Below are 114,828 nucleotides of genomic sequence, written 5' to 3' on the forward strand. Positions count from 1 at the left end.
CACTCGCGGCCGAGCGGGCGTCGACACACTTGCCGCTGCCCTTGTTGACCACGGTGGTGTAGCCGGTCGGTATCGCGGCGGCAGCCGTGTTCGCCGCGCTCGCCGAGCCCTGCGCGGCGAACTCGATACCGGTCACGGTCGTCGCCACGAGCGCGACCGCCGTGAGCGCTCTCGGAATGCGGTGGCGTCCGGTCAGTCTCTTCCGTCTGAGCACGGATTCTCCTGTGGTGATGGGGGGTTGGTGAGGAAGGTCGGAGGGAGGCGTCCGTCAGCCCGTGTACTGGGCGAAGATGCTGGTGAACTGCCAGTTGCTCTGGCTCACGCCCGAGCAGGTGTCGTCGTTCGGGTAGGCGCCCGGGCAGGGACGGTCACGGTTGGCCGACCAGAACGTCAGTCGCGCGAGGTGGTGTGTCTGCGCGTAGCCGAGGATGGTCTGGAAGTCGGCGGTGGTGACGGTCTCGTTGTTGTCGGTGATGCCGTTCATGGAGGAGATGCCCATGTCCCGGTAGGCCGCGTCGTCGCTGTAGCCGTACGCGTTCTTCAGCGCGGTCTTGAGGCCCTCGGCGGCGCGCTGGGTGAGCGTGCCCATGTTCTGGCCGGCGCCGCCGAAGTCGAACGGCATGATCGTCCAGGCGTCCACGGTCAGTCCGGACGACGCGGCACGGTTGATGAGACTCGTGTCGGGGCCGCTCTGCCCGGTGCCGATGGTGACGTACACCTTGAGGCCCGGGTTGTTGGCCTTGACGGTCTTCAGCGCGTCCACGGTCCGCTGCTGCACGGTCGCGTTGCTGTACGCGTCGGCCTCGATGTCGATGTCCATGGCCTTGAGCGAGTAGGCGCTGATGACCTTCTGGTAGGCCGCCGCCAGCTCGCTCGCGCTGGAGCAGGAGCTCTCCAGCTTGTTGCCGCTGTAGCCGCCGAAGGACGGGACGACGTCACCGCCGTTCGCCCGCACGGTGGTGATGGTCTGCTGGTCGACGCCGCCGGTCAGCGCACGGCCGCCGTCCCACTGCGGGTTGCAGTAGCCGTTGCTCAGGACGAACGCCAGCGTGAACCACTTCACGCCGGTCGCGTTCATGACAGTCGTAGGGCTGGGCGGGTTTCCCCAGCCGTTGTAGAGGTACGGGGCCACGGCCATCGGGGCGGTCGTGGGCGGTGTCGTGCCGCCGGCGGCGGGCGCGGTCCACTTCTGGTTGGCGGCGCCGGAGCAGGTCCAGATCTGGGTACGGGTGCCGTTGGCCGAGGTGTTGCCCGTGACGTCCAGGCACTTGTTGGCGGCCGGGTTGACGATGTCCTTCGCGGCGCTCACCGTCCACTGCTGGTTGGCGCTGCCGCCGCACGTCCACAGCTGGAGCTGGGCGCCGTTGGCCGTCGAATTGCCGGTGATGTCAAGGCACTTGCCGAGGGCTCTGATGGTTCCGTCGGAGCCGACCGTCCACTGCTGGGCGGCGGTGCCGTTGCAGTCGTAGATCTGTACGGCCGTGCCGTCGGCCGAGCTGGCGCCGGCGACGTCGAGACACTTGCCGCCGAGGCCGGTGATCGTGCCGGTCGCGGCCGAGGCGGAGGGAGCTGCGAGGGTGCCGACGGCGGTGAGGCCGAGGGAGAGCGCGAGGGCGCAGCGCAGGGCGAGGCGTTGCATGACGAGGGGCCCTTTCGTCCTGGGGTGGGGGGTGGACGCCGCCGGCGTGAGGGCGGTGAGAGGTGAACACGGGTGTTCACATATGTGAGCGGGGAATGCATTCATGGGAGGTCTGTTGGCTGGTGAACCTAAAGGTCTGCACCAAAGCCGTCAAGAGGTGCGACCGGAGAAGTCCCGCACGTCCCGGCTGAGTTGAGAAGTTGTAGGCGAAGGAAAAGAAATCGCCAGGACCATTGAGTGGCCGGTTCCCACAGGTCACACTGTGCAGGCTTCGTGATGATCGCCAGGGCGCGTGTCGGAGGAACCATGAGCACACCGGGGACCGCGGAGGTCGCAGTCCGGCACATACTCAGTGACAAGGTCACGGGTGGCGTCATCAGGCCGAAGACGCGCACGATCACCTGGACCGACGCCCACTACATGGTCAAGCGGCCTCCGTCGGGCAAGCACACGGTGGAGCTGACCTGCACCGAGTGCTCGGCGTCCCTGCTGGCCGAGGTCCGCGACCGGTCCACCACCCGCACGCTCGCGGCCGTCATGCGTGTCATCGGGATCGTGTGCGCGGTCGTCTTCTTCGCCGCCCTCGCCTACGCGATCCACGAGGGCGGCAAGACCCTCCCCGAGGGCCAGTCGCTCCCGGTTCTCTTCCCGATCAGCGTCGTCGCCATCGTCGTCACTTTCGTCGCCGGGCCCACGTTCTACGTGCACGGCCGGAACTACAACGGCGTCAGCATGCTCGACGCCCCCAAGCCGCGCCGCGGACACGCGATCAGGCCGGTGCGGGCGGGGCGGACGCGCGTACGAACTCGCCGATGACCCGGGCGAGTTCGGCGGGCCGGTCCAGCGGGAGCAGCGTGTAGCCGTCGGCCACCTCCACCAGCCGTCCCAACGGCAGGAGTTCGGCCAGTCGGCGCCCGTGCTCGGGCGGCATCACCCGGTCCTCGCTCGCCCAGACCACCAGTGCGGGACGGTCGAACTCCCGCAGCCGTACGGCGGTTTCCTCCAGCAGACGGCGCCCGTTCCGTGACGCGGCGCGCAGTAGGCGTACGGCATCACGGCGGATCTCCGGCTGCCGCCGGACCGGCTCCGTCCACCGCGCGGTGACCGCGTCCCCGCGTTTCGTCAGCCATCCGAACGCGAACGGGAGGCGGCGCAGCGCCCGCACCCGCATCTGCCGCATGAACTGCCCGAACAGCCACGGCGAGAGGCGCCCCGCGAGCACGAGCGTCCGGCCCGTCAGGCCTGGCGGGAAGTTGTCGAACGCCTCGCAGGAGACGAGCACCACCCGCCCTACGTGTGCGGCCCCGTCCGCCATCAGCAGTTGCACCAGTGCGCCGCCGGTGTCGTTCCCGACGAGCGTGACGTCCCGCAGATCCAGCCGGTCGAGGAGTTCGGCGACGAGCCTGGCCACCCCGGGCAGCGACAGATCGGCGTCCGCGCGCATCGGGTGGCGATGGGCGCCGAGCGGGAGGGTCGGGGCCACGCACCGGTGGGCGGCGGACAGTTCGGCGATCGGGGCGGCCCACAGCGAGGCGTCCATCAGCAGACCGTGCAGCAGCACCAGGACGGGACCGTCGCCGCCGGTGTCCTCGTACGCGAGGGGTCCGGCCGAGAGCTCGATCAGGTGCTGCGCGGTGGTCCCGGCCGGTGCGGTCCTGTTCATGAACGCCTCCCATGGGTGTCTGCACTCAAGAGGGCGGCGAAGGTCCGGAGTGTGACACCCGTACGGGAGTTCCCGGCGAGTGGCACAATCAGCGGCGTGGATGGGGGGATCCTCGAACGCGAGTCAGAGCTGGCGCGACTGGCCTCGGCCGCACGTGAGGCGGCGGACGGGGCCGGGTCCGTCGCGCTCGTCTTCGGCGAGGCCGGCATCGGCAAGTCGAGCCTGGTCAAGGCCATGCCGGACCGACTGCCGCACCGCACCCGCATCCTCCTGGGACAGTGCGACGACCTCGCCACGCGCCGTCCCCTCGGCCCGTTCCGCGACCTCGTCGGCAGCGTCGGGGCCGAACTCTCCCAGGCCGTCATGGAGGGCGGCGACCGGCACCGCGTCTACGAAGCCCTGCAAAGTGAGTTGGCCGGGATACCGCATCCGGCGGTGCTCGTCGTGGAGGACGTCCACTGGGCCGACGAAGCCTCGCTGGACGCACTGCGCTTCCTGGTCCGGCGGATGGAACGGCTGCCCGCCGTACTCGTCCTCACCTACCGCGACGACGAGTTGAGCCGCGAGCACCCGCTGCGGCACCTCCTCGGGCAGGTCTCCCGCGCGGACCGCGTACACCGGCTGCCGCTGGCCCGACTCTCCAAGTCGGCGGTGCACACGCTCAGTTCGGCCAGCAGGCTCGACCCGGCGGAGGTCTATGAGGTGACATCGGGCAACCCCTTCTTCGTCGCCGAGGTCCTCGCGGCCGGCGGCACCGGGGGAGTGCCCCCGACCGTCGTCGACGCGGTGCTGGCCCGGCTGCGCGGACTGGACGGCCGGACCGTGGACGCGCTGGAGCAACTCGCCGTGGTGCCCTCGGCCGTCGAACGGCCCCTCGTCGACACGCTGTTGGCCGACGGCGTCGCCGGACTGGCCGCGGCCGAGCAGCGCGGACTGCTCGCGGTGACTCCCGAACGGGTCGCGTTCCGGCACGAGTTGATCCGCCGAGCCGTCGTCGACTCCCTGCCCGCGGCCCGCCGCATCGACCTCAACCGCGAGGTCCTCACCGCGCTCGTGGCCCGGCCCGGCTCCGACCGGGCCCGCATCGTCCACCACGCCGCGCAGGCCGGCGACCAGGACGCCATCGCCCGCTACGGACCCGACGCGGCCCGGGACGCCACAGCGGCGGGCGCCCACCGCGAGGCCGCCGCCCAGCTACGGCTCGTGCTGCGCCAACGGCACCGCTACACCCCCGCCGAACTCGCCGACCTGCTCGAACGCTACGCCGTGGAGTGCTACACCCTCGCCGACTCCGTCGAGGCCGTCGCCGCCCAACGGGAAGCCGTGGCGCTCCGCCGCTCCCTCGGCGACACCCTCGCCCTCGGCGCCGATCTGCGCTGGCTGTCCCGTATCCACTGGTGGGCGGGCCATGCCGAGGAGGCGCGGGACGCGGCGCGCGAAGCCATCGCCGTCCTCGAACACGCCGGTGACGACCGGCTGTTGGCCCTCGCGCTCAGCAACACCGCCCAGCTGCGGATGCTGTCCGACCGGTACGCCGAGGCCATCGCGCACGGCGAGCGCGCCATCGCCCTGGCCCGGCGCGCGGACGACGCGGCGATCCTGGCCCACGCCCTCAACAACGTCGGCTCCGCCCGCTGGCGCAGCGGGGACCCGGACGGGCGACGGCAGTTGGAGGAGAGCCTCGCCGTGGCTCTGGCCGCAGGCGAGGTCGAACACGCCTGCCGGTCCTACGCCAACATCATCTGGTCCCTCCTCGACAACCTCCAGTACAGCGAGGCCGACCGTTACCTGCCCCCGGCCATGGAACTCGCCGACCGCGCTGAGCACTTGGGGTTCTTCAACTATCTGCACGTCGAGAAGTCCATGCGCCGACTCGCCGCGGCGGACTGGGAAGACGCCGAGCGGCACGCCGAGTACGGGATGCACGAGTTCGTGCCCGCCCGCTGTCCCGCGCTGACCGTGCTGGCCCGCGTGCGCGTCCGGTGCGGCAGGCCGGGCGCGGACGAACTCCTCACCCAGGCCTGGGAGATCGCCGTACGGGCCGGGGAGCTGCAACGCATGGCCCCGGTGGCGGCCGTACTGGCGGAGGCGGCCTGGCTGCGCGGCGACCACAGGGCGGCGGCCGAGGCGGTGCGGGCGGTCCACGAGCAGGCGTGCCGGCTGGGCCACGGGCCGTACCGGGCCGAACTCGGCTACTGGCTCGCCAAGGCCGGGCGCTCCGTGGCCGTCGAGGACAGCGACCACCCGTACGCCTTGCAGGCGGCCGGTGAGTGGAAACGGGCCGCGGACCTGTGGCAGCAGGCGGGCTGCCCCTACGAGCACGCCGCCGCGCTCGCGGAGAGCCCCGACCCGGCCGACAAACTCACCGCGCTCGCCGAACTCGACGCACTCGGCGCCGAACCCCTCGCCCGTCTCGTCCGTACCGAACTGCGCGACCTCGGCGTCCGCCGCATCCCCCGCGGCCCGCACGCGGCGACCCGGGGCAACCCGGGCGGACTCACGGAACGCCAACTCCAGGTCGTACGACTGCTGGTGGACGGCCTGACCAACCCGGAGATCGCCGACCGGCTCGTGGTGTCCGTCCGTACCGTCGACAACCACGTACGGGCCGTACTGGAGAAGCTCGACGCACCCACCAGGAAGCAGGCAGCGGCCCGCGCCACGGAACTCGGACTGCTGCCGTACGGCGAAACGTAGGTACCCGGCGCCGCCGAGCTGGGTGACGCGCACGGATGACCGTGCCGTTCCGGGCGAAATAGAACAAGGAGGTCATCCAGAGCACCACGAAACGGGGGATCCGCATGTCCAGCACACCCGCACAGGCCGCTCGCCGTGAACTGACCGACTTCACCGGGGAGTTGATCGGCCCGGACGACGCCGCCTACCCGGAGGTCCGCACCGTCTACAACGCGATGATCGACAAACGGCCTGCCCTCATTGCCCGTTGCGCCGACGCGAACGCCGTGGCGCGTGTGATCGCCTTCGCCCGCACCCACGACCTGCCCCTCGCGATACGCGGCGGCGGCCACCACGGAGCCGGGCTCGGCACCGTCGACGGGGGAGTGGTCGCCGACCTGTCACCCCTGAAGGACATCCAGGTGGACCCCGGGGCGCGCACGGTGCGGGTCGGCGGCGGCTGTGTGTGGGGCGAGGTGGACCGTGCCACCAACGCGCACGGACTCGCCACCCCCAGCGGCATCATCTCCACCACCGGCGTCGGCGGCATCGCCACCGGCGGCGGACTCGGCCACCTCACCCGCAAGTGCGGGCTCACCATCGACAACCTGCTGGCGGCCGACCTGGTCCTGGCCGACGGCAGCCAGGTGCGGGCCAGCGCCGGGGAGAACACCGACCTGTTCTGGGCGGTCCGCGGCGGTGGCGGCAACTTCGGCGTCGTCACCTCGTTCCTGTTCCGGCTGCACGAGGTGAGCACGGTCGTCGCCGGACCCACCTTCTGGCCGGTCGAGATCAGCGCCGAAGTCCTCAGCGCCTACCGGGACTTCCTGCCCAACGCGCCCCGCGAACTCTCCGCGTTCTTCCTGCACGGCAGCGTGCCGCCCGCCCCGCCGTTCCCCGAGGAGATACAGCTGCGCAAGACGGCCGGCGTCGTGTGGTGCTACACCGGCGGCGACACCGAAGCCGCCGCACGCGAGATGGCGCCCCTGCTCGACGCGCTGCCCGCACCGCTCCTGCACGCGGCCGGACCGATGCAACACCCGGACATGCAGGGCATGTTCGACGGGCTCTACCCGCCCGGCGACCAGTGGTACTGGCGCGCCGACTTCGTCAACGACATCCCCGACGACGCCGTAGAACTCCACGCCAAGTTCGGCGCGGAGGTCCCGACCCCGCAGTCGACGATGCACCTCTACCCGATCGACGGCGCCGCCCACGACGTCGGGAACGAGGAGACCCCGTGGGCGTACCGCGACGCACGCTGGGCGTCCGTCTTCGCCGGCGTCGACAGGGACCCCGCCAACGCCGGCCTCATCAAGAGGTGGGCCATCGACTACCAGGAGGCCCTGCACCCGTACTCGGCGGGCGGCGCCTACGTGAACATGATGATGGACGAGGGTCAGGAACGTGTCCGGGCCAGCTACCGCGGCAACTACGACCGCCTGGCCCGCATCAAGGCCGACCGTGACCCGGACAACGTCTTCCGCCTCAACCAGAACATCCAGCCGGCCCCGAAACCGCGCTACGAGACCCGCCCGTAAAACCAGTTCCGAGGCCGGGCCGGCATCACGCGTTCGGGTCGAACGAGATGCCGGACGGCTCCGCGATGGACAGCGCGTAGTTGAAGTCGCTGTCCCTGATCTTCAGCGTGGCCGAACCGAAGTCCGCGGCCAGGAGCTTGTCCTTGAGGCCGGCCGGGTAGCCGTTCCAGCCCACCAGACGCGGGTAGAACCAGTTGCCGGTGGCGTTCTCCGCGGGCTCGTCGTTGGTGTTGGCGAAGCGGAAGTCGTGCGAGCCGATGCCGTCCTTGTGGTAGACGATCTTGGGGTGCGTGCCGTCGAAGCGCACCCCCGAGGCCGCCGACACCTGGTACGCGGAGTGCTGCGACACCGACACGTACTGGACCGTGTTGTCCTTGATCCACACCACGACGTGCTCCCAGTCGTGGGTGTGACCGATGGCCGCCGGACCCAGTGTGACCTGGTCCTTCTCGAAGTAGCTGGCGTACATCACCGCACACCAGTCGTTGTTGCACTTCTCGCGCGAGTACGTGTTGGAGTTGTTCAGCTGGGCGAGGTCGTGGCAGTGCCCGTTGACGTCGCCGCCGAGCTTCAGCCCGGGGTTGATGGTGCCGTCCAGGCCGATGGCGGCCGTGGCGTAGCAGCCGTCGCCGTCGTAGTCGTAGGCCGGGGAGAAGGTCTGCTCCAGGCCGTCGGCGTTCTGCGGGAGCGCCGTCAGTACGGAGGCCTGGGCGGCCGTCGCCTGCCCGATGACGAGGGCCAGCGCACCGAGGACGGTGACGACGGCGGAGCGGCGGAGGCGCCGGGTGCGCGCCCGGGGCTTCGCGGCTCTTGCCGGGTTTGTGGTGGGGGGTGTCGGATGAGGCACGCCAACTCCAGGTTCTTGGCTGTGGGGGGCGCTACTGGCTGCGCCAGGTCCAGACCATCGCAGGCCGGTGTGGGCACGTCAACACCCGTGCGGTGTACGGGTTTTGGCAGACCGCTGAACTTTCCCACCTGTGCTTTTCCTGTGTTTCCACGGCTCGCGGCGCGACCATGGCTCTCGGCGAACAGGTGCGCTAATTTGAGGTCCACGGCACAGGTGAATGGGCACCCGTGGTGAGTGCGGGAGGTTCTGGTTGACTCCGGCGCAACTACGGGCCTTCGCGGCGACCGTCCGCCTCGGTTCCGTGAAGGCCGCGGCGGCCGATCTCGCCGTCACCGAGTCCGCCGTCTCCATCCACATCGCGCATCTGCGCAGGGAACTCGGCGACAAGCTCTTCGCCCGCACGGCCAACGGCCTCGCCTTCACACCGGGCGGGCTGCGGCTGGCCAGCCGTGCCGCCGAGATGCTGGGACTTCAGGACCAGACGATCCTTGAGGTGAAGCAGGCCGGCTCCGGACGGCGACTGCTGCGCGTCGCCGCGTCGAGCCTGTTCGCCGAGCATGCCGCCCCCGGCCTGATCGAACTGTTCGCGGGGCGCGCCGACGACCTCGACGTCGAACTGAGCGTGCACAACCCGCAGAAGTTCGCCTCCCTGCTGCTCACCCGCTCCGTCGACGTGGCCGTCGGACCCCGCCCCGCCACCCTCGACGACGTCATGACCTGCACCCACTTCCTCAACTACCAGGTGATCGCCGTCGTGGGACCCGACCATCCGCTCGCCGCCGCGGCGAGTGCCGGAGCGGCGGAGCTGCGCGGGCAGACCTGGCTGCTCGGTCCCTCGGCGGTCGGGCGGACGGGGATGGTGCCGTCGGTGCTGCGGCGGCTGGGCATTCCCGAACACAACCAGCGGATCTTTCAGAGTCATGCCGCGTCTGTCGATGAGGCCAAGCGGGGTAAGGGAGTTGCTCTCGCGGTCGCCTTCGCCGTGACGAAGGATCTTGCCGAGGGTGACCTTCGCCAACTCGCAGGCCCCCAGCTCCCGGCCCGCGGCTCCTGGAACCTGCTCACCCTTCCCGATCGCGAAGCGCCGCCCGCTGCCGCGGAGTTGCGGCGGTTCGTCACCACGCCACGGGCCACGCAGGCGATGCTGCGTGGTGCGGGGGTTACGGCGGGACGGTTCCGGCCGGCTATTCATGTGACGTTGTGGAGTTGAGTGCTCCGCGGGGTCGCCGGTTCCCTGTCTGCGGGCCGGTGGGGGCTGGTCGCGCAGTTCCCCGCGCCCCTTTAGGGCGCCTTACCGCAACGGAGTTTCCCGTCCCCGTCGCCTTCCGAGCCGCGCCACCTCCCCCGGTACCCGCAGCAGCGCGCCGAAGCTGTCGGCCGGCAGCAGCAGGTCGATGTACGGCAGGGCCGCCGTCATCGTCGTCGTGCGGGGTGTGAAGCCCGGGGCGGCGGCTCGGGGGTTGAGCCAGATCACCGTGTGGGCGCGGCGGCGCAGCCTGGCCATCACCGTGGCCAGCCGGTGCGGCGGATCGCCGTCCCAGCCGTCCGAGGCGATCAGTACGACCGCGCCGCGCAGGGTGCCGCCGTGATGCGAGGCGAGGAGCGTGCCCAGGCAGTGGGCGATGCGGGTGCCGCCGAACCGGTCGGTGACCCGCTCCGTCGCCTCGTCGAACGCCTCCTGCGCCGAGCGGCGCGCGAGCACCGTCGTGAGCCGGGTCAAGGACGTGGCGAACGCGAAGACCTCGGCATGCGTCGTCAGCGCGAGGGCCCGCATCAGATGCAGATACGCCACCGCCTGCGCCTGCATCGACCGGCTCACGTCACACAGCACGACGACCCGGCGCGGCCTGTCCACCGGCCCGGTCCTGACCAGCCGCACCGGTTCCCAGCCGGTCCGCCGGGCCCGGGCCACGGTCTCCCGGACCGCCACCCGGTGACCGCTCGCCCGCACGGCGTAGCGCCGGGTGCGGCGTACGGGCCACTCCCGCAGCCGCGCTTCGAGCAGGCGGCCGAGCAACTCGCCCTGCCCCGCGTCCAGTTCACCGAACGGTGTGTCCACGGCGGACGCCAGCTCACTCGGCAGGCGCTCCGGCATCGTCAGGGCACGGTCCTCCCGGTGTTCGGCACCGTCGACGGCGGGCGGCAAGGTCACCCACGGCAGACCGGAACCGCTGACGGCGGCACCGGAGTGAGCATCGGAACGAACCGGTTCCCGGAGGCCGGCAGCCGCGCCGTGCCCGGTGCGGCGCGCGTTCGGGTCCACGGCGAGCACGGACTGCCCGAAGACCGCGTCGAAGACCTGGTCGAAGCGGGCCAGGTCGGGATGGTCGCGGACGAGGGTGACGCGAGCCGTCCAGTACAGCGACGTGCGCGTCCTGGGCGGGGCGGCGGCGAGCGCGTCCACGAAATCCCGGGTGCCGGTCAGACCCACCCGTACGCCGTGCTCCCTGAGCCGGGCGGCCAGCGCGGTGGCGAAGGCGGCCCGGTCTACGGCGGGCAGCAACGGGCCGCTCGGCCTCATCGGACCAGCAGATAGACCACCACGGCGATCACGACGACCACGCCGACGGCGGGGAGCAGCCGCTTGTACACGGACGCACCGGCCACCCGCATCAGGTCCAGCGGCTCGCTCGGCGCCGACCGAGACTGGGCTACGGGTGCCGCCGGTTGCGTCTCCGATACCGGTTCCGCCTCCGGCTGCTGCTCCTGCGTCGCCAGCAACTGCGTCTCCACGTTCGCGACGAACTGCGCGAACAACTTCTCCGAGATCTCCTTGATCATGCCGCTGCCGAACTGGGCCAGCCTGCCGCTGATGTTGAGGTCCGTGCTGACCGTCACGACCGTGCCCGCGCCCTCGCCGCGCAGTCGGGCGTCGACCGTCGCGGACGCGTTGCCGCCCCCGCGCATGTCCTTGCCGGCCGCGCTGATCACGGCGTGATGGGCGCTCTCGTCCCGTTCAACGAAACGCGCCGTGCCCGCGAACTGGCTGACCATGGGCCCGACTTTGACCTTCACCTTGCCCCGGTGGACGTCACCGTCGACGCCGGTCAGCTCGGCACCGGGCATGCACGGGGCGAGGGCCTCCAGATCGGTGAGCGCCTGCCAGGCCCGCTCGACCGGCACACCGACGCTGAACTCGTTGTCGATCTTCATGGTCTCCTCGCTTCTTCGGGATAGCCGAGCGCGTCGAGGGCCCCGACGACGACGGTGCGGTCGTCGGGACTCTTGGCGACCGTGCTGAGCGTGCGGACGATGTCGTCGCGGGCCAGTCGCGCGACCCGCAGTGCCGCCAGGGCGGAGATCCAGTCGATGGCCTCCGCCATGCCGGGTGCCTTGTCGAGGTCCAACTCGCGCACCCGGCCGATGAATTCGGTCGTGGACGCGATCAACGGCTCGTTCGCGGCCGGTACCGTGCGACGCAGGATCTCCGCCGTGCGTTCGGGCGTCGGGAAGTCGATCCAGTGGTAGAGGCAGCGCCTGCGCAGCGCGTCGTGCAGTTCGCGGCTGCGGTTGGAGGTGAGCACCACGACGGGCGGTCGTACGGCGGTGAAGGTGCCCAACTCCGGGATGCTGATGGCGGATTCGCCCAGGAACTCGAAGAGCAGCGCCTCGAACTCGTCGTCGGCCCGGTCGATCTCGTCGATCAACAGCACGGGCGGCAGCGGGCCTTGATGGCGTACCGCCCGCAGCAGGGGCCGGTCGAGCAGGAAGTCCTCGGTGAACAGGTCGGCGTCGGACAGCTCCCGGCCGTGCGCCTCGGTGAGTCGGACGGCGAGCAGTTGGCGCTGGTAGTTCCACTCGTACAGCGCCTCGCCCGCCGTCAGCCCCTCGTAGCACTGCAGCCGGATCAGCGGAGTGTCCAGCGCCCTGGCGAGCGCCTTCGCGGCACTGGTCTTGCCCACACCGGGCTCGCCCTCCAGCAGCAGCGGCCGGTCGAGCAGCGTGGCCAGGAAGAGGGCGGTCGCCGTGCCGTCGTCGACGAGGTGGCCGACCTCGCCGAGCCGCCGCCGTACGTCGTCGGCGTCGGTGAACAGTCCGCTCACTCGCTGGCCCGCCCACCTGCGGACCAGCGGTCCCGGCAGCCCGTCCCGCAGAACCAGAACTCGCCCTCCCCGGTGGCGAGATGGGGTGTGTCGGCGCGCACGGTCACGGTCATCCCGCACACCGGGTCCACGGCCTGGGAAGGGAGCTCGGGCACAGGGGCCTTCGCCGCATGTACGACCCGCACCACGTCCGCCAGGATCGACAGCGCGATCTCGGGTGGCGTACGCGCGCCGATGTCCAGCCCGGCCGGAGCCTGGACCCGGGCCCGTTCCGCCTCGGTCAGGCCGAGTTCGTCGAGGAGTGCGGCGGCACGGCGGTGGCTGGCGACCAGCGCGATGTGCCCGACGCCCGCGTCGAGGGCGGCGCGCAGGGATTCCGCGTCGCCGCGGCCCTGCCCGGCCACGATCACCGCCGCCGGGTGGTCGCAGGGCGGGCCGTCGGGCAGGGAGCGTGCGGTGGCATAACCCAGCAGGGCGGCGAAGGCTACGCAGGCCTCCGCCACCGGCGTGGTTCCGACGATCTCGATCAGCGGCGGTGGCAGCACCGGCTCCAGGAAGATCTCCAACGCGCCGCCGGACAGGCAGGGGTTGACCACGACCCGCGCCCCGGGCGTCTCGGGGAACTCGGCGTCCCCCTGCGGCAGGACGCGCAGCAACAGCGGTCCGCCGTCGTGCAGGGCGCCGAGCGCGGCCGTACGCACCGAACCCTCGGCGCACTGGCCGCCGACGAAGCCGTCGATGGTGCCGTCGCCGTGCACGATGGCCTCGTCGCCCGGGTGCGCCGAGGCGGGCGCCTGGGCGCGCACCACGCGCGCGTGGACGAACGGCACGCGCCGCTCGGTGAGTTCGAGGGCCCGCGCACTCAACTTGCCGGTCATCGCAGCCACCTTCAGATCGGCGGAGCCGGTCGGCCCTGCATCGCCTCCCACACCCGCGAGGGCGTGAGCGGCATGTCCGCGTGCCGGATGCCGTACGGCTTCAGGGCGTCGACCACCGCGTTGACGATGGCGGGCGGCGAGCCGACCGTCGCGGACTCGCCGACGCCCTTGGCGCCGATGGGGTGGTGCGGGGAGGGCGTGACGGTGAACCCGGTCTCCCAGTCGGGGACTTCGAGCGCGGTCGGGATCAGATAGTCCATCAGCGAGCCACTGAGGCAGTTGCCGTCCTCGTCGAAGGAGATCATCTCCATCAGCGCCATGCCGACGCCGTCGGTGAGCCCGCCGTGCACCTGCCCCTCGATGATCATCGGGTTGATACGGGTGCCGCAGTCGTCGACCGCGACGAAACGGCGGACCGTCACCTTCGCGGTGCCCGGATCGATGTCGACGACGCAGATGTAGGCGCCGTGCGGATAGGTGAGGTTCTCCGGGTTGTAGCAGATCTGCGCCTCAAGACCGCCCTCCACCCCCTCGGGCAGATCGCCCGCGCCGTGCGCCCGCATCGCGATGGCCTGGATGGTCACCGAGGCCTCGGGGTCGCCCGCGACGTGGAAGGAGCCCTTCTCCCATTCCAGGTCGGCGACCGACACCTCCAGCATCCCGGAGGCGATCAGCCGTGCCTTGTCCCGCACCTTGCGGGCGACCAGCGCCGCGGCGGCGCCCGAGACGGGGGTGGAGCGGCTGCCGTAGGTGCCGAGGCCGAAGGGTGTCTGGTCGGTGTCGCCGTGCACCACGTCGATGTCCTGTGGCGGGATGCCGAGTTCCTCGGCGACGATCTGCGCGAACGTCGTCTCGTGCCCCTGCCCCTGCGACTGCACCGAGAGCCGTACGACCGCCTTCCCCGTCGGATGCACCCGCAGTTCGCAGCCGTCGGCCATGCCGAGGCCGAGGATGTCCATGTCCTTGCGGGGGCCCGCGCCGACCGCCTCGGTGAAGAACGACACGCCGATGCCCATGAGTTCACCGCGGGCCCGCTTCTCGGCCTGCTCGGCGCGCAGCGCGTCGTAGCCGGCGAGTTCCTTGGCCAGTTCCATGGTGGGCGCGTAGTTGCCGGAGTCGTAGACCCAGCCCGTCTTGGTGCGGAACGGGAACTGTTCGGGCCGGATGAAGTTCTTCATCCTCAACTCGACCGGATCCATGGCGAGTTCGTACGCGAGACAGTCCACGATCCGCTCGATCAGGTAAACCGCCTCGGTGATGCGGAAGGAGCAGGCGTAAGCCACCCCGCCGGGCGCCTTGTTGGTGTAGACGGCGGTCATCTTGCAGTGGGCGGCCTCGATGTCGTAACTGCCGGTGAAGACACCGAAGAAGCCGGCCGGGTACTTCACGGGTGCGGCCGTGCCGTTGAACGCGCCGTGGTCGGCGAGGACTTGGGTGCGGACGGCGAGGATCCTGCCGTCGCGGGTGGCCGCGATCTCGCCGCGCATCACGTAGTCGCGGGCGAAACCGGTGCTGATGAGGTTCTCCGCGCGGTCCTCCATCCACTTCACCGGCTTGCCGATGAGCAGCGAGCCGACGATCGCGCACACGTAACCGGGGTAGATCGGCACCTTGTTGCCGAAGCCGCCGCCGAGGTCGGGGGAGACGACCCGGATCTTGTGTTCCGGCAGCCCGGCCACGATCGCGTAGAGGGTGCGGTGCGCGTGCGGGGCCTGGGTGGTGGACCACAGGGTGAGGCGGCCGTCGACCTGGTCGTAGTCCGCGACCGCGCCGCACGTCTCCATGGGGGCCGGGTGCACACGCGGGTAGACGATGTCCTCGGTGACCACGACGTCCGCGCGGGCGAAGACGGCGTCGGTCTCGGCCTCGTCGCCGGTCTCCCAGTCGAAGCAGTGGTTGTCGGCCTTGCCCTCCAGGTCGTCGCGGATGACGGGCGCGTCGGGGGAGAGGGCGGTACGGACGTCGATCACCGGGTCCAGCGGCTCGTACTCGACGTCGATCAACTCCAGCGCGTCCCGGGCCGCGTAACGGTCCTCGGCTACGACGAAGGCGACCTCCTGGCCCTGGAAGCGGACCTTGTCGGTGGCGAGGACCGCCTGCACGTCGTTCGAGAGGGTCGGCATCCATGCCAAGCCCTTTTCGGCGAGCATCGCGCCGGTGACGACCAGGCGGACCTTCGGGTGGGCCTCGGCCAGGGTGGTGTCGACGGAGAGGACGCGGGCGTGCGCGAACGGCGAGCGCAGGATGGCCAGATGCAGCATGCCGGGCAGGTCGAGGTCGTCGACGTAACGGCCTTTGCCCCGGACGAAGCGCGGGTCCTCCTTGCGGAGCATCCGGCCGTGGCCGCAGGGCTTCTGGTCGTTGTCGACGAACGCGGTGCGGTGGCCGTTCTCGGAGACGGCGGTCATGACGCGCTCCCCGAAGCTGTAGCTGTAGCCGAAGTGGCCTGTGTTTCCAGGGAAGTTCGGGTCCCGGCCTCCTCGGCCGCCGCCCACCGGATCGAGCGGACGATGGTCGCGTAACCGGTGCAGCGGCAGATCTGCCCGGAGATCGCCTCCCGGATCTCCTGGTCGGAGGGATCGGGGTTCCGGTCCAGCAGCGCACGCGCCGTCATCATCATGCCGGGCGTACAGAAGCCGCACTGCAGACCGTGGCACTCGACGAACCCGCGCTGCACCGGGTCGAGTTCACCGTTCTGTTCGAGACCCTCGACGGTGCGTACCTCGTGGCCGCCCGCCATCGCGGCAAGAACGGTGCAGGACTTGACCGGTTCGCCGTCCAACCACACCACGCACGTACCGCAGTTGCTGGTGTCGCACCCCCAGTGGGTGCCGGTCAGTCGGAGGTGGTCGCGCAGGAAGTGGACCAGCAGCAGCCGCCCCTCGATCTCCCGGGTGACCTCTTCGCCGTTGACGGTCATGCTGACCTGCACGATCACACCTCCTGTCCGTCGATGCGGGCCACGGCCCTGCGCAGCACGCGCACGGTCAACTCCCGTGCCAGATGGCGTTTGTACTCGGCACTGCCGCGCCGGTCGGTGACCGGGGAACAGGCCTCGGCGGCGATGTCCCCGGCCTGTCCGAACAGTTCCTCGGTCGGCCGTCGGCCGCGCAGGGCGTCGGCGATGCCGGGGATGCCCGCCGTGTTCGGTCCCACGGCGGCGAGCCCCACGCGGGCGTCGGCGATCAGCCCGTCGCCGTCCAGCCACACGCCCGCCCCGGCTGACACCACTGCCCAGTCACCGGCCCGCCGTTCGACCTTCTCGTACGCGCTGGACCCGTTCGGGCGGACGGGGAACCGGACTTCGGTCAGAATCTCGGCGTCGCCGACCGCGGTCTCGTACGGTCCCTGGTGGAAGTCCTCCATGGACACCACCCGTTCGCCGTCCACGCCCTGGATCACGCAGCTCGCGTCGAGCGTCGTGCACACCGCGGAGAGATCCTCGGACGGATCGGCCTGACACAGGGAGCCACCGAGCGTGCCCCGGTTGCGGACCACGGGGTCGGCGATGACGCGTTCGGCGTCACGGAAGATCGGGAAGGCGGCGGCGAGTTCGTCCGACTCCAGCAGCTCGCGGTGGCGGGTCATCGCGCCGATGCGGATCAGCCCGGGTTCGACACGGACGTAACCCAGTTCGTCGTGCAGGTCGTTGATGTCGATCAGGTACTCGAAGTTGGCCAGCCGCAACTTCATCATCGGGATCAGACTGTGCCCGCCGGCCACCAGCCGTGCCGTGTCGCCCAGCCGGTCGAGCAGCGCGACCGCCTCGCCCACGCTGCCGACCCGCTGGTACTCGAACGGAGCGGGAACCTGCATACCGCAATCCCCCTGTCTCGCACGGCCCTTGGCCGGTCGGCCGGGCGCCGTGTCCGGGCCTCATTGGGCGCTCGGCAGACAGGGGTGTCAACGGCTGGTTAACCGTTCACTTAAGTTGCTCGTCCTGGGGAGCGGGGGAAGCGGGCAGGTCGTCCAGGAAGTCCGCGGAGGGCACGAAGAAGAGGCTCCCGGTGACGGCCGTGGAGAAGTCCAGGATGCGGTCGTGGGACGCCGAGTCCGTGCCCAGGAACATGTTGCGCAGCATCTGCTCGGTGACCGAGGGCGTCCGGGCGTACCCGATGAAGTAGGTGCCGAACTCGCCCTGTCCCGCGCTGCCGAACGGCATGTTGTCGCGCAGGATCTTCCGCTCGGTGCCGTCCGGACCGGTGATGACGTTCAGCGCGATGTGCGAGTCGGCCGGCTTGACGTCGTCGTCCATCTCCATGTTGGTCAACTTGCTGCGCCCGATGGCCCGTTCCTGCTGTTCCACCGGCAGTGCGTTCCAGGCCGCCATGTCGTGGACGTACTTCTGCACGATCACGTAGCTGCCGCCCGCGAACTCCGGGTCCTCGCCACCGACCACCACCGCCTGCCGGGCCGTCTCCCCGACGGGGTTCTCCGTGCCGTCCACGAAGCCCAGCAGATCGCGCACGTCGAAGTACTGGAACCCGGACACCTCGTCGCGCACGGAGACCGCGCCACCCAGCCGGCCCATGATCTCGGCGGCCAACTCGAAGCACAGGTCGGCCCGTACGGCCTTGATGTGGAACAGCAGGTCGCCGGGGGTGGAGACGGCACGGTGCCGGTCGCCGACGAGTTCGCGGAACGGATGCAACTCGGCGGGACGCGGACCGCCGAACAGCCGGTCCCACCCCTCCGACCCGATCCCGGTCACACAGCTGAGCCGCCCGTCCGGCGCGCGGAACCCGATGGACCGGATCAACCCGCCCAGATCTTCGAGGAGTTGGCGCACCGTCTCCTCGCCGCCCGGCTCCACGGTGACGACGAGGAACGCCGCGCTGGGGGTCAGGGATTCCAGCACCGCCTGCGTGGTCGGGACGGTCCCGTCGTTACCGATGCCGTCCGTGCCCTCAACTGTCATGTACTCCACGCCTCCGCGGTGTCCTGGGAGATGCCGACCGGCGCGGCCGACACTTCGAGCTTCAGCCGAGTTTCCCAGTCCGCGCGTCCTGCCACAGGTCGACGCCACCGTCCACGGCGTACGAGTCGATCTCGGTCAGTTCCTCGGCGGTGAAGGCGAGGTTGTCCAGCGCGGCCACGTTCTGTTCGAGCTGTTCCGTGCGGGAGGCGCCGATGACCAGCGAGGTGACCCGCTCGTCCCGCAGCGCCCAGGCGAGCGCCATCTGCGCCAGGGTCTGCCCACGCCGGGCGGCGATGTCGTTCAGCGCGCGCAGCCGGCGCACCATGTCCTCCGTCAGCCAGCCCGCGTCGAACGACGTGCCCTGCGCGGCCCGCGACCCCTCCGGAATCCCGTCCAGGTACCGCCCGGTCAGCAGCCCCTGCGACAGCGCCGTGAAACCGATGACCCCGAAGCCCTCGTCCTGCGCGGCGTCGAGCAGCCCGTCGTCCTCTACCCACCGGTTGAGCATGTTGTACGACGGCTGGTGGATGAGGAGCGGTGTGCCCAGCTCGCGGAGGATGGCGGCGGCCTCACGGGAGCGCTCGGCGTCGTAGGAGGAGATGCCCACGTAGAGCGCCTTGCCCTGGCGGACGGCGGTGTCCAGTGCGCCCATGGTCTCTTCGAGCGGGGTGCCGGCGTCGAGGCGGTGGGAGTAGAAGATGTCGACGTAGTCGAGGCCCGTGCGCTTCAGCGACTGGTCGAGGGAGGCCAGGACGTACTTGCGGGAGCCGCCGCCCTGTCCGTAGGGGCCGGGCCACATGTCCCAGCCGGCCTTGGTGGAGACCACCAGCTCGTCCCGGTACGGCGCGAGGTCCTGCTTCAGCAGTCGGCCGAAGTTGGACTCGGCGGCGCCGTAGGGCGGGCCGTAGTTGTTCGCCAGGTCGTGGTGGGTGATGCCGAGGTCGAAGGCGCGGAGCGCGATCTCGCGCTGCGTCTCGAACGGCCGGTCGTCACCGAAGTTGTGCCAGTAGCCCAGCGACAGCAGGGGCAGGTCGAGCCCCGAGCGTCCGGTGCGGCGGTAGCGCATCGTGCTGTCGTAGCGCCCTGGATCTGCGATGTGGTTCACGACGCCAACTGTGCCCGCGCTCGCCGTGCGCGTCCAACCGATCCCTTTCATCGGATTCAGCAGCGCCGGCACTGAATCCGGGAGCGGATCGCTGAGCGGACCGAGGCTGTTCGACGGTCCCTCGTTCGTCCCTAGGGTCCTCTCCATGAACAGCGACATTTCGGAGAGCCGCGAAGAGGGCCCGCTGCGGATCGGCGTGCGTATCCCGCCCTGCGACCGGGCGGACCGCGTTGCCCGGACCGTACGACGGGCCGAGGAGCTCGGCTTCGACCAAGTGTGGTTCCCCGACTCGCAGTTGCTGTGGCGGGACGTGTTCACCACGCTCACCGCCGCGGCCTTCGCCACCGAACGGATCGGCCTCGGCACCGCCGTCACCAACCTCGCCACCCGGCATCCGTCCGTCGTCGCGTCGGCCGCCCGCAGCGTCGCCGAACTCGCGCCCGGCCGGTTCACCCTCGGCATCGGCGTCGGCAACAGCTCCGTCGGACCCGTCGGCCTGCGGCAGACCGGCTCGGCGGAACTGCGCGAGGGCCTGAGCATGCTGCGCGCCCTGCTGGACGGGCGCGACTGGGACTTCGAGGGCAAGGTCCGCTCCCGGCTGCGCGACCCGCAACCCTCCGTGCCGTTGCATCTGGCGGCGAGCGGGCCGCGCAACCTGCGCCTCGCCGGGGAGATCGCCGACGGCGTCATCCTGCTCAGCGGAGTCTCACCGCGCACCCTGGCCGCCGCCACCGCCCGGGTGCGGGAGGGCGCGGAGTCGGCAGGCCGGAACGCCGAGACGCTCCCGGTGACGGTGTCGGCGTTCTGCGCGGTCACCGACGACATCGAGGCCGAGGCCCGCCGGATCAAACCGATCTGCGCCTCGATCGCCCAGAACGGCGGCGGGTCCTTCCTCGCCCTCGCCGGCATCGACGTGGACGTCCCGGCCACGGTGGAGGGCGTCTACCCGGACCTCGTGCACGCCGAGGACTGGGACGCGGCCGTCAGGATCTGCTCGGCCTGGATCAGCGACGAGACGGCCGTCCGCTTCGCCGAGGAGTTCTGCCTGATCGGCACGGCCGCACAGATCACCGAACGGCTCCGGACCCTGCGCGCGTCCGGGGTGACCGACGTCTTCCTCCAGCACGTCGGCTCCTACGACCTGCCCACCGACCTGATCGAGACCGTCGGCGCCTCGGTCCTGCCGGCCCTCCGCTCAGGTGTCCTCCGGGGATGAGACCCTCAGCGGGTTCCCGCCGCGGGCAACAGATCCTTGCGTACGACGCCGTCCTGGACGACACACACGATGTTGCCGGGATCGCCGAGCACGCCGATGTCCGCGAGCGGGTCCCCGTCGCACAGGATCAGGTCGGCGGTCTTGCCCGCGGTCAGCGTGCCCAACTGGTCGGACAGGCCCAGGAGTTCGGCGGAGACGCGGGTGCCGGCCACGATCGCGGTCATGGGGTCCATGCCCAGGTCCACGAGGAAGCGCAGCTCCAGCAGGTTCTGGCCGTGCGGGCAGACCGCCGCGTCGGTGCCGAGCGCGATACGGGCGCCCTGCTCGATGGCGCGGGCGATGTTCTCCTTGGTGATGCCCGACCAGCGGACCTTCTTCTGGTAGTGGTGCTCCGGCATCAGGTCCTTGTCGATGCCCGCGAACACGGTGGACAGGGTCGGCACGACGAACGTGCCCCGCTCGCCCGCCAGGTCCAGCGCCCGCTCGTCCAGGCCGTAGCCGTGCTCGATGCTGGTGACGCCGCCACGGATGGCGTTGAGGATGCCCGCGGTGCCCTGGGCGTGGGCGGCGACCGGCTTGCCGCCGTGGCGCCGGCACTCGTCCACCACGGCCCGGATCTCCTCTTCCATCAGCCCCTCGTCCTCGGGCTGGTCGTAGGGGCTGGCCATGCCACCGCTGGCGCAGATCTTGATCACGTCGGCACCCGCGCGGATCACCTTGCGCACGGCGAGCCGGGACTCGTCCACGGTGTCGGCCAATTCGGCCATCTCGCCGCCGCTGAGGTCGGTGCCGTCGAGGAGGCGGAAGTCGGCGTGTCCGCCGGTGTGGCTGATGATCCGTACGGCGGTGTGCAGCCGCGGGCCGACGATCCGGTTCGTCTCTACGGCGGTACGGAACCCGGTGGAGAGTCCGCCCAGGTCACGGGCGGTGGTGATACCCGCGTCCAGGGTCTGCCGCAGCCGGGTCGCGGTGTCGTAGGTGACCAGGACGGGGTCGAGTTCGCCGCGGCGGCCGGGCGGCGAGCCCTGCGCGTACGCGAGGTGGGTGTGGCAGTCGAAGAATCCGGGGAGCACGGTCCGGCCGCCCGCGTCGATGATCCGGACCGTGGCGGCGTCGCCGGGCACCGGTGGGGCGGTAGCGGCTGGTCCGGCGTAGGTGAGCGTTCCCGCCGCATCCGAGACGATGACGGCGTCGGCCACCGGGACGGTACCGGTACCGTCGACGAGGCGGGCGTTCTCGACGCGCAACATGGTCCGAAAGGTCTCTTGTGTCATGGCATCCGTCATGGTGGGGCCGAATCACTCCTCGGTATCAGGAACCTCGGTGTCGGGGAACCTCGGTGTCAGGAACAGGCGAAAGGGAGTCTGCAATGGACGAGATAACCCCGCGCTACGGTGCAGCTTCCGGTCCTGATTCGAGTCGGGTGCGCAGGAATGCGCCGTCCCCGGAGGCGCAGGATTTCGCTGCCGCGGAGCTCGACGAACTGGACCGCGGTGTCGTCCACGCACTGCAGATCCACCCCCGGGCACCGTGGACCCTGGTGGGTGACGTCCTCGGCGTGAACCCGGTGACGGTCGCGCGGCGCTGGCAGCGGCTGGAGGAGGCCGGGCTGGCCTGGGTGACCGCCTATCCACGGCTGTCGGACTTCCGGATCGTGGTGACGGGAATCGTCGAGGTCGACACCGAACCGGGCGTCGCGGAGGACGTGGCCCGCGCCCTCGCCGCCGAACACGCCGTGGCCAACGTCAAGATCACGGCCGGTGGCCGCGATGTCGTGACCGCCGTCCAGACCAGGGACCTCGACGAACTCGCCCACCTCACCACCCGGCTCTTCCAGCAGACACCCGGCGTCCGCGCGACCCGCACCCACGTCTCCACCGGCGTCCCCACCGAGGGCAGCCGCTGGCGGCTGCGCAGCCTGGACGCCGCGCAGTGCGCGCGCATCGAGGCGAGCCACGCGTCGGACATCCCGCCCGACCCGGACACGGGGACCACCGCGCCCTGGGACTCCCTGGACGCGCAGATCCTCGAACTCCTCAGCTCCGACGGCCGGATGTCGATCCGCGCCCTGGCGACCGCCACCGGCGTCGGCGTCACCACGGTCCGCCGCAGACTCCAGTCGCTGCTGGCCTCCCGCGTGAGCCTGCGCTGCGACCTCGCCCGGCCGCTGTCCGGCTGGCCGCTCTCCGCTGTGTACTTCGCCTCCGTACCCGCCCAGTACCTGGAGGAGACCAGCCGCGTCCTGTCCGGCGTCCGGGAGGTCCGCTCCTGCGCGATCACCGCGGGACCGCACAACCTCGTCATCGACGTCTGGCTGCGCGCACTGGCCGACGTCCACACCTTCGAGGCGCACCTCTCGCGCCGACTCCCGCGCCTGGTGATCGACGACCGCTCGGTGGTCCTGCGCACGGTGAAGCACATGGGCCGGATCCTGGACCGGGACGGCCGCTGCGTCGGCGTCGTACCACTGCGCGAACCCCAGGGAACCCACCTCCCCACCGACAGCCTCCTCGCCGTACCGGACGACAAACGCCTCTGGCGCTGAGACCGGCCACCCCGAACAACCCCTTTCCTGAAGGCAGTTGAGGAACACCGATGCGGTCCACGTACATCCCCGAGGCCGGCGGCCACCTCCGCTGGATCGACATCCCGGGCGACGGCCCCGCACGGGTGTACCTCCACGGGCTGGGCTGCGCGGGCTCGGCCGACTTCACGGGAATCGCAGCACGCTACGGCGGACGCGCGATCGTCGTCGACCTCCTCGGCCACGGCTTCAGCGACCGCCCGAAGAACTTCCCCGGCACGCTGGAGGCGCACGCCGAGACGGTCGCCGCCGTCCTCGACCACGAGGGCATCAAGGACGCCGTCCTCGTCGGACATTCGATGGGCGGCGCGCTCGCGATCGTCCTCGCCGCGACCCGCCCGGACCTGGTCTCCCGGCTCGTCGTCGCCGAGCCCAACTTGCGTGCGGGCGGCGGACTTTACAGCGCGGCCATCGCCGCCCAGTCCGAGGAGGACTTCGTCAGCCACGGATTCCGCACGGTCCTGTCGACACTGGACCCCGACTACGCGGCCCGCGTCCGCACGGCCGACCCCGCGATCCTGCACCGAAGCGCGGTGAGCCTGGTACGCGGGACGACTCCGGGCACGGCGGAACTCTTCTACGGCCTGCCCCGGCCGAGGGTGATGCTGATCGGCACCCGCAGCCGCCCCTACGCGGACGAGGCCGCTGTCCGGCAGGCCGGCATCCCGGTCGTCGACGTCCCCGACGCGGGCCACCACATGATGCGCGACAACCCCGAGGGGTTCGTGGCGGCCTTGGTCGAGAGCGGTGCGGGGCCCGTTGCTAGAGGGGAGCGCGGAGGGAGTCGTAGCGTGCGAGTCGGGTCGTGATGACGTTCGACGCCTGCGTCAGGGCGGTGAGCAACCGGGTGATCCTGCTGCCCGCCGTGGGTGCGATGACCGAGAGCGCGCCCAGGTAGGCGCCGCCCGCGCCGCGTACGGGCACCGCGACGGCTAGGTAGCCGAGGCGCCGCTCCTCGACCTCGACGGCGTAGCCCTGTTCCCGAACGCGCTTGAGTTCGCCGGGCAGTTGGGCGGGGCCGAGGGTGTGCGGGGTGCAGCGGACCATCTGGGGGAGGACGCTCGCGAGCGGATACTGCTCGGGGAGAAGAGCCAGGGTGAGCTTGCCCGCGGCGGTGCTGTGCAGTTGCAGTCGTCGGCCGTCGGCGGTGGACCGGGCGTGGTTGCGGTGCGTGCCGAGGTTCTCGACGCAGAGCAGCTCGGAGTCGTGCGGGATCGCCAGGATGACGGCGTTGTCCAGGGTCTGGGCGAGGCCCTCGATCACCGGCCTGGCCGCTTCGCGCAGGGTGCGCTGCTGGGGCGAGCGCAGGCCCATCGTGTAAAGCCGTACGCCCAGGCGGTAGTTGCAGCCGTCCCGCTCCAGGAAGTCGGTGGCGACGAGTTCTTGGCACAGTCGGTGGACGGTGGCCTTCGCGATGCCGGTACGAGACCTCAGCTCCGCGAGGCCCAGCGAGAAGTCGTCGTCACCGAAGGCCGACAGGATCAGACTCACCTTGCCGAGCACCGAGTTGGGCCGCTCACCGGACTCCCGGACCGCGCCGGCGGTGGTCATCCCGCCGCCACCCAGTCGAGGATGTGCCGGGAGAACTCCTCGGGGAGCTGCTCCGGCACGGGGACATGTCCACCGGGAATGACCCGTGTCTCGCAGCCGGCGTCCGCGAACTTCTCCAGGCCCGGCATCGAGAAGTGGTCGCCGGACGCGCAGACGGCGAGGGTGCGTGCGGTGACGAGCGGCAGCCGCTGGTCCATCATCGAGCCGCGTACCGCCACGTGGCCCTCCTCCACCCGGTCCAGCACGGTCAGCGCGTCGATCATGAACCGGTTGAGGGCGGCCTCCTCACCGGGCTCGTAGAACTCCCGCCTGCGGTTCCACAGTTCGAGCAGGTGCGAGCCGTCGGGCTGCGGGACGACGTGGTCGACGGCCTTGCGCTGACCGGCCGAGCGGCGCTTCTCCTCGTCGATGAAGGGGGTCGCGGACAGGAACAGGCTCGCGACCCGCTTCTGGTGGCGTGCGGCGAGTTCCACCGCGATCACCCCGCCGGTGTGGTGGCCCACGAGATGGAAGCGCTCCAGGCCGAGTTCCTCGATCAACGCGTCGGCCGCGTCGGCGAACCGGTCGATCGAGTGCGGCCCGTCGGGTTTCGCGGAGGCCCCGAAACCCAGGGTGTCCATGGCGATGGCCCGGTGCGTGGCCCCGACGTGGGGGAGCACGTCCAGGTACTCGGTCCAGGACCGCGGTGTCTGATGGAGCATCAGAACCGGTTCGCCCGTGCCGCATTCGACATAGTGCAGCTGACCGAACGGGCTCGATACATAGCCGCGGTGCAGCGTGTCCGTCATGAGTGACCCCCTGGTTTGTGGCATGCGGTCAGATGGCCGGGTGTCTGTTCGGTGAGTGCGGGGCGTTCGCTGCGGCAGTGGTCGTCGGCCAGCCAGCAGCGCGAGGAGAAGGGACAGCCGGTCGGAATGTCGGTCGGCGAGGGCAACTCGCCCTTGAGGACGATCTGTTCGCCCGGCCCGGTGTCATCGCCGGGTTCGAGGACGGACGAGAGCAGTGCCATCGAGTACGGGTGCTGCGGAGCCTCGAACAACTGCTGCGCCGGGGCGATCTCGACGATCGACCCGAGGTACATCACGGCGACCCGCCGACTGAGGTGGCGGACCACGCCGAGGTTGTGCGAGATGAACAAGTAGGCGATGCGGTCCCGCTGTTGGATCTCCTGGAGCAGATTGAGGATCTGCGCCTGGATGGAGACATCCAGCGCCGACGTCGGCTCGTCGAGGACGATGACGGACGGCTGCGGGGCCAACGCCCGTGCGAGCGCGAGGCGTTGACGCTGACCGCCGGAGAACTCGTGCGGATAGCGGCCGGCCGCCGCCGCGTCGAGGCCGACCTCCTCCAGGACTTCCACCAGCCGCTCGCGCCGTTCGGTGCGCGGCACCCCTCGGGCACGCAGCGGCTCCTCGATGCTGGAGCCCACCGGCAGCCGGGGGTTCAGCGAGCCGTTGGGATCCTGGAACACCATCTGCACCGCACGCCGGAACGCCTTGAGGTCGGCGCTCTTCGGCTTGTGCGTCATGTCCTTGCCCTCGAAGCGCACGGCGCCCCGCGTGGGCCGGTACAGCCTGGTCGCGATCCGGCCCAGCGTGCTCTTGCCGCACCCGGACTCGCCGACCAGGCCGACCGTCTCCCCGGGGTTCAGGACCAGCGAGATGTCGTCCACGGCCCGGACACCGGAACGGCCCGGGCGGCGTCCGAACTCGTGGCCGATACCGGTGAGTTCGAGCAGCGGTACCTCGGTGTCCGCCGCGGGTGGCGGAGCCGTCGGTTCGGCCGCTGTCAGCTCCAGTCGCGATTCACTCATCGTTTCCTCCGGCTGGGGTCGGGGCGTCCTCGATGTCACGCCAGCAGCGCGACACCCACCCTTCGCCGACGGGCCGCAACGGCTGGGGCTCGGCGCAGGCGTCGGCGGCCAGCGGGCAGCGCGGCGCGAAGCGGCAACCGGGCAACCGGCGGGCGTCGTCCGTGAGTTGGCCGCGGATCGCGGTCAGCGGGGTGCCGTCGCCCTCGCGCATCCGGGGCACCGCCGCGAGCAGCGCCCGCGTGTACGGGTGCCGGGGCGCGTTCAGCACCTGCTCGACCGTGCCGGACTCCACCGCCTGACCGGCGTACATCACCTGCACGCGGCTGCACATGGCGGTGATGACACCGAGGTCGTGCGAGATGAGCAGCATCCCCATGCCGTGCTCCTCCTGGAGCGAGCGGAGCAGTCGGAGGATCTCGGCCTGCACGGTGACGTCGAGGGCGGTCGTGGGTTCGTCGGCCAGCAGCAGGCGCGGGTTGCCCGCCATCGCGATGGCGATGACGACGCGCTGGCGCATGCCGCCGGAGAGTTCGTGCGGGAACTGCCTGGCACGGCGCTCGGGGGAGGGGATCTCCACCAGGCGCAGCAGGTCCACCGCCCGCTCCTGAGCTTCCTTCCGGCCGGCCTTGCCGTGGATGCGCAGCACCTCGGCGACCTGCGCGCCGACCCGCATGCACGGGTTGAGCGAGGTCATCGGCTCCTGGAAGACCATCGCCACTCGGTCGCCGCGCAGGCTCTCCAACTCTTTGGGTGCGCTGCCCAGCAGATCCGTGCCGCACGCCTCCAGCCGGTCGGCGCGGACGTCGGCGCCGGAGCCCAGCAGTCCCATGGCGGCGAGGGCGACACTGGACTTTCCGCAGCCGCTCTCGCCGATCAGGCCCACCACTTCGCCCTGTTCGACGCGGAGATCCACACCGGAGACGACGTCCGAGCCGCCGAACCCGATGTGCAGTCCGGAGACGTCGAGGACCGGGCCCGTGCCACCGGGCTCGGTGGTGGGACGGGCGGGCGCCAAGGTGTCGGCCTTCACTGGGACAGCCAGGCGTTCTTGAGGTTGAGGCGGGTCGCCGTGGCGTCCGGCTGGTAGCCGTGCAGCTTGTCGCTCCACGCCTCGCCCCGCACCGCCTTGGCGTACGGCACCAGGAGGTAGGCCTCGTCGGCGATGTACTGGGCGAGCTGGTGGTAGAGCGTGACCCGCTTGGCGTTGTTCTGCTCGGCCTTCGCGGCGGCCATCAGGTCCCACAGGTGCTGGTCCTTGACCTTGGTCGCCGGGCTGCCCTTGGCGAACCACAGGTCCAGGTACTGGCTCGGGTCGGCGTTGAGCACGCTCGTCATCATCACCATGTCGGTGTACTCACCGGCCAGCACCTTCGGCACGACACTCGCGAACGGCACGAGCTTGAGATTGAGCGTGATGCCCACCTTGGACAGCTGCGCCTTCATCAGCTCCATGGCGGAGATGTCGGGGCCGTAGGCCGGGTCGCTGGGGGCGAGCAGCTCGATGGTGACCTTGCTCTTGCCCGCCTCCTTGAGCAGCGCGACGGCCTTGCTCTGGTTCTGCGTGTACATCGGGTCGGCGGCCGTGGGCGTGATGCCGTACGGATCCTGCGGCGGGATGACGTAGCCGAAGGAGGCGGAGCCGCTGCCCAGCGTCTTGATCAGGGTCACGCGGTCGATCGCGAGGTTGAACGCCTCCCGGACCCGCTTGTCGGCGAGCGGTCCGCTGAGGGTGTTCATGTTGAGCCAGACACTGGAGACGATGGGCCCGTTCGCCTCGGTGACCCCGCTCGTCGTCTTGACGTCGCTCACCATGCGCAGATCGCGGAAGGACAGCAGCTGCACCGAGTTGGAGCGCAGCGAGGCGACGCGCGAGGTCTCGTCGGGGATGAGGCGGTAGATCACCGTGTCGAGATACGGCTTCGGCTTGTCCCAGTAGCCCTTGTAGCCGGAGAGCTCGATGGAGATGCCCTTCGACCACTTCTTCAGGGCGAAGGGGCCGGTGCCGTTCTCCGTCTGCTTGAGCTGGTTCCCGGTGCGGGACGTCGTCCACTTCTTGCTCATAATGGCGCCGCTCCACGGGCGGGCCAGGAAGTTGTACAGCGACGGCTGCGGGCTGCTGAGCTTGATCTCGATCGTGCTCGCGTCCGGCGCCGTCACCGTCTTGATCTTGTACTGCTGGGTGTACGGCGACTTGATCGCCGGATCCATCAACCGCTCCAGGCTGAAGATGACGTCGTCGGTGGTGAGCTTGGTGCCGTCGTGGAAGGTGATCCCGTCGCGGAGCGTGAACCGGTAGGTGGTGGAGTCCACCTGCTGGTAGCTCTTGGCCAGGCCGGGCTTGATCTGGCCCTTGCTGTCCAGGCTCAGCAGGCCCTCGTAGAACTGCCCGACGATCTGCTGGTCGAAGTACGCCTGGGCCACCTGCGGGTCGAAGCCGACCGTGGGCTCCCCGTCGAGCCCGATGGTGAGGGTGCCGCCGCTGACCGGCTTCCCGGAGGTGTTGCTCGCCGTGGTGGCCGTGCCGCCGCAGGCCGCCAGCATCAGGCCGGCCAGTGTGCTGCCGCCGAGGGCCAGCGCATTTCTGCGGGAGAGGGTGTGGTTCGTCATCATGACCGCCTGTTTCTCAAGAACGTGAGGGTGAAGTGACGTGGTGCGGGCGCCTGTTCAGGGCGTGCGGCGCCTGCCGCGCGGGTTGAGCTGTTCCTGCAGGCCGTCGGAGATGAGGCCGAAGGCCGCCGTGGCGATGGCCAGGGTGATGCCGGGGACGATCACCAGCAGCGGGTCGTCCTTCATATAGCGCTGACCCTCGAAGATCATCCGGCCCCAACTGGGCGTCGGCGGCTGGATGCCGAGGCCCAGATAGCTCAGGGACGCCTCGACCAGGACGCAGGTCGCGGCCGTGTTGGCGTACTGGACGAGCGCGGAGGACAGCACGTTCGGCAGCACATGGCGGCCGATGATCACCGGGGTCCGTACGCCCGCGATCCGCGCCGCCGACACGAAGTCCCGCTCGCGCACGGTGAGCGCCGGAGCCCGCACGATCCGCGCGAAGTAGGGAACGAAGATCAGCCCCATGCCCCCGATGAGGACCCACATGCCCGGGCTGAAGACCGACACCAGCACAAGTGCCAGCAGCACGGAGGGAATCGACATCGCGGTGTCCATCGCGGCCATCAACACCGCGTCCAGCCGCCGGGCGTTGTAGCCCGCGACGAGACCGATCGGGACGCCGATCAGCGCGGCGAGCGTGGTCGCCCCGAAGGCCACCATGAGGGACTGCCGGGCCGCCCCGAAGGTCCGGGTGAACAGGTCACGGCCGAGGTTGTCGGTGCCCAGCCAGTGGCTCCCCGAGGGACCGGTGAGCAGCGAGTCGCCGACGTCCGTCGTCGAGTAGCGGCCGAAGACGCCGATGAGGAGGGACAGCACCACGATCGCGACGAGGACGCAGACACCCGTGGTCAGTGTCGCGTTCCAGCCGAGGCGGGGCCGCAGTCGTCGTCGCGCCGGGGCCACGGTGACGGCGGGCGCGGTGGATTCAACCGTCACGGCGAGCTCCAGTCGTCCGGATGCGGGGGTCGATGAGGGGGTAGACCAGGTCGGTCACCAGGTTGATCAGCACATAGGAGGCGCCCAGCGCGAGGATCGCGCCCTGGATCACCGTGAAGTCGTGCTGCGTGATGGAGTTGACGATCAGCGAGCCGAGCCCGGGGAGCGCGAAGACCTGCTCGACGATCACGGTGCCGCCGACCAGCACCCCGAGCTGGAGACCGCCGGCGGTGACCACCGGCACCAGCGCGTTGCGCAGCGCGTGCCGCAGCATCAGCCGCCGTCGCCCCGCGCCCTTCGCCGCCGCCGTCCGCATGAAGTCCTGGCCCTCGACGTCGAGGACGGCGGCCCGCATGTAGCGGCAGAGCGTCGCGCCGAACGGGATGCCCAGCGCGATGGCGGGCAGCAGCAGCACCTGGAGGTTGAGGAGCGGGTCCTGGGAGAACGGCACGAACGAGAACAGCGGCCAGGCCGGCGCCAGGGTGCTGACCAGGAGGACCATCACCGTGCCGACCACGAACGGCGGGACGGCGAGCCCCATGAAGGCCGCGCTGTTGACCAGCCGGTCCTTGGCGCGCCCCTGGTGCATGGCCGACCAGATGCCCGCCGGAATGCCCCACAGGACCGCGATAACCGCGGCGTAGACGGCGAGTTCGAGGCTCACCGGGAGGCGGGCGGCGACCTGGGAGCCGACGCTCTGCCCGTCCAGCAGGGACGAGCCGAGGTCGCCCCGGACGGCGTTCCCGATCCACGTGAGGTACTGCGACCACACGGGCTGGTCGAGACCCAGCTGCTGGGTGATCTGGGCGCGCAGCTGGGGCGTCGAGTTCTCGCCGGCGATCAGGGCCGCCGGATCACCGGGGACCAGATGCGCCAGGGCGAACACGATGGCGCTGAGGCAGAGGACCACCGCGAGCGAGCGGACCACACGGATCGACAGATAACGCAGCACTGGATCTCTCCCCTTATATCGCGGCGGCCGGCGCCGAGGCCCGGGGCGTCGTACGGGTCGGTTCGGAGGGACGGCGTCGCGCGGCCAGCGCGCCGGGGACGGAATCGGCCGCGTTCGGGTCGAAAGCCCGGCCCTCGCGGAACACCGCGCGCAGACGCCGCCGGTCGGCGAGCACGCCCAGATCGGCGAGCGGGTCACCGTCCACCAGCAGCAGGTCCGCCCACATGCCCGGGGCGACCGTCCCCGTCCTGGCGCCGAGACCGAGGGCCTCGGCGGCGGCGGAGGTCGCCGCGACCAGGACCTCGGCCGGCGTCATGCCGATCTGCTCGTGCAGCAGCACCAGTTCACGGGCATGGTTCCCGAAACGCATCGTGTTGGAGGAGTCGCTGCCCGTGATGATCCGCACCCCGGCCCGATGGGCCCGCCGTACGGACATGAGCCGGCGTTCGCGGAGCAGCTCCGCCTTGTCGAGCTGCTCGGTCACCAGGCCGCGCTGCCGCCCGTGCTCCGTCATGAACTCGCTGATCGACAGGGTCGGGCACAGGAACGTGCCCTGTCCGAGCATCAGCTCGACGAGGTCCTCGTCGAGGTCGGAGCCGTGCTCCAGCGTGTCCACGCCGGCGACCAGCGCGGCCGTGATCCCGGCCCGGGTGTGTGCGTGGGCCGCGACCCGCAGGCCAAGGGCGTGTGCCTCGTCGACGATCGCGTCGATCTCGGCGTCCGTGTAGTTGCGCCACTCGGTCTTGTCGCCGAGGGAGAGCGTGCCCCCGCTCGTGCAGATCTTGATCAGGTCCACGCCCATGCGGGCGTACTCCCGGACCCGCTTGCGGCACTCGTCCGCGCCGTCGGCTGTCGCCCACATCCGCTTCTCGTCGAGGGTCGCCGGGCAGAACATGTCGCCGTGCCCCGCGGTCATGCCCACGAGACCGGAGGCCACGACCCGCGCCCCGTCGAGGACGTGCTCGTCCATCACGTGCTTGACCGCCACCTCGGGCAGCGAACCGGCCGTGTCCCGAACCGTGGTGAAACCGGACCGCAGCGCCTCACGGGCGTTGGCCGCGGCGTGCAGTGTCTGTTCCTCCGTCGAGGTCAGCATGTTCCACAGCTGTACGTCCTGGGGCCGGTCGCCCGCGTTGGACCGCAGGTGCACATGGCAGTCGATGAGGCCGGGCAGCAGGGTCGTCCCCCGCAGGTCGTACACCGTGTCCGACGGGGTCGTCGCCACGCTGTCCGCGTCGCCCACCTCGGTGATCACGGCGCCGTCGATCACCACGGTCGCGTTCGTCCGTGCGGCACCTCCGGTGCCGTCGATCAACGTCATTCCGGCCAGGACCGTTCGCTCCGTCATAGGACCGTGTTCACTCCTCTCCGTGGGAACTGGTAAGGAGGAGTGTGAGCGGGCGACGATATGCCTGTGTTGCGGTGCAGCTTTCGCTTGGAATTCCTGCGGGACGCGCAGGATTGCGCCACCCCTGGAAACGCAGATTTGCGCCACTCGCCATGGCTCACAGCGAGCTCACGAACGCCGTGTCGGCGCCCACCGGCCCCACGGCGGTCGCCCCGCCGGGGGTGCCGAGCGGTGTCGTACGGCCGGACAGGGGCTCCTCGAAGAAGTGGCGGTTGTCGGCGCGGAACTCCGGGTCGGCGAGGCGGTCGACGGTGATCGCCTGCTCGGGGCAGGCCGTCTCGCAGGCGCCGCAGTCGATGCACTCCACCGGGTTGATGTAGAGCTTGCGCTCGCCCTCGTAGATGCAGTCGACCGGGCACTCCTCCATGCAGGACCGGTCCATGATGTCGACGCAGGCCGATCCGATGACGTAGGCCATGTCAGTTCTCCTTCTCGGTGGAATGGCCGGGGAACAGGGCCGCCTCGGGGTCGATGACGGTGGCCGCGTTGTTCACGGCGGTGGCGGCCTCGCCGAAGCCGACGGAGATCAGCCGCACCTTGCCCGGGTAGTGGGTGATGTCGCCGGCCGCGAACACGCGGGGCAGATTGGTCGCCATGCGGGTGTCCACGGCGATCCGCCGCGCCTGGAGTTCGAGCCCCCAGGTCTGGAGCGGTCCAAGATCGGCGATGAAACCGAGCGCGGCGACGACGGTACGGGCGGGCAGCTGCCGGACGGTCTTCTCGACCCGGTGCCGCACCTCGACCCGCTCGACGCCCAACTCACCGTGCAGCGCGCTCACTTCGGAGTCGGTGATGATCTCGATGCCGAGCGCGTGCACCTTCTCCACGCTCGCCGCGTGCGCCCGGAAGCGCGCGTTGCGATGGACGAGGGTGACGGACCGGGCGATCGGGGCGAGCAGCGCCGCCCAGTCGAAGGCACTGTCCCCACCGCCGACGACGACCACGTCGTGATCGGTGTGGGCGGCCGGGTCCGGCACGAAGTACACCTGCCCGCGCCCGAGGAAGTCCTCGCCGGCCGGCAGCGCCCTGGGCGTGAACGTCCCCACCCCGCCCGTGATCACAACTGCCCCCGCCCGTACGACGGTTCCCGTGTCGGAGCGGACGACAGGACGGCCCTCGCGATCGTGGGCCAGGTGGACCGCCCGCTCCCCGAGGACGTACCGGACGTCGTACGGCGCGGCCTGCGCGACCAGGTTGTCGACGAGGTCGCGGCCCCGCACCGACGGGAATCCGGCGATGTCGAAGATGGGCTTCTCCGGGTACATCGCGCTGATCTGGCCGCCGCACTGCGGCAGGACGTCCATGACGGTGACGCGCAGTCCGCGGAAACCGGCGTAGTAGGCGCCGTAGAGGCCGGACGGGCCGGCGCCGATGATCAGGATGTCGGTCTCGATCACCGGTGACTGGACCGGCGCATCTATAGGAACGCTCATGGTTCAGGAGCGTAGGAACGGACTGCTCAGCGCCCAATGGAACCGGTCCGGCTGCCGGGACGGGGGGTCAGACGAGGGCGAGTTGGACCGTTCCCGTCACGCACGGAGTGCCGTCGGCCTTGAGGACGGCGACCTCCAGGGACACATGTGCGCCCTCCACCGCCCGCACGGTCGCGGTCCAAGTGAGGGGTTCACCGGCCACGGCGGTCGTACGGTTGCGCCAACTCACCGTCTCCAGACGGGAGTCGGGCCCGGCCCACGCCAACGCGTACCGGGTGAGGGTCTCGCCGTGCAGCGTGGACTGTACGACGGCGCCCGGGAAGCCCTCCGAGGCGGCGAACTCGGCGTCGTAGTGGATGCGATGGGAGTTCCACGAGACGGCGCTGAAGCGGAAGAGTTGGACCGTGCTGTGCGCGTACCGCTGCGGCGGGCAGATGTCACCGGCGACGGGCGGGTTCATGTGGCCCCAGGGGAGTCGATGGCTTCCATCACTACGATCGTCTCGTCCACGGCGGTCAGTTCGGTGCCGTCCGCCGAGGTGAAGCGGGTGGTGAGGCCGAGCAGCACGAAGGCGCCGGAGCGGCCCTGCTTGCGTTCGGCGGAGGTGACCGCGCGGGAGGCGGTGACACGGTTGCCCGCGACCGGGGCCCGGAGCAGCCGTACCGTCTGGCCGCCGTGCACCTGGCGGACCGGCAGGCCCTCGGTGCACGGCGACTCCCGGGCGGCGAGCCCGTCGGGCCTCAACTCCCCTTCGGGCGGCCCGTCTTCCCAGCTCATGGTCGCCGCGAGGAAGAGCGCGGGAGCCTCGACCGGCTCGCCCGTCGCCTCCCTTTTCCGCGCCCGGTCGATGTAGTCGGCGTCGTTCAGTGCGGCGGCGTACCGGCAGAAGTCCTTGACGGTCACCGTCCCGCAGTCCTCGTCCTCCCACCGGCCGACGAGACTTCGGGCCCGGGTCAGCACCTCGTCCAGGACGTTCACAGCGCCGACCTCAGCGATCGGCCGATGCCCAGACCCGCGGTGCGCAGCGCGCTCGCGTGCGCGGCGGCGTCCACGCGGTAGGTCGGGGCGGTGATCGACAGGGCGCCGGCGAGGGTGTTCTGCCGGCCGAAGACCGGCACGGCCATGCTCATGTAGCCGAGTCTGACCTCCTCCGCCTCGGTCGCGATGCCCTCCTCCCGGATACGTTCCATCTGACCGCGCAGCCGCCCGGGAGAGGTGATCGTGTGCCGGGTGAACGGTTTCAGCCCGTTCCTGACCACCTCCCCGAACAGGGGGGCGGGGGAGAAGGCCAGGATCGCCTTCCCGGTGGCCGTGCAGTAGAGCGGGAGCCGCCCCGCCACCCGGGACTCCTCGCTCAGGCCCCGGTGCGGCAGGATCTTCTCCAAGTAGACGACATCCAGGCCGTCGTGGATCGCGAAGTGGATGGTCTCCTGGGTCGCCAACAGCAGATCCTCCATGTACGGCTGCGCCACCTCGCGCAGGATCCGCTGCCGGTGCACCCGCTGACCGATCTCGAACAGCCGCAGCCCGAGCCGGTAGTCGCACCCCGCCCGCTCCAACAGCCCCCAGACCACCAGCTCTTGGCACAGCCGGTGCACGGTGGCCTTCGCAACTCCCGTACGGCGCACGAGATCCGCGAGGGAGAGCGACTCGTCATCGACGGTGAACGCCTCCAGGATGGGCCGCACCTTGCCGAGGACGGAGTTCATCGAGTCCGGCGAGGCGGGCGCGGACGTGGTCGCACCGGTCACGGGAGGCGGGGGAGAGTAGGCCGCGGCGCGGGCGATCGGGACGACGGTCATGGCGGACACCTCACGATCAACGGTTACGGCTGGGAGCCCGCGCTCAGCGCGCGGACGACGACTCGGCGAGGAACGCGAGACTCAGCGGGTTGTACAGGCTGGCCTTCTCATGTTGCGGCCAGTGTCCGCACTCGGTGAAGATCTCCAGCCGCGCCCCGGGAATCGCTGCGGCTATCGCCTCGGCCTCCGGCACGTCACCGAGCGGGTTCTTGTTGCCCCACACCACCAGCGTCGGCGCCTTGATCCGCGCCATGCGGTCGGGACGCAGCAGATTGCGCTCACGCGCCTCGACCTCCTGCAGCGCCAGCAGGTGGTGCAGATTCCGCTGGAACTCGGGCTGGTGGTAGATGTCGTAGCGCACCTGGGTCAACTCCTCGCCCAGGTCCTCGTCCCACTCGGCCCACAGCAGCGCCAGCCGGTCGCGGGTGTACGAGACCTCCGGCTCCAGGGCGGCGGCGCGGGTCGAGGTCTTCAGGCGTTCCATCACCGCCGGGTTGATCTTCGTGCCGCCCATGCACAGGAGTTGGAGGGAGGCGACCCGGTCCGGGTACTCGCTCGCGGCCCAGGACCCGACCCAGCCGCCCAGCGACTCGCCGACCAGGTGCGCGCGTTCGGCACCCACCGCGTCGAGGTACGCCATCAAGTGGTCCACGTAGGCCGGGATTTCACCGGGACGGTCGGGCTTGCCGGTGTAGCCGTGGCCGAGCATGTCGATGGCGTGGCAGCGGTAACCGGCCTCGGCGTGCGCCGGGATGTTGCGGACGAACGCCTCCAGGTGGCCGGTCGTGCCGTGCAGGAACACGACGTGCTCGCCGTCCTCGGGGCCGGCCTGCAGGGCGCGGGTGGTGACATCGCCGGTCTCGACGTACGCGTGCCGGTAGTCGATGCCCGAGAGTTCGGTCCAGATGCTCATGACTGCCTTACTGCCTTTCGACGGGGGCCTGTTGGGGGTCGAGGACGGCTACGCCCATTCCGGTGAGCCACTCGGGCATCGGTTCGTACGCCAGCCGACGGCCGGGCACGTGGTCGAGCACGGCCGACATCAGCAGCCAGGTGCGCAGCTCCTGCGCACCGTTGCCGGCGACCTTCTCCAACTCCTCGGTGGTGTACGCGGTGATCCGCTGGATCTCGCCCTGCTCGACGAGCGACAGGAAGTCGTCGTCGAACTCCGGGTTGAGCGCGGCCTCGGCGGCGCGGATGATCTCGCGGCGCCGGACGTCGTAGTCCTGCCAGTTCTCCCGGCCGTTCAGCCAGGCGCCGACCATGAACTCCTCGTCGTCGCCGCGCGGTTCACGCCAGTCGGGCCAGGGCAGCCGGTGCGAGAGCCCGCCCGAACCGACCACCGCCACGCGCCGATCGCCGGGGAAGGAGAGGACGGCTTCCCGGATCGCCCGGCCCAGTTCCTCGCAGCGGGTGAGGGTGGGCAGGGGTGGGGCGAAGACGTTGACGACGAGCGGCACGATCTCCACGTCCAGGCCCTCGAAGAGGTACTGGATCGCGTGCGACTGACCGTGGTCGATCTGGAGCCTGGCCGAGAACGCCGGGTCGAAACCGCCGCTCTCCACAAGGGAGTTGGCGATGTGCCGGGCCAGGGGGACGTCCACCGGCTGCGGGCCCTTCGGGGTGCCGGACTCGCCGCTCGCGACGCACTCGCCGACGCCGATCGTGAAGCTCGGGATCAGGTCCAGCCAGAAGCCCCGGAAGTGGTTGGAGCCGACGAGGATCACCGTGTCGGGGCGGGCCGCGAGGAGTGCTTCCCGCGCTTCGGTGAGCGCGTCGCGGAACCGTTCGGCCCGGTCCTTGTGGAAGGTCTCCTCCCAGTGGGTGTTCATCAGCGTGCTGTGCGAGGCGCCCACGCCCAGAACGATCTCGGTCACGGCGTCATCCCTTCGACCTCTGTGCGGGACCGGGTAACGGTGTCGATCGCCGTGCGGATCAGATGGCGCGTGAGCTTCTCCATCGCCTGTACGGAGACGGTGTTCATGCCCCGCGCGAAGTCGATGTCGAACAGGGAGTCGGTGACCTTCGGCATGCCGACCCGCACGGTGGGGATGCCTCGCCCGCGCAGGATGTTGGCGTCGGTGGCACCGCTGTTGCCCCTGATCACCTCGTGCTCGCGCCCCTCGAACGCCGCCCAACTCGCCGTCGCGCTACGGCAGATCCAGCTGTCCGGGTCGGTGCGGGTACCGGGGATGGACAGGACCATCTCGGCGTCGACATGGATGCCGGGGTTCTTCTCCCGGAGGGCCTCGATGGACGCGAGGAACTCCCGTTTGGCCTGCATCGGGGTCGTGTCCGGGGCGATGCGAAGGTCCACCATGAGGGTGCAGGACGCCGGTGTCACCGCCGCCATCCGGGGCCAACCGCCGCGTATCGAGGAGACGATGCCCTGCGGCGCGACCGTGCCGGAGGTGTGCCGGTCGGCGTACTCGACGAACCACTCCTCCAGGTGCCGGGCGACCTCACCGGCGCGGGCGACGGCGTTGTCGTAGGGGAGGCGGTGGCGGGAGCCGACGTAGGTGTGCGTGCCGTGGACCGTCACCTCGAACCAGACGAGGCCGACCTCGTCCCAGGAGACCGTCCAGCCGGGCTTGGCGATGAGGGCGTAGTCGGTCCACACGCCCTGCTCCAGGAGGAACGAACAGCCCGCGCCCTGGCCGGTGTTGAGGCGTTTTCCGCCGGGGCGGGCGTTGGTGGGCATGCCGCCCGCGCCGAAGGCGGCGACCAGGTCGCCGGTGAGCGGGATGCCGGCCAGCGCGATCGCCTCGGCGGCCATCATCACGCAGGCGGCGTGGCCCTTCGGGTTGGAGGCGCCGAGGCCGACGACGAGGTCGTCGTGGACGGTGGCCCGCGGGCGCATGTCGTCCCGCAACTCCGGCCCGATCCACGGCAGATCCTCGCTCTCCTCGCCCACGGTCAGGGTGTCGATGGGCGCGTAGAGCATGAGGTCGGGGCCGGTGCCGTCGCCGGAGAGCCGGGCCCAGGCGTTGGCCTGCCGGTCGTCCAACGGCTGGACTTGGGCACGGCAGCCGGCGGCCGTGAGGGTGGCGGCGATGTGCGCGGCGAGCGGGGCCTCGTCGCCGGTCGGGGACGGGATGTCGACCAGCCCGGTGATCAGCTCGCGCAACCGGTCGCCGGTGACCTGCCCCCAGGCGTCCTCGACCCAGCCGCGCCGCTGTGCGTCCAGCCCTGCCAACTCGACTGCGGGGCTCACTGGTTGATCCTGTGGACCTGGGTCATGGTGGTGCGCTCGAAGCGCTTCCTGGCGAGCGGGAGCCCGAGGGCGATGCCCGCTCCGATCAGCAGGGTGAGCAGGGTGCGGCCCATGGTCATGCCTTCTTCTCGTCGGAACTGTTGACTGCGTCGGTGCCGGCGAGCTTCTTCCCGTACTCCTGCTCGCTGAGGTTCCGCCAGGCGGTCAGCGAGATGTCGGGGCGGTAGAGCTTCTCCGGTGGCGCGTCGGTGATGTCGACCATCCACGCGTCCTGGCCGGAGAACTGGCCGTGGAACAACCAGCGGATCGCGCCGAGATACTTGGCGTAGAAACGCAGGGTGTTCCAGCCCTCGGTGAAGTTGACCATCACGCCGACATAGCGGTGGTTGTCCTCGTCGACGGGGACGTAGAACTCGTAGTGGATGAAGTTCGGGTACGCGATGCGCAGCACGCCGGGCATCGACAGGGACGCGAAGCCGGGGAACTCCTGGGCCTCGATGGTCGGGTTGACCTTGTCCGGCTTGCCCGTGTTGCCGATGTTGAAGGTCTCCTTCGGCGGCTGGGCCTTCCACCAGCGCTTGTTGGTCCAGCGGCCGACTCCGGGGAAGTCCGCCTCCCAGTACACCTCGTCCTGAACGCGGTAGATCCAGCGGCCCTTGGGCACGACCCGGGTGATGTTCCAGGTGGGCATCGGCTTGAACAGGCGCCAAAGTGCCGTGCGGTGCAGGTACTTGGCGTGTCCCTCGTCGAAGCCGTTCTCGCAGGCGAAGCGCCAGTTGCCGCCGCGCGGATCGATCCGGCCGCCCATCACGAAGGCGTTGGAGACGAGTTCCTCGGGCAACTGCTCGTCGATGGGGTGCGGTTCCTCGTCGGCGAGGGGGATGTACACCCACACCATGCCGAGGCGCTCCTCGACCGGGTACGTCCGCACCGACACCTTGCCGGTCAGTCGGCAGCCGGGGCCGTCGGTGATGACCGCGGCGAGTTTGCCGGTGGGCAGGTCGAAGGTCCAGCCGTGGTACGGGCAGCTGATCGTGCCGGGGAACTGCTGGTCGCCCTCGGAGAGCGGGACGCCGCGATGCGGGCAGCGGTTGTGCAGCGCGTAGGCTGTGCCGCCGTCGCGGATCAGCGTGATCTTCTCGCCGCAGATCGTGAACGGGAGCGGATCGCCGGTGATCTGGCTGGACCAGGTGACCGGGTACCAATAACCGCGGAAGCCCATGCCCGCCGCGTCGTAGTGCGGCCACGACTTCCAGTCCTGGCGGCCGGGCTCACCTGTTGGTCTGCGGCGGCTCCGGACCGGGGGCTGGGTGTCGGGAGAGTCGTCGACCGTCATCGTGCGCGTCCTCCTGCTGCCGGGATGCCTGTCCGGCGAGCATGCGACGGACCGCTGGATCCGCCCAAGGGACCCGTCCCGCTGAGCAGACCGCGCCCCGGGGACGGGTCCGGAGACCGCGCTTCACCTGCGCGTCCCGTTCAGCGGACCCTCGTCGATGCGTGGAGGCCACACGCCGTTCTACGGTGCGCCAATTCCCGGGCCGCACCCGACGACCAGCCGAAACCGGCGGTCTCCCACCGACCCCCCGAGGTACTCATGGAGACACGGTCCACGACAAGCCACCGCTACGCAGGCCCCGCCGCCCTCGCCGTCGCACTCCTCACGCTCACCGCGTGCGGCGCGGGCACCACCGACTCGACCGCGGGCTCCGGCTCCGGCAAGAACGCCGCGGGCCCCACGATCCGCATCGGCGTCGGAATCGACGCCTCGTACGCGCCCTTCTTCCTCGCCGACGCCGAAGGCCTGTGGGCCAAGCACGGAGTGAACGTCCAACTCGTCCAGTTCGGGCAGGGCAGCGAAGGCGTCAACAACCTCGTCGCGGGCCAGGTCCAGATGTCCGGCAACTCGGACACCACGACGATCAGCATGCTGCCCCAAGACCCCGACCTGCGTTCCCTGTTGGTCTACGAACAGTCCGGCAAGTACCTCAAGGTCGTCCTCGGCCCGAAGGTGAAGTCCCCCGCGAACATCCGCAAGATGGCCGTGGCCCCCGGTCTGTCCGAACTCGCGGCCACCCGGTTCCTGGAGTCGAAGGACATCGACCCCAAGTCGGTCAAGTTCGTCACCGCCGACCCGCCCGAGATCCCGGCCCTGATGCAGAAGGGCGACGTCGACGCGTACGTCCTCTGGGAGCCCTGGCCCACCAAGGGAGTCGCGCAGGGCGGCCGGATCCTGGAGAACACCGGTGCCTACGGCCTGAGTTACTCCCAGTGGCTGCTGACGAGCGCGGCCTGGCTGAAGGCCAACTCCGACACCGCCACCAAGGTCGCCCAGACCCTTCAGGAGGCGGCCCGGCTGACCGAGAGCGACCCGAAGGCCGCGGCCGAGGCGACCGAGAAGGCCGTGAAGGTCCCGGCGGCCCAGACCCTGACCGCCATCAAGGAGATCGACTTCGGAACCCGTGACTTCACGGCCGCGGACCTCAAGGGATACGCGGACACGGCCAGGTTCTTCGTGGACACCGGCAAGGTCAAGGCCCAGCCGGATGTCACGACGGTCGTCCAACGCGGTTGGTTCACCGAGCACTTGAAGGGATCGTCGTGATGACGGAGGCCGTGAAGACCCACCTCGCGCAGGTCAGCGGTCGCGGTGCGGCGCTGGCCGCCGACGGTGTCGGTATCCGCTTCGGCTCCCTTCAGGCCGTCCAGAACATCTCCCTCGACATCGCCGCCGGCGAGTTCCTGTGCCTGCTCGGCCCGAGCGGCTGCGGCAAGTCCACGCTGCTGTCCGCCATGGCCGGCTTCGTGCCCGTGGACGAGGGCAGCCTGTCCGTCGGCGGGGCTCCGATCACCGGCCCCGACCCGGAGTTGGGCATGGTCTTCCAGAGCAGCGAGGCACTCTTCGACTGGATGACGGTGCGTCAGAATGTTGCCTTCGGTCCCCGCATGCGCGGCGCCTCGCGCACGGAGCAGGCGAAGGTGGCCGCCGAGTACCTGGGCCTGGTGGGGCTACGGCACTGCGCCGACCGCTTCCCGGGCCAGCTCAGCGGCGGCATGCGCCAACGGGTGCAGATCGCCCGCGTGTTGGCCAACGAACCCGGCGTGGTCCTGATGGACGAACCCTTCGGCGCGCTCGACGCGCAGACCCGGCAGGTGATGCAGGAGGAGACGGACCGCATCTGGCGTGCCTCGGGCTGCACCGTCGTCTTCGTCACCCACGACATCGACGAGGCGATCCTGCTCGCCGACCGCATCGCCGTCATGACCGCGGGCCCGGCGGCCTCGGTGAAGTCCGTCTACCCCGTCGACCTCCCCAGGCCCCGCGACGAGGACGACCCCGCCGCCGTCGAACTGCGCCGCCGACTCCGCGAGGACATCGGCGAAGAGGTCCGCAAGGCGCTGCGCGACCAGGGACTCGACGACGAGTCGCGCACCACGGAGGAGGACCCCCGATGACCACCGCCACGGCCGCCGCCACCGGCAGCGCGGGGACCAGGAAACGCCCGGCCCGGACGAGCGCGGGGCGACTGCGCGCACTCGGCATGTACACCCTCTCCGTCCTCGTCGGCCTCACCGTCTGGCAACTGCTGGCGATGGCGTACGGCTCCTCGCTGGTCGCCTCCCCGAGCGAAACCCTCAGCGCGGCACGGCAGTTGGCGTCGGACGGCACGCTGACCAACTCGATCGTCGCCTCCAGCCGTCGCATCCTGATCGGCTGGGGACTCGGCGTCCTCGTGGGCGCACCGGTGGGGCTGCTCGTCGGACAGGTCCCGGTGGTGCGCCAACTCCTGGAGCCCTACATCGAGTTCTTCCGGTTCATCCCGCCGGTCGCCTTCGTGACCCTGGCCGTGGTGTGGCTCGGCATCGGCGAGTCGTCGAAAGTCGTCCTGATCTTCTACACGGCCGTCTTCATCGTCACGGTGAACACCAGCGCCGGTGTCATGGCGGTGAGCGAGTCCAAGCTGCGCGCTGCCCGGAACCTGGGCGCGAACCGCCGCCAGATCCTGCGGAGCGTCGTGCTGCCCTCGACGGTGCCGCACATCGTCACCGGCGCACGCCTCGCCATGGGCAACAGCTTCCTGACCATCGTCTCCGCCGAGATCGTCGCCTCCCAGGTCGGCCTCGGTTCGCTGATCTGGACCTCCCGCAACTACGGGCGGATCGACTGGGTCTTCGTCGGAATCATCACCCTGGGAATCCTCGGGTTCGTCTTCGACCGCGTCCTGCGGATCGTCGCGTCCCGCGTCCTGCGGATCGTCGCGTCCCGCGTCCTGCGTCGATACGGAGTGAAGTTGTGACGTCCGCCAAGTCCCGCGCCCTGGTCCTGGAGAGCTTCGGCTCGCTGCCCCGCCTGGTGGAGCGCCCGGTGCCGGAGCCCCGCCCGGGCCACACCCTCGTACGGATGCGGGCGGCCCAGGTGGGTCACCTCGATCTGAACGTCGTGGACGGCAAGTTCGGGATCCTGCCCGACCTGCCCGCCGTACCGGGCACCACGGGATGCGGGGTCGTCCTCGCCTCGGACATCCATCCCGAGGGTGCCCTCGTCCGGCTCGGCGGCAAGGGCCTCGGCCTGCGCCGCGACGGCTGCTGGGCCGAACACGTACTGGTGCCGGACGCCGCCGTGGAGACGGTCGCGGAGGGCACGGACCCTGCCCTGGCGTGCAGTTGGTTCTCACCGGCGGGCACGGCGTGGGCCGCGGTGCACGCGGTCGCGCACGTCCAGCCGGGGGAGCGGGTGCTCGTGACCGGGGCGGCGGGCGCGGTGGGGGCGATGACCGTACAGGTCGCCGCACGGGCCGGAGCCGAGGTGATCGGGGTCGTCGGACGCCCGGCCAAGCTCGCCCACGTCCCGGCTCCCGCCAAGCCCGTCCTCACCTCCGAACTGTCCGCGGAGTCGGTGGGCGGGCCCATCGACGTACTCGTCGACACCGTCGGCGGCCCGGTCCTGCGCGACGCCCTCCCGCTCGTCCGCCCACGCGGGCGTGCCGCGCTCGTCGGCTACACCGCGGGTCGCGAATTCGGCGTGGATCTCGGTGACTTCCTGCTCGCGGACGTGTCCCTGCTGCCGGTGAACCTGATGTCGCGGGGCAGGGAAGTCGCGGCGGACGCGGAGGAGTTGCTGGCGGATCTGCGGACGGGGGCGCTGACGCTGGAGATCGAGCGGCACGGCATCGAGCGGTTGGCCGAGGCGGCGGAGCGGCTGCGGACCGGGGAGGCCATCGGCAAGGTGGTGCTGGACCTGGACTGAGGCGCTGCTACTGACTCTCTGTCAAATACCGTCGAGGGAAAGGCCGTTGGCGGTCACATCGCGGCAGTGAAAGGGCGCACGCACTCCTTGCGCGGGGTGTAGCTTCTACCCGTCAGTAGAGGCTTGAGCAAGGGTGGTTGTGTGGTTGCCTCTCCGCATACCGAGAAGTTCGCCGCCTACCTTCGGATGCTGAAGAACCGCAGCCGCCGGGGCTACGACCGTCTCGGCAAGGAAGCGGGCGTCAGCGGTTCCAGCCTGCATCGGTACTGCTCCGGCCTCAGCGTCCCCGCGGACTATCGGGTGGTGCACGCCTTCGCCAAGGTGTGCGGCGCCAGTGCGGAGGAACTCCGGGAACTCCACCGGCTGTGGGCGCTGGCCGACACCGACCGGGACGCACCGGCCCCGACGGTCGAGGACAACCCGGAACCGGAACCGGACGACGTCACCCCGCAGGAGACCACCCCCGCCGCGACCGGGGAGCCGCGCCGGTTCCGGGTGCCCGAGAAATGGTCCTCCCGTGTCGCGGTACTGGCCGCCGTGGTCGCGGTGGTGCTGGTGGCCGGCTTCGTGTGGATGCCCGACAGCGGCTCCGGCGGCACCTCGTCCGCGGCCGGCGGTGGGCTGCTGTACTCCTCCGCGTGCAAGTCGGTGAGCATGGGGCAGCACGACGACTGCGTGCGCGAGGTCCAGACCCTGTTGGCGCGGGCGAAGGGGAAGCTCGCCATCGACGGGGACTTCGGGCCGGAGACCCTGCGCCGACTGACCGCGTTCCAGGTGCTGGCGGGCCTGCCGGCCACCAACGCGGTCGACGATGCCACCAAGAAGGCGCTCTACGCCCAGAAGGTGAACATGACGACCTGGTCGCCGGCCGAGGTGACGAAACGGGTCCGTGAGGTGTTCGTCGAGGAACCCGACACCGCCGTGGCCATCGCCCGCTGTGCGTCGTTCCTCGACCCGCTGTACGTGCTGCCGAACACCAACGGCAGCCGCAACTGGGGCGTGTTCCAGATCTCCGACGCTCGCCTGCGGGACCTCGACGGCACACCCCTGCGGGCGTTCGACCCGGACTGGAACATCAAGGCGGCCCACCGGCTGTGGAGCGTCCGGCACGACTTCCACGACTGGCCCTCCTGCGAGGCGGCGTTGAAGGACGAACCGAAGAGCTGACGCCCGGAGCTCCGGGTACCGCCGCGGCGGTACCCGGAGCTCCGCTCCCCCGAGAGCGACGTCAGACCGTGCCGTCCTCCCACCACCAGTCGCGACCCAGGTCAGCCCTGCTGTCGACGTGCTGATGGTCGACGGTGTACGTCTCCAGCCCGGAAAACCCGCAGGTCTCCGCCTTCTGGTAGACGGTCTTGTTGGCCACGCCGGGCACGTCGAGGTCGGCCGCGGTGCCGTACAGGTGCATGCTGTCGCTGGCCCCGCCGACGTCCGCGTTGTGCGCGATGCTGCGGAAGCCGGAGTTGACCGTGATCGGCTTGTCGCCCAGCTTCTTGCGCAGCGCCTCCAGCTTGTACATGCAGCGGCGGACGTTCTCCTTCACCTGCGCCGCGCTCAGCTTGCCGCCGTTGAAGGCGCCGCCCGTCTGGTTCTCGAACTCGCTCCAGTTGAAGTGGAGCGTGGAACCGTCCGACTGCTCCAGCGCGTTGAGCTTCGCCTGCGTGTTGGGCCCGACGCTGGCATCCGCGGTGAGACCGTACGCCGCCTGGAACCGGCGTACGGCAGCGGCCGTACCGGGGCCGAAGTCCCCGTCGATGCCGACCCGGCTGTGGCTCGCGCTGTCCGCCGCCCAGCCCGCGATCCTGATCTGCAGCTCGGTCACATCGGCACCGGTGGCGCCCTCGGTCAGGGTGCGCGACCACGAATAGGCCTGTGCGACACCCGAGAACAGCAGCTGACCGAACGCGAGGCCGGCACCGGCGGCCAGCGTGCCACGCAGCATGGCCCGGCGGTTCATGGGTCGGGAGGAAGAAGTCATCATCGTCCTTTCGGAGAACGGTGGTGGGGGAAGAGGTCGGAAAGCGATGGTCCGGCCGGGATCAGCGGTTGGCCAGCCGGTCCAGGTCGGCCTGGGTGCCGTTGAACACGTCCCCGGTCGCCGGAGCCTGGAGGCCCGGGAAGAGCGCGGCGTCGGTGTACTGCCACATCGCCCAGGTCGTCGAGCCGGTCGGCACCGGCGGCGAGGTGATCGACGTGCGGTAGTCCGCGAGTTGCAGCGGATACCGGGCGAAGGCGGTGGTCGAACCCAGGCAGTCGTCCAGGAAGGACTTCTGGGTGTAGATGATCGGAGTACGGCCGAAGGCCGCCTCCACCCGGTCGAGCCAGGCCTTCGCGTCGTCCACCGTGCCGTAGGTGGGACAGCGCCCACTGCCGTCGTCCATGCGTTCCAGGTCGAATATCGGCGGCAGATCGCCCGCACGCTGCCCGGTGTAGCCGGTCGCCCGCACCGCGGCGATGAACCGGTCGGCCTGCGCGGCGCCCGTGTCGGGCGCCGTGCCCGTGTAGAAGTGGTAGGGCGCGACGGCCAGCCCCGCGGTTCTGGCCGCTTCGAGGTCGGTGGCGAGGTATTCGTCGGTGACGTTCAGGCCCCGGGTGGCCTTGACCGTCGCGAACTCGACACCCGAGGCCTTCACGGCCTTCCAGTCGATCGGCGCGCCGTCGGGGTGCTGGTACTTGGCGGTGTCCAGGCCGTCGATCGGGTAACCGGCGGGGCGCGGTGGCGTGCAGTACGTGTTCCGACTGGACCAGTCCACCAGTTTCGCCCAGGTGTTGGGGCCTACGACGCCGTCGGCACCGAGGTCGGCGCAGTGCTGGAGTTCGACGACCCGGGACTCGGTCCCGCCTCCGAAGGCGCCGTCGATCGCCAGCGGCGAGTAGTGGAACGGCTCCATGGCCAGGTTCAGCCGGCACTGCAGTTCCTTGACCTCGGTGCCCGTCGCGCCCTGTTGCAGCGTGGGGCGCGCGCTGCTGTGGCCGCACACGGTCGTCTGCGCCGTGGTCGACGTGCCCTTGGTCGTGCAGCTGTGCGGTTGCGCGGCCCAGATGTTGAGCGCCGTCCAGGTCTGCGGGCCGAGCACACCGTCCACGCCCAGCCCGGCACACCGCTGGAACTCCTTGAGGCGCGTCGCCGACGCGGGCCCGAACGAGCCGTCCGCCGCGATCGGCGTGTATGCGCTCGGCTTCGTCGCCAGATTGAGCTCGCACTGCGCCTCGACAGCCGCGTCCCCCGTAGATCCCTGCTGCAGCGTGGGCTGTGCGCTCGTATGCCCGCAGACGGCGACCGCGGTGACGGCTGCGGACTCCGCAGCCCGCACCACCGTCGGCCCGTACAGGGGCAGGACCGCTGCCACGGCGAGGGTCAGACCCCGCAGAAGCGTCCTTTGTCCCATCTGGTGTTCCCCCTCTGATGAGTTGCCGGCAACGTCCGGCAGACTCATGCTGGCAGCGCCCGCCGCTCGGACCGGATCCTCCTGCCCGGGTTGGGACGCCGGGACGGTCACACGCCTGTGACCTGCGGGGATGGATCACGGCTGGGATGAACACGGGACACCAGAGGCGGAGCGGGAGTGCGCTGGGGAGACGGCCCCCTCCCTCACACCCCGTCTCACCCCAGGACGACCGCCGCACGCCCTCGGCAGCACACCACGCCCCCGGCACCGCACCGCTCGACGAGATCGAGAGTGACCGCACCACTCCTCGCGTCCACCGACCGCACCGTGCCCGTCACCACCAGCCGGCCCCCGACGCAGGCCGGCGCCCGGTTCCGCCACCCCACCTCCCGCACCTGCCCGCCCACACCCGCGAACTCCGCGGCAGCACGGTGAAACAGACACCCGTGCAGCTGAGCCATGACGACCGCCCCGGCCAGCCCCTCCGACCGCGCGAACTCGTTGTCGTAGTGGATGCGATGGGCGTTACGGGTGACCGCGCCGAACCGCAGGAGGGTGATCGCGTCGGGCGTCAGCTCGACGGGCAACACGGCCTGTCCCACGACGACTTGGCGCACTCGGCGGCCCGTCATCGGACGATGAACCTCTCCGTGACCTCGACCAGCGTCCCCCGCGCCGTGCCGTACACCTTCTCCATCGTGAGGAGGAGGAATCCCTCACCAACACCCTTGCGTTCCACGGCAGTCAGCGCGCGCCGCAGCTCGATCAGGTCACCCGCCCGCACCGCCCCGACCCACCGCACGTCCTGACCGCCCGCCATCAGCCGCACGTCGAGCCCGTCCGTGCCGGGCACCTCGTCGCGGTACATGCCGTCCGGCCGGAACTCCGCCGCATCGGCCCCGGGAGCCCCGCGCAGCAGACTCACCACATACATCGGATGGACGGCGAAGTCGGCGCGAGCGGGATCGACGAGATACGGTGCCCGCTCTCCGGCCGCCCGTGCGAACTCCGCCGCGTCCTCCGCCCGTACGACACCCAACGACCGCCGCTCCCAACTCCCCATCGACGCCCGGGCCCGCTCCTCCACCAGCTCCAACACGGCGCTCTGGGACATCCGTTGCCTCCTGTGGTCGTCCGACGCCCGGACGCTAAGGACCGCCCGCCCCCGACCGCCACGGAACCGGCCCGCTCAGCGGACCGTTCCGCTTGGGCAGAGATCGTCGCCGTCCCACCATCGGGACATGGACCTCATGGACATCCAGCCGCCCCCGGAAGGCGCCTACGCGGAAGCGGACGGCGTCAAGTACCACTACGTCGACCTGGGGGAGGGCAGCCCCACGGTCTTCCTGCACGGCGGCGGTCCCGGCTGCACCGGCTGGTCCGATTTCGGGCAGGTGGCCCGGCTGTTCGCGGCGGACCGTCGATGCCTGCTCGTCGACATCCTCCAGTACGGCAAGTCCGCCAAGCCCGTCATCGAGGGCCCCATGTGGGACTACCACGCGGCCAAGACAGTGGCCCTGCTCGACGAACTCGGCATCGACCGCGCCGACTTCGTCTGCAACTCCTGGGGCGGCACCATCGCGCTCAACCTGGCCGCCAAGTACCCCCAGCGCGTACGGTCGTTGGTGATCACCGGCAGCATGCCCGTCTTCTACGGCCCGCTCGCCCCCCTCCCGGAAGGCGGCCGTCGTGGCCGCAACGCCCGCGACGTCTACTACGGCGGCACCGGCCCCTCGTGGCAGAAGATGCGCGAACTCATCGCCCGCCTGGAGTGGTTCGACCCGGACGCCGTCCCCGACGGCACCGTGACCCTGCGCCACGAGCAGAGCCTCGACCCCGAGGAGACCGCGCTCGCCGGTGCCTCCGACAACCCGCGCGGCGACTGGCAGGACCTCACCACCGAACTCGGCCTGATCGCCGCGCCGACGCTCTTCCTGTGGGGCATGCAGGACGCGTTCCTGACCCCCGACTACCCGCTGATGCTGGCCCGCATGATCCCCAAGGGCAACCTGCACGTCATGAGCGAGGCCTCCCACCACCCGCAGGAGGAACGGCCCTACGACTACCACAGCGTCGTCTCCGGCTTCCTGAACCAGCAGCACAACTGACTCTCCGGGGAGGAGACGTGAGCGAGTCCGTGCCGCGCGTCGTCGAACTGTCCAGCCCCTTCACCCGGTTCGCCGGCCGACTGCTGGTCGGCCTCGGCCACGAGGTCGTGCTCGTCGAACCGCCGGAAGGCGACGAGACCCGACGCGAACTCGACGGCGACGCGTTCGTCCACTGGCACGCGGGGAAGCGGTCGATCGTTCCCGCCTCGCCCGAGGAACTGCGCACTCTGCTGACCACCGCCGATGTGCTGCTCGACGGAAGCCCGGCCGGCGCCGAGGCGATCACCGAGGGACTCGACGACCTCGTGCACGTCCGCGTCACCCCCTTCGGCCTGCTCGGCCCGCGCAGCGACTGGCAGGGCACCGACCTCGTCGTGGCCGCGCTGGGCGGGATGCTCGCCCAGGTCGGCGACCCCGACGGCCCGCCGCTACGGCTCCCGGAGCACCAGGCCGAGCAACTCGCCGGTGTCAACGCGGCCATCGCCGCCCTGCTCGGCCTCCGCGCCCGGCGCACCGGTCCGGGGCAGCTCGTCGACGTCTCCGCGCAGGCGTGCGTGGCGGCCGCCCTGGAGGCCGGAACCCTCGCCTATCTGCACGAGGACCGGGTGCCGCCGCGCCCCGGCAGCGTCCATCCCCTCGTCCCGCACGGGCTGTTCCGATCCGCCGACGGCTACTTGGGCGGCGGGCTCGGCGGCAGTCCGCGCATGTGGGACGCGCTGCTGGACTGGCTGTGCGAGGAGAGCGCCGCGGCCGATCTCGCCGAACTGCGCTGGCAGAACCCCGTCGAACGCAAGACGCACCAGGAGCACGTGTTCAAGGTGGTCCAGGACTTCGTGGGCACCTGGCCCAAGGCCGAGTTCGCGGAGCGCGCCCAGGCCAGGAAACTGCCCTGGGCCGCCGTCGACCTGCCCCACGAACTCCCCGACAACCCGCAGCTCGCGGCCCGCGGCTTCTTCACCCGGGTACGGACACCGGAGGGCGAGCGAACCGACCTCGGCTTCCCCTTCGCGTTCCCGGAAGGCCACCGGGTACGGGAGTTGGACGTCCCCGCTCTGGGCGCGGACCGGGACGTGCTGGCAGCACACCGTCCGCGGCCCGACCTCGCGAACACGCAGACCCCCGCTCACCCCGCCCTCCACGGCATCCGCGTCCTCGACCTGACCTGGGTCCTCGCCGGCCCGTACTGCACCAAGGTGCTGGCCGACCACGGCGCCGACGTGATCAAGGTCGAGTCCGCCCGCCGCCCCGACCCCACCCGCTTCGCCCCCTTCATGCACCTCTCCCGCGGCCCCCACACGGACCCGAACACCAACGGCTACTTCAACGAGGTCAACCGCAACAAACGCAGCATCGCGCTCGACACCCGGACCGACGACGGCGTCGCGGTGCTGCGCGACCTCATCGCCCACTGCGACGTCCTCGTGGAGAACTTCAGCTCCACGGTCATGCGCAAACTCGGCCTGGGCTACGAGGAGTTGCGTCGCGTCAACCCGGACCTCGTGTACGTCAGCATGTCCGGCATGGGACACACGGGACCGCGCAACGGCTGGGTGTCCTACGCCGACACGGTCTCGGCGAGCGCGGGCCTGACCGCACTGACCGGCTGGGGCCCGGACGACGTGGTCGGCGTGATCTACGGCCACGGCGACATCGTCGCGGGACTGCAGGCCGCCCTCGCCACGGTCGCCGCGCTGGAGCACCGCGCCGTCACCGGACGCGGACAGCACATCGACCTGTCCCAACTGGAGGCCATAGCCGCCCACATGGGGACCAGCCTCCTCCGAGGCCCGGAGGTGGTTCCCCGCGGCAACACCCACCCCAGCTGGAGCCCGCAGGGCGTCTACCGCTGCCTCGGTGCCGACCGCTGGCTGGCCGTCAGCGTGCGCGACGACACCGAGTGGGCCGCGCTGTGCGAGGTCATCGGCCGACCCGAACTCGCCACCGACGAGCGGACCTTGACGGCCGACGCGCGCAGGCATGCCACGGACCTGGTCGACGCCGTGCTGGGGGAGTGGACCCGCACGCTGCCCGCAGATGTCGCCGCCGAGGCGCTCCAGGCGCACGGCGTCCCGGCCGGAGCGGTCCAGGACGGCCGTGAACTCGTCGAGCACGACCCGCAGTTGAGAGCCCGCGGCTTCTATGTGTGCAAGGAGCATCCGGTCGCGGGCGCCTTCCTCCACGAGGGTGTGCCGATCCGCCTGACCCGCACGCCCGGCGGGATCCGTGCCGCCGCGCCCGTACTCGGCGCCGACACCGACGCCGTACTGGGGGAGGTGGCGGGGTTCTCGGCGGAGCGCATCCAACAGCTCCGGGAGGCCGGAGTGCTGCGGTGACCGACACCATCCCCGGCCTCCTCGACGCGGCGGCGGGGGAGTTCGGCGAACGGACCTTCCTGCGGGTGGGGGAGGTGACGCGGACGTACGCGGAGACCCGTACCGCCGCTGCCACGATGGCGGGAGCGCTCGCGGAGCGGGGCTGTCGACCTGGGGACCGCGTCGCCGTCATGGCCGGCAACCGGATCGAGTTCGTCGACCTCATCCTCGGCTGCGCCTGGCTGGGCGCGGTGCTGATTCCGCTCAACACCGGTCTGCGGGGCGGTGGGCTTCGAGAGGTGCTGCGTGTTGCGGATCCGCAATTCCTGCTGGTGGACGAGGAGTTCGCGGAACGGGTCGTAGGGGCCGGTTTCCAGGGGGAGTTGTGGATCGTCGGCGGGAACGGCGTACCGGCGCCGGGCACGATGCCCGCCGTGCCGTCGGCCCAAGTGCGCCCGGACGACACCGCCTTCGTGCTGTTCACCTCTGGCACCACGGGTACGGCGCGAGGCGTGCGCTGCCCGCACGCGCAGACCGTCTGGTGGGGCCGCACCGTCTCCGACTCGCTCCGCCTCGCCGCCGACGACGTGCTGTACACCTGCCTTCCGCTCTTCCACACCAACGCGCTGAACACCCTCGCGCACGCCATGGCTGTGGGCGCGAGTTGTGTGATCGGTGAGCGGTTCTCCGCCACGCGGTACTGGGAGCGGGTGGCGGAGGCCGGTGCGACCGCCGTCTATCTGTTGGGCGCGATGGTGCCGATGCTCCTGGCCCAGCCGCCGGGCCCAGCCGACCGTGCGCATCGGGCCTGGCGCGGGCTCTCCCCGGCCACTCCCGGCCCCGCGTGGGAGCCGTTTCGGGAGCGGTTCGGGGTCACGTTGGTGGACGGGTTCGGGTCGACGGAGACGAACCTGGTCATCGGGTCGACGCCCGAGGAGCAACGGCCCGGTTACCTCGGTACTGTGCGCGACGGCTTCTCCGCACGCGTGGTCGACGGCCGGCTTGATCCCGTTGCGGATGGCGTCGCCGGTGAGCTGGTGGTCCGTAGCGCACGCGAATTCGCCTTCTGCACCGGGTACTTGGGAGAGATCGAGCCCGGTGCCACCGCCTGGCGGCGCACCGGCGACCGGGTGGTCCGGGAAGCCGACGGGTGGTTCCGGTTCGTCGACCGGATCAAGGACGTGATCCGGCGGCGGGGCGAGAACGTGTCCTCGCAAGAGGTGGAGTCCGTCGTCCGCACGCACCCGGCGGTCGCCGACGCGGCGGCCTTCCCGGTGCCCTCGGAGCTGGCCGAGGACGAAGTCATGGTCGCGGTGGTGCCCGCGCTCGGACAGGCGCTGGATCCCGGTGACCTCGTACGGCACTGTGCGGACGAGTTGCCCCCCTTCGCGGTGCCCCGGTACATAGACACCGTCCGTGAGCTGCCGCTCACCGAGACCGGCAAAGTTCGCAAGGGCGTACTGCGGGAACGTGGGGTCACCGCCACCACCTGGGACCGTTCCACACCGCCCACCCCGGCACGACATCAAACTTGAACCGTTTGTTTTCTTGAATCACTAGTGTTTATGGCTGTAGGTTGAGCGTCATGACCGCATCCCAGCCACCGACCACCGCCGAGGAGCTGCGCGGTGCCGGCCTGCGGGTGACGGCAGCCCGCGTCGCGCTGTTGGAGACCGTCCGGCACGGCGACCACCTCGATGTCGAGGCGGTCGCGTCCGGGGTCCGTGACCGCGTAGGACACATATCGCTCCAGGCCGTCTACGACGCCCTCCACGCGCTGACCTCGGCAGGACTCATACGCCGTATCGAACCGGCAGGCAGCCCCGCCCGCTTCGAAGGACGCGTCGGCGACAACCACCACCACCTCATGTGCAGGTCGTGCGGTGTCGTCGCCGACGTCGACTGCGCGGTCGGCGAGGCACCCTGCCTGACCGCCGCCGACGACCAAGGCTTCTCGATCGACGAGGCCGAGGTCATCTACTGGGGCCTGTGCCCCGCCTGTACGGCAGCCCCCAGTTCCTGAGCCACGTGTTCCACCCAGTTCGGAAGGATTCCCATGTCTGAGAACCACGACGCAATCGTCACGGACGCGAAGTCGGAGGATGCCGGGGGCTGCCCCGTCGCGCACGGGCGCGCCGCGCACCCCACCCAGGGCGGCGGTAACCGTCAGTGGTGGCCGGAGCGCCTCAACCTGAAGATCCTCGCCAAGGACCCGGTGGTCGCGAACCCGCTCGGCGCGGACTTCGACTACGCCGAGGCGTTCGGTGCCCTTGACCTCGCGGCCGTCAAACAGGACATCGCCGAGGTACTGACCACCTCGCAGGACTGGTGGCCGGCCGACTTCGGCAACTACGGCCCGCTGATGATCCGCATGGCCTGGCACAGCGCCGGCACCTACCGCATCAGCGACGGCCGCGGCGGTGGCGGTCGCGGGCAGCAGCGCTTCGCGCCCCTGAACAGCTGGCCGGACAACGGCAACCTCGACAAGGCCCGCCGTCTGCTGTGGCCGGTCAAGAAGAAGTACGGCCAGTCCATCTCCTGGGCCGACCTCATGATCCTCACCGGCAACGTGGCGCTGGAGACGATGGGCTTCGAGACCTTCGGCTTCGCCGGTGGCCGCGCCGACGTCTGGGAGGCCGACGAGGACGTGTACTGGGGTCCCGAGACCACCTGGCTCGACGACCAGCGCTACACCGGCGACCGCGAGCTGGAGAACCCGCTCGGCGCCGTCCAGATGGGCCTCATCTACGTCAACCCCGAGGGCCCGAACGGCAACCCGGACCCGCTGGCCGCGGCCCGCGACATCCGCGAGACCTTCCGCCGGATGGCGATGAACGACGAGGAGACCGTCGCCCTCATCGCCGGTGGCCACACCTTCGGCAAGACCCACGGCGCGGGCCCGGCCGAGTCGGTCGGCGACGACCCCGAGGCCGCCCCGCTGGAGGCGCAGGGCCTGGGTTGGAAGTCCACCTACGGCACCGGCAAGGGCGGCGACGCGATCACCTCCGGCCTTGAGGTGACCTGGACCACCAAGCCCACCCAGTGGAGCAACGACTTCTTCGACATCCTTTTCGGCTACGAGTGGGAGCTCACCCAGAGCCCCGCCGGCGCCAACCAGTGGGTGGCCAAGGACGCCGAGGCGATCATCCCGGACGCCCACAGCGACGCCAAGAAGCTCCCGACGATGCTCACCACCGACCTCTCGCTGCGCTTCGACCCGATCTACGGCGAGATCTCGAAGCGCTTCCACGAGAACCCGGCCCAGTTCGCGGACGCCTTCGCCCGCGCCTGGTTCAAGCTGACCCACCGTGACCTGGGCCCGAAGTCCCTGTACCTCGGCCCGGAGGTCCCGTCCGAGACCCTGCTGTGGCAGGACCCGCTGCCGCAGGCCGAGGGCGAGACCATCGACGCCGCCGACGTCACGGCCCTCAAGGCGAAGATCCTCGCCTCGGACCTGACCGTCTCGCAGCTCGTGTCCACCGCGTGGGCGTCCGCCTCCACCCACCGGGGCAGCGACAAGCGCGGCGGCGCCAACGGTGCCCGCATCCGCCTGGAGCCGCAGCGCGGCTGGGAGGCCAACGACCCCGACCAGCTCGCTTCTGTGCTGCGGGTCCTCGAAGGCATCCAGCAGGAGTTCAACTCCGGCGCCAAGAAGGTCTCCCTGGCCGACCTGATCGTCCTCGGCGGTGCCGCCGCGGTCGAGAAGGCAGCCAAGGACGGCGGCGTCGACGTGGAGGTCCCCTTCACGCCGGGCCGTGTCGACGCGACCGAGGAGCACACCGACGTCGAGTCGTTCGCCGCGCTGGAGCCCGGCTCCGACGGCTTCCGCAACTACCTCGGCAAGGGCAACCGCCTTCCCGCCGAGTACCTGCTGCTCGACCGGGCCAACCTGCTCACGCTGAGCGCCCCCGAGCTGACCGTCCTCGTCGGCGGCCTGCGTGTCCTGGGCGCCAACCAGGGCCAGTCCACGCACGGTGTCCTCACCGACAAGGTCGGCACACTGACCAACGACTTCTTCGTGAACCTGCTCGACCTGGGCACCACGTGGTCGTCGACCTCCTCGGACCAGCAGACTTTCGAGGGCCGCGACGCCTCCGGCGCGGTCAAGTGGACCGGCACCCGTGCCGACCTCGTCTTCGGCTCCAACTCCGAGCTGCGCGCGCTCGCCGAGGTCTACGCGAGCGACGACGCGAAGGCGAAGTTCGTGAACGACTTCGTCGACGCGTGGGTCAAGGTCTCCAACCTGGACCGGTTCGACCTCGTCTGAGACTGAGTAGTTCTACGGCACCGCACCACTGACGTCCGGGTCGGCCCTCACGGGTCGGCCCGACGTTTCTCACCTTCTGAACTTGCGGCACAGGCGTGCACGTTCGTCACATAAGCTCCTCCGCATGAACGAGGGGGAGCCCGACAGACGGGTCGTCGACGGCCGCTTCGAGCTGGAGTCCCGGCTCGGCGGCGGTGGCATGGGCACGGTGTGGCGCGCCCAGGATCTGCTGCTGCACCGCTACGTCGCGGTCAAGGAGGTCCGGCCGCCGGACATCGACCTCGCCGAGTACGACCCCGCCGCGGCGGAGATGCTGCGCCAGCGGGTCCTGCGCGAGGCACGCGCCCTGGCCCGGGTCGAGCACCCGAACGTGGTGACGATCCATCACATCGTCGACGAGGGCGTGGGCACCTACCCCTGGCTCGTCATGGAACTCGTCCAAGGCGGCTCCCTCGCCGACCGGTTGGCCCGCGGACCGATGGCCCCCGCCGAGGCCGCCCAGCTCGGCCGCGGAGTGCTCGACGCCCTGAACGCGGCACACGAGGCGGGCGTCCAGCACCGCGACGTGAAACCCGCCAACGTCCTGCTGCGCACCGACGGCCGCCCCGTCCTCACCGACTTCGGCATCGCCGCCATCCGCGACGCCACCGCCCTCACCGCCACCGGCTCGATCATCGGCACCCCCGACTACATGGCCCCGGAGCGGGTCTCGGGCCAGAGCGGCGGTCCCGCCGCCGACCTGTGGTCGCTGGCGATGATGCTGTACGTCGCCGTCGAGGGCCACCATCCGCTGCAGCGCGGTACGACGCTGGCCACGCTGGCCGCCGTACTCCAGGAGGACGTCCCGCCACCGGTGCGGGCCGGATCACTGACGCCGGTGCTGTCCTGCGTCCTGGTCCGCGATCCCGAGGCGCGGCCGGACGCCGGGACGGTCGGCCGAATGCTGGCCGCCGCCGCGGCACAGCCCCAGGACCGCCGCCCTGAGACCACCTCGTACCGGCTCGCACCTCCGGTGCCGCCGTCACTGCCAACCACCGACGGTATGTCGGGGACGAGTCGGCGGCGCCCGGCGAAGCGGAACCGGGGCGTCACGGTCGCCTCCAGCGTCGTGGGCGTACTGCTCATCGGCACGCTCGCCTGGAAGGTGTTGCCGGACGGCAACAGCAAGAACGACACGAGTACGTCTCCAGGTGCCACAGCCGCCGGACAGACGCAGCAGACCACGCCCACCGTCTCGGCGAGCCGGAGCAGCGCCGCCGTGAAGACGCAGGACATGCTCACCCCGTCCGGCATCCGGACCGCGATCAAGGCCTTCAAGGAGAAGACGGGCAGCGACCGCTTCGCCGACTTCTCCGTCTACCCGGGGTACGTCATCGCGGATGTGATGGTGAAAGGCAGCAACACCAAGTACGTCAGCTACACCTACCGCTCCGGTACCGGTTTCGACGAGGGGTTCGACGACAAGGGCACGGTGATAGACGGAGACAAGCCGGTGAAGCTGGACGACTTCAACTGGGACGCCGTTCCCGCGTTGCTGACGCGCGCGAAGAAGGACCTGAAGGTCGAGAAACCGACGAGCCGTTACCTGCTGCTCCGGCTGCCGAGCACCAACGGCGGCGACACCCCGGCGGGCATGGCGATCTATCTGAGCGACGACTACGGCTCCGACGGTTTTCTGGAGGCCAGCACCCAGGGCACCGTGACCAGGGTGGAGCCGGCCGACGGGTAGGTTCGGCGCGTGCCCACCTTGCTGATCGTCCATCACACCCCCTCGCCCAACTGCCAGGCGATGTTCGAAGCCGTCGTCTCCGGAGCGACGACACCGGAGATCGAGGACGTGCGGGTCGTACGGCGAGCCGCCCTGTCTGCGACCGCGTCGGACGTGCTGGCCGCCGACGGCTATCTCCTGGGCACGCCCGCGAATCTCGGGTACATGTCCGGCGCGCTCAAGCACTTCTTCGACCAGATCTACTACCCCTGCCTGGACGAGACCCGCGGCAGGCCCTTCGGCTACTACATGCACGGCGGGAACGACGTGACGGGAGCCGTGCGCGGCATTGAGTCGATCACGACCGGGCTGGGCTGGCGACGCGCGGCGGACCCGGTGACGCTGACCGGCGAGCCGGACAGGACAGGCGTCGAGGCGTGCTGGGAACTCGGGGCGACGGTCGCCGCCGGTCTGACGGCCTGAGCGGGGGCCGCCACCCGTTCGGACGCCGAAGAGTGTCGTGACCCCCCGACGCACCCTCAGCGTGGAGGGACATGCCTCTCCGAGTGACAGGAGTTCTTCATGAGGAAGCGTCTGACGGCCGTGGTGGGTCTGGCGGGTGCGGCTTTGCTGCTGTGTGCCGGTACGGCGAGCGCGGACCCCGACCCGGTCGGGACCGCCAGCGACAGCCCGGGCGTGCTCTCCGGAAACGTCGTCCAGGTGCCGATCGACCTGGACCTCAACGTGTGCGGCAACTCGATCGACGTCATCGGTCTCCTCAACCCCGCGCTGGGCAACCACTGCGAGGGCTGACGGGCCGTATCGTGAACGAGTCGTGGGCCCCGCGCCCGCGGCTCGTTCCGCGTGTCAGGGGACCTCGGTCAGGTGGTGCAGGGGAGTGCCGTGTGCCCAGAGCCGCAGGCGCGGACCGTCGATGAGCTGGATGCCGCCCTGACGGCGCGCCCACTGCACGTCACGTCGGCTGAAGGTCCCCCGGTGGACGACGAGCCGGAGATGCGGCCCGGAGCTGACCGGGCGTACGGACCGCGTCGGAGCCTCCTCACCGGGCAGCGGTTCGGCCACCGGCCGGAAGGCCACCTCCAGGCGGCGGCCGAGACGGTCGCGCGCACGGACCCGCGGCAGGCCCTGCGCGTCGGGCCGGGCCAGCGCCCGCCAGCCGTCCCGGCGCAGCATCCGGGACACGGCCAGGGCGAGCCCCTCCACATCCAGATCGGCGATCTCCTCGGGCGTGTAGTAGCCCAGGCGGCGGCGGGCCAGCGGCCGGTTGTGCCGGACCACGGCCGCCGTGACCAGGGAGAGCAGCGCCAGGCCGCCGGCGAGCGCGCCAGTGCCGAGGACGCGGTACGCCTCGGCGAGACCGGCCACGATCCCGCACACGGCGAGGGCGACGAGGACCAGGGCGGGCAGCACCTCGTGCAGTCCGGGGCCGTAGCGTCCCTGGGCGCGCAGCGCACGGATCGTCTCGCGCCGCCGCGAACGGCGCGACGCACGCTTCTGGTGCCTCCGTAGCCTCTGCGTCAACAGGGCCAACTCCCCCCACCCCCAAGCGCGTTGGCGCCTGCGGTAGGGATACCCGCCGGAGGCGGTCCACGTGCGCGCGGGCGGGAACCGGCCACCAAACCGGCCGAACTGTTTCGGAGGGGGGCCTGACTCAGCGGGCGCCGAACTCGATCCTGCCGACCTCTGGCCCCGGTGACTTACCGACCGGTATACAAGGCCAGTTGAAGGAGAGACGACCGCATCGGGCCCGTCCCGTCGCGCCGTCTCCGACCTGGGGGAGGAACCTCATGAAGCGTGAGACGCATCCGGCCACGACGGTGCACCACCGCAGCAGGGCCGTGGCGGTCGCCGCGGCGGTCAGCGGCTGCGCCCTCGTCGTCGGGTCCGCGACACCCGCCGCGGCGCACGACTCGGGCCACGGCCACGGTCGCACCACGCAGTACGTGGCGCTCGGCGACTCCTACACCTCGGGTCCGTACATACCGACCCAGGTCGACGCCAACTGCGCCCGCTCCGACCACAATTACCCCTCGCTCGTGGCGGCGGACCAAAGAGGGACCGTGCTCAAGGACGTGAGCTGCAGCGGGGCGACCACCGAGGAGATGTGGAAGGCGCAGGGCACCAACGGCCCCCAACTCGACGCCGTACAACGGAACACGGACCTCGTGACCCTCCAGATCGGCGGCAACGACATCGGGTTCAGCACCATCATCGGCACCTGCGCCAAGCTCAGCGCCACGGACCTGACGGGCAACCCGTGCCAGAGCTACTACAACTCCACCGGCGTCGACCAGTTGGCGCTGGCCGTCCTCAACACCGCGCCGAAGGTGACCAAGGTGCTGCGGGCGATCCACAAGCAGGCACCGCACGCGCGCGTGGTCGTCGTCGGCTACCCGGACCTCCTGCCCGACGACGGCAGCGGCTGCTACCCCCAGGTGCCGTTCGCCGCCAAGGACTTCCCCTATCTGCGGGACACCGGCAAGCGCCTCAACCTGATGCTGCGTGTGGTGGCCGCGCTCAACGGCGCGGAGTACGTGGACACTTACGGCCCGACCGTCGGCCACGACATGTGCAAGGCGCCCGCCGACCGCTGGATAGAGCCGCTGCAGCCCGCCTCCCCGGCGGCCCCGGCGCATCCCAACGCGAAGGGCGAGGCGGCCATGGCGGGCGCGGTGCTGAAGACACTGGACCGGCGCCACCGGTACTGACGGACAGCGGCGGCCCGGGTTTTCCACAGGCGGAGGGGGTGTACTCGCTAAACGCGCCCCTGACGAGGAAAGATGGGGCCGTACGCGAAGTCGGTCGATACGGAGGAGCGGGCACCATGCCACACGAGCGAGCGGGCGAACAGGCCCGCGCAGAGGATCTCGTAGACGTAGCCCGTCTGGTCACCGCGTACTACGCGCTGCACCCGGACCCCGCCGAGCCGGGGCAGCGCGTCGCGTTCGGCACCTCCGGGCACCGGGGCTCGTCCCTGGCGACCGCGTTCAACGAGGACCACATCGCCGCCACCAGCCAGGCCATCTGCGAGTACCGGGCCGACCAGGGCACCGACGGGCCCCTCTTCCTCGGGGCCGACACCCACGCGCTGTCCGAGCCCGCGAAGGTCACCGCCCTGGAGGTGTTCGCCGCCAACGAGGTCACCGTCCTCATCGACAGTGCCGACGGCTACACACCCACCCCGGCGGTGTCCCACGCCATCCTCGCCCACAACCGCGGCCGGACCTCGGCCCTCGCGGACGGCGTCGTGGTCACCCCGTCCCACAACCCGCCCGCCGACGGCGGCTTCAAGTACAACCCGCCGAACGGCGGCCCGGCCGGCTCCGAGGCCACCTCCTGGATCCAGGACCGCGCCAACGACATCATCGCCGGCGGCATGAAGGACGTCCGCCGCATCCCGTACACCCGCGCGCTCGCCGCGCCCGGCACGGGCCGCTACGACTTCCTCGGCACGTACGTCGCCGATCTGCCGAGCGTCCTCGACCTGGACGCGATCCGGTCGGCCGGTGTGCGGATCGGCGCCGACCCGCTGGGCGGGGCGTCAGTCGCCTACTGGGGCCGGATCGCCGACGAGCACCGGCTCGACCTGACCGTGGTCAACCCGCTCACGGACCCGACCTGGCGGTTCATGACGCTGGACTGGGACGGCAAGATCCGCATGGACTGCTCGTCGCCGTACGCGATGGCGTCGCTGATCGCCCAGCGCGACCGGTTCGACATCGCCACCGGCAACGACGCCGACTCCGACCGGCACGGCATCGTCACCCCGGACGCGGGCCTGATGAACCCCAACCACTACCTGGCCGCCGCCATCGCCTACCTCTACGCCCACCGCGAGCAGTGGCCCGCCGACGCGGGCGTGGGCAAGACCCTGGTGTCCTCCTCGATGATCGACCGGGTCGCCGCCGACCTCGGACGTCGGCTCGTCGAGGTGCCCGTCGGCTTCAAGTGGTTCGTGGACGGACTGGTCGACGGCTCGCTCGGCTTCGGCGGCGAGGAGTCGGCCGGCGCGTCCTTCCTGCGCCGGGACGGCTCCGTGTGGACCACCGACAAGGACGGCATCATCCTGGCGCTGCTCGCCAGCGAGATCACGGCGGTCACCGGAAAGACGCCGTCCCAGCACTACGCGGCCCTCACGGACCGCTTCGGCTCGCCTGCCTACGCCCGGATCGACGCCCCGGCGTCCCGCGAGGAGAAGGCACTGCTCGCCAAGCTCTCGCCCGCACAGGTCACCGCCGACAGCCTGGCCGGTGAGCCCGTCACCGGCGTCCTCACCGAGGCGCCGGGCAACGGCGCGGCCCTCGGCGGCATCAAGGTGACGACCGCCAACGCCTGGTTCGCGGCGCGGCCCTCCGGCACCGAGGATGTTTACAAGATCTACGCCGAGTCCTTCCTCGGCGCCGACCACCTCGGTCAGGTGCAGGAGGAGGCGAAGGCCGTGGTCGGGGCGGCGCTGGGTGGCTGACCCGGACTGTCGGCCGTGGTGCGGGCTGCCGTAGGAATGAATGGTGTGGCAGCCGGTGTTGGGGCGACACGTGAGTCACGACGCAAGGTGGAAGTGAACCCCGTATGTCCTTCGAAACGACCGACTACACGGGGCAGACCACGTGCGGCGACGAAGCCCGTACCCCGCTGCGTGACTTCCTGCGGACCGAGACCGGAAGCGCCGCCGTCCTGGTGGCGGCGGCGCTGGTCGCACTCGTCTGGGCCAACGCGACACCGTCGGTGTACGAGTCGTTCTGGCACACCCACCTCTCTGTCCGGCTCGGCTCGCACGGGGTCTCCCTCGATCTGCGCGAGTGGGTCAACAGCGGGCTGATGACGCTGTTCTTCCTCGTCGTCGGCCTGGAGGCTCGCCGCGAGTTCGACATGGGTGAGCTGCGCGAACGCAGGCGGCTGGCGCTGCCGATGGTCGCGGGCGCCAGCGGCATGCTCGTGCCGATCGCCATCTACCTGGCGATCAACAGCGGGCACGGGACGGCGAACGGCTGGGGCGCCGTGATGTCGACCGACACGGCGTTCGCGCTGGGCATGCTCGCCGTCGTGGGCCGCCACATGCCGCCCGGGCTGCGCGTCTTCCTCCTCACCATCACTGTCGTCGACGACTTCCTGGCGCTCGTGGTCATCGCCGTCTTCTACAGCGACCACATCGCCGTACCGGCACTCCTGGTCGCGGTGGGCACGTTCGGCGTGATCATGCTGCTGCGGCGGTTCAGGGTGCGCCGGGGCCCGGTGTACGCGGTGCTCGGAGTCGTCGGCTGGGTCGCTCTGCTCGAATCGGGAGTGGATCCCGTCGTGATCGGCCTCGCCATGGGGCTGATGACGTACGCCTATCCGGCGGGGCGCGACGACCTGGAACGCGCGACCGGTCTGTTCCGGCTGTTCCGCGAGCAGCCCACTCCCGAGCTGGAACGCGACGTACGGGCCGGCATCGCCGCGTCGATCTCGCCGAACGACCGGCTCCAGCGCATGTACCACCCGTGGGCGAGCTATGTCGTGGTCCCGCTGTTCGCGCTGGCCAACGCCGGTCTGCAGATCAGCGGGCACCAGCTGGCCAGGGCCTTCACCTCACCCGTCGCGCTGGGCATTCTCATCGGCTACGTGGTCGGCAAGCCGCTCGGCATCGTCTCCTCGACGGCGCTGACCAGCGTCCTGTCCCGCGGCCGGATCCGGCCTCCCGTCGGCTGGGGCGCCGTGACCGCGGGCGGCACGCTGGCCGGCGTCGGCTTCACGGTCTCGCTGCTGATCGCGACCCTCGCCTTCGACGGGACGACCCTGGAGGACGCGAAGACGGGCATCCTCAGCGCTGTGATCTGCTCGTTCCTGGTCGGCCGACTGGTGACCGGGGTGATCGGACTGCTGCCGCCACAGGTCCGGCCGAGGGTCCTGTTCGGCAGGGCGGAGACCATCGTCGACCTGTCCGTCCCCGTCGACCCGGACCGCGACCACCTGCGCGGACCGCGGCACGCACCGGTGACCGTCGTGGAGTACGGCGACTACGAGTGCCCGTTCTGCGGGCAGGCCGAGCCGGTCGTCCGCGAACTGCTCGGCTCCTTCGGTGACGAGGTGCGGTACGTGTGGCGACACCTCCCGCTCACCGACGTCCACCCGCACGCCCAGCTCGCCGCCGAGGCCTCGGAGGCCGCCGCGCTGCAGGGCGGCTACTGGGAGATGCACGACCTGCTGCTCAGCCACCAGGGCGCCCTGCGCCTCAACGACCTGCGGGACTATGCCGAACAGATCGGCCTGGACACCGCCCGTTTCACGCGCGACATGCGGGCCCACGCGGGGGCGGGCCATGTCGCCGAGGACGTCGAGTCGGCCGACCTCAGCGGGGTCGCGGGCACGCCGACCTTCTTCGTGAACGGTCGTAGACACCATGGCGCCTACGACATCGAGGGCCTCTCCCAGGCCGTACGGGCGGCCCGTGAGCGGGCCGCCGTGGCGGCCTAGACGGCGGGAATGGACCGGCGGGTGCCGGTGTTGAGACGCATGTAGCTGACATGCTCGGGACAAGATCCCGGGATGTGAGCGGAAGGAGGTCCTCATGGCACGCACCACGAACCGTCCCGTCGTCACCCTGAAGTCGACGGCCGGAACCGGCGTCACCTACGTGACGCGCAAGAGCCGTCGCAACGACCCCGACCGGCTGGTCCTGCGCAAGTACGACCCGGTGGCGGGCGAGCACGTCGCTTTCCGCGAGGAGCGCTGAGCCCAGCGCGGCGACTGTCCCACGAACCACGCAGAGCGGTCGTCCCACCGTGGACGGCCTGAGGAAGGAAGCACCATGAGGTCTGGCATCCACCCCGTGTCCCGTCCGGTCGTCTTCCGCGACCGCGCGGCGGACACCGCGTTCCTGACCACCTCGACCGCGCAGTCGGCGCGCACGATCGAGTGGGCGGACGGGAACACCTACCCGCTGATCGACGTCGAGATCTCGTCGGCCAGCCACCCGTTCTACACCGGCAACACGCGCGTCGTGGACACCGCGGGCCGTGTGGAGCGCTTCGAGCGCCGCTACGGGAGGACGTCATGAAGGTTCGCAACTCTCTGCGCTCACTGAAGTCCAAGCCCGGCGCGCAGGTGGTACGCCGCCGCGGTGTGACGTTCGTGATCAACAAGAAGGACCCGCGCTTCAAGGCCCGCCAGGGCTGACGCGGCACGTACGACCCATCGGCCCGGCCCCGCTTCCCGCGGTGGCCGGGCCGTTGTCGTACGTCCTGTTTTTGTACGTTTCCGAGGGAAGAAAATCTGTTCTTTATGCTTATAGCGGTACCAACCCCCTTGGAGTGGTTAATGTCCCGCAAGCGCCCCATGGACGACGGCGACGAACTGCTGGCCAGACTCGGGACGCTGACCGCCCAGGCACGCGAGCGGGCGGAGCTGCAGCGCTCCCTGGTCGAACTGGCCGTCGCCCTGCAGCGCGGCATGCTGCCCGGCGACATGCCCGTCACTCCCCGGTTCCATCTGGCGGTCCAGTACTCGCCCGCCAACCACGGCCTCAACGTCGGGGGCGACTGGTACGACGCCTTCACGATGCCCGACGGGCGCATAGGCCTGTCCATCGGCGACGTCCAGGGCCACAACATCGAGGCAGCCGCCTTCATGGGCCAGGTCAGAGTCGGCCTGCGGGCGCTGGCCTCCGTCACCAGCGAGCCCGGCGAACTCCTCGCCCTGACGAACGACCTGCTTCTCTCCCTCGGCTCCGAACTCTTCGCGACCTGCACCTTCCTGCGGCTCGACCCGATCACCGGGGTGCTGGAGAGCGCGCGGGCCGGACACATCCCCTCCGTCTGGGCCACGGCCGACGGGCGGTCCGGCATCACGGACGACGAGGGCGGACCGCCCCTCGGCATCGTCGCAGGTCAGCGGTACCCGGTGACCGAGCACCGGCTCACCACCGGCGGAGTCTTCGTCCTGGTGACCGACGGCGTGGTGGAGGGCCCCTCGATGAGCGTCGACGAGGGCCTCGACCAGGTGATGCGCCTGGCGGGAGTCGCCGCCGTGGCGGGCATGGAGGCGGGCTCGCTCGCAGCCGCCGTGATCAAGGGAGCCGAGCGTGTGGGGCACGAGGACGACGCGGCCGTACTGGTCGTGGGGCACGACGAGCCCGGCAAGCCCGATAAGCCCGGCACCGGGGCGTAGGGCCCGTCCGGCGGGGCATCGCCGGCCAGGTGCCGTTCCCTTCCCGCGTGACGTGGCCCCGTGCCGCTCGCCTCGCCGACACGGCCGGGGCAGTGTCTGATGGCTGCTGTGGTGGGTTTCGAGGATCTGCGGCGACCGGCCGGGTACGCCCTCCTGACGCTGGCCGTCGCCGGCAGCTACTTCGCGGCGGGACGGCTGGGCCTGCTGCGGGAGCTGGTGGTCGAGGGCGCGGTGTTCACACCCATCTGGCCGCCCACGGGCGTCGCGGTGGCCTGCCTGCTGATCTTCGGCCTGCGGGTGCTGCCCGGGATCGCCCTCGGTGTGCTCCTCGTGATCATGTCCCTCACCGCGCTCCAGCCGACCGCGCTCGTCGTCCTGGCGGGCAACACCGTGGCCCCCGCCTGCGCCTACCTCATGCTGCGCCGGGTGGGCTTCCGCACCGACCTCGGCAGACTCCGCGACGGCCTCGCCCTGGTGTTCCTGGGCGCCCTGAGCGCCATGCTGATCAGCGCGAGCTGCGGAGTCGGACTGCTCGTCGTCACCGACAAGCTGGCCGCCCACTCCTTCTGGCCGGTCTGGCTGGGCTGGTGGGTGGGCGACGCGATGGGCGTGCTGATCGTCACCCCGCTCCTGCTCATGCTGCGTACCGTGCGCCTGCCCCTGGACCTGCACCGCTGGAAGGAGGCCCTGGGGCTCGCGGCCACCATCGGCGTGATCGTCCCCCTGGTCACCCACAACCGCGTCAGCCTGCTGTTCCTGATCTATCCGCTGCTGATCTGGGCGGCGCTGCGGTTCCGGTTCGCGGGCAGCATGCTGTGCGCCCTGTTCGCCTCCGTCATGGCCACCATCGCGGCGACCCAGGAGACGGGCCCGTTCGCCCAGTTGACCCACGTCGAGGTCATGATGAAGCTCCAGGCCTTCAACGGCACGATGGCCCTCACCGCCCTGCTGCTGTCCTCCGTCATCACCGAGCAGCGCAACACCAGGATCTCGGTGGAGAACGCCTGCCAGGAACTGGCCGAGGTCCTGGAACACCTCACCGCGGGAGACCCCCGCCAGGGCGGCCGTCCGTGACCGGCCCGCTCCGTCAAGCGAGTCCGGCGTCGCCCCTCCTGCGCAGCACCAGCAGCGCGGTGTCGTCGCGGGGCGTGCCCGCCGTGTGCCGGCGCAGGTCGCCGTAGACGGTGGCCGGCACGTCCTTCGGGGGGACGTCGCCCCAGGCCGCCGCGCGCTCTTCGAGGGGGTAGAAGGCGCCGGACGGATCGCGTGCCTCGGTGACCCCGTCCGTGCAGAGCAGAAGCGTGCCGTCCGGCGGGAAGGCGAACCATTCGACGGTACGAGGCTCGGGGGCCAGGGCGTCGAGGCCCAGCGGAACGCAGGGCTCCTGCCGGAGCACCGGCTCGGCCCGCTCCTCGTGCAGCAGCAGCGGCGCCACATGACCGCAGTTGATCGCCTGGATCTCCTGCTGGCCGTCGATGCCCAGGACCAGCGCCGTCACGAACCGCTCCCGCTCACCGGTCTGCGCCGCGAACGAGTTGTGCCGTAGCACCGCCTCCTCCAGGGCGTCGACCACGGCGGTGAGCGTGGGCTCGGCGACGGCCGCCTCGCGGAAGGCACTCAGCACGGCGAAGGCCGCGCTGATCGCCTGCAGGCCCTTGCCCTGCACATCGGCGATGAAGACACGGCTGCCGTACGGGGAGGACACGACCTCGTAGACGTCGCCGCCCACCCGGCTGTCCTCCTCCACCGGCCGGTACAGGCCGTGGACCAGGAGCTGGTCGGTCATCAGGGGGAAGGGGCGCAGGATCTGGCGTTGCAGGGCGGCCGCCGCGGAGCGCAGCCGGGCGATCTCGCCCTCCCAGCGGATCCGCTGGGCGGCACGCGCGATGCTGAGGCCGTTGAACACGAGGGTGAAGGCGATGACGGCCGCGTCGGCACCCGTCGTGTTCAGCGGGCTGTCGATGAGGGAACCGGCGATGACGACCGTCACCCACGCGGAGGCGACGGCGGTCTGGCGCACGGTGCCGCGCCCGGCGATCAGCGCGGGCAGCACCACCAGAAAGGGGGCCGGCCGGGTGTCGCGGCCCAGGACGATTCCGGTGGCCGCCACCAGCAGCGTGATGGTGACGAGCCAGAACATCACCACGGCCCAGCGGAGCGGAGGCGTGGTCCGGTGCCCGGCGTCGGTCACTGTGGAACCGGCCGGATCTCTCGAAGTACGCACCGGCCCTCCCACTGTCTGCGGTCGTCGGACAACCGTTGGGATTGCTTCCCACTCTTCAATATCAGCCCCATGCCTACCGTCCGCGAGCTGCGACAACAAGTCCGGCCCCGCCCGGGACGCACCTCACCCCGTGAGGGGGCTAGATTCCGATCCGTGGGTTTGTCCGAGGCTGGGGGAGTTGGGAGACAGTGTTCATCTGGCGCACACTGCGGGGTGAATGGCAGGCCATCGTCGTCGATCCGGTACGACAGTTGCTGCGGCGCGGACTGCCGGGCGTGTCCCTGGCCTTCGTCGCCGCCTTCGGCGTCATCTTCTTCCACGCGCTGGCACAGCAGCCGACCGGCGCGGTGATCGTCCGGAACCTCGGCGGTGTCCAGGGGGACCTGCCCCTGTGGCTCTCCCTGCTGCGTACCCCCATATCGCTGTACGTGCCCGCCCTCGACCTGCCCGTGTGGGCCGGCATCACCCAGTTGTTCCTCGCCTTCGCGCTGGCCGAACTCGCACTCGGCCGGGTCCGCACCCTGGTCGTCGCCTACGCGACCACGCTGGCCGGCACGCTCACCGTGCGCGTCATGCTGCTGATCGGGCCCGGCTGCGGGGGCATCGGGCTGCGCCCCGAGATCGGGCACGTCCTCGACACCGGGCCGTCCGCCGCGGTCGTAGGACTGTTCACGTACCTGGCCGTCGTCCGGCGCGCGCCCATTGTGTTCGTCCTCACCGGCGGATCGATGGTGTGGGAGTCCATCGTGAAACCCAACCTGGCGGGCCGCGAGCACCTGGTGGCGGTCGGCACCGCCATCGTCCTGGGCCTCTTTCACGAACTGCGCCACAGGCGGCCGACCGTCACGGCACTGCTCCCGCACTTCGGGACGGACCGCCCGGTCAGGGCTGAGGCACGCTGCCCATCTCCGCGCTGAACCCCACCGGCTCGCTGTCGAACCCCCGCACCATCGCGCGGAACTCCCATGCTCCGGAGGCGTCCTTGGTGAACTCCCCGACCGTCGCGGCGGTGGATCCGGCCACCCCGGCGAAGTCGTCCGACAACAGCTCCTTGTACCCCTCCACGACCAGCGTCCTGGCGTGCGACAGATCACCGAACGTCCTCGTCCCGCCGTTCTGATGGATCGCCACCCCTACGACCACCCGCGCGAAGGAGGCCGCCAGGCGGTCGAGTTCGAGGACCATCACCTCCATGTACCCGTACCCCTGGCCGGTCTCGCTGTGCCGGCTCATGTTGATCGTGCCGTCCGGTGAGCGACTCTCGGAGTGGACGACGTACACCGGACGTCCGTGCGGGGCGTCGGCGGAGTACGTCGCGGCGACGATGTCCAGGTGACGCGGCTGCTGCCCCCAGGGACTCGGATCCCAGCGGAGCCGGACCTCGACCTTCCCCTGTACCTTGCTGATGCTGCTCACTGGCTGCTGCTCTCCCGTATCGGGCCATGACGGGACCATCCCCCGTATGGTCAAGTATGGCTCTTCGACGGTCCGTTGATGCCGCCCGAGCGCTCCTGACATGCCCGGGGTCAAACGCTTCGGATCGCGTCCACCAGTCCGGCGACAAGATTCGCCCGCTCGGCCATCGACGCGACGAGCAGATATTCGTGGTCGGCGTGTGCTCCGCCCCCGACCGCACCCAGACCGTCGAGCGTCGGCACTCCCAGCGCGGCCGTGAAGTTGCCGTCGCTCCCGCCACCGACCGCCATGCCTTCGAGCCCGGGAAGCAGCCGCCGCGCCACCGCGAACAACTCCGCCGCCGCCGACTCGGGCATCGGCGGCCGACCGACACGTCCCCGTACGGTGATCACGGCCTCGTCGAGATGCGGAGCGAGGGCGGCGAAGGCGGACTCGATCCGTTCCTTCTCGTCGGCCGACTCGACCCGGACGTCCACGACGACGGTCGCCTCCGCGGGAACGACGTTGTCCAGTGTTCCCGCGGACGCGACGGTCGGGGTGACGGTCGTACCGACGTCGGGCCGTGCCAACGCCGCGATGTCCAGCACCTGGTACGCCGCTTCGACCAGCGCGTTGACCCCGGCGGCGGGTTCGAGCCCCGCATGCGAGGCCCGGCCCGCGACGGTGACCTCGAACGTGCCGCACCCCTTGCGGCCGGTCTTCACGGCCCCGCCGTCGGCGGCACCCTCGACCACGAGCACGGCACCGCAGGCGAGGGCGCGTTCCTCGATGAGCGCCCGGGAGGACTGGGAGCCGACCTCTTCGTCGGCGGTCACCAGGATCTCGACCCCCGACCGGTCGTCGAGCGCCGCCAGCCCGTGGACCGCCTGCACCAGACCGCCGAGCATGTCGAAGACCCCGGGTCCGGTCGCCCGACCGTCCTCGACCCGGAAGGGGCGCCGCGTGAGGGTGCCGAGCGGGAACACGGTGTCGTGGTGACCGAGGATCAGCACGCGGGGAGTGCCGCCGCCGGACCAGTGGACGTGCGGCCCGCCCTCGCTCTCCACCAGGTCGGCCCGCCCGCCGAGTCGCCCTTCGATGACAGCGGCGACAGTCTCGGCCGAATTCCGCAGGGCGCTCAGGTCACGGGAGGGGGACTCGACCTCGACGAGGGTCCGGAGGTCTTCGGTCATCGCGTCGACACTCACATCGACGGCCTTGCATGTGGTCACGGAGGGAAGGGTACGTGGGCCCAGGTGACCGACCCGCTCCCGCCCGGAACGCCGAAAGGCCGGCCCGACGCCGAACACGTCGAACCGGCCCAACGACGGTGCTGATCCCCGGAGTTGATCAGTCCGTGCCGGACTCCATCGCAGCGCGGTCGAGGAGCGCGTCGTCCTCGGAGACCTCGCCGCGGGAGGCGATGGCCTCGGCGCCGCCCTCGGGCATGCTGCCGATGAGACCGGTCGCGGCGGCCTGCGCGGCGCCGATCGCCGTGTTGCCGGCGCCGATCAGACCGAGGCCCGCGTACTGCTCCAGCTTGGCGCGGGAGTCGGCGATGTCGAGGTTGCGCATGGTGAGCTGGCCGATGCGGTCGACCGGGCCGAAGGCCGAGTCCTCGGTGCGCTCCATGGACAGCTTGTCCGGGTGGTAGCTGAACGCCGGGCCCGAGGTGTCGAGCAGCGAGTAGTCCTCGCCGCGCCGCAGCCGCAGGGTGACCTCACCGGTGATCGCCGAGCCGACCCAGCGCTGCAGGGACTCCCGGACCATCAGGGCCTGCGGGTCCAGCCAGCGGCCCTCGTACATCAGGCGGCCCAGGCGCCGGCCCTCGTTGTGGTACTGGGCGACGGTGTCCTCGTTGTGGATCGCGTTCACGAGCCGCTCGTAGGCCGCGTGCAGGAGGGCCATGCCGGGCGCCTCGTAGATACCGCGGCTCTTCGCCTCGATGATCCGGTTCTCGATCTGGTCGGACATGCCCAGGCCGTGCCGGCCGCCGATCGCGTTGGCCTCCATGACGAGGTCTACGGGGGAGGAGAACTCCTTGCCGTTGATCGTCACCGGGCGGCCCTGGTCGAAGCCGATCGTCACGTCCTCGGTGACGATCTCGACCGACGGGTCCCAGAAGCGCACACCCATGATCGGCTCGACGGTCTCCACACCCGTGTCCAGGTGCTCCAGGGTCTTGGCCTCGTGGGTGGCACCCCAGATGTTGGCGTCGGTGGAGTACGCCTTCTCCGTGCTGTCGCGGTAGGGCAGCTCATGCGCGAGCAGCCACTCCGACATCTCCTTGCGGCCGCCGAGCTCGGTCACGAAGTCCGCGTCCAGCCAGGGCTTGTAGATCCGCAGGTGCGGGTTGGCCAGCAGGCCGTAACGGTAGAACCGCTCGATGTCGTTGCCCTTGAAGGTCGAGCCGTCGCCCCAGATCTGGACGTCGTCCTCAAGCATCGCCCGGACCAGCAGCGTGCCCGTGACGGCACGGCCGAGGGGAGTGGTGTTGAAATAGGCGCGCCCGCCGGAGCGGATGTGGAACGCACCGCAGGTCAGCGCGGCCAGGCCCTCCTCGACCAGCGCCGCACGGCAGTCGACCAGACGCGCGATCTCGGCGCCGTAGGCCTGTGCGCGGCCGGGCACCGAGGCGATGTCGGGCTCGTCGTACTGGCCGATGTCGGCGGTGTAGGTGCAGGGGACGGCACCCTTGTCGCGCATCCAGGCGACCGCGACGGAGGTGTCGAGTCCGCCCGAGAAGGCGATGCCGACGCGCTCGCCGGTGGGGAGGGAGGTGAGGACCTTAGACATGGGAAGATTATGCACCCTCGCGCATGGTCATGCAAAGTCCCCCTGTTGAAGCGGTTCCGCCGGGCGCCCCGGAAGCAGTGGGGTACCCGGCGGAACCTGTGGTCGCGGTTCGGTCAGCAGCCCGCTTTGTAGAAGTACTTGCTGATCTCGGGCTGGTTCATGTTCGCCTTGGTGATGGCGACCATGTTGGTGCCGATCGACTTCTGGACCGACTTGCCCTCGAAGGCGGCGGCCAGCTGGTCCACGGCCTCCTTGCCGATCGCCCCCGGGTCCTGCGCGACCAGGACCTGCAGGGTGCCCGCCTTGAGCGAGGCGACCTCGTCCGGTTCGGCGTCGAACGCGGCGACCTTCACCGTGCCCTCCTTGCCGGCCTGCTTGAGACCGGTGGCTATGCCTGTGCCGGTGTTGGTGTTGCCCGCGAACACACCGCCCAGGTCGGGGTGGGCCGCCAGCGTCGACTGGATCTGGGAGGCGGCGGTGGCCGGCAGGTCGTTGTCGTAGAGAGTGGGCAGCATCTTGATGTTCGGGTACTTCTTCATCTCCTCGGTGAAGCCCTTGATACGGGCGTCCGTGGTGGAGACGCCGGGCTTGACGCTGATGACGATGGCCGAGCCCTTCTCGTTCATCAGCTTGGCGAGCGCGTCGGCCGCCACCCGGCCGCCCTTCTCGTTGTCCGACGAGATCCGGGTGATGCCGATCGAGGAGTCGGTGACCGTGGTGTCCACGAGCGCGACTTTGGTACCGGCCGACTGGATCTGCTTGAGGGACGGGGTGAGCGCGCTGACGTCGACCGGCGAGATCAGCAGTCCGTCCGGCCGGGACGCGGCCACCGAGTCGAGGAGGGGCCGCTGCACCGACACGTCCCACTGCGCGGAACCGTCCGCGGAGAAGTCCATGCCCTTGGCCTTGGCCTCGGTCTGCGCCGCGCAGGTCATGGTGATGTAGAAGGGGTCGCTCTTCACGCCGGTGATCAGCCGGACCTTCTTGCCGGAGGCGCCTCCCTTCGACCCTGAACTACCGCTGTCGCTCGACGAACTGCAGGCGGCGGCGCCGGTCAGGACCAGCACGGTGCCCGCGGCGACCAGTACTTTGCGCGTGATGCGAATGCTCGACATGGTGATGTCCTCCTGGGTCATGCGAGGGTCGGTGCGAACGTCGGGGCGGAGCTCATGCGCGTTCTCGGGTCTGCCTGCGCATCTGGTCGATGTAGACAGCCACGACCAGGACGACTCCGACGGCGACGTCCTGCCAGTACTGCTGAACGCCGATGACGATCAGCCCGGTGGTGAGCACGGCGGGGATGAAGACGCCGATCACGGTGCCCAGCACGGATCCGCGCCCGCCGAACAGGCTGGTACCGCCCAGGACCACCGCGGTGATGACCTTGAGGTTGTCGGTGGAGTGCCCGGCGATGGACGTCGTGCCGTACGAGGCCAGCCACATCACCGCGCCCAGGCCGGCCAACAGGCCCATCAGGCCGTACACCATGATCAGATGGCGTCCCACCGGGATGCCCGCGCGTCGTACGGCGGTCGGGTTGGAGCCGATGGCCAGGGTGTGGCTGCCGAACCTGGTGGCGCCGAGCACCGCGCCGAACAGGGCGGTGACCACCGCGGCGAGGATCACCATCCAGGGGATGCCGAGCAGTTTGCCGAAACCGAGGCTGTTCTGGAGGTGGGTGGAGGCGGCGCCGGCCGGGTCCTGGCCGCCGGTGGCGAGTTCCGCGATACCCAGCGCCGCGCCCAGGCCGCCCAGAGTCACGATCAGCGGGGGCACCTTCCCGGTCGCCACCACCGCTCCCTGCAACGCGCCCCACCCCGCGCCCACGGCGAGCGCGATGACGACGCAGACCGCGACCGTCCCCCAGCCGGCGGCGGGACCGCCGTGGTGGACGTTGTACTCGCCCGCGGACACCGCCGCCAGGACCAGCACCGAGCCGATCGACAGATCGATGCCCGCGGTGATGATCACGAACGTCATGCCGACGCCGAGCACCAGATAGATGGACGCGTTCACGGCGATCTGCGTGATGTCGTACGTGGTAAAGAACTTGCCCGGCGCCGCGATGGTGAAGAACGCGACCAGCGCGACGAGGATCACGAACGTCCACAACTCGCTGATACCGGCGGCCCGTCGGAGCCACGGGGGTATCGCGAGGCCGCTGCCGTCGGCCGGGGGCGGGTCCTGCACCGGGGCGGCGGGCTTGATGTCCTGGCTGTTGGCGCTCATCGCCCGTCCTCCGCTTCCGTCGCACCGACCGGATCCGAGTGCCCGTTCTGTGCGGGGTCGTCCAGCGATCCGGTCATGGCCCCGACGAGTTTCTCGATCGTGGCGTCGGCCGCGGTGAACGAGGCGACCCGGCGCCCCAGCCGCAGTACCTCGATCCGGTCCGCGACCGACAGCACCTCGGGCATGTTGTGGCTGATGAGGACGACACAGATGCCCCGGTCGGCGACCCTGCGGACGGTCTCCAGCACACGGGCGCGCTGTACGACGCCCAGGGCGGCGGTCGGCTCGTCCATGAAGATGACCTTGTTGGCGAAGGCGACCGCGCGCGCCACGGCCACGGACTGCCGTTGCCCACCCGACAACGTTGTCACAGGAGCCGTCACATCTTTCAGCTCGACGCCCAGTTCACCGAACGCCGCGACCGCCTCCCGTCGCATCGTGGGCCGGTCGAGCACGCCCAGCCGGCCGAGCAGGCCTCCGCGCACAAGTTCTCTGCCGAGATAGAGATTTGCCGCCGCGTCCAGATCCGGCGCCAGCGAAAGATCCTGGTAGACGGTCTCGACTCCGTGCCGTTGCGCGTCCATCGGCCCCGAGAACCGGACCGGTGCCCCGTCGAGGCGGACCTCGCCCTCGTCGGGGGCGAGCACGCCTGAAAGGACGTTCACCAAAGTCGACTTGCCGGCACCGTTGTCACCGATGAGGGCGACGACCTCGCCGGCGTACGCCGTGAAGTCGGCGCCCGAGAGCGCCTGGACATGGCCGAAACGCTTGACCACGCCGTGCGCCGCGAGAAGGGGTTGGCTTGCAGAGGCCATGTTGTGCCTTCTGGTTGGTATCGTTAACAGCTCGTCGATTCTGGGAGGCCCGTGAGTGGGCGTCAAGGGTCGGGTACGAACGGGGATTCGGGCGGACACCGTCGGCCCGCCGGACAGACCCTGGTCCGGTCGCGCTGGATGATCTCTGGAGGACGCGGCGTGGCCAGCCGTCCCAGGATGAAGGACGTAGCCGCGGAAGCGGGCGTGAGCGTGATGACGGTGTCCCGGGTGGTCAACGCCGAGGCGGGCGTGGCACCGCGGACCGCCGCCCGCGTGGAGGCCGCCGTCCGCAAGCTGGGCTATCAACGCGACGACGTGGCACGGCAGTTACGTCGTACGGACCGATTGAGCCAGACCATCGGACTGATGGTGGACAACGTTGCCGACCCCTTCATGGCCGCCGTCGCCTCGGCCACCGAGGACGTCGCCCACCGGCGCGGCAACATGGTGCTCATCGGCTCCAGCCGCGCCGACCCGCACCGCGAACGGGAGGTCATCGCCGCCTTCACCGCCCGGCGCGTCGACGGTCTGATCCTCACCCCGGCCGCGGGCAGCCACCGCTTCCTGCGCTCGGCGCAGGCGCAGGGCACGAAGATCGTGTGCGTGGACCGGGCGGCACCCGGCCTGGACGTGGACACCGTGGTGGTGGACAACTTCGGCGCGGTGCGGCAGGCCGTGCGCCATCTGATCGCGCACGGCCACCGTCGGATCGGCTACCTCGGTGACAAGCGGGAGATCTGGACCTTCGGCGAACGCCATCGCGGCTATCTGTCGGCCCTGCACGCCGCGGGCATTGACGCCGACCCGGCCCTCGTCCGGCACGGACTGAGCTCCGGCGCCGACGCCGCCCGGGCACTCACCGCGATCCTCTCCGCACCCGAGCCGCCCACGGCTGTCCTGGCGGGCAACGAAGTCCTCGCGTTCGGTGTGCTGGCCGTGCTGCCCGCCACCGTCGCGTTCATCGCCTTCGACGACTTCGCGCTGGCCGCGCAGTTGACCCCGCCGGTCACCGTCATCGCCCAGGATCCGGTCGCCCTCGCGACGAGCGCCGCGCATCTGCTGTTCGCCCGCATCCACGGGGACACGTCACCGCCGCGCAGGGTCGTCATGCCGACCGAGCTGATCCCGCGCGGGTCGGGGGAGATCCCGGGCCCCGGTGCGCCGTTCACGAATCGGCGCTGACGAATCCCGGCTGCCCCCGTCCCGCGTACGGCATCGGTCGTTACACGCGAGGCCGCTCGAAGGTGAGGAGCAGGCCCTCGACCGCGCCGGGACCTATGCGGCCCTTGACGTCGGCGGCGGTGATGGCCTTCAGGCCCCAGCCGTCCTCGGCGTGCTTGTTGAGGACCTTCTCCAGCTTGTCGCTGTCCAGGGCGTCGCCGATCAGCGACTCCCGGAAGCTGACGACCTTGTACTCGAACGTGTAGGCGTTGCTCATGGCTGCGATGTCCTCCTGTGCGTGCGCACGGTGTGCGGTGGGCGGGGTCAGCCAATCACGGGGGGACGCTCTCGCGCAGGCCGGGGGTGGTTTCGTGGCCCGGCTGCCAACTGGGCCGGGGGATGGCTGCGTTGAGCGGACCGGGGGCTGAAAGGGGGCCCGCGGGCATGTCATCGCGGCCCGGCGCGGCCGTCGTGTCACCCGTGACGTGGCCGGGCGGAGACGTAGCGTGACCTGTGGCCGAGGTGGACGCGAACCGATCCCGTGGAGGTGCGATGTGCTGGAGCGCGAAGGCTGACCTCGTGGCGGGCGCGGCGGTCGCCGCCGTAGGAGTGGCCTGCGTGGTCAGGGCGCGACGGCGGACCGATCTCCCCATGGCGGCACTGCCGTTGCTGCTGGGCGCCCATCAGATCGTGGAGTCGGCGGTGTGGGCCGCCGACGGGGGCACCGGGCCCGCCACCCTCGCCTGGGCCGTCATCGCCATGCCGCTGCTGGCGGTGTGGGTCCCGGTCGGTGTGTGGTGCGCCGCGCCACGGCGGGCACGGGCCCGGATCGGCGTGCTGGTCGCGGTCGGCGCGGCGACCGCGGCGGCCCTCGCCCACGCCCTTGCCGTGCACCCGGTGACGGCCGAGATCCGCGGCCACACTCTCGGCTACGTCGTGGATCTTCCCTACGCCCAACTGGTCATCGCGGGCTACCTCGTGGCCACGATCGGCTCGCTGCTCCTGTCCGGTGAGCGCGGGCTGGTGGTGCTGGGGACTCTGGTCACGGTCGGCGCGCTGGTCTGCTGGACGCTGTGGCAACTGGAGTTCGTCTCGACGTGGTGCGCAGTCGCCGCGGTCTCCTCGATCGTCCTGTTCTTCTGGGTGAGCGGCCGCGACCGGGACCCGGGGAAGCGGCCGTACGTCAGTGTGTCCCGCGGCGGGTCCACAGGCTGAGGTCGCTGCTCGTGGCGACGGCGAGGGTCTGACCGGAGGGCGAGAAGCCCGCGGCACGCAGCTCCGAGTAGTCGGCGTTGAAGACGTGCCACCACGTTTCACCGGCCTGCCCTCTGTGGATGCCGTAGCCCGTCGAGAGGATGACCCGGTGGTGGGGCCACTCGGGGCTGACGACATCCACGGTCCAGCCACCGTCCGGTGCACCGCTGTGCAGACCGCCACCGAAGAGACCGGCTGTCCGTACGGCGACGCCCGCGATCGGACCGAAGCCGGGGCAGACAAGATCAGGGTGTCCCTCGGGCGTGCTGGTCTCTGGGTCGGGGTCCCGGTCTCGTGCGATCTTCTCCCCGGTGAACGCGTCGAAGATTCCGTGACCGTCCTGCGAGACGACCAGGACGAGATCGTGCCCGTTGCCGGGGTGGGTGGCGAAGCCGATGCCGAGCAGGCCACCGATGGGGGTCCTGTTGTCGAGCACGGGCCGCCAGGGCTCCGGGGCGGGCATGACGGGGGCGGCGAGGCAGCGGTCGCGCAACTTCTGCTGGTACTCGGTGAGCAAGGTGTGTCTCCTCGGTGCGATCAGCGACGAGGGTCTCGCAGGGAGGGGTGGGAGTCGAGTCGAATTCTGTTGTGTACACCGTCGTTGGCGTCGGGTTGGATGGCTCCATGGAGCGCATAGACGCAGAGCTGTTCACTGACGGTGGGAACGATGCCGTGGTCCGCCTGCCCGGTCGCCGGTTGCCCGGTGTGCTCATCCAGGGCGACTCCCTGCACATCCTCCGCGGCGATGTGGCCGAGGTGGTGGAGGCCTGCGAGCGGGGTGATCTGGCCGAGGCGGGGGAGGCGGCGGGGCTTCTGTTGGCGGGCTTCGACGCGCTGCTGAGCCGTTACTCCGTGGCGTTGGAGAACCATCGGATCACGTTGCCCTACTGACGGGGTGTCCTCCAGAAGCCCTCGCTCACACCTCCCGGTGCTCGATCCCCAACAGGCTCGCCGCAGCCCGGAAGTCCACCGTGCGGTGGCCCAGCGCGAGGGACCAGTGGTGGCCTACGCCCGTCGCGCTCCACGCGTCCACCCACTCGCCGGGATCACGGCCGAAGTCGACGCGGCTGGTGGTGTTGCCGATCGCGAGCAGAGGGCCGGGTACGACGGTGCCCTCCGAGGTGATGAAGGACAGGGTGCCGTCGGCGTCCTGGCCAAGGCCGAGGAGGGTGACGGGGCCGTGCTGGACGTCGAACTCCACGCTGACGCCCCAGCCGCGCTTGCCGTGGTAGACACCCAGGCCGCGCAGCAGCGGGTCACGGGCGCTGACCGCGAGGTGGGCGGGTCCGTCGTGGCCCATCTCCACCACGCCGTCCTCGAAGTCGAGGGCCTGGATCTCGGTGAAGGAACCGCCGGCGCCGATGCTCTGCGTCGCCAACTGCGCGAGGCTGGTGCGCAGTTCGTACTCGCCGGCCGCCGGCACACCCCGGGCCGTGAGCAGGGAGGCGCCCAGGATCATGCCGGCGCCGAGCCGTTCGTGCAGCTCGCCGTCGAGACCGCGGTGGTAGTAGGCGAGGGTGTCGAGGCCGAAGTCCTCGACGAGGCGGTCGAGCGCGACCGACACCGTCGCCCCCCACGCGAAGTCCTCGTCGACCACACTGCCGTCCACGGCGAAGATCCGCCGGGCGAGAGCCGTGCGCTCACGGGTCTCCGCCTCGCTCACCTGCTCCACCCGATGCCGCAGGTCGTCGAACTCCAGCACCTCGACGTGCGATCCGAACGTCGCCGGAAGCAGCGTCAGATCGGTCGACACGTCGAGCATGCCGGGATACAGATGCCCCATCAGACCGTGCCGGGCGTGCCGGAGCGCGGCACGGACCTTCGCGGCCCCGACCCACTGCTCGATACGCCGCCAGGCCGACTCCTGGCGCAGCCAGCCCGACACCGACCGGAAGGGGATACCGGCCCGGCGGAAGACGTTGCCGACCTCGGGTACCGGGCACTGCCCGCAGTAGGCGAGCCAGGCGCCCGTGTCGAAGGAGGCGTGGTCCATCCGCTGCGACGGCTGGAGGTCGATGACCAGGACCGGGGTGTGTGAGCGCTGGGCGATCGGCAGCACCATCGACGAGGTCAGGTACGTCGTCAGGAACAGCACGATCAAGTCGCAGTCCGCCCGCCGGAGTTGCTCCGCCGCGACCGCTCCTTCCCGGGCGTCGGAGATGAAGCCGACGTCGGTCACCTCCGCGTCCAACTGACGGAAGCGCTCGGCGACGTACGCGGACGACTCCCTCAACTGCGGGAGCAGCCCCGGGAATTGTGGCCAGTAGGCGCCGAGCCCGCCCGCCACGAGTCCGATCCGGGTGCGGCGGCGGGTCACCGGGGGCAGCAACTCCCGCAGGGCGGCGCTGCGTTCCGCGGTCGCGGTGGTGGGTTCGGTCGTTGCCATGGACGGTGTCCTTCCGGGGGCCGGTGTTCTTTCCGGGGTCCGGCGCGGAATCAGGTTCGGGCCACGCCCAGGCCCGGTGCCGGGGCGGCGGCGGTGTAGGGGGAGCGCCGGATGAGGACACGGATGACGTAGATGCCCGCGACCCCCGACGCCGCCATGCAGAGGGTGATCAACCACAGCAGCAGCGACGCGCTGTAGTCCATCAGGGCGGGCGTGACGAACGCGACGCCCGCGAAGACCCCGCGCGACAGGGCGTAGGTGAGGCCCTGGGTGGTGCCGCGGGTGTCCGGGGGCAGGGTGAGCTGCGACCACACCTTGTAACTGGCCTCTCCGGCAAAGGGGTTGGAGATCTGGTACAGCACGAAGAAGACGAGCATGCCGACCAGGGCGCCGGCCGTGAGGGAGGCGATGCAGAAGGCCACGACCTGCACGACGGTGAAGACGTAGAACAGCCGGTCGCGCCAGGCGGTGTCGGCGATGCGGACGAAGACGAAGGTCAGCACCAACGCGATCGGCAGGAACGCCAGGTTGATCCCGGTGGCCAGGCTCTGCGAGGCCCCGCTGACCGTGACCAGCAGGTAAGTGCCGAACTGGCCGAAGGTGTTGGCGCCGATGCCCCAGGTGACGTAGTAGACGAAGGTCGCGATCATCGGCAGCAGCGCGGCACGGTTCCACACGTTCTTGAGTTCGATGCCTCGCGGGGCGGCCAGCGCGGCCGCCTCCTCCTGCTGTGCCGCCTCGGACGGCTCGGCCAGCTCCAGCCGGGCGCGGAGCAGGAAGGTGACCAGCGCGGCGACGACCAGATGACCGGTGATGAACCGTGCCCCGGTCATGCCGGTGTCCGACAGGACGTAGCCGAGGAAGATGACGACGACGATGCCCAGCACCCACATGACCTGGGTGAACGACACGAGACGGGCCCGGCCGTCGGCGGGCGCGGCGTCCGAGACCACGGCAAGGGACGTGGGCAGGTCGGCACCGGCGGCCAGTCCCGCGACGAGCACGCCGACGAAGAGGACGATGTCGTTCGGGGCGAGGGTGATGACGATCGCGCCCACCGCGTAGCAGAGGATGTCCAGGTTGTAGACGCGGCGGCGCCCGAACATGTCCGCGAGCCGTCCGCCGACGAGGGAGCCGACGGCGATGCAGCCGGTGACGATCGCGCTGATCGCCCCGGCCATCCACACGCCCATGTCGTAGTGGTCGCGGTAGATGGCCAGGTTGACGGCGATGCTGACGATGAGCGCGGCGTCGAGGTAGGAGGCCATGCCCGAGAGGGCCGCGACCTTCCACAGGTGCTTCGGAATGGGCTGTTCTGCGTGTTCCGGGGCAGGTGAGAAACGGATCATGATGCGGCTCCTCGCGGCTCTGGGCCGGGGTCGCAGTGAATATAGGGTTCAGAAAACGTTCCAACAAGTCCTCCTGCACCCATCCGTGGGAAGAAGGGTCGGCCTCCTTCCCGGCCCTGGGAACCGGTGCCAACATTGCAGGTGACCGACGATCGAGCCCGCAACTGGGCCGACATAAAACGTTTTTGATCCCTGAGGGTGCCCGAGCCGTACTCGGAAGGACCGCCGTCGTGATCTCTCCCGCGCTGCAGCAGCTCTTCGACAGCCCGCCCCGGGACTTCGGCCCCACCCCGCTGTGGTGGTGGTCCGGCGCCAAGGTCACCCGCGAGCGACTCGACTGGCAGTTGCGCAGGTTCGCGGACGGCGGCATCCACAACCTCGTGGTGATCAACCTGGCCCCGGCAGGCCCGAGTTTCGGCGCCCGGACCGACGAACCGCCGTGGTTCGGCGAGGAGTGGTGGGACCGCTTCACCGACGCCTGCCGCATCGCCCGGGACATCGGCACCCGCCTGTGGTTCTACGACCAGATCGGGTTCTCCGGCGCCAACGTCCAAGGCGCCATCACCCGGCGCCACCCGGACGCCACCGGCCGGGCACTGCACTCCCGCAGAGCCATCGTCTCCGACGGCACGGTCGCGCTGCGCGGAGCCGAAAACCTCGTCGCCGCCTACGACTTGGAGGGCCGCCGCCTGCCCGTGGCCCCGGACGCCGCTGATCGGATCGCAGCCCCCGACGGGACGGACGTGAGACTCGTCGTCGCCGTCCCCACCGCCTTCGACTATCTCTCCCCGCACGCCGTGGGGCTGTTGCTGGACGCCGTCCACCACGAGTACGACCGGCGGGTACCCGAATACCTGGGCAACGTCATCGCGGGCAGCTTCCAGGACGAACTGCCCGGCACGAACTCCTGGAGCCACCGCCTCCCCGAGGAGTTCCGCGCCCGCCGCGGCTACGACCTGCTCGACCACCTGCCCGCCTTGTTCGGCCCGGCGACCGCCCGCGCGGCGAAGATCCGCGCCGACTACTACGCCGTCCGCGCCGAACTCACCGAAGAGGCCCTCTTCAAGCCCCTCGCCGCCTGGCACGACGAACGCGGCATGCTCGTCGGAGCCGACCAGAGCAACCCCGCGCGAGCGGGTTTCCCTGCCCAGTCGACACAGATCTACACCGACTACTTCCGTACCCACCGCTGGTACGGCGCCGCCGGAAGCGACCACCACGGCGACTCCAAGGTCCACTCCTCGATGGCCCACCTCTACGGCCACGAGCGTGTCTGGATCGAGGCGTTCCACTCCTCCGGCTGGGGTGGCACCCTCGCGGACACCTACGACTGGCTCCTGCCGTTCCTGCGCAGCGGCGCCAACCTGTACAACCCGCACGCCAGTTACTTCGGCACCGCGGGCGGCTGGTTCGAGTGGGCGCCGCCGTCCACCGACTGGCGCCAGCCCTACTGGCAGCAGTACCCGGCGTTCTCCCGGGCCGTCGCCCGGATCTGCTCCATCATGTCCTGGGGCACCTACAGCGCCGACGTCGCGGTCCTGCACCCCACCGCCACCATGCAGGCCCTCATCCCGCTGGACGCCCCCGTCAAACACTTCGGCGACGGCCGCCTCGGCGACGACCACGCCGACGTCGACGAGACGCAGGAGCACTATCTGGATCTGGTCGGCACGAACAACTGGCTTGATCCGCACGTCGGTTCACTGGACCGCCACCGCATCTCCTACGACGTCATCGACGACGCCTCCGTCCAGCGCGGCACGGCCATCGACGGCACCCTGTGCGTCACGGACCTGGCGTACCGTGCGGTCCTGCTGCCTTCGGCGAGTGTCCTGGAGGAGGAGTCGGCACGCCGACTGACCCAACTCCTCGACAGCGGAGGCCGGGTGGTGGTCGTGGGTCGTCCGCCCGGGTCGGCGGCCGGGCTGGCCGGGGACGACTCCGTCGTGGCGGCACTGCTGAAGCACCCGCGACTGGAGCGGGCGCGCGACGCCGAGGCCGGAGCGGCGACGGTGGCCGACGTCGGCGGACACGCGACCGGCGAGGTGCCATTGCTCGTCAGGAGAAGGGGAGTTGAGGCGGTCGCCCTCGTGACAGGGGCCTTCCCCGACGCCCGCACGCAGCCGGGAGACGCCAACCACGAGGCGGATCCCGCGCGTTACGCCCGCCACTCGACCGTCACCGTGCACGCCGAGGTCGCCGAGGCCGAGATCTGGAACCCGGCGACCGGCGCCCGACAACCGGCGCAGGTCACCGTCTCCGACGGCCGCTCGATCATCGAGGTGCCACTGGAGGGTGCCCCCGCCGTCCTCGTCGTATGGCGCGAAGGCACCCCGCAGACACGGCTGACGGGCGCACCGTCACCCGTGCCGGAGCGGACTGTTGACCTGTCGACCGGTTGGGAGGGCCGTCTGGTCCCCACCATGGACAACACCTGGGGCGACCTGGCGCTGCCCGCGGGCTCGTCCGTCGCCGAACCGCAGATCTGGACCATGAGCTGGACCGAGACGGACGGCCCCGACGCACGCTGGGAGCAGACACGGGCGACCTACGGCAACCGCGTCCGCGTCCTGCCCCCGTCGCCCGTCGCCCAGGCCCCCGATCCGCTGGACGGGCCCGGTGCCGAACGGGTCCTCGCCGGAGTGCTGCCGCTCGCCCCCTCGGACGCGGGCTGGAACGTCTCGCTGTACTCGTCGAGCCGGGGCATCCCGGAGCCGGACGGCCTGCTCGGCAACAAGGGGCTGGTGACCGAGGAGTTCGTGCGCGTCCCCGTGCCCGGTCCCGGAACGGTCGCCCGGGTCCGTTCGATCGTCGAGACGGACCACCGCGGACCCGCCGATCTGCACGTCGGCGCCGCGGCCGTCAAACGCGTGTGGTGGAACGGCGAGTGCCTGGACACCGGCACCGGGTACCTCACCACCACCCGCGTGGAGGTCGGACGCTCCCGCAACGTCCTCGAATACGAACTGGGAGAGGCCCAGGACAGGCCGCTGCTGATCTCCGGTACCGCGGACACACCACTGGGCAGCTACTTCTGTCTGACCCACCCGGACGGGTTCGGGCCGCGCCCACAGTTCATGTGCCTGCCCGACGACGTACTACCGCACGGAGGCGTGACCTGCCGCAGGCGACTCCATGCCGCCGGCGAGGCGGTACTCGTCGTGGGTGCCGCCGTCGGCGTCACCGTGCTGCTCGACGGGGTGGTCGTCGCGCGCCAGGAGAAGGTGGAGTACTACGAGTCCGACTGGGGCGCGGTACCCATGTTCTTCCGGCACCAACTCGCCCTCGGCGAAGGGGAACACGTACTTGAGGTGGTGGCCGACGCGGTCCACCCGCGCCAGGCGGTGTTCGTCGACTGCGCGGCCGGCGCGGAGCGTGCCGTGAACGCGTGGGTGAGCGGCGCCGGTTGGGAGGCCGAGACAGGGGAGTGGCACGGTCGTACCGTTGAACACGACGGCCGGTGGGGGGAGTTGCAGCACTGCTACGCGGCCGTACGACCGCACCCGTTGCCGGAGACCGAGTGGCTCACCGGCACGCCGGTGCTGGGCAGCGCCGCACTGTTGCTGCGGTCGACGGACACGGTCCGCGAACGCGCCCAGCGCTTCCGCTTCACCGTGCCGCCGGGCACCGTATCGCTGGACCTGCCACTGGAGTTGCCCGCGAGGGTGCGGGTCGGCAAGAGGGGCGAGGAGCAACTCGACGGCCAGGTCCTGACACTGGACGAGCCGCTCCCGGAGCCGACGGAGATCGAGGTCGCGACCGCGCCGACGGCCGTACTGCGGGGCGGCTCCGCCTGGCGCGGGCCGGTGAGAGTCCGCACCGCACCGGCACAACTGCCGTTGGGGGACTGGCAGTTGCTGGGGTTGGGCGGTTGGAGCGGTGGTGTGACGTACTCGCGGGAGGTGGAGGTACCGGCCGGACCGGACCCGGTACTGGACCTCGGGCGGGTACGCGGCAGCGCGTCGGTCTTCCTGGACGGGGAGTGTGTCGGCGAGGCGTTCTGCGCTCCGTACCGTGTCGAACTCCCGGGTGCCGCAGGGCGGACGGTCCGCCTCGACGTGACCGTCAACAACACCCTGGCGCCCCATCTCGCCGAAGCCACCCCGACCGCCTGGGCCTTCCCGTCCCAGCTCGCGTCCGGGCTGATGGGACCCGTGACGCTACGAACTCGGGCCTGACAGGGGCCCGGTGGAGTCCCGGAGGACGAGGTCGGGCGCGAACACCCTTGTCTCGTGGGCGTGTTCGGAGCGGGCCTCCACCTCGTCGAGCAGCATCCCCACGGCCGCCCTGCCGAGCTCCTCGACCGGCTGCCGGACCGTCGTCAGCGTCGTTCCCACGAAGCTCGCGATGTCGAGGTCGCCGTAGCCGACCACCTGAACCTCCTCGGGTATGCGTACCCCCCGTTCACCCAGTCCACGGCACAGCCCGGCGGCGAGGAAGTCGTTGGTGCAGAAGACACCGTCGGGCAGCTCGTCGAGACCGCGGGCGATGTCCAGGCCGTACGCCACCGTCATCTCGTCGGCGACGACCTGGCGGAGCCGTGCCTCGCGCCGGGTGCGCACGGCCTGGCGGGCGCCCTGGTAGCGGTCGGCGCACTGCACGATCCCGCGCTCCCCGTTCACGACGAGGATGTCGCGTGCCCCGCGGTCCAGGAGGTGTTGCACGGCGACCCGGCCGCCGGCGATGTCGTCGACGGAGACGGAACAGCCGTCCTGGGCCGACAACGCACGGTCCGCGAGCACCAGCGGGATGCCGCGTTCGCGCAGCCTGGTGAGCCGGGTGGGATCGGCGCCGAGCGGTACCACCACCGCTCCTACGGCCCGCTGTTCGACCAGCATCGTGAAGTAGCCCTGCTCCCGCTCGGGAGCGTCTTTGCTGTCGCAGAGCACGAGGGAATAGCCGTGGTCGTACGCCGCGTCCGCGGCACCCCGTGCGATGCGCGAGTAGAACGAGTTGGCCACGTCGGGCAGCACCAGCCCGATCGAGGACGAGTGTCCGGTGCGTAGGCCGGCGGCTCCCGGATGGGGCACGTAGTCGAGCGCGGCGACCGCGTCGCGGACCCGCTCGGCGGTGCGGGCGTTCACGCGCTCGGGTCGGTTGAGGACGTTCGACACCGTGGAGACCGAGACTCCCGCGGCGGCGGCGACATCCTGGATACGGGCGGGGCGAACCTGAACGGCACCCACCCCCTCGCTGTGACAGCCGTGCGACCAGGCACGACGCGGTTCTCATGGGCCGCGTCAGTGTACCCCGATGGGGTTGGAACGTTTTCTGCCGGGTGGCTCACGCGCTGTCGGTGCGGCAGCTGAGCCGCAGACCCGCCAGTGATCAGCAGGGCTAACATGAGGTCATGGCTGAGGGTTCCGGGGCTGGTGCCCCGTTGGAGGGTGACCGCCCGCTGAGGCGTGACGCCGCCCTCAACCGGGAGAAGATTCTGCGTGCCGCACGGGAGGTCTTCGGCCAGTACGGGCTGGGGGTGACGCTCGATGACGTGGCTCGGCACGCGGGGGTCGGGGTCGGGACCGTGTACCGCCGCTTCCCCGACAAGGAAACCCTCGTACGGGCCCTGTTCGAGCAGGATCTCGGGATACGGCAGAAGTCCGCGGAGAGGGCGCTCGCTCACCCCGATCCCTGGCAGGGGTTCGTGGACTTCCTCATGGAGATGGGGGCCGATCTCGCCGAGAACCGTGGCCTGCACGAGGTGATGATGTTCGGGAGCCACAGTTCCGAGCCCATCGAGACGGCGCGGGGCGGCATGCTTCCGTTCCTGGAGGCGCTGATCCGGCGGGCCCAGGAGAGTGGGGATCTGCGTGCGGAGATCACTCCTTCCGACATCCCCGTCGTCGTGCAGATGCTCAGTGCCGCCAGCCAGTTCACTCAGGGCAGACGGTCCGATATCTGGCGGCGCTATGTCGAGATCCTGCTCAACGGCATGAGGCAGCGTCCCGACAACCTTCCCCTGACGACACCGAGCCTGGGCGACGAGATGGTAGAGCAGGTGATGGGCCTGGTCAGGCCCGCCGCGGCGGAGGAGTAGCAGGTCTGCCGTACGTACAGACCTGCCACCCGTGTCTCAGGAGGACGGTCCCCAGTCGTCGCCGCTGGGAGTCGCCGAACTCGGCGTCGTCAGGGGCAGGTTGACGAATGACGCCGCCTGTGGGGAGTGCTCGACGGTGTAGACGCCACCGGCGAGGTTCGCCAGTTCCTGCGGGGTCGGGGCGACGGGGAAGTGGAAGTCCGCCGGCGGCTGGCTGTCGATGCTGATCCGGATCCGGTAACCGGCCGGAATCCTGGTGAAGTTGGACAGCAGGGCGATGTCGTAGCGGGTCGTCCGGCCGGGTGTCACCGGGCTCTGTGACGCCTGGGTGAAGGGGTGAGCGGGCTTGAGCAGGGTGCCGTTGTCGCCGTACCAGCTCTCCTCGGTGTCCACGGCGCGTTGGCTGCCCAGGAGGATCCCGTCGGCCTGCTTGGTCACCGTCCCGTCGGGGGCGACGATGCTGAGCTTGGCCGTCAGTTCGGTCTCCGGTGTCGTCGACTTGGCGTAGAGGGTGACGTCGGTCGGGCCGTTGAGCAGGGCCGCCTTGGCGAGCGGGGCGGTGGTGTAGGTCAGCGTGTTGTCCGCGGTGGCCGCACTCCAGGCGAGCGTGTCGCTGCCCTCGTCCGTCGGTTTGCCGGGGGTGAGGGAGCCGTTGCCCAGGTAGTAGGTCCGGGCGTCGGAGGACAGGGGCCAGGCGGCGCTGTCGACCCAGGTGTTCGCGCCGTTCTCGAAGAGGTGCAGGGGAGTTGAGGTGTTCGCCATCCCGGTGGGCGCGTTCTTGAGCCAGGTGTCGAACCACTCAAGGCGGATGCCCTGCAGCGTCGCCTCGTTGACGTGCTCGCCGTGGGTCCAGGGTCCGACGATCGCCTGGTAGCGGCCGGTGACGAGGTCGTCCGACGAGATCGGATCGGTCAACGGCCGGTGGTAATAGGCGTTCTGGGCGGACACGTAGGCGCCGAGGTTCCCGCCGGGGAAGAGGTCGTTCCAGCCGGCCTCGGTCAGTGCCGGAATGCCGTTGCCCACGATCCGCGGCACGAGCTTCTTCTGGACGTTCAGGGACTGCCAGTAGGCATCGTCGTACGAGCGTGAACCACCCGAAGCCTGCTGGGCGATGGTCACCGACTGCGGGTCGGTCGCGGGGTCGTCCTCGGGGCCGCGCGGCTCGGCCTGGGCGATGCCGGCCACGAAGGGGGTGGGGATACCGCCGTTGCCCGTGAGGTCGTTGTAGAAGTCCGAGTCGGTGCAGAACGGGGTGATGGCCTTCAGCGCGGAGTTCTTGCCCACGGCCGCCGCGGTGAACCACTGGTCGACCCCGAGGTACGAGCAACCGTCAAGCCCCACCTTGCCGTTGGACCCCGACAGGGTGTGGGCCGCCCAGTCGACCAGGACGGCTCCGTCCTTGCCCTGTTGGCCCCCGAACCAGTCGACCTGCCCGCCGGAGCCACCGGTGCCGCGCACCGCGGAGGCCACGTAGATATAGCCCCGCTGCACGAAGTAGGTGCCGCTGTCCGCAGGGTCGGAGCGCTGCGCGCCGTAGGGATTCTGGGTCAGGAGCACGGGGAACGGGCCCGACGCGCGTGCGCCCGTGCTCGGGTCCGTCGGATAGACGACCTCGACGGCGATCTTCACGCCGTCGTCCATGGTGACGGTGGTGTGGACGGGCGCGCTCGCCCCATAACTCGCCGCGGGCGGCTGCCAGGTGGCCGCGTGCGCGGGGAGGGCGATGGCCGTCGTCTGGCCTGCCGCCACGAGGAGGAGCACCGCGGAGGCACCGCTCAGTACGGAGATTCTGCGGGGCGACTTCAGCCGGTCTCTTGCCTTGGGCTTCTTCATGCGGCTCCTTGAGGTGGGTGGGGGCCTCGTCACGCCGTCTGCGGGACGGCCTGCCGGTCGGGGTTCAGGGCGAAGAGCGGGAGCACGGTGCGCCCACGGATGTCGTTGGTCAGCTCCGCCAGGACCAGGTAGAAGGCGACGGCGGCCAGCGCGATCTCGACGTAGCCGGCGGTGTGCAGTACCGAGTCGCTCGGAACGCCCGCGCTCGAAGCGCCCAGATAGGCGGTCACCAGCAGCACGATCGTCAGGGTCAGCAGGGCGAACGCGCTCACGATCACCGCGTTCGTGCCCAGACTGGCGACGGCGAAGACCAGCGTGACGACGAGCCAGGCGATGAGGAACAGCCCCAGCGACTGCATCACCGCGTGTCCGCCCGCGGCTGCCGCGGCCTCCGCCGACGCTCCGTGGGCTTTCGCCGCGGCCGCCGCGTTTCCCGCGATGTGGGGTGCCGCCCAGAACTCGATGACGGTGTAGCCGAGCCAGAACGCCCCGTAGGCCGTCAGGAAGGAGGCCGCGAACGTGGCACCGGCGGCCAACGCGAAGAACCCGGCGACGAGTTGGACGATGCCGCCGTAGAAGAAGGTGCCCGCCAGCACGATCGTGCCGTCGGCCGCGTCGATGACGCCGGCGGTGTGCAGGCCCAGGATGAGCGAGCACCACGCGAACCCGGCTGCCCCTACGGCCGTCGCGTGACCGATGTGGGAGGTGGTGCTGGTGGGGACTGGCGGGCTCTGGGCATCGTGAAGCGACACTTCAGCCATGGTGATCACCCTTCTGGAATGTCGACAGCCGGGGTGTCCCGCCCGTGCCGTCAACCGAATGGTCGGTAGTTTGGGAACGGCCTGTTGGGGCTGTCAAGGGCTCGAACCGAAGTGGAAAACGCGTTCTGCGCGGCCTCGGCGACGGCGGTCGGCGGGTGAGTCGCGGAGTGGCGGCACTCCCGGCGGCGCCCCCTCGATGTGGAGATCTCGGGCATCGCCCCAGGTGGGAAGGGGGGTCCGGCATTCCGTCCGGAGTGGCTCGGTGTGCGGTGGGTGATCGTTCCGGAGGGTCGGGTCGCAGGGCTTCCGGCGCCGAAAAAAGTGGAGATATTTTCTCCGAAACGAGGAGGGTTGGTGTCCTCCGATGCGAGTGGCGGTCGCCGTCGCGCGTATGCGCGTGATCGTCGACGAGCGCGTCATCCTTGAGACCGTGGACTTCCCCGTGGGAAAGGATCTTTCGATGGACCAGCAGGACTCGCAGGACGCGCAGGACGAGCGGTTCGATGTCGTCGTACTCGGTGCGGGCCCGGGGGGCTATGTCGCCGCCATCCGTGCGGCCCAACTCGGCAAGCGGGTCGCGGTGGTCGAGGAGAAGTACTGGGGCGGTGTCTGCCTGAACGTGGGCTGCATCCCGACCAAGGCGCTGCTGCGCAACGCCGAGCTGGCGCACATCTTCACCCGTGAGGCGAAGACCTTCGGCATCAAGGTCGAGGGGGAGGTCTCCTTCGACTACGGCGAGGCGTTCCGTCGTAGCCGCCGGGTCGCGGACGGCCGGGTCAAGGGCGTCCACTACCTGATGAAGAAGAACAAGATCACGGAGATCGACGGCCGCGGCACGTTCCTCGACCCGCACACCCTCCAAGTGGCGGGCTACGACGGCGAGTTGCGCACGATCGGTTTCGAGCACTGCATCATCGCGACCGGCGCCACCCCCAGGCTGCTGCCGGGCACCAAGCGAAGTGCGCGCGTGGTGACGTACGAGGAGCAGATCCTCGCCGACGACCTGCCGCGGTCGATCGTCATCGCGGGCGCCGGCGCCATCGGCATCGAGTTCGCGTACGTGCTGCACAACTACGGCGTGAAGGTCACGATCGTCGAGTTCCTGGACCGCGTCGCGCCCCTTGAGGACATCGAGGTCTCCACCGAACTCGCCAAGCAGTACCGCAAGTTGGGCATCGACGTCCTCACCTCCACCCGCGTCGAGTCGATCGACGAGTCGGGACCGCAGGTCCGCGTCACGGTCACCGGAAAGGACGGCGCCCAGCAGGTCCTGGAGGCCGACAAGGTGTTGCAGGCCATCGGCTTCGCGCCGAACGTCACCGGCTACGGCCTGGAGAACGCGGGCGTACGGCTGACCGAGCGCGGCGCGATCGACGTCGACGGCCGCTGCCGCACCTCCGTCCCGCACCTGTACGCCATCGGCGACGTCACCGCGAAGCTGATGCTCGCGCACGCGGCCGAGGCGATGGGCGTGATCGCCGCCGAGACCCTCGCGGACGGGGAGACCATGGAGCTGGACTACGCGATGATCCCGCGCGCCACCTACTGCCAGCCGCAGATCGCCAGCTTCGGCTACACCGAGGCGCAGGCACGGGAGTTGGGCCATGACGTCAAGGTCGCCAAGTTCCCGTTCACCGCGAACGGCAAGTCGCACGGCCTCGGCGACACCACCGGCTTCGTGAAGCTGATCAGCGACGCGAAGTACGGCGAACTCCTCGGCGGCCACCTCATCGGCCCCGACGTCACCGAACTCCTCCCCGAACTCACCCTCGCCCAGCAGTGGGACCTCACCGTCCACGAGGTCGCCCGCAACGTGCACGCCCACCCGACGCTGGGCGAGGCGGTGAAGGAAGCGGTGCACGGCCTCGCCGGACACATGATCAACATGTGACGCACCGTCCGACTCGCCGACCGGGTGGGACCGGCCACTGGGTGGGGCCGGCCAATGGCCGGCCCCTGGCGTCGGCCACGCCTGGACTACGCTGGCACATGTCAACCGTCGCTGACCTATGGAGGGGGCGATCACAGGTGCCCGCAGACCTGGCATTCGACGCACTCGCCGACCCCGTACGCCGCCAGATTCTGGGCGTGCTGGCCGAGCGCGAGGAGTGCACGGTGGGTGAGCTGGCCGAGCAGATCACCAGCATCGGCCGTACCGGAGTCTCCAGCCACCTGCGTGTCCTGCGCGCCGCCGGCCTGGTGACCGAGCGCAAGGCCGGCCGGTTCCGGCACTACTCGATCGACCCGGCCGGCCCCGCACGCGACGTCATCGCGACGCTGCAGGCGCTGTTCCAGGGCGCGCTCGCCGATGCCGGGCGCGCCGCCGCGGCTGAGTCTGCGGCGGCCGATCCCGACGTCCGGGACAGCCGGTCCGCCTGATGAGGTGACGTGATGGCCGCACTTCTGCTGCCCGCCGAGGAATGGACCGACGCATCGCCGGTCGCGACGTTCGGCCTGTTCGGCGCGGGCGCGGGTGCGGGCTGGGTGTTCGACGCCGAGTGCGACCGGGTCGCGGTGGGCGCGGTGGTGCGGATGGGCGCTCCGCTCGGTGGCCCGGTCGCCGACGTGGTGGAGATCATCGGCCGGATCACCGAGGTACGGCCACCGTCGCCTGTACGCGGGTACGCGGGACAGGGCGGCCGTATCGAGATCGTGCACGACCAGCCCTGGCGGGGCCGTATGAAACTGCGCTTCGACGCCGAGCGTGGCGGGACGAGGGTCCGGCTGTTCGCCGAACTCGACGAGGCCGGGCTGGAGTGGCTGATGCGCCGCCGAGGCCTGCCGGCCGGTCGTGGGTCCGCGCCGAATCCGAACGCGCGGCTCGGTCTGCTGAACAGCAAGTCAGGCCTGGGGAGCATGTTCGGGGCCGCGACGGACCACATGGCCATGCTCGCCGTCGAGGAGATCAACGCGGAGGGCGGGGTGCGGGGCCGACCGGTGGAGCTGGTGGTCGGGGACGACGCCACGGACCCCGCGGTCGGCGTCGCCGAGGCCCGGCGGCTGGTCCGGGCCGGCTGCCGGACGATCCTGGTCGCCACGACCTCCGCCACCTATTTCGCGGTCTCGCGGGCGCTCGCCGGAACCGAAGTGCTCCTGATACAGCCCCACATGAACGAAGGCGGTGGCACCGGCCCGCTGCGCGTCCAGCTCGGTGAGCGGCATGTCGACCAGCTGGTCGCGGCGGCGGGACCGCTGATGAGGGCGGTCGGCGGGAAACGCTGGTTCCTGGCCGGCAACGACTACTGCTGGCCGCGCAGCACGCACGCGGCTGCCCGGCGGATCCTGCCGCGGTCGGGCGGGCGCGTGGTCGGGGAGCGGTACGCCGCAATGGGCACGCGGGACTTCACGCAGCTCATCGAATCGGTGACGGCTTCGGGCGCGGACATCGTGCTGTCCACGTTCGTGGGCGCGGACGCCGCGGCCTTCGAGCGGCAGTGCCACGCGATGGGCCTGCGGGAGCGGTGCGTCACGCTCGCGCCGGCCATGGACGAGTCCACCCTGGAACACGTGGGAGCCGAAGCGGCGCCCGGCCTGTACGCCGTCTCCGGCTACGTCGAGCAGCTGGCGTCGGCCGAGAACGCCGTACTGCTGCACCGCTACCGGGAGGCATACGGCCGCTGGGCCCCGCCGCTGTCGACCCTGAGCGAATCGGTCTTCGAGGCGGCGCGGATCTGGTGGTCCGCCGCGCGCCGGGTCGGTGCGGACGAACCGAGGCTGATCGCCGGGGCGATGCGTCCCGGCAGCTTCCAACTGCCGCGCGGCACCGTCACGTTGGACGACAGCGGCCGGGTTGCCCAGGACCTCTTCGTCGCCGAGGCGACCGGCACCGGACTGCGACCGGTCGCGCTGTAGCCCTGCCGAGCCGGTCTGCTCGACCCGGTCGGTCCGGTTAACCCCGAAGTTACGTCAATAAGTATTGACCTATTGACGCGATGTTCTAGGTTGATGACTGTCCAGCTGAAAAGGAGTCGTCCCTTGTCCTCACTCCCCGCACCCGATGCCGCCCGCCTCGCGGCGATCGACAAGCACTTCCACTTCGGCCTGTCCGCCGAGGAGTTGGAGGAGTTCGCACCCGCGGTGGCGGGCACCCTCGCCGCCACGGAGGCCGTCGAGCGGCTCTACGAGCGCACGGCTCCTACCGCCCCGGACCGTCCCTGGACGTCACCCGCCCCGGACGAGAACCGGCTCGGCGCCTGGTACGTGAAGACCTCGGTCAACGAGTCCGCCGACGGCCCTCTGGCCGGCCGTACGGTCGCGGTGAAGGACAACATCGCGGTCGCGGGCCTGCCGATGATGAACGGTTCGCGCACGGTCGAAGGCTTCGTCCCACGCCAAGACGCCACCGTTGTACGGCGGTTGCTCGACGCCGGCGCGACGATCGCGGGCAAGTCGGTGTGCGAGGACCTGTGTTTCTCGGGCGCCAGCTTCACCTCGCACCCGGGGCCGGTGCGCAACCCGTGGGACGAGAGCCGGAACACGGGCGGGTCGTCCAGCGGCAGTGCCGCGCTGGTGGCGACCGGAGAGGTCGACCTCGCCCTCGGGGGCGACCAGGGCGGCTCGATCCGGATGCCGGGCGCCTTCTGCGGCATCGTGGGACACAAGCCCACCCACGGCCTGGTGCCCTACACCGGCGCCTTCCCCATCGAGCGGACCATCGACCACGTGGGCCCGATGACCCGCACCGTCGCCGACGCCGCCACGATGCTGGGCGTACTGGCCGGAGTCGACGGGCTCGACGCGCGCCAGCCCGACGTGATCCAACCGGTCGACTACCTGGCGGCACTCGCCGAGCCCGCCTCGGGGATGCGCGTCGGAGTCGTCACGGAAGGCTTCGGTACGCCGGTGTCGGATCCGGGTGTCGACGAGGCCGTCCACGCCGCGATCGACGTACTGGCCGACGCCGGACTCACCGTGGAGAAGGTGTCGATCCCCTGGCACCTGGACGCTCTCCACGTATGGAACGTGATCGCGACCGAGGGCGCCGCCCACCAGATGCTCGACGGCAACGCCTACGGCATGAACGCCGACGACTTCTACGACCCCGAGCTGATCGCCCACTATGCCCGGGGGCGCGTGGAGCGCGGTGCCGCACTGTCCAAGACCGTCAAACTCGTCGGCCTGTCCGGCCGTTACACCTTCGAGGCCGGCGGCGGGAAGTACTACGGCATGGCCCGCCGCCTCCTGCCGCAGGTCCGCGCGGCCTACGACGCGGCACTGGACCGGTACGACGTGCTGGTCATGCCCACGGTCCCCTACACGGCCAGGGAGATCCCGTCGCCCGACATCTCCCTGGCCGACTACCTGCACCTCGCCCTGTCGATGGTCGGCAACACCGCGCCCTTCGACGCGACCGGCCATCCGTCGTGCAGCGTGCCGACCGACCTGGTCGACGGCCTTCCGGCCGGCCTGATGATCACCGGCAGGCGCTTCGACGACGCCACCGTGCTGCGCGTCGCGCACACCTACGAACAGGCGGTCGGCGGGTTCCCCGCGCCTCCGGTCACCGCCACCACCGAGCGCAGCGCGTGAACGGAGCCCCCGACCTCGGCTGCACCCACGGGATCTGACCGGGCGACACCGTTGAGGACACGCAGCTCCGCCGGGCGGTAGGGCCAGGGCCGACCTTCCGGCGGAGGCCCGGCGTACCGTACGGTGCGGACGCAGGGCCGCCCGAGCCGGGGCGGGCGGGGCGGGGGAGGAAGCATGAGAGTGCAGTCCAGCGGTCACGGCGCTGTCGCGGACGCCGGGACACCGGCCGGCGCGATGGTGGTGGTCGAGGACCTGCGTCGCACCTACGGCAGCGGCGACACAGCCGTCCATGCCCTGCGCGGAGTCTCCTTCACCGTGGCGCGCGGTGAACTGGTCGCCCTCAGAGGGCGTTCCGGCTCCGGCAAGACCACCGTGCTCAACCTGGTCGGCGGCCTCGACACTCCGGACGGTGGCCGGGTCACGCTGGACGGCACCGACCTGGCCGGCCTCGGCGAGGACGACCTGCTGGCGCTGCGCCGGGACCGCATCGGCTTCGTGTTCCAGTCCTTCGGCCTGATCCCGATCCTGACCGCCGCCGAGAACGTCGGGGTCCCGTTGCGCCTGCGGAAGGTCCCGGCCCGCGTCCGCGAAGCCCGCGTCGGCCTGCTGCTCTCCCTCGTCGGCCTCTCCGACCACGCCGACCAGCGTCCTGGTGAGCTGTCCGGCGGCCAGCAGCAGCGGGTCGCCATCGCCCGCGCGCTCGCCAACAACCCGGCCCTGATCATCGCCGACGAACCCACCGGTCAGCTCGACGCCGACACCGGTCTCACCGTGATGGACCTGCTGCGCGCCGTCGTCCGCAGCGAATCGGTCACCGCCCTCGTCGCCACCCACGACACGCAACTCCTCGCGCTGGCCGACCGCGTGCTCGAACTCCGCGACGGCCGCATCGTGGCGGACAGCTGACGGCAGCGCCAGCGAACCGGCCCCGCGCGCCTCGCCGTTCGGCCTGCAGCCGACGCGGATCCCGTTCCTCGAACGGATTTCCGCATTACCCTGGCGGCTGTCCGACAGCGTCATCCGCAGACTTCACCTCCTCGGGGGACCCTGTGCCAGTTCACCAACAGCCCACCGGCGCACCGGACTTGGACGAGCTGCGGCGACGGGCCGCCGCGGCCGGCACCCCGCAGCGCGAGCAGGGGATGGTCGTCTGCGAGAACCTGGTGCGGATCTACCAGACCGAGGGCGTCGAAGTGCAGGCCCTCCAGGGCCTCGACCTGACCGTGGCCCAGGGCGAGATGATCGCGGTGATCGGGTCCTCCGGCTCCGGCAAGTCCACCCTGCTGGGCATCCTCTCCGGCCAGGACGTGCCCACCGCGGGTGCCGCCGAGGTCCGCGGCCACGACCTGCTGGCGATGAAGCGCCGCGAGCGGCTGGAATACCGGCGTACCACCGTGGGCTTCGTCTGGCAGCAGACCTCCCGCAACCTGCTGCCCTACCTCACGGCGGCGGAGAACGTGATGCTTCCGATGACGTACACCGGGATCAAACGCTCACAGCGCCGGGTCCGGGCAGAGGAACTGCTCGACCTGCTGTCCGTCGGCCACTGCCGGGACCGCACCCCCGACACCCTCTCCGGCGGCGAGCAGCAGCGGGTCGCCGTCGCCGTCGCCAACGCCAATGATCCGTCGGTGCTGTTCGCCGACGAACCCACCGGCGAACTCGACACCGCCACCAGCGACGAGGTCTTCGCCGCACTGCGCCGGGCCAACGAGGCCCTGGGCGTCACCGTGGTCGTGGTCACCCACGACGCGCTGGTGTCCGAGCAGGTCCAGCGCACCGTGCGGATCCGCAACGGCCGTACTTCGACCGAGGTGTTGCGCCGGGTCGCGACCGGCGAGGACGGCGTCGAGGTGCTCACGGCCGAGGAGTACGCGGTATTGGACGGCAGCGGCCGGCTGCAACTGCCGCGCGAGTTCACCGAACGCCTGCATCTGCGCAAGCGGGTGCGGCTGGCCCTGGAGAGCGACCACATCGGCGTATGGCCCGACGAGGCCGCGCGGCGGGCGAAGTCCGATGCGGAGGACGCGGCGGATGCGGTGGACTCGGCGGATGCGGTGGACTCGGCGAGCGGCGGCCCGAACGCCGAGAGCACGTAGGAGGCAGTAGGCGGTCGGCCTCCGCGTGGAGCGTTCACGAGAGGCGCAGTACGGCCCCCAGGCGGCGTCGGCGAGCGAGGACCGTCTCGGTGGCCGCGGCGGTCAGGATCAGCGCGGTGACGCCGGCGACGAGGGCGAGGGTCAGCGAGTAGTCGGTGTGCAGCGCCGGTTGGACCGGGCCGCCGGTGAACTGCCGTAGGTCCAGCGTCCGTTGCATGAGCCGTGGTTCGAGCAGGCCGAGCAGTGTGCCGCCGACCGCTGAGGCCACCGCCAGCGGCAGCAGCTGCAGGAAGTGCATCGCTCCGGCTTCCTTGCCGCCGAGTCCGAGCGTGCGCAGGAACGAGGTGGTGCGGCTGCGCTCGTGGGCGGTGAGAGTCAGTTCCAGGGCGAGCGCGAGTAGGCCGGACAGCGCGGCCAGGATCGAGCTGGTGGTGTAGATCGTGCCGAGGCCCTGCGTCAGGCCGTCCGCGCGCAGGGTGCTCAGCGTCTCGGAGCGGACGCGGATCCGGGCCAGCGGACCGAGCGCCTCGGCCGCCGCCGACCGCAGCGCCGCAGGACCGTTGGCCTCGCCCTTGCCGTCGCCCTTGGCGTCGTCCTTGAGGAGCAGGACGGTGCTGCCCGAGGGCTGTTGGTGCATCAGGTGCTCGGCGGTGGCGGTCGTGATCAATATCGGTGTCCCGGCGGGGATTTGTGCCGTGACCGGCCCGAGGAGGGGGTCGCGCAGTTCCGCGGTGGTGAGGGTGCCGACCGGTTCGAAGGTCAGGTTCACCGGGGGCTTTCCCTGGGTCACCACGGTGGCGGTGAAGCCGCCGGTGCGCTCGCGCGCCCGCAGGCCGGGCGAGAGGAAGGACGGCAGCGGAACGCTCGCGTCGGTCCCGGTTCCCGGCGGGGTGACCAGCCGGGACAACAGGGCGCCGACCAGCGGCGACTTCGGGGCGACGGCGGCCAGTTGATGAGGATCTACGGTGATCACGGCGACCTGGGAGACCACCGCGCCGTCGGCCTGTCCCGCCAGGTCCAGGGTGTACAGATGCTGGAGGGCGGTCCATATTCCGGTGGTGCTGCCGGCCCCCTGTGCGGCGGTCACGGCTCCGGCCGGGGTCACGGTCCCCGCCACGGTCGCGCTCGCGTCGGCGCCGGTGCTCCACGTCGCGCCCGTGGCAAGGCCGTCGGAGATCGTGCGCTGGACGAGGCCGCCGAACACGGCCGTGCCCAGGGTCAGGACCAGGACGAACAGGGCCAGCCCGGTCGCCGGCGCGTCATGGGCGGCCCGGGCTGCCCCGACGAAGCCCACCACACCCCGGCCGCGCCGGGCCCGCCGTAGCACCAGGCGCAGGACGAGCGGGTAGACGCGCAGCAGGATCAGCACGACGGTCAGCGCCACCAGCACCGGCACCGCGCCCAGAATCCCGTCGGGGCCCTGCGAGCGGAGGGCGAGCACGCCCGCAGCGGTCGCGAGCAGCACCGTCAGTTCCAGGACCGCGCGGCGGCCTACGGCGGTCTTCCGGCGGGTGCGGCGCAGGCGGCCGGCACTGCGCGGCTCGCGGACCGCGAGCCAGGTCATCAGCGGCACCGTCAGCATCACGACCGCGGTGGTGAGGGCGGCGGGCACCGGTTGCGGTGATCCGGATGTGCCGGTGGGAGCGAGGGCCCGGCCGGCCGCCCAGCCGAGCAGGGCGGCGATCAGCACCACCGGCCAGGCCACGGCACAGCGCAGCAGTACCAGCCGCGCGGTGGAGGCGCCCCGCGCTCGCTGCAACCGCAGGTGCGGCTGCCTACGGCGCAGCAGCAGCCGTACCGCGACGGCGACGGTGGCCAGCGCGACCGCGGCCAGCGCGTCGACGGCGTACGTCGCCAGCGCCCTGGCCTGTCGGTCCTGGGCGGTGAACGCGGCGAGCAGCGGTGTCAGGGAGTCGGTCACCAGCAGGGACTGGGTGGACTGGCCGTCGACCTGGCAGCTGATGTCGCCGGTGACCCAGTCGCTTCCCTGACACAGGGCGGCGCTCAGGTCCGCGCTGTAGTGGGACAGCGGCCCCGTCAGTGCGCGGGCCCGGTCGAGCGCCGCCCCGGAGAGGTCGGCGCGCAGCTGCCAGGTCACCCGCGGGCCGCCCACCCCGGCGCCGGCCAGCAGGTCGGCGGCGTCGAGGCCGACGAGACCGCGGACGGCGAGCACCGTGCCCGCGGAGCGCTCCGCGGGGTAGCGCGACGGCTGGTCCAACGTCTCCCGGCCGGTCCAGAAGTCGTCGGCCGCGACGGTGGCGCGGTAGACCCCGCTCACCAGCAGCTCCGCCTGGGGCGCCGCGTTCTGTGCCCCGGGCGTCTTGGCGAACTCAACGCTCAGTCGGCTGCCGGCCCGCACGTCCAACGCCTGCGCGGTGGTCTGCGACAACCCGATCTGGGGCGCGGTGCCCAACGGTGTGTGGTCGGCCGGCGCGCGACCGCTGACGTAGTGGAGATGGGCCCGCGCGGACGGCAGGTAACTGACCGTCAGCTGCGTGCTGGTGTTTGCCGGGCCCGGCGGTCGCGGGGAGAGCAGGGACGCCGGGTCGTAGTCGTAGCTACCGCCGCCGTCGAAGGTCAGGTGGCGTGCGGCGGAGCCGGCGAGGTGTTCGGTGAGGGTGCGGCCGGCGCCGAGCAGGGTGGCCATGTCCACGGCAGGCGGCGAGGTGTTGAAGATCGCCGGTGTGGTGCTCAGGCTGATCAGGGGCGCCTGGGCCTGAGCGGCGTCGACGCGCTGCCGCAGGGCCCGGTCCTCCTGGCGGCCCGCGAGGGCGGGGGCCCAGGCGCACAGCGCCGTCAACACGAGGACGAGTACTGCCAGGCAGGCCAGCAGTGGCAGGTCGCCGCGGGTCTCCCTGCGTATCAGGCGCCGCGTCACCGCCGCGCCTGTGCCTGCGGATCGGGCCACCGTCCGCCCTTTCCGGTCGTGTCCGGCCGTACGGCTCAACGGTCTTCCCCCGCCCGCAGCACGCGTACGAGGTCCACCCGGGCCAGCAGACGCGCCAGCGCCAGCACGACCGCGCTGATGGCCAGAGCGGTCGCCACCGCGGTGAGGGCCACGGTGCCCCATGGGATGACCTGCGGCAGCGGCGGATAGGGGGCCTGTCCGCTGTCGTCCACGGTGACCAGCGGCAGCACCGCCGATGCCAGGGCCATGCCCATCAGCGCCCCCGGGACCACCGCGAACAGCGCGAGACCCACCTGCTCGGCGCCCAGCAGCGCGGACAGGCTCGTGGCACGGACGCCGATCGCCCGCAGCAGCGCGAACTCCTTGCGGCGCTGCCGAGTGGAGACCACCGCGTGCACGGTGAAGGCGATGACCGCGAAACCGGGGGCCAGATACCGGACCAGTTCCAGCACCCGGCGCAGCCCGCTCCGGAACGGGTCGGCCTGCAGGGACGCGGCGGTGCGCGCCGTGGTGGTGACGCCGCCCAGCGCGGGCTGCGCCTCGGCGGCAGCGGCCGTACGCGCGCTGTCGGTGCTGCTCAGCCACCAGAACGCGGGGTCGTGCTGATCGGCACCGGCCAGTGTGAACGCGGTGGCGAGTTGGCGCTGGTCAGCGATCAAGTGCCCCTGTCCGCGGCCCAGTCCGGGCGGTGAGTCGGCGCGGCCCACGATCTTGGCGGTGATCCGGCCGCCGCCCAGGTCGAGTGTCGTGGTGCTGCCCACGTGCAGGCGCGCGGCGCGCAGCGTCGAGGTGTCGGCGCGCACGGGAAGCGGCGCCGGACCGCCGGCCGGGCCCGCCACGAGTCGCACCTGGCTGCCGGGCTGGGTGTCGTAGTCGCTGTCGGACAGGCCCCCGAAGCTGTCCGAGATCGCCTGGGAGGGGCGGATACCGGTGCTGACGGTGGTCCGGAGCACGGCCGAGCCGTCGGGCGCGATCGAGCACACTCCGGGAGTGCCGGGGTTGTAGCTGTCGGTCAACTTCCCTTTGCAGGCACCCTCGGTGGAGTCGGCGGCGTGGTCCGTGCCGTCGGACCAGGCCTGCCCGCCGGGCAGTTGGGAGACCCAGGTGTCCGCGGTGCTCTTGGTCTCCCGCGCGCCGACCCGGATCAGGTCGAGGTGCAGCCGCGCGGGGCGCACGTTCGGCTGCGGGAGGACGCCGACGGCGGTCACCGTCAGCGGATACGCCCGCGGATGGCCGCCGCTCAACGCCACGTCGAGCGGGACCACGACCGTGTGCCGGGCTCCGTCGGCGGCGGGCAGTCGCGCCGACACGACGCTGACCAGGCCGGACGCGTCCTGCACGGTGAGCTCCAGACTTGGCGCCACGCGACTGCCGTCGCTGCGCAGCCGCTCGTCAATCAGCAGCGCGGTCGGACGCCCGGGGAGCGGTATCCCGGGGACGACCGGTCCCGGGGTGCGGGGAGCGGGCCCGCCGATCGTGCCGACCAGGTCCTCGGTGGCACCACCGGGCAGGTTCACCGTCGACCGCGTCACCGGTGTCACCGAGGTCACCCCCGGCAGCGCGCGATAGGCGGCGCCCAGCACGGCGGAGGGGTAGCCGTCGTCCGCCGACGGGCCGATCCGCACGTCCGCGCCGACGGTGAACGCGGCCTCTTCGGACGCCAGTCCGCCCAGACAGGCCAGCGCGGTGGTGGCGAAGGCACTCACCGAAACGGCCAGGCACATCAACACCGCCGGCCCCGCGTTACGCGCGGCCCGCCGGCTCAACTGCCAACCGGCCAGGGCGAGTACGAGGCCTTTGCTACGACGGCCGAACGCGTCCAGCAGCAGCGAGGTCAGCGGTAGCAGCCGTAGCAACAGCAGTGCGGCGGCGCCGGCCACCAGGGTCGGCACCAGGACCAGCACCGGGTCCACGGACGCGCTGCCGGTGCCCACGTCGGCGATCAGCGAGTGGTGCCGGCGTAACTCCAGATACCCCAGGGTCGCCACGGCCAGCAGCGCCAGGTCGGCGCCCAGCCGCTGCGCGGCAGCGGCTCGTGCGCCACGGGCCGGGCGCGAGCGCGCCGACGGGAGCACGGGCAGCAGCACCGCCGCGCCGTGCACCAGCAGGGTCAGGCCTACGGCCGCCCACGCGTCGGCGCCGCGGGTGCCGGGGTGCAGCAGTCCGGCCAGGAAGGGGGCGACGGCGGCGGCCGGGACGCCGGTGAGCGCCCACTCGGCCGTGGCGCCGCGCAGCAACCTCAACGTGCCCGCGCCTCGGGCCTGTTGGAGGGCCAGTTCCTCGCGTCGGCGCTCGGTCAGCTGGCGGGCGGCCAGTACCAGGGTGGCGAGGGCGAGGACCGCCAGCAGCACGCTCGGCAGGTACAGGGAGGACCGGGCCGCGACCGTCGGGACCGTCAGGTCGTCGATCGCGCCCGGCAGACCGGAGGCCACGGTCAGGTCGGCGAGGGACGGTTGCCGCCCGCCGAACACCGACACGCCGCTCTGGCTGCCGGAGAAGGCATGCAGCCGGTCGTGCAGTCCGGCGAGGCTGCTCGCGTCGAGCCGGGAGAGGTCGGGCTGCACGCTCCAGTGGGCCGTCAGATGCCCGTTCAGGACGGCACTGTCGTTGAGCGCCGACGCCGAGACCACCAGGAGGTCCTGGTCGGCGGTCTCACCCTGGGTCAGGTCGCCGGCCATCGCGGGCCAGAACCCGACGGCACCGGTCGCCCGGTAGACGCCGGTGATCCGCAGCGTCATGGGGCGGCTGAAGGCGTCCTGCACCTGAAGCCTCGAACCGGGCCTGATTCCAAGGCGCTTGGCCAGGGCGTCGGGCACCGCCGTGTCGACCGGAGCGGTGGACCCGGTGGCGACCGGGACATCGGGCAGCGAGGTGAACGCGCCGGCCGGTGCGTCGGCCGTACCGGCGGGCCACCGCCCGGCGACCAACTGCCCGAACCTGCCGCCGTCCTGAACCGCGACCGGGTGCAGCCCACTGCCCCCGGGACCGCGCGGCGGACCCACGACCCCGTCGATCCCCGTCACCGAGACCGGCGAGGTGCCCAACAGCCCCACATACGTCCGCTGCGGCACCCCGGCGAACACCCGCTCCGTAGCGGCCCGCACAGCCCGGTCGGCGGCGGCCATCCCGCCCGCCCGGTAGGACGCGTTGACGTTCACCTGCGCGTTCGGGTCGGCGGCCAGCCGCCGTACGGCACCGGCCTGCACCGAACTCCCCGCCAGCGCCGTGAGCGCGGCCAGCGCCGTCGCGCACAGCAATACGGTCACCGAGACAGCGGCCAGTACCAGTCCGTGCTGTGTGGCCCGCCGGGCAACTGCGGGAATCCGCCGCCGAGTTGGGCGTGGAGCATCATCGGGGTTTCGCCGCGGTGAAGAGGTTAAGGCCGTGGCGACCACATGAACCCCCGCGGAATCGAACATGTGACGGTGACGGCGCGTCACAGTCCTACCAGGCGTTCCCCCGGCGACGCAATAATCGCTGATCTTTTCGAGCCCCGGGCATCGGAACGGCCGGAGCAGCCGCCGCGCTCCGCGAGGTGTCAGCGCACCTCGAAGGTCGCCCCGAGCCCCATACCGGTGATCCATTCCGGGACCGGCTCGTACGCGGTCCACACCAGCGGTGCCCGTACCGCGGCCTGCCCGATCAGCCAGGTGCGGATCTCGTGGCCTCCGCTGCCCGCCTGCTCCTCCAGGCCCGGGTCGCCGAGGGCCGCGATCGGCTCGGACTCCCCGGTCCCCAACTGCTTGAGGAACCAGCGGTCCCAGGCGCTGTTGACGTGCGCGTGCGGGTCGCCGCCCATCGCCCGTACCCGGGGCTCGCGCGCGGCTGCGAAGGCTTGGGCGTCCTCGCGGCCGTGGATCACCGAGTGGCGGCGGTCCTCGGCCATCGCCGGATCGCGCGGGTCGTTGCTCGGCAGCCAGTGGGAGAGTCCGCCGCTCGCGATGACCAGTACCCGGCCGGTGCTGCCGTTGTCGCTGTCGCGCAGGGTTTCTCCCAACGCCCGGCCGAAGTCGATGCAGCGCTTCATGGTCGGCAACGGGGGTGCGGCGGTGTTGACGACGAGAGGCACCATCGGGATGTCGGTCCCGCCGCAGACCATCTCGTAACTCTGCACGAGTCCGTGGTCGACGGTCAGCGAGTAGGACAGCGACAGGTCGAAGCCCGCGCGGGTGAGCCCGTGGTAAGCGGACCAGGCCAGTTCGCCGGCGACGGGCAGGGGGCCCGGTCGGCTCCCGAAGTCGCCGAAGCCGACGGCGTGTTCGACGCCGATGAGGAACGGTGGCATCGCGTCGTAGAAGTTTGCGTGGAAGTGGTCGGGGCCGATGACCACGACCGCGTCGGGCGCGAGGCGCGTAACCGCCGCGGAGAGCCGGGCCGCCTCGGCGAGGAACCGGCCGCCGGGCTGCTCGGGACCGTCGGGCGGCAGCAGGGTGGCGAACGGGGAGTGGGACAGGGCGACCAGGCCGAGGATCTCGCTCATGCCGGGTCCTTGCCGAGGAGGAGGAAGTCGCGGTGGGCGCGCAGGAATTCGGCGGGTTTCTCCCATTGGGGCCAGTGGCCCGCGCCCTCGATGACGTGCAGGCGGGCGTCGGGCAGCCAGCTCTGGAGCATCGCCGCCTCGTCGAGTCCGCCGGTCGGGTCGTGGTCGGTCCACAGGAGGAGGGTGGGGGCGGTGATCCCGCCGACCCAGGCGGGGTCCCAGGCGAAGTCCTTGCGCACTTCGGGGTCTTGGAGCACCAGGGTGTTCTCGATCGCGGGCAGGAAGCCGGGGCGGCCGTAGACGGCGCGGCGCAGGTTCACCAGTTCGTCGGTGACCATCGAGGTGTCGTGGAAGAGGAACTCGACGCGGCGGCGCACGGTTTCGTCGCTCGGGTCCCGGACGGCGGCCAGGGTGCTCTCGCGCATCCTGACCATCACCTCGGGCTTGTTGGCGATGTTCCCGGGGGTGTTGAGCACGAGCCGTTCGACACGGTCGGGGTGGTACGCCGCGGTCCACGCGGTGACCCATCCGCCGAGCGACTCGCCGGACAGGTGCGCCGAGTCGATTCCCAACTCGTCCATCAGGCCCAGGAGATGATCGGAGAGCACGTCGATCGTGTAAGGCCGGTCCGGCAGGTCGGACCAGCCGTGGCCGACCATGTCGTAGGCGGTGACACGGAAGTCGGCGGCGAGCCCGGCGATGTCCCGGGCGTAGGCCTCCAGGTGTCCACCTGTGCCGTGCAGCAGGATCAGCTCGGGGCCGGACCCCGCGCGCAGCACCCGGGTGCGGACGCCGGCGACGTCGACGAAACGCAACTCGTGCTCCACGTCGGACAGTTCGCCCCAGATGCCGATGTGGGCGGGCAGCGGGCTCATGCCAGGTCCTCCTTGAATCGTGCGCGGGCTTCCGCGACCGTGACCAGGCCCGCGCTCTGCCGCCGTCCGACGCCGAGCAGGTTCAGCAGACGGGAGTTCTCGATGGTGAGGAACTCGACCGGCTCGGTCTCCGAGTCGTTGTAGTGGCGGTGCCAGGTCCAGGGCGGGGTGTAGATGAAGTCGCCGGTGGCCCAGGGTTCGGTGTCGTCCTCGATCTCGCTGTGGCCGCGCCCGCTGATGACGAAGTGCACCGTCTCGTGATGGTGGCGCTGCATGTCCGAGCTCAGACCCGCCGGGATCGTCTGCCGGAAGAGCTCGAAGCTCGCCGTCGGCAACAGCCCGGCGATCGCCAGCACGGTCGGATTGTGCACCTGGTCGGCCGGCAGCGGCTGGAGTTGGTCGGCGTGCACGACGACCGGTCGTGCTGTACCTGGCTGCACGGTGTCGTGGATCGAGCCGAGGAAATCGGCCATGGTGAAGCGGGATCCCGATTCAGCCATCAGATCGTCTCCGTCCTTCCGCCGTCGACCGTGAGCACGGTCCCGTTGATGTACGCCGCGTCGTCGGAGGCCAGGAACGCCACGGCGCCCGCGATCTCCGCGGGCCGCGCGGCCCGCCCGGCCGGAATGTGCGCGAGGTCCTGCGCGTCGAGTTCGTCGAGGCCGCGGTGTGCGGCGCGTGCCCGGTTGGCCAGGATCTGCGTGCGCCGTTCGGTCGAAGTGGCTCCGGGGGCAACGCAGTTGACGGTCACGCCCGCGGCCGCGAACTCCAGCGAGAGCAGCTTGGCCGCGGCCGTGACCGCCGAGCGCAGCACCACGGACGCGGCCAGGTCGGGCTGCGGCTGGCGCACCGCCGTGGACGTCACGAACACCACCCGCCCGAAGCCCCGCTTCGCCATGCCCGGCAGCGCCAGCCGTGCCAGTCGCAGCGGGCCGAGCAGCAACAACTCGGACGCCTCCCGCCACCGGGTGTCGTCGAGGTCGAGGATCCCGCCGGGCGGCGGACCACCGGCATTGAGCACGAGTACGTCCAGGCCGCTGTGACGGTGTTCGACCTCTTCCATCGCCGCCGCGGCCGACGCCGGATCGGCCATGTCGCTCACCAGGGTGTGCACCTCGCACGCCGGGCCGTCGCCTGCGGCGCCGCAGAGCTGGGCGGCCGCGGCTTCGAGGGTGTCGGCGTGCCGACCGGTGATCACCACCCGGTCGCCCGAGCACGCCAGGCGCTCGGCGATCGCGTGGCCGATACCACCGGCGCCGCCGCCGACCAATGCTGTCCTCATGATGTTGGCATCCTCCTGAGTCCTCCCCTTGTCCGCCGGCCGGGACAGCCTTAGCGTGACCGGCATGACCCCCGGGGAACAAGGGATGAGTCCCACTGCGCGGGACCGCGCCGTCGAGAGCTCGGGTCTCGACCGCGCGGCGGCGATCCTCGGCGCCTTCGACGCGGCACACCGCGAGCTGACCCTCTCCGCGCTCGTGGCCCGCTGCGGGCTGCCCCGGTCGACCACGCACCGCACCGCGGACCGGATGATCCGGCTCGGCTGGCTGGACAAACCCCAGGGCCTCTACCGGATCGGCAACCGGCTCTTCGAGATCGGGAGCCTGGCGCCGATCCGGCTCGAACTGCGCGAGGCCGTGCTGCCCTACCTGCAGGACCTGCACAGCGCGACCAGGACCACCGTGCAACTCGGTGTTCTGGAGGGCGCGCAGATCCTGGTCGTCGAGAAGATCACCGGACACCGGCCCATGCCAATGCTCTCCCAGGTCGGCGGGATCGTCCCGGCGTACTGCTCCGCGCTGGGCCGGGCCATCCTCGCCTACAGCGAGACCGCGACCATCGACGCCGTACTCGACGCCGGAATGCCGCCGCGCAACCCGCGCACGCTGACCACCAAGGAGGCCGTGATCCGCGAGCTGACCGCAGTGCCGGCCAGGGGCTGGGCGGTGGAGCGCGAGGAGGGCAACATCGGCGTGAGCTGCGTCGCCGCCCCCATCTTCGGCCCGTCCGGCGAGGTCGCCGCAGCGCTGTCCGTCACCGGGCCCACCGCCCTGGTCCGCGCCGACCGGGCCGGGCCCGCGGTACGGCTCGCCGCTGCGGCGGCCTCGCGGGCCTACAGCACCCGCCGCTGAAATCGTCCCAGCGGGTGGGACGTTTGATTGCGCACCGACCGCGCCGAACCCACGCTGGGCGCAGCAGACCAGCGCCGTGGCCGGTCGGCCACGGTGGCGACCGGAAGGAGACGACGGTGACTCTAGGCGGTGGCTACATGCTGCCCTCCCGCGACGGACACAAGATCGCGGCGATCGGGCTGGGCATCACCCTCAAGGCGGACGGTGCCGCGACACACGACGCGTATTCGCTGTTCGAGTACACGGTCCCGCCGGAGACCGACGGGCCGCCGCCCCACCTGCACACCCGCGAGGACGAGTCCTTCATCTGCCTCGCCGGACGGCTCGACGTGCACCTCGGCGGCAAGGACTTCGTCCTCGAACACGGCGACTACCTCTACCTGCCGCGCGACGTGATCCACGCCTTCCGCAACCCCTATCAGGAGGAGTCGCGCGTCATCTCGGTCGTCTCGCCGGCCGGCCTGGAGGCCTACTACCAGACGCTCGCGGACATGCCGCCGGGACCGAAGGACATCGGTCTGATGAAGAAGATCATGGCCGACTTCGGCATCGAGCTCCAACTGCCGCCCGAGGTCGCCTGATCATGAGGATCGCCATCATCGGTGCCGGTGTCGCGGGCCTGGTCACCGCGAAGGTGCTCACCCAGGCCGGACACCGGACGGACGTGTTCGACAAGACCCCCGACGTGGGCGGCGTGTGGAGCCGCACGCGCCGCTACCCGGGCGTCACCACGCAGAGCCCGAAGGCGCAGTACTCCTTCTCCGACTTCCCCATGCCCGCGGACTTCCCGGAGTGGCCCGACGGCGCCCGGATCCAGTCCTACCTCGCGGACTACACCGCGCACTTCGGACTCGAACCCGTACTGCGCCTGAGCACCGAGGTGCTCTCGGCCAGGCCGACCGCCGACGGCGCGTGGAGCGTCGAGTACCGCGACTCCGCGGGCACACACGCCACGGAGATCTACGACCGGCTCGTCGTCGCCAACGGAGTGTTCTGCGAACCGGCAGTCCCGAAATTCGACGGCCTGGCGGAGTTCACCGCGGCCGGCGGCCAGGTGTGCGCGGGCACCGAGTTCCACGACGCCGAGCAGGCGCGCGACCGTAACGTCCTCGTCGTCGGCTACGGCAAGTCGGCCTGCGACGTGGCCGTACCGATCAGCGCCGTAGCCGCCCGCACGGACGTGATCGCACGCCAACTGCTGTGGAAGGTCCCGCGGAAGATCGGCGGCAGAGTCAACTTCAAGCTGCTGCTGCTCACCCGCCTCGGCGAGGCGCTGTTCCGCTACATCCGCGCGCGGGGCTTCGAACGCTTCCTGCACGGCCCCGGCAACAGACTGCGCCGCCGGATGATCAACTCCATCGGTACCGTGTCGATACGTCAACTCGGCCTCAAGCGGCTCGATCTCGTGCCCCGGGGAACGATGGAGGACATCGTGCGCGGCGCCATCGGCCTCGCGACCGAGGGATTCTTCGAGGCCGTCACCGCGGGCGACATCACCGTCCACCGGGACCGCACCATCGAGAAGCTCCTCGTCGTGGACGGCGAACCCTCTGCCCAACTGTCCGACGGCACCGTGCTCTGCGCGGACCTGGTGGTCTGCGCCACCGGCTTCACCCAGGGCGTCCCGTTCCTGCCCGAGAAGGTGGGCGAGCAACTGCTGGACGAGCGCGGCAACTTCATGCTCTACCGCCAGATCCTGCCCCTCGGGATTCCCGGCCTGTACTTCAACGGCTACAACTCCTCCTTCTTCAGCCCGCTCAACGCCGAGATCGCCGCGCTGTGGATCGCCGCCGACCTCGCCGGGGCACTGGCGACACCCGACACGGAGACCATGCGTCGCGCGGTCGTCGAGCAACTGGCCTTCATGGACATCGCCACCGACACGCACCACTGCCGCGGCACCAAGATCATCCCGTTCTCCATGCACAACGCCGACGAAGTGCTCGGCGACCTGGACCTCAACGTCAACCCGCTGATCCGCGCCGCTCATTGGCTCGGCCCGGTGAATCCGGCCGCGTACCGACGACTGACACCGACGCTGCTCAAGCGGCTGGCGCTGATCGAGCCCGGACACGGGGACCGACTGCGCCTGCTTCCCAGCCCGGACAGCGATACTTCCGCTGCTGGGCCGGGAAGTACACGGCAAGCCCAGTCGGACGTGTCGACCGGCCAGGAGTCGATCAACCGCACGTCACGGTGATCGGCGTGCGCAGGCTCCGCGCCGGGAGCGTGACGGTCAGGGTGTGGGTCGTGCTGTCGAAGTGGTAGGCGTGGGGAGAGAGTTGGGCCCCTCCCACTCGGACGGTGCCCGGAGCGGTGACGCCGAGGAGCGAGACGGTCCACTGCCGGGTCTTGACCTGGCCGTGGAAAGTTCCGGTCGGAGGGGCGATCGTCACCGAGTGCCGGGTGCCGTTCTCCCGGTACCGGATCTTCGTGACGGCGCTGTGGCCGCGCCCGGTGCCGGCGGTCCCGTCGTCCTCGTAGAGGGCGGTGGAGCCGGAGGCACCCGCGGCCACGGTGAGCGTGACCTTGGTCAGCGGGGCCTTGTCGTTGCTGGGGACGTCGTTCGTGCGGGTCGGAATGACCGCGCCCGCCTTGACGAACACCGGCATGGTGTCGAGGCCGTTGGTGATGTTCTGCGTGGTGCCGCCGGCGTAGGTCTGCCCGGTGAAGTAGTCGGTCCACTGACTGCCCGGCGGGAACCACACCGAGGTCGTCGCCGTGCTGCCGGGAGTGGTGACGGGGGCGACGAGCATGTCGGAGCCGTAGAAGTACTCGCTGCCCGAAGTGGCGTACGCCTGCGGCTCGTTGGGGTATTCGAGATACGTCGGGCGGGTGACCGGGACGCCGGTCGTGTTCGCCTGCTGCGCGAGCGAGTAGGTGTAAGGCACCAGGTTCTCGCGGAGGTTGAGGAACTTGTCCGCCGAGGTGCGGGCCGCGGTGCCGTACTGCCAGGGCAGCCGGTCGCTGTGGTTGCTGTGCAGGCGGTCGATGGGCTGGAAGGTGCCGAGCTGGACCCAGCGGGCGTACATGTCATCGGGGAGTTTGTGCGTGGTGTGGGTCGTGCCGTCGGCGGTGTAGGTCTCCGAACCGGTCAGGTTCGTCGTGTCGTTGTGGCCGCCGATGTCGTGGCTGATCGCCGACATGCCGGTGGCGGCCGCCTCGCCGGGCGTGTAACCGACCTCGGCCTTCAGGGTGCCCCAGGTGGAGGAGGTGTCGCCGGTGAAGTGGACGGTGGTGCGCTTGTCGGCCCACGGCCCGGTCGGCAGCCCCTGCTGGCCGCTGTAACCACCCGCCTGGAGCGAGCCGTAGGCGCGGGAGACGACGAAGCCGCGGCCGATCGTCTTGTCGGCGTCCGTGGCGTACTGCTGGTTGATCCACGCGTCGGGAGTGACACCGCGCAGCGAGGACTGGGAGGCGTCGCAGCACCAGTCCAGCCACCAGAAGTCGTTGCCCTGCTGGTCCATGGTCTGATGAAGGTCCATGTACGCCTTGAGCTGGTCCGGGTCACCCCAGTCGAAGGTGTAGCAGTCCCCGGCACCGCTGCTCGCGGCGGGCGCGCAACCACCCTTGTGCAGCTTGCCCTTGGCGGTCGCCTGGGCCTGGGCGAACTGCGGGTCGCTGCTCAGGATGCTCGGGTGGATGTTGAGTGTGTCGTGCAGCCCCTGGGAGGCGGCCCAGTCGAAGAACCCTTTCGGATCAGGGAACTTGGACTGGTCGATCTCCCAACCGCTCCAGGTGTTGGGCGACTTGAAGTCCGTGTCGGTGACCAGGACGTCGAGCGGTACGCCTTCGGCGCGGAAGGCGGGCAGGATCCTGTTCTCGTAGTCGGCGGCGGTGCGGTCGATGTACTCCGAGTACCAGACGCCGTAGGCCCATTGGGGAAGCAGTTCGGGCGGGCCGGTGAGGGTGGCCAGGTCGGACAGGGCCCGCTTGTAGTCGTGGCCGTAGCCGAAGACATAGCCGTCCTGGTACGGCGCGCCGCCGTTGGAGGGGCGTTGGGTGACCTGGCGGGTGCCGGTGTCGTACAGGGCCGAGGCGGTGTCGTCGAGGAGATACCAGCCGTCCTTGTACAGCAGGCCGGGGGTGGTGGCCGGCGCGCCGTTGTCACCGTTGACGCCGTCGAGGCTGCGGCGGTAGCCACCGAGCGCCAAGTGCGGTTGCGGGGCAGGGGAGTTGGCAGCGGTGACGGAGACCGTGTCGAGGTTCACGTGGCAGCTCGCGGCGTCCGGGCAGCCGACGGTGATGTCGTTGGCCCCGGCCTTGAGGGTGACGGGGACCGAGGCGGTGCTCCAGGTGTCCCAGTTGCCGGTGACGGGCAGCGACAGCGTCTGCGTGGTGCCGCCGGACGACACCGTGGCGGTGCGGGTCTGGTAAAGCCCGTCACGGCCGGTGGCGTTGGCGTAGCGGACCTGTAACGCGTAGGTGCCGTCCGCCGGTACGCCCGCCACGTGGGCCAACGCGCCTGCGCCCTGGTTCAGTTCGGCGACGAAGCCGCTCCCGGAGTAGCCGGCGTGATCGGTGGCCGTGATCGCCGTACCCGACACACGGTCGGCCTCGGCCTCGCAGGTCACGCCGAACCCGCAGCTCGTGATCGCGGTGGCGGAGGTGGACGGGAAGCCGCTGCCCTGGTTCACCAGCGCGACGCTGTCGATGTTGACGTCCCCGGAGTCCGCGGCGGTCCTCGTCAGCGTCAACGTGTGGTGCCCGGCGCCGAGTTGGACCGCGCTGCTCGCCAGGCCCCAGGTGTCCCAGTTCGCGGTGGTCGGCAGGCTCAGCGTCTGGTTCGCGCCGCCGTCCACCGAGAGTGTGAGGGTGCGGGTGGTGTTCTGGCCGTCCCCGCCGACGTAGTTGGCGTAGCGCGCGTCGAAGGCGTACGTCCCCGACGTGGTGACGTCCACGTCGGCCGACACGGAGTCGCCCGTGCCCTCGAAGCCGGCGAGGAAACCGGAGCCGGTGTAGCCGGTGTGGTCGGAGGAGACACCGGCCCCGCTGTGGGACAGCTGCTCGGCCTCGCACAGGGCGCCCAGGTCACAGGTGAGCCGGTGCCACGGGCTGGCGCTCACAGGTGTGCCGCCGGCCGACAGCCGCACGGAGAGGTTCTGGGCGTCGAAGGGCCCGGAATCCACCTGATACCGCAGGGTGAGCGCGCTCGTGGTGATGGTCAGCCAGCCGTCGGAGGTACTTGAGGTGTACGAGGTCGGCGCGAACGCGGTGCGGCCGATCGCGTTGAACGTCGCACTGTCGGTGAACTTCCCGTCCTGCGCGTACTCCGTGCGGATCAGAGTCGGGGACAGGACCTGGAAACGTGCGTTGCCGGACGTCACCGCCGCGCCACGGTGGACCGTCGGCACGGTCGCAGCGGCCGCTCCGGTACCGGTACCGGTCACGATCATGGCCGCCAGGCTGCTGAAGAGGGCGACGACCGTGACCCGTCGTCGCAGGAAGCGCGTCGTGCGAAACACCGATCTTCTTCTTCTCACGGACAGCTCCGTCCTGAAGCGGGCCCGTGGGCCCGTGGTGAAGGTGTGCCGGTCCCCGTTCGCGCCCGGTGGAATCTGCCGCGTTCCGACATCGTTGTCAAGCCCCGTGGTCGGACAAGGGACACGTCCTCGTACAGGGCCGAACTCGGCCCCTCGTGGCCCAAGGTGGAGGGCTACGCGATGGGCACGGTGCTGGGCTACGTGATGCGAACGCTCGCCGTCTTCCCCGCCATCGACACCTTGGGTCAGGCCAGGGCGCTGGCTGGCTGTCGGTGCTCCCGTTGTCACAAGATGACCGGGAGGGACGTGAGGCCGCGCGTCAACCGCGTGTGCCGCCACTCCAGTTGCTCCGCGGGATGCGCCAGGCGGATGTCGGGGAAGCGGGAGAGGACGGCCCGGAGCGCCAGTTCGCCCTCGGCTCGCGCGAGCGGTGCTCCCAGGCAGCGGTGGATACCGTGACCGAAGGCGAGGTGCCCCGTGGCACCACGGTTGAGATCGAGCCGTTCCGGCCCGGAGAATCTCAAGGGGTCGCGGTTGGCGGCGCCGGGAGCGATGAGCACGGGAACGCCGGCGGGGATATCGGTGCCGCCGAGCGTGAGCGCCTCGGTGCTGTAGCGGAACGTGGCGATCCCGACCGGCGAGTCGAAGCGCAGCAGCTCCTCCAGAGCGGTCCCGAGCAGTGCCGGCTCGGCTCTCAACCGGGCGAGCGAGTCCGGGTGTTGGAGCAGTGCCAAGGCCGCGTTGCCGATGAAGTTGGTGGTGGTCTCATGGCCGGCCACGAGCAGGAGCACGGCGAGCGACACGAGTTCGTCCTCGGACAGCCGGTCCTGGCCGTCGCGCACCGCGATGAGATCGTCGAGCAGACTCGCGCCGGGGGAACCGCGCCTGGAGGCGACGAGGTCCGTCATGTAACCGCCGACGGCGTGCGAGGCGGCGTCGATCCGCTGGGGATCTCCCGCGGCGAACAGCTCGCCGGACCAGGAGTGCACAAGCTCACGGTCGGCTTCGGGTACCGCCAGCATCTCGCAGATGACGGTGACCGGCAGCGGTACCGCGAG

The 114,828-nt window shown here is 70.6% G+C and carries 102 protein-coding genes (2 of these 102 only partly in view); 43 read left to right on the forward strand and 59 right to left on the reverse strand.

Annotation, left to right across the window (positions count from 1 at the left end; all coding sequences use genetic code 11):
* Both AB0I69_RS04450 and AB0I69_RS04455 read right to left on the reverse strand, forming a co-directional pair.
* A protein-coding gene (locus AB0I69_RS04450; protein WP_363094172.1) for an RICIN domain-containing protein crosses the window boundary here: on the reverse strand, window positions 1–136 show its beginning. The gene continues 2,009 nt to the left of window position 1, outside the view; only the first 136 of its 2,145 coding nucleotides appear in the window; the start codon lies at window positions 134–136; its stop codon lies beyond the left edge, outside the window.
* A 132-nt stretch (window positions 137–268) separates the two neighbouring features.
* Complete coding sequence (locus AB0I69_RS04455; RefSeq protein WP_363094009.1) at window positions 269–1,639, reverse strand: ricin-type beta-trefoil lectin domain protein; 1,371 nt, start codon at window positions 1,637–1,639, stop codon at window positions 269–271.
* Window positions 1,640–1,945: 306 nt separating this feature from the next.
* On the opposite strand from AB0I69_RS04455, the gene AB0I69_RS04460 reads away from it, so the two are divergent.
* Window positions 1,946–2,455 carry a hypothetical protein gene (locus AB0I69_RS04460; protein ID WP_363094010.1) on the forward strand — a complete coding sequence of 170 codons (510 nt, stop codon included), beginning with the start codon at window positions 1,946–1,948 and terminating at the stop codon, window positions 2,453–2,455.
* Here the strand turns inward: AB0I69_RS04460 and AB0I69_RS04465 are convergent.
* A complete protein-coding gene (locus AB0I69_RS04465; RefSeq protein ID WP_363094011.1) occupies window positions 2,409–3,302 on the reverse strand; it encodes an alpha/beta hydrolase in 894 nt (297 codons plus the stop codon). The genes AB0I69_RS04460 and AB0I69_RS04465 overlap by 47 nt on opposite strands.
* Before the next feature lie 96 nt (window positions 3,303–3,398).
* Between AB0I69_RS04465 and AB0I69_RS04470 the strand changes: the two genes are divergently transcribed.
* Window positions 3,399–5,999 carry an AAA family ATPase gene (locus tag AB0I69_RS04470; RefSeq protein WP_363094012.1) on the forward strand — a complete coding sequence of 867 codons (2,601 nt, stop codon included), beginning with the start codon at window positions 3,399–3,401 and terminating at the stop codon, window positions 5,997–5,999.
* Window positions 6,000–6,103: 104 nt separating this feature from the next.
* Window positions 6,104–7,519 (forward strand): FAD-binding oxidoreductase, encoded by a 1,416-nt coding sequence (locus AB0I69_RS04475; RefSeq protein WP_363094013.1) that lies wholly within the window; start codon window positions 6,104–6,106, stop codon window positions 7,517–7,519.
* 25 nt (window positions 7,520–7,544) lie between these two features.
* Here AB0I69_RS04475 and AB0I69_RS04480 read toward each other — a convergent pair whose 3' ends face one another.
* Window positions 7,545–8,261: an NPP1 family protein gene (locus AB0I69_RS04480; RefSeq protein ID WP_363094173.1), complete on the reverse strand. Its 717-nt coding sequence runs from the start codon at window positions 8,259–8,261 to the stop codon at window positions 7,545–7,547.
* Window positions 8,262–8,616: 355 nt separating this feature from the next.
* On the opposite strand from AB0I69_RS04480, the gene AB0I69_RS04485 reads away from it, so the two are divergent.
* Entirely contained in the window at window positions 8,617–9,576 is a 960-nt protein-coding gene (locus AB0I69_RS04485; RefSeq protein ID WP_363094014.1) for a LysR family transcriptional regulator, read from the forward strand.
* Between the two features lie 81 nt (window positions 9,577–9,657).
* On the opposite strand, the gene AB0I69_RS04490 is transcribed toward AB0I69_RS04485, so the two are convergent.
* From AB0I69_RS04490 to mgrA, 9 genes are all read right to left on the reverse strand, one after another.
* A complete protein-coding gene (locus tag AB0I69_RS04490; RefSeq protein WP_363094015.1) occupies window positions 9,658–10,887 on the reverse strand; it encodes a VWA domain-containing protein in 1,230 nt (409 codons plus the stop codon).
* Window positions 10,884–11,519 carry an SRPBCC family protein gene (locus tag AB0I69_RS04495; protein ID WP_363094016.1) on the reverse strand — a complete coding sequence of 212 codons (636 nt, stop codon included), beginning with the start codon at window positions 11,517–11,519 and terminating at the stop codon, window positions 10,884–10,886. The genes AB0I69_RS04490 and AB0I69_RS04495 overlap by 4 nt, the downstream gene beginning before the upstream one ends.
* Window positions 11,516–12,409, reverse strand: coding sequence for a MoxR family ATPase (locus AB0I69_RS04500; protein WP_363094017.1), 894 nt, complete (start codon window positions 12,407–12,409; stop codon window positions 11,516–11,518). The genes AB0I69_RS04495 and AB0I69_RS04500 overlap by 4 nt, the downstream gene beginning before the upstream one ends.
* The gene (locus AB0I69_RS04505) at window positions 12,406–13,287 is read right to left on the reverse strand and encodes an XdhC family protein (protein ID WP_363094018.1); all 882 of its coding nucleotides are present in this window, start codon (window positions 13,285–13,287) and stop codon (window positions 12,406–12,408) included. Before AB0I69_RS04505 ends, AB0I69_RS04500 begins: the two co-directional genes overlap by 4 nt.
* 11 nt (window positions 13,288–13,298) lie before the next feature.
* Window positions 13,299–15,695 carry an aerobic carbon-monoxide dehydrogenase large subunit gene (locus AB0I69_RS04510; RefSeq protein WP_363094019.1) on the reverse strand — a complete coding sequence of 799 codons (2,397 nt, stop codon included), beginning with the start codon at window positions 15,693–15,695 and terminating at the stop codon, window positions 13,299–13,301.
* Window positions 15,692–16,219: a (2Fe-2S)-binding protein gene (locus AB0I69_RS04515; RefSeq protein ID WP_363094020.1), complete on the reverse strand. Its 528-nt coding sequence runs from the start codon at window positions 16,217–16,219 to the stop codon at window positions 15,692–15,694. Before AB0I69_RS04515 ends, AB0I69_RS04510 begins: the two co-directional genes overlap by 4 nt.
* 2 nt (window positions 16,220–16,221) lie before the next feature.
* The gene (locus AB0I69_RS04520) at window positions 16,222–17,103 is read right to left on the reverse strand and encodes a xanthine dehydrogenase family protein subunit M (RefSeq protein WP_363094021.1); all 882 of its coding nucleotides are present in this window, start codon (window positions 17,101–17,103) and stop codon (window positions 16,222–16,224) included.
* Window positions 17,104–17,209: 106 nt separating this feature from the next.
* Window positions 17,210–18,205, reverse strand: a complete 996-nt coding sequence (locus tag AB0I69_RS04525; RefSeq protein WP_363094022.1) for a Dyp-type peroxidase — start codon at window positions 18,203–18,205, stop codon at window positions 17,210–17,212.
* Between the two features lie 61 nt (window positions 18,206–18,266).
* Window positions 18,267–19,310, reverse strand: a complete 1,044-nt coding sequence (gene mgrA / locus AB0I69_RS04530) for an L-glyceraldehyde 3-phosphate reductase (protein ID WP_363094023.1) — start codon at window positions 19,308–19,310, stop codon at window positions 18,267–18,269.
* Between the two features lie 145 nt (window positions 19,311–19,455).
* Here mgrA and AB0I69_RS04535 point away from each other — a divergent pair, with 145 nt between their 5' ends.
* On the forward strand, window positions 19,456–20,526 hold the full coding sequence (locus AB0I69_RS04535; protein WP_363094024.1) for an LLM class flavin-dependent oxidoreductase: 1,071 nt from the start codon (window positions 19,456–19,458) through the stop codon (window positions 20,524–20,526).
* Window positions 20,527–20,531: 5 nt separating this feature from the next.
* On the opposite strand, the gene AB0I69_RS04540 is transcribed toward AB0I69_RS04535, so the two are convergent.
* Window positions 20,532–21,812: an amidohydrolase family protein gene (locus tag AB0I69_RS04540; RefSeq protein WP_363094025.1), complete on the reverse strand. Its 1,281-nt coding sequence runs from the start codon at window positions 21,810–21,812 to the stop codon at window positions 20,532–20,534.
* Window positions 21,813–21,895: 83 nt separating this feature from the next.
* On the opposite strand from AB0I69_RS04540, the gene AB0I69_RS04545 reads away from it, so the two are divergent.
* Window positions 21,896–23,071 carry an Lrp/AsnC family transcriptional regulator gene (locus AB0I69_RS04545; RefSeq protein ID WP_363094026.1) on the forward strand — a complete coding sequence of 392 codons (1,176 nt, stop codon included), beginning with the start codon at window positions 21,896–21,898 and terminating at the stop codon, window positions 23,069–23,071.
* A 50-nt stretch (window positions 23,072–23,121) separates the two neighbouring features.
* Window positions 23,122–23,919: an alpha/beta hydrolase gene (locus AB0I69_RS04550; protein ID WP_363094027.1), complete on the forward strand. Its 798-nt coding sequence runs from the start codon at window positions 23,122–23,124 to the stop codon at window positions 23,917–23,919.
* Here the strand turns inward: AB0I69_RS04550 and AB0I69_RS04555 are convergent.
* The 18 genes from AB0I69_RS04555 to AB0I69_RS04640 all read right to left on the reverse strand — a co-directional run bounded on the left by AB0I69_RS04555 (window position 23,873) and on the right by AB0I69_RS04640 (window position 40,165).
* Window positions 23,873–24,661 (reverse strand): IclR family transcriptional regulator, encoded by a 789-nt coding sequence (locus AB0I69_RS04555; RefSeq protein ID WP_363094028.1) that lies wholly within the window; start codon window positions 24,659–24,661, stop codon window positions 23,873–23,875. The two genes, AB0I69_RS04550 and AB0I69_RS04555, sit on opposite strands and share 47 nt — an antisense overlap.
* Window positions 24,658–25,449 (reverse strand): alpha/beta fold hydrolase, encoded by a 792-nt coding sequence (locus AB0I69_RS04560; protein ID WP_363094029.1) that lies wholly within the window; start codon window positions 25,447–25,449, stop codon window positions 24,658–24,660. Before AB0I69_RS04560 ends, AB0I69_RS04555 begins: the two co-directional genes overlap by 4 nt.
* Entirely contained in the window at window positions 25,446–26,474 is a 1,029-nt protein-coding gene (locus tag AB0I69_RS04565) for an oligopeptide/dipeptide ABC transporter ATP-binding protein (protein ID WP_363094030.1), read from the reverse strand. The genes AB0I69_RS04560 and AB0I69_RS04565 overlap by 4 nt, the downstream gene beginning before the upstream one ends.
* A complete protein-coding gene (locus tag AB0I69_RS04570; protein WP_363094031.1) occupies window positions 26,467–27,504 on the reverse strand; it encodes an ABC transporter ATP-binding protein in 1,038 nt (345 codons plus the stop codon). The genes AB0I69_RS04565 and AB0I69_RS04570 overlap by 8 nt, the downstream gene beginning before the upstream one ends.
* Window positions 27,501–29,084 (reverse strand): ABC transporter substrate-binding protein, encoded by a 1,584-nt coding sequence (locus AB0I69_RS04575; RefSeq protein ID WP_363094032.1) that lies wholly within the window; start codon window positions 29,082–29,084, stop codon window positions 27,501–27,503. Before AB0I69_RS04575 ends, AB0I69_RS04570 begins: the two co-directional genes overlap by 4 nt.
* A gap of 54 nt (window positions 29,085–29,138) precedes the next feature.
* Complete coding sequence (locus AB0I69_RS04580; RefSeq protein ID WP_363094033.1) at window positions 29,139–30,020, reverse strand: ABC transporter permease; 882 nt, start codon at window positions 30,018–30,020, stop codon at window positions 29,139–29,141.
* Window positions 30,010–30,972, reverse strand: a complete 963-nt coding sequence (locus tag AB0I69_RS04585) for an ABC transporter permease (protein ID WP_363094034.1) — start codon at window positions 30,970–30,972, stop codon at window positions 30,010–30,012. The genes AB0I69_RS04580 and AB0I69_RS04585 overlap by 11 nt, the downstream gene beginning before the upstream one ends.
* Window positions 30,973–30,985: 13 nt before the next feature.
* Entirely contained in the window at window positions 30,986–32,320 is a 1,335-nt protein-coding gene (locus tag AB0I69_RS04590; RefSeq protein WP_363094035.1) for an amidohydrolase family protein, read from the reverse strand.
* A gap of 157 nt (window positions 32,321–32,477) precedes the next feature.
* Window positions 32,478–32,798 (reverse strand): ferredoxin, encoded by a 321-nt coding sequence (gene fdxA / locus AB0I69_RS04595; RefSeq protein WP_363094036.1) that lies wholly within the window; start codon window positions 32,796–32,798, stop codon window positions 32,478–32,480.
* 1 nt (window position 32,799) lies between these two features.
* Window positions 32,800–33,813, reverse strand: a complete 1,014-nt coding sequence (locus tag AB0I69_RS04600) for an NAD(P)/FAD-dependent oxidoreductase (protein WP_363094037.1) — start codon at window positions 33,811–33,813, stop codon at window positions 32,800–32,802.
* A gap of 67 nt (window positions 33,814–33,880) precedes the next feature.
* Window positions 33,881–34,273, reverse strand: a complete 393-nt coding sequence (locus AB0I69_RS04605; RefSeq protein ID WP_363094038.1) for an acyl dehydratase — start codon at window positions 34,271–34,273, stop codon at window positions 33,881–33,883.
* Complete coding sequence (locus AB0I69_RS04610; RefSeq protein ID WP_363094039.1) at window positions 34,270–34,791, reverse strand: MaoC family dehydratase N-terminal domain-containing protein; 522 nt, start codon at window positions 34,789–34,791, stop codon at window positions 34,270–34,272. Before AB0I69_RS04610 ends, AB0I69_RS04605 begins: the two co-directional genes overlap by 4 nt.
* Window positions 34,788–35,615: an IclR family transcriptional regulator gene (locus AB0I69_RS04615; protein WP_363094040.1), complete on the reverse strand. Its 828-nt coding sequence runs from the start codon at window positions 35,613–35,615 to the stop codon at window positions 34,788–34,790. Before AB0I69_RS04615 ends, AB0I69_RS04610 begins: the two co-directional genes overlap by 4 nt.
* A gap of 43 nt (window positions 35,616–35,658) precedes the next feature.
* Window positions 35,659–36,528 carry an alpha/beta fold hydrolase gene (locus AB0I69_RS04620; RefSeq protein WP_363094041.1) on the reverse strand — a complete coding sequence of 290 codons (870 nt, stop codon included), beginning with the start codon at window positions 36,526–36,528 and terminating at the stop codon, window positions 35,659–35,661.
* A 7-nt stretch (window positions 36,529–36,535) separates the two neighbouring features.
* Window positions 36,536–37,492: a catechol 1,2-dioxygenase gene (locus AB0I69_RS04625; protein ID WP_363094042.1), complete on the reverse strand. Its 957-nt coding sequence runs from the start codon at window positions 37,490–37,492 to the stop codon at window positions 36,536–36,538.
* On the reverse strand, window positions 37,489–38,829 hold the full coding sequence (locus AB0I69_RS04630) for a deacylase (RefSeq protein ID WP_363094044.1): 1,341 nt from the start codon (window positions 38,827–38,829) through the stop codon (window positions 37,489–37,491). The genes AB0I69_RS04625 and AB0I69_RS04630 overlap by 4 nt, the downstream gene beginning before the upstream one ends.
* Complete coding sequence (locus AB0I69_RS04635) at window positions 38,826–38,948, reverse strand: hypothetical protein (protein ID WP_363094045.1); 123 nt, start codon at window positions 38,946–38,948, stop codon at window positions 38,826–38,828. The genes AB0I69_RS04630 and AB0I69_RS04635 overlap by 4 nt, the downstream gene beginning before the upstream one ends.
* Window positions 38,945–40,165, reverse strand: coding sequence for a Rieske 2Fe-2S domain-containing protein (locus AB0I69_RS04640; protein WP_363094046.1), 1,221 nt, complete (start codon window positions 40,163–40,165; stop codon window positions 38,945–38,947). Before AB0I69_RS04640 ends, AB0I69_RS04635 begins: the two co-directional genes overlap by 4 nt.
* A 258-nt stretch (window positions 40,166–40,423) precedes the next feature.
* Between AB0I69_RS04640 and AB0I69_RS04645 the strand changes: the two genes are divergently transcribed.
* From AB0I69_RS04645 to AB0I69_RS04665, 5 genes are all read left to right on the forward strand, one after another.
* A complete protein-coding gene (locus AB0I69_RS04645) occupies window positions 40,424–41,431 on the forward strand; it encodes an ABC transporter substrate-binding protein (RefSeq protein WP_363094047.1) in 1,008 nt (335 codons plus the stop codon).
* Window positions 41,431–42,282, forward strand: coding sequence for an ABC transporter ATP-binding protein (locus AB0I69_RS04650; protein ID WP_363094048.1), 852 nt, complete (start codon window positions 41,431–41,433; stop codon window positions 42,280–42,282). The genes AB0I69_RS04645 and AB0I69_RS04650 overlap by 1 nt, the downstream gene beginning before the upstream one ends.
* On the forward strand, window positions 42,279–43,124 hold the full coding sequence (locus AB0I69_RS04655) for an ABC transporter permease (RefSeq protein WP_363094049.1): 846 nt from the start codon (window positions 42,279–42,281) through the stop codon (window positions 43,122–43,124). Before AB0I69_RS04650 ends, AB0I69_RS04655 begins: the two co-directional genes overlap by 4 nt.
* Complete coding sequence (locus AB0I69_RS04660; RefSeq protein WP_363094050.1) at window positions 43,121–44,074, forward strand: zinc-binding dehydrogenase; 954 nt, start codon at window positions 43,121–43,123, stop codon at window positions 44,072–44,074. The genes AB0I69_RS04655 and AB0I69_RS04660 overlap by 4 nt, the downstream gene beginning before the upstream one ends.
* 141 nt (window positions 44,075–44,215) lie before the next feature.
* A complete protein-coding gene (locus tag AB0I69_RS04665) occupies window positions 44,216–45,241 on the forward strand; it encodes a helix-turn-helix domain-containing protein (protein WP_363094052.1) in 1,026 nt (341 codons plus the stop codon).
* Between the two features lie 61 nt (window positions 45,242–45,302).
* Here AB0I69_RS04665 and AB0I69_RS04670 read toward each other — a convergent pair whose 3' ends face one another.
* The 4 genes from AB0I69_RS04670 to AB0I69_RS04685 form a co-directional block, all read right to left on the reverse strand.
* Complete coding sequence (locus AB0I69_RS04670; protein ID WP_363094053.1) at window positions 45,303–46,031, reverse strand: D-Ala-D-Ala carboxypeptidase family metallohydrolase; 729 nt, start codon at window positions 46,029–46,031, stop codon at window positions 45,303–45,305.
* An 82-nt stretch (window positions 46,032–46,113) separates the two neighbouring features.
* Window positions 46,114–47,463: a GH25 family lysozyme gene (locus AB0I69_RS04675; protein WP_363094054.1), complete on the reverse strand. Its 1,350-nt coding sequence runs from the start codon at window positions 47,461–47,463 to the stop codon at window positions 46,114–46,116.
* 215 nt (window positions 47,464–47,678) lie between these two features.
* Window positions 47,679–48,095 carry an acyl dehydratase gene (locus tag AB0I69_RS04680; protein WP_363094055.1) on the reverse strand — a complete coding sequence of 139 codons (417 nt, stop codon included), beginning with the start codon at window positions 48,093–48,095 and terminating at the stop codon, window positions 47,679–47,681.
* Window positions 48,092–48,577: a MaoC family dehydratase N-terminal domain-containing protein gene (locus tag AB0I69_RS04685; RefSeq protein WP_363094056.1), complete on the reverse strand. Its 486-nt coding sequence runs from the start codon at window positions 48,575–48,577 to the stop codon at window positions 48,092–48,094. Before AB0I69_RS04685 ends, AB0I69_RS04680 begins: the two co-directional genes overlap by 4 nt.
* A gap of 127 nt (window positions 48,578–48,704) precedes the next feature.
* Here AB0I69_RS04685 and AB0I69_RS04690 point away from each other — a divergent pair, with 127 nt between their 5' ends.
* The 8 genes from AB0I69_RS04690 (at window position 48,705) to AB0I69_RS04725 (ending at window position 58,671) form a co-directional block, all read left to right on the forward strand.
* The gene (locus AB0I69_RS04690; protein WP_363094058.1) at window positions 48,705–49,571 is read left to right on the forward strand and encodes an alpha/beta hydrolase; all 867 of its coding nucleotides are present in this window, start codon (window positions 48,705–48,707) and stop codon (window positions 49,569–49,571) included.
* Window positions 49,572–49,588: 17 nt separating this feature from the next.
* Window positions 49,589–51,904: a CoA transferase gene (locus tag AB0I69_RS04695; RefSeq protein WP_363094059.1), complete on the forward strand. Its 2,316-nt coding sequence runs from the start codon at window positions 49,589–49,591 to the stop codon at window positions 51,902–51,904.
* Entirely contained in the window at window positions 51,901–53,418 is a 1,518-nt protein-coding gene (locus AB0I69_RS04700) for an AMP-binding protein (RefSeq protein WP_363094061.1), read from the forward strand. Before AB0I69_RS04695 ends, AB0I69_RS04700 begins: the two co-directional genes overlap by 4 nt.
* Before the next feature lie 50 nt (window positions 53,419–53,468).
* On the forward strand, window positions 53,469–53,906 hold the full coding sequence (locus tag AB0I69_RS04705) for a Fur family transcriptional regulator (protein WP_363094062.1): 438 nt from the start codon (window positions 53,469–53,471) through the stop codon (window positions 53,904–53,906).
* 33 nt (window positions 53,907–53,939) lie between these two features.
* On the forward strand, window positions 53,940–56,150 hold the full coding sequence (katG, locus tag AB0I69_RS04710; protein WP_363094063.1) for a catalase/peroxidase HPI: 2,211 nt from the start codon (window positions 53,940–53,942) through the stop codon (window positions 56,148–56,150).
* Between the two features lie 124 nt (window positions 56,151–56,274).
* A complete protein-coding gene (locus tag AB0I69_RS04715; protein ID WP_363094064.1) occupies window positions 56,275–57,879 on the forward strand; it encodes a serine/threonine-protein kinase in 1,605 nt (534 codons plus the stop codon).
* 9 nt (window positions 57,880–57,888) lie between these two features.
* Window positions 57,889–58,341 carry a flavodoxin family protein gene (locus AB0I69_RS04720; RefSeq protein WP_363094065.1) on the forward strand — a complete coding sequence of 151 codons (453 nt, stop codon included), beginning with the start codon at window positions 57,889–57,891 and terminating at the stop codon, window positions 58,339–58,341.
* A 99-nt stretch (window positions 58,342–58,440) separates the two neighbouring features.
* Complete coding sequence (locus AB0I69_RS04725) at window positions 58,441–58,671, forward strand: chaplin (RefSeq protein WP_363094066.1); 231 nt, start codon at window positions 58,441–58,443, stop codon at window positions 58,669–58,671.
* 54 nt (window positions 58,672–58,725) lie between these two features.
* Here the strand turns inward: AB0I69_RS04725 and AB0I69_RS04730 are convergent, their stop codons facing one another.
* Window positions 58,726–59,400, reverse strand: a complete 675-nt coding sequence (locus tag AB0I69_RS04730) for a hypothetical protein (protein ID WP_363094067.1) — start codon at window positions 59,398–59,400, stop codon at window positions 58,726–58,728.
* A gap of 266 nt (window positions 59,401–59,666) precedes the next feature.
* Between AB0I69_RS04730 and AB0I69_RS04735 the strand changes: the two genes are divergently transcribed.
* From AB0I69_RS04735 to AB0I69_RS04770, 8 genes are all read left to right on the forward strand, one after another.
* The gene (locus AB0I69_RS04735; RefSeq protein WP_363094068.1) at window positions 59,667–60,587 is read left to right on the forward strand and encodes an SGNH/GDSL hydrolase family protein; all 921 of its coding nucleotides are present in this window, start codon (window positions 59,667–59,669) and stop codon (window positions 60,585–60,587) included.
* Window positions 60,588–60,703: 116 nt separating this feature from the next.
* Entirely contained in the window at window positions 60,704–62,344 is a 1,641-nt protein-coding gene (pgm, locus tag AB0I69_RS04740) for a phosphoglucomutase (alpha-D-glucose-1,6-bisphosphate-dependent) (protein WP_363094069.1), read from the forward strand.
* 104 nt (window positions 62,345–62,448) lie between these two features.
* Entirely contained in the window at window positions 62,449–64,332 is a 1,884-nt protein-coding gene (nhaA, locus tag AB0I69_RS04745; protein WP_363094070.1) for a Na+/H+ antiporter NhaA, read from the forward strand.
* 94 nt (window positions 64,333–64,426) lie between these two features.
* On the forward strand, window positions 64,427–64,591 hold the full coding sequence (gene rpmG, locus AB0I69_RS04750; RefSeq protein ID WP_043662600.1) for a 50S ribosomal protein L33: 165 nt from the start codon (window positions 64,427–64,429) through the stop codon (window positions 64,589–64,591).
* Between the two features lie 75 nt (window positions 64,592–64,666).
* Window positions 64,667–64,915 carry a type B 50S ribosomal protein L31 gene (locus AB0I69_RS04755; protein WP_026150279.1) on the forward strand — a complete coding sequence of 83 codons (249 nt, stop codon included), beginning with the start codon at window positions 64,667–64,669 and terminating at the stop codon, window positions 64,913–64,915.
* A complete protein-coding gene (gene ykgO, locus AB0I69_RS04760) occupies window positions 64,912–65,034 on the forward strand; it encodes a type B 50S ribosomal protein L36 (protein ID WP_043662604.1) in 123 nt (40 codons plus the stop codon). Before AB0I69_RS04755 ends, ykgO begins: the two co-directional genes overlap by 4 nt.
* Before the next feature lie 141 nt (window positions 65,035–65,175).
* Window positions 65,176–66,024: a PP2C family protein-serine/threonine phosphatase gene (locus AB0I69_RS04765; protein WP_363094071.1), complete on the forward strand. Its 849-nt coding sequence runs from the start codon at window positions 65,176–65,178 to the stop codon at window positions 66,022–66,024.
* A 99-nt stretch (window positions 66,025–66,123) separates the two neighbouring features.
* The gene (locus AB0I69_RS04770) at window positions 66,124–67,098 is read left to right on the forward strand and encodes an MASE1 domain-containing protein (protein ID WP_363094072.1); all 975 of its coding nucleotides are present in this window, start codon (window positions 66,124–66,126) and stop codon (window positions 67,096–67,098) included.
* Between the two features lie 13 nt (window positions 67,099–67,111).
* Here AB0I69_RS04770 and AB0I69_RS04775 read toward each other — a convergent pair whose 3' ends face one another.
* Window positions 67,112–68,248: a PP2C family protein-serine/threonine phosphatase gene (locus AB0I69_RS04775; RefSeq protein WP_363094073.1), complete on the reverse strand. Its 1,137-nt coding sequence runs from the start codon at window positions 68,246–68,248 to the stop codon at window positions 67,112–67,114.
* 188 nt (window positions 68,249–68,436) lie between these two features.
* Here AB0I69_RS04775 and AB0I69_RS04780 point away from each other — a divergent pair, with 188 nt between their 5' ends.
* On the forward strand, window positions 68,437–69,165 hold the full coding sequence (locus AB0I69_RS04780; protein ID WP_363094074.1) for a hypothetical protein: 729 nt from the start codon (window positions 68,437–68,439) through the stop codon (window positions 69,163–69,165).
* Here the strand turns inward: AB0I69_RS04780 and AB0I69_RS04785 are convergent.
* The 6 genes from AB0I69_RS04785 to AB0I69_RS04810 all read right to left on the reverse strand — a co-directional run bounded on the left by AB0I69_RS04785 (window position 69,131) and on the right by AB0I69_RS04810 (window position 75,483).
* Window positions 69,131–69,664: a TerD family protein gene (locus tag AB0I69_RS04785; RefSeq protein ID WP_363094075.1), complete on the reverse strand. Its 534-nt coding sequence runs from the start codon at window positions 69,662–69,664 to the stop codon at window positions 69,131–69,133. The genes AB0I69_RS04780 and AB0I69_RS04785 overlap by 35 nt on opposite strands.
* A gap of 110 nt (window positions 69,665–69,774) precedes the next feature.
* A complete protein-coding gene (locus tag AB0I69_RS04790; protein ID WP_363094076.1) occupies window positions 69,775–70,875 on the reverse strand; it encodes a M20 family metallopeptidase in 1,101 nt (366 codons plus the stop codon).
* Between the two features lie 118 nt (window positions 70,876–70,993).
* Window positions 70,994–72,439, reverse strand: a complete 1,446-nt coding sequence (argG, locus tag AB0I69_RS04795) for an argininosuccinate synthase (RefSeq protein WP_363094077.1) — start codon at window positions 72,437–72,439, stop codon at window positions 70,994–70,996.
* 113 nt (window positions 72,440–72,552) lie between these two features.
* Window positions 72,553–73,575 (reverse strand): ABC transporter substrate-binding protein, encoded by a 1,023-nt coding sequence (locus tag AB0I69_RS04800; RefSeq protein ID WP_363094078.1) that lies wholly within the window; start codon window positions 73,573–73,575, stop codon window positions 72,553–72,555.
* 31 nt (window positions 73,576–73,606) lie between these two features.
* Window positions 73,607–74,668 carry an ABC transporter permease gene (locus AB0I69_RS04805; RefSeq protein ID WP_363094079.1) on the reverse strand — a complete coding sequence of 354 codons (1,062 nt, stop codon included), beginning with the start codon at window positions 74,666–74,668 and terminating at the stop codon, window positions 73,607–73,609.
* Window positions 74,665–75,483 (reverse strand): ATP-binding cassette domain-containing protein, encoded by an 819-nt coding sequence (locus tag AB0I69_RS04810; protein WP_363094080.1) that lies wholly within the window; start codon window positions 75,481–75,483, stop codon window positions 74,665–74,667. Before AB0I69_RS04810 ends, AB0I69_RS04805 begins: the two co-directional genes overlap by 4 nt.
* A gap of 159 nt (window positions 75,484–75,642) precedes the next feature.
* On the opposite strand from AB0I69_RS04810, the gene AB0I69_RS04815 reads away from it, so the two are divergent.
* Entirely contained in the window at window positions 75,643–76,665 is a 1,023-nt protein-coding gene (locus AB0I69_RS04815; protein ID WP_363094081.1) for a LacI family DNA-binding transcriptional regulator, read from the forward strand.
* A gap of 40 nt (window positions 76,666–76,705) precedes the next feature.
* On the opposite strand, the gene AB0I69_RS04820 is transcribed toward AB0I69_RS04815, so the two are convergent.
* Entirely contained in the window at window positions 76,706–76,921 is a 216-nt protein-coding gene (locus AB0I69_RS04820; RefSeq protein ID WP_363094082.1) for a DUF4177 domain-containing protein, read from the reverse strand.
* A 275-nt stretch (window positions 76,922–77,196) separates the two neighbouring features.
* Between AB0I69_RS04820 and AB0I69_RS04825 the strand changes: the two genes are divergently transcribed.
* The gene (locus tag AB0I69_RS04825) at window positions 77,197–77,859 is read left to right on the forward strand and encodes a DUF6629 family protein (RefSeq protein WP_363094083.1); all 663 of its coding nucleotides are present in this window, start codon (window positions 77,197–77,199) and stop codon (window positions 77,857–77,859) included.
* Here AB0I69_RS04825 and AB0I69_RS04830 read toward each other — a convergent pair.
* Window positions 77,828–78,415 carry a hypothetical protein gene (locus AB0I69_RS04830; protein WP_363094084.1) on the reverse strand — a complete coding sequence of 196 codons (588 nt, stop codon included), beginning with the start codon at window positions 78,413–78,415 and terminating at the stop codon, window positions 77,828–77,830. The genes AB0I69_RS04825 and AB0I69_RS04830 overlap by 32 nt on opposite strands.
* 107 nt (window positions 78,416–78,522) lie before the next feature.
* On the opposite strand from AB0I69_RS04830, the gene AB0I69_RS04835 reads away from it, so the two are divergent.
* A complete protein-coding gene (locus AB0I69_RS04835) occupies window positions 78,523–78,789 on the forward strand; it encodes a hypothetical protein (RefSeq protein ID WP_363094086.1) in 267 nt (88 codons plus the stop codon).
* Window positions 78,790–78,814: 25 nt separating this feature from the next.
* Here the strand turns inward: AB0I69_RS04835 and AB0I69_RS04840 are convergent, their stop codons facing one another.
* A complete protein-coding gene (locus AB0I69_RS04840; RefSeq protein WP_363094087.1) occupies window positions 78,815–80,284 on the reverse strand; it encodes an L-fucose/L-arabinose isomerase family protein in 1,470 nt (489 codons plus the stop codon).
* 50 nt (window positions 80,285–80,334) lie between these two features.
* On the reverse strand, window positions 80,335–81,633 hold the full coding sequence (locus AB0I69_RS04845; protein ID WP_363094088.1) for an MFS transporter: 1,299 nt from the start codon (window positions 81,631–81,633) through the stop codon (window positions 80,335–80,337).
* A 230-nt stretch (window positions 81,634–81,863) separates the two neighbouring features.
* On the opposite strand from AB0I69_RS04845, the gene AB0I69_RS04850 reads away from it, so the two are divergent.
* On the forward strand, window positions 81,864–85,811 hold the full coding sequence (locus AB0I69_RS04850; protein WP_363094089.1) for a glycosyl hydrolase: 3,948 nt from the start codon (window positions 81,864–81,866) through the stop codon (window positions 85,809–85,811).
* Here AB0I69_RS04850 and AB0I69_RS04855 read toward each other — a convergent pair.
* Window positions 85,794–86,819, reverse strand: a complete 1,026-nt coding sequence (locus tag AB0I69_RS04855; RefSeq protein ID WP_363094090.1) for a LacI family DNA-binding transcriptional regulator — start codon at window positions 86,817–86,819, stop codon at window positions 85,794–85,796. The two genes, AB0I69_RS04850 and AB0I69_RS04855, sit on opposite strands and share 18 nt — an antisense overlap.
* A 164-nt stretch (window positions 86,820–86,983) precedes the next feature.
* Here AB0I69_RS04855 and AB0I69_RS04860 point away from each other — a divergent pair, with 164 nt between their 5' ends.
* Window positions 86,984–87,670, forward strand: a complete 687-nt coding sequence (locus tag AB0I69_RS04860) for a TetR/AcrR family transcriptional regulator (protein ID WP_363094091.1) — start codon at window positions 86,984–86,986, stop codon at window positions 87,668–87,670.
* A 36-nt stretch (window positions 87,671–87,706) separates the two neighbouring features.
* Here the strand turns inward: AB0I69_RS04860 and AB0I69_RS04865 are convergent, their stop codons facing one another.
* Both AB0I69_RS04865 and AB0I69_RS04870 read right to left on the reverse strand, forming a co-directional pair.
* Entirely contained in the window at window positions 87,707–89,503 is a 1,797-nt protein-coding gene (locus tag AB0I69_RS04865; RefSeq protein ID WP_363094092.1) for a CocE/NonD family hydrolase, read from the reverse strand.
* 29 nt (window positions 89,504–89,532) lie between these two features.
* Entirely contained in the window at window positions 89,533–90,264 is a 732-nt protein-coding gene (locus AB0I69_RS04870) for an acetate uptake transporter (protein WP_363094093.1), read from the reverse strand.
* Window positions 90,265–90,724: 460 nt separating this feature from the next.
* Between AB0I69_RS04870 and lpdA the strand changes: the two genes are divergently transcribed.
* The 6 genes from lpdA (at window position 90,725) to AB0I69_RS04900 (ending at window position 97,892) form a co-directional block, all read left to right on the forward strand.
* Window positions 90,725–92,155, forward strand: a complete 1,431-nt coding sequence (gene lpdA, locus AB0I69_RS04875) for a dihydrolipoyl dehydrogenase (RefSeq protein ID WP_363094175.1) — start codon at window positions 90,725–90,727, stop codon at window positions 92,153–92,155.
* Window positions 92,156–92,292: 137 nt separating this feature from the next.
* Window positions 92,293–92,643: a metalloregulator ArsR/SmtB family transcription factor gene (locus AB0I69_RS04880; RefSeq protein ID WP_363094094.1), complete on the forward strand. Its 351-nt coding sequence runs from the start codon at window positions 92,293–92,295 to the stop codon at window positions 92,641–92,643.
* A 12-nt stretch (window positions 92,644–92,655) separates the two neighbouring features.
* Entirely contained in the window at window positions 92,656–94,116 is a 1,461-nt protein-coding gene (locus tag AB0I69_RS04885) for a substrate-binding protein (RefSeq protein WP_363094095.1), read from the forward strand.
* Between the two features lie 123 nt (window positions 94,117–94,239).
* Window positions 94,240–95,793, forward strand: coding sequence for an amidase (locus AB0I69_RS04890; protein ID WP_363094096.1), 1,554 nt, complete (start codon window positions 94,240–94,242; stop codon window positions 95,791–95,793).
* 174 nt (window positions 95,794–95,967) lie between these two features.
* Window positions 95,968–96,699: an ABC transporter ATP-binding protein gene (locus tag AB0I69_RS04895; RefSeq protein WP_363094097.1), complete on the forward strand. Its 732-nt coding sequence runs from the start codon at window positions 95,968–95,970 to the stop codon at window positions 96,697–96,699.
* 236 nt (window positions 96,700–96,935) lie between these two features.
* Window positions 96,936–97,892: an ABC transporter ATP-binding protein gene (locus AB0I69_RS04900; RefSeq protein WP_363094177.1), complete on the forward strand. Its 957-nt coding sequence runs from the start codon at window positions 96,936–96,938 to the stop codon at window positions 97,890–97,892.
* Between the two features lie 34 nt (window positions 97,893–97,926).
* Here AB0I69_RS04900 and AB0I69_RS04905 read toward each other — a convergent pair whose 3' ends face one another.
* The 6 genes from AB0I69_RS04905 to AB0I69_RS04930 all read right to left on the reverse strand — a co-directional run bounded on the left by AB0I69_RS04905 (window position 97,927) and on the right by AB0I69_RS04930 (window position 107,437).
* A complete protein-coding gene (locus AB0I69_RS04905) occupies window positions 97,927–100,800 on the reverse strand; it encodes a hypothetical protein (protein ID WP_363094098.1) in 2,874 nt (957 codons plus the stop codon).
* Window positions 100,801–100,835: 35 nt separating this feature from the next.
* Window positions 100,836–104,066, reverse strand: coding sequence for an ABC transporter permease (locus AB0I69_RS04910; RefSeq protein WP_363094099.1), 3,231 nt, complete (start codon window positions 104,064–104,066; stop codon window positions 100,836–100,838).
* A gap of 272 nt (window positions 104,067–104,338) precedes the next feature.
* Window positions 104,339–105,280 carry a 2,3-dihydroxyphenylpropionate 1,2-dioxygenase gene (locus tag AB0I69_RS04915; protein ID WP_363094100.1) on the reverse strand — a complete coding sequence of 314 codons (942 nt, stop codon included), beginning with the start codon at window positions 105,278–105,280 and terminating at the stop codon, window positions 104,339–104,341.
* Window positions 105,277–106,155, reverse strand: coding sequence for an alpha/beta fold hydrolase (locus tag AB0I69_RS04920; protein WP_363094101.1), 879 nt, complete (start codon window positions 106,153–106,155; stop codon window positions 105,277–105,279). Before AB0I69_RS04920 ends, AB0I69_RS04915 begins: the two co-directional genes overlap by 4 nt.
* Window positions 106,152–106,655, reverse strand: a complete 504-nt coding sequence (locus tag AB0I69_RS04925; protein WP_363094102.1) for a cupin domain-containing protein — start codon at window positions 106,653–106,655, stop codon at window positions 106,152–106,154. Before AB0I69_RS04925 ends, AB0I69_RS04920 begins: the two co-directional genes overlap by 4 nt.
* Entirely contained in the window at window positions 106,655–107,437 is a 783-nt protein-coding gene (locus AB0I69_RS04930; protein ID WP_363094103.1) for an SDR family oxidoreductase, read from the reverse strand. The genes AB0I69_RS04925 and AB0I69_RS04930 overlap by 1 nt, the downstream gene beginning before the upstream one ends.
* Before the next feature lie 85 nt (window positions 107,438–107,522).
* Between AB0I69_RS04930 and AB0I69_RS04935 the strand changes: the two genes are divergently transcribed.
* The 3 genes from AB0I69_RS04935 to AB0I69_RS04945 all read left to right on the forward strand — a co-directional run bounded on the left by AB0I69_RS04935 (window position 107,523) and on the right by AB0I69_RS04945 (window position 110,487).
* A complete protein-coding gene (locus tag AB0I69_RS04935) occupies window positions 107,523–108,287 on the forward strand; it encodes an IclR family transcriptional regulator (protein WP_363094104.1) in 765 nt (254 codons plus the stop codon).
* 116 nt (window positions 108,288–108,403) lie between these two features.
* Window positions 108,404–108,868, forward strand: a complete 465-nt coding sequence (locus tag AB0I69_RS04940; protein ID WP_327406873.1) for a cupin domain-containing protein — start codon at window positions 108,404–108,406, stop codon at window positions 108,866–108,868.
* Between the two features lie 2 nt (window positions 108,869–108,870).
* Window positions 108,871–110,487 (forward strand): NAD(P)/FAD-dependent oxidoreductase, encoded by a 1,617-nt coding sequence (locus AB0I69_RS04945; RefSeq protein ID WP_363094105.1) that lies wholly within the window; start codon window positions 108,871–108,873, stop codon window positions 110,485–110,487.
* On the opposite strand, the gene AB0I69_RS04950 is transcribed toward AB0I69_RS04945, so the two are convergent.
* Window positions 110,468–113,683 (reverse strand): TIM-barrel domain-containing protein, encoded by a 3,216-nt coding sequence (locus AB0I69_RS04950; RefSeq protein ID WP_363094178.1) that lies wholly within the window; start codon window positions 113,681–113,683, stop codon window positions 110,468–110,470. The genes AB0I69_RS04945 and AB0I69_RS04950 overlap by 20 nt on opposite strands.
* A gap of 371 nt (window positions 113,684–114,054) precedes the next feature.
* Window positions 114,055–114,828, reverse strand: partial view of a cytochrome P450 gene (locus tag AB0I69_RS04955; protein ID WP_363094106.1) — the 3' portion only. It continues 405 nt past the right edge of the window; 774 of the gene's 1,179 nt are visible here — the last part of the coding sequence; its start codon lies off the right edge, out of view — the gene reads right to left on this strand; its stop codon occupies window positions 114,055–114,057.

It is taken from the genome of Streptomyces sp. NPDC050508, from assembly GCF_040655155.1.
Classification (GTDB): Bacteria; Actinomycetota; Actinomycetes; order Streptomycetales; family Streptomycetaceae; genus Streptomyces.

Bases quoted from the DNA above. Each gene is read 5' to 3' on its own strand.
- AB0I69_RS04755 (WP_026150279.1), top strand. From the start codon at position 64,667: ATGAGGTCTGGCATCCACCCCGTGTCCCGTCCGGTCGTCTTCCGCGAC.
- AB0I69_RS04825 (WP_363094083.1), top strand. From the start codon at position 77,197: ATGTGCTGGAGCGCGAAGGCTGACCTCGTGGCGGGCGCGGCGGTCGCC.
- AB0I69_RS04535 (WP_363094024.1), top strand. From the start codon at position 19,456: ATGAACAGCGACATTTCGGAGAGCCGCGAAGAGGGCCCGCTGCGGATC.
- ykgO (WP_043662604.1), top strand. From the start codon at position 64,912: ATGAAGGTTCGCAACTCTCTGCGCTCACTGAAGTCCAAGCCCGGCGCG.
- AB0I69_RS04510 (WP_363094019.1), bottom strand. From the start codon at position 15,695: ATGACCGCCGTCTCCGAGAACGGCCACCGCACCGCGTTCGTCGACAAC.
- AB0I69_RS04615 (WP_363094040.1), bottom strand. From the start codon at position 35,615: ATGACCGTCGTCCCGATCGCCCGCGCCGCGGCCTACTCTCCCCCGCCT.
- AB0I69_RS04820 (WP_363094082.1), bottom strand. From the start codon at position 76,921: ATGAGCAACGCCTACACGTTCGAGTACAAGGTCGTCAGCTTCCGGGAG.
- AB0I69_RS04635 (WP_363094045.1), bottom strand. From the start codon at position 38,948: ATGACCATGGGCCGCACCCTGCTCACCCTGCTGATCGGAGCGGGCATC.
- AB0I69_RS04525 (WP_363094022.1), bottom strand. From the start codon at position 18,205: ATGACAGTTGAGGGCACGGACGGCATCGGTAACGACGGGACCGTCCCG.
- AB0I69_RS04475 (WP_363094013.1), top strand. From the start codon at position 6,104: ATGTCCAGCACACCCGCACAGGCCGCTCGCCGTGAACTGACCGACTTC.
- AB0I69_RS04715 (WP_363094064.1), top strand. From the start codon at position 56,275: ATGAACGAGGGGGAGCCCGACAGACGGGTCGTCGACGGCCGCTTCGAG.
- nhaA (WP_363094070.1), top strand. From the start codon at position 62,449: ATGTCCTTCGAAACGACCGACTACACGGGGCAGACCACGTGCGGCGAC.
- AB0I69_RS04495 (WP_363094016.1), bottom strand. From the start codon at position 11,519: ATGAAGATCGACAACGAGTTCAGCGTCGGTGTGCCGGTCGAGCGGGCC.
- AB0I69_RS04685 (WP_363094056.1), bottom strand. From the start codon at position 48,577: ATGTCCCAGAGCGCCGTGTTGGAGCTGGTGGAGGAGCGGGCCCGGGCG.
- AB0I69_RS04560 (WP_363094029.1), bottom strand. From the start codon at position 25,449: ATGACGGACACGCTGCACCGCGGCTATGTATCGAGCCCGTTCGGTCAG.
- AB0I69_RS04655 (WP_363094049.1), top strand. From the start codon at position 42,279: ATGACCACCGCCACGGCCGCCGCCACCGGCAGCGCGGGGACCAGGAAA.
- AB0I69_RS04505 (WP_363094018.1), bottom strand. From the start codon at position 13,287: ATGACCGGCAAGTTGAGTGCGCGGGCCCTCGAACTCACCGAGCGGCGC.
- AB0I69_RS04870 (WP_363094093.1), bottom strand. From the start codon at position 90,264: ATGGCTGAAGTGTCGCTTCACGATGCCCAGAGCCCGCCAGTCCCCACC.
- AB0I69_RS04840 (WP_363094087.1), bottom strand. From the start codon at position 80,284: ATGGCAACGACCGAACCCACCACCGCGACCGCGGAACGCAGCGCCGCC.
- AB0I69_RS04915 (WP_363094100.1), bottom strand. From the start codon at position 105,280: ATGAGCGAGATCCTCGGCCTGGTCGCCCTGTCCCACTCCCCGTTCGCC.
- AB0I69_RS04835 (WP_363094086.1), top strand. From the start codon at position 78,523: ATGGAGCGCATAGACGCAGAGCTGTTCACTGACGGTGGGAACGATGCC.
- AB0I69_RS04765 (WP_363094071.1), top strand. From the start codon at position 65,176: ATGTCCCGCAAGCGCCCCATGGACGACGGCGACGAACTGCTGGCCAGA.
- AB0I69_RS04640 (WP_363094046.1), bottom strand. From the start codon at position 40,165: ATGACGGTCGACGACTCTCCCGACACCCAGCCCCCGGTCCGGAGCCGC.
- AB0I69_RS04930 (WP_363094103.1), bottom strand. From the start codon at position 107,437: ATGAGGACAGCATTGGTCGGCGGCGGCGCCGGTGGTATCGGCCACGCG.
- rpmG (WP_043662600.1), top strand. From the start codon at position 64,427: ATGGCACGCACCACGAACCGTCCCGTCGTCACCCTGAAGTCGACGGCC.
- AB0I69_RS04845 (WP_363094088.1), bottom strand. From the start codon at position 81,633: ATGATCCGTTTCTCACCTGCCCCGGAACACGCAGAACAGCCCATTCCG.
- AB0I69_RS04555 (WP_363094028.1), bottom strand. From the start codon at position 24,661: ATGACCACCGCCGGCGCGGTCCGGGAGTCCGGTGAGCGGCCCAACTCG.
- fdxA (WP_363094036.1), bottom strand. From the start codon at position 32,798: ATGGCCTACGTCATCGGATCGGCCTGCGTCGACATCATGGACCGGTCC.
- AB0I69_RS04900 (WP_363094177.1), top strand. From the start codon at position 96,936: ATGGTCGTCTGCGAGAACCTGGTGCGGATCTACCAGACCGAGGGCGTC.
- AB0I69_RS04770 (WP_363094072.1), top strand. From the start codon at position 66,124: ATGGCTGCTGTGGTGGGTTTCGAGGATCTGCGGCGACCGGCCGGGTAC.
- AB0I69_RS04925 (WP_363094102.1), bottom strand. From the start codon at position 106,655: ATGGCTGAATCGGGATCCCGCTTCACCATGGCCGATTTCCTCGGCTCG.
- AB0I69_RS04885 (WP_363094095.1), top strand. From the start codon at position 92,656: ATGGCCGCACTTCTGCTGCCCGCCGAGGAATGGACCGACGCATCGCCG.
- AB0I69_RS04810 (WP_363094080.1), bottom strand. From the start codon at position 75,483: ATGGCCTCTGCAAGCCAACCCCTTCTCGCGGCGCACGGCGTGGTCAAG.
- AB0I69_RS04590 (WP_363094035.1), bottom strand. From the start codon at position 32,320: ATGACGGAGCGAACGGTCCTGGCCGGAATGACGTTGATCGACGGCACC.
- AB0I69_RS04800 (WP_363094078.1), bottom strand. From the start codon at position 73,575: ATGACCCAGGAGGACATCACCATGTCGAGCATTCGCATCACGCGCAAA.
- AB0I69_RS04605 (WP_363094038.1), bottom strand. From the start codon at position 34,273: ATGAACCCGCCCGTCGCCGGTGACATCTGCCCGCCGCAGCGGTACGCG.
- katG (WP_363094063.1), top strand. From the start codon at position 53,940: ATGTCTGAGAACCACGACGCAATCGTCACGGACGCGAAGTCGGAGGAT.
- AB0I69_RS04735 (WP_363094068.1), top strand. From the start codon at position 59,667: ATGAAGCGTGAGACGCATCCGGCCACGACGGTGCACCACCGCAGCAGG.
- AB0I69_RS04600 (WP_363094037.1), bottom strand. From the start codon at position 33,813: ATGAGCGTTCCTATAGATGCGCCGGTCCAGTCACCGGTGATCGAGACC.
- pgm (WP_363094069.1), top strand. From the start codon at position 60,704: ATGCCACACGAGCGAGCGGGCGAACAGGCCCGCGCAGAGGATCTCGTA.
- AB0I69_RS04620 (WP_363094041.1), bottom strand. From the start codon at position 36,528: ATGAGCATCTGGACCGAACTCTCGGGCATCGACTACCGGCACGCGTAC.
- AB0I69_RS04550 (WP_363094027.1), top strand. From the start codon at position 23,122: ATGCGGTCCACGTACATCCCCGAGGCCGGCGGCCACCTCCGCTGGATC.
- AB0I69_RS04670 (WP_363094053.1), bottom strand. From the start codon at position 46,031: ATGAACCGCCGGGCCATGCTGCGTGGCACGCTGGCCGCCGGTGCCGGC.
- AB0I69_RS04945 (WP_363094105.1), top strand. From the start codon at position 108,871: ATGAGGATCGCCATCATCGGTGCCGGTGTCGCGGGCCTGGTCACCGCG.
- AB0I69_RS04680 (WP_363094055.1), bottom strand. From the start codon at position 48,095: ATGACGGGCCGCCGAGTGCGCCAAGTCGTCGTGGGACAGGCCGTGTTG.
- AB0I69_RS04690 (WP_363094058.1), top strand. From the start codon at position 48,705: ATGGACCTCATGGACATCCAGCCGCCCCCGGAAGGCGCCTACGCGGAA.
- AB0I69_RS04565 (WP_363094030.1), bottom strand. From the start codon at position 26,474: ATGAGTGAATCGCGACTGGAGCTGACAGCGGCCGAACCGACGGCTCCG.
- AB0I69_RS04705 (WP_363094062.1), top strand. From the start codon at position 53,469: ATGACCGCATCCCAGCCACCGACCACCGCCGAGGAGCTGCGCGGTGCC.
- AB0I69_RS04460 (WP_363094010.1), top strand. From the start codon at position 1,946: ATGAGCACACCGGGGACCGCGGAGGTCGCAGTCCGGCACATACTCAGT.
- AB0I69_RS04865 (WP_363094092.1), bottom strand. From the start codon at position 89,503: ATGAAGAAGCCCAAGGCAAGAGACCGGCTGAAGTCGCCCCGCAGAATC.
- AB0I69_RS04725 (WP_363094066.1), top strand. From the start codon at position 58,441: ATGAGGAAGCGTCTGACGGCCGTGGTGGGTCTGGCGGGTGCGGCTTTG.
- AB0I69_RS04935 (WP_363094104.1), top strand. From the start codon at position 107,523: ATGAGTCCCACTGCGCGGGACCGCGCCGTCGAGAGCTCGGGTCTCGAC.
- AB0I69_RS04645 (WP_363094047.1), top strand. From the start codon at position 40,424: ATGGAGACACGGTCCACGACAAGCCACCGCTACGCAGGCCCCGCCGCC.
- lpdA (WP_363094175.1), top strand. From the start codon at position 90,725: ATGGACCAGCAGGACTCGCAGGACGCGCAGGACGAGCGGTTCGATGTC.
- AB0I69_RS04950 (WP_363094178.1), bottom strand. From the start codon at position 113,683: ATGATCGTGACCGGTACCGGTACCGGAGCGGCCGCTGCGACCGTGCCG.
- AB0I69_RS04455 (WP_363094009.1), bottom strand. From the start codon at position 1,639: ATGCAACGCCTCGCCCTGCGCTGCGCCCTCGCGCTCTCCCTCGGCCTC.
- AB0I69_RS04650 (WP_363094048.1), top strand. From the start codon at position 41,431: ATGACGGAGGCCGTGAAGACCCACCTCGCGCAGGTCAGCGGTCGCGGT.
- AB0I69_RS04805 (WP_363094079.1), bottom strand. From the start codon at position 74,668: ATGAGCGCCAACAGCCAGGACATCAAGCCCGCCGCCCCGGTGCAGGAC.
- AB0I69_RS04895 (WP_363094097.1), top strand. From the start codon at position 95,968: ATGAGAGTGCAGTCCAGCGGTCACGGCGCTGTCGCGGACGCCGGGACA.
- AB0I69_RS04675 (WP_363094054.1), bottom strand. From the start codon at position 47,463: ATGGGACAAAGGACGCTTCTGCGGGGTCTGACCCTCGCCGTGGCAGCG.
- AB0I69_RS04575 (WP_363094032.1), bottom strand. From the start codon at position 29,084: ATGATGACGAACCACACCCTCTCCCGCAGAAATGCGCTGGCCCTCGGC.
- AB0I69_RS04520 (WP_363094021.1), bottom strand. From the start codon at position 17,103: ATGCAGGTTCCCGCTCCGTTCGAGTACCAGCGGGTCGGCAGCGTGGGC.
- AB0I69_RS04465 (WP_363094011.1), bottom strand. From the start codon at position 3,302: ATGAACAGGACCGCACCGGCCGGGACCACCGCGCAGCACCTGATCGAG.
- AB0I69_RS04545 (WP_363094026.1), top strand. From the start codon at position 21,896: ATGGACGAGATAACCCCGCGCTACGGTGCAGCTTCCGGTCCTGATTCG.
- AB0I69_RS04540 (WP_363094025.1), bottom strand. From the start codon at position 21,812: ATGACGGATGCCATGACACAAGAGACCTTTCGGACCATGTTGCGCGTC.
- AB0I69_RS04490 (WP_363094015.1), bottom strand. From the start codon at position 10,887: ATGAGGCCGAGCGGCCCGTTGCTGCCCGCCGTAGACCGGGCCGCCTTC.
- argG (WP_363094077.1), bottom strand. From the start codon at position 72,439: ATGTCTAAGGTCCTCACCTCCCTCCCCACCGGCGAGCGCGTCGGCATC.
- AB0I69_RS04860 (WP_363094091.1), top strand. From the start codon at position 86,984: ATGGCTGAGGGTTCCGGGGCTGGTGCCCCGTTGGAGGGTGACCGCCCG.
- AB0I69_RS04920 (WP_363094101.1), bottom strand. From the start codon at position 106,155: ATGAGCCCGCTGCCCGCCCACATCGGCATCTGGGGCGAACTGTCCGAC.